The sequence below is a fragment of the Ruegeria sp. YTSC004 genome (genome assembly GCF_059609805.1).
This window is the reverse complement of sequence record NZ_JBXWMJ010000002.1, coordinates 280,276-393,796: the sequence shown is the minus strand read 5'-3', so window position 1 is coordinate 393,796 and position 113,521 is coordinate 280,276. Positions and strand designations below refer to the sequence as shown.

General features: G+C 57.0%; 107 protein-coding genes, 4 tRNA genes and 1 pseudogene (2 of these 112 running past the window's edge). 63 read left to right on the top strand and 49 right to left on the bottom strand.

The window, feature by feature from the left end; all coding sequences use genetic code 11:
- Together AC2FFP_RS05655 and miaA are read right to left on the bottom strand one after the other, a co-directional pair.
- Window positions 1-1,277, bottom strand: partial view of an ABC transporter substrate-binding protein gene (locus tag AC2FFP_RS05655; RefSeq protein ID WP_496843949.1) — the 5' portion only. The gene continues 394 nt to the left of window position 1, outside the view; the window shows 1,277 of its 1,671 coding nt (coding positions 1-1,277); it begins with the start codon at window positions 1,275-1,277; its stop codon lies off the left edge, out of view.
- A gap of 326 nt (window positions 1,278-1,603) precedes the next feature.
- Complete coding sequence (gene miaA, locus AC2FFP_RS05650; RefSeq protein ID WP_496880798.1) at window positions 1,604-2,497, bottom strand: tRNA (adenosine(37)-N6)-dimethylallyltransferase MiaA; 894 nt, start codon at window positions 2,495-2,497, stop codon at window positions 1,604-1,606.
- A gap of 97 nt (window positions 2,498-2,594) precedes the next feature.
- On the opposite strand from miaA, the gene pyrH reads away from it, so the two are divergent.
- From pyrH to AC2FFP_RS05605, 9 genes are all read left to right on the top strand, one after another.
- Complete coding sequence (gene pyrH, locus AC2FFP_RS05645; protein ID WP_058273777.1) at window positions 2,595-3,347, top strand: UMP kinase; 753 nt, start codon at window positions 2,595-2,597, stop codon at window positions 3,345-3,347.
- 251 nt (window positions 3,348-3,598) lie between these two features.
- On the top strand, window positions 3,599-4,825 hold the full coding sequence (locus AC2FFP_RS05640) for an aminotransferase class V-fold PLP-dependent enzyme (RefSeq protein WP_496880797.1): 1,227 nt from the start codon (window positions 3,599-3,601) through the stop codon (window positions 4,823-4,825).
- Between the two features lie 54 nt (window positions 4,826-4,879).
- The gene (locus AC2FFP_RS05635; RefSeq protein ID WP_496880796.1) at window positions 4,880-6,304 is read left to right on the top strand and encodes a cryptochrome/photolyase family protein; all 1,425 of its coding nucleotides are present in this window, start codon (window positions 4,880-4,882) and stop codon (window positions 6,302-6,304) included.
- A 69-nt stretch (window positions 6,305-6,373) separates the two neighbouring features.
- Window positions 6,374-7,582 (top strand): class I SAM-dependent methyltransferase, encoded by a 1,209-nt coding sequence (locus tag AC2FFP_RS05630; RefSeq protein ID WP_496880795.1) that lies wholly within the window; start codon window positions 6,374-6,376, stop codon window positions 7,580-7,582.
- Between the two features lie 16 nt (window positions 7,583-7,598).
- On the top strand, window positions 7,599-8,039 hold the full coding sequence (locus tag AC2FFP_RS05625; RefSeq protein ID WP_496722483.1) for a TrgA family protein: 441 nt from the start codon (window positions 7,599-7,601) through the stop codon (window positions 8,037-8,039).
- A 32-nt stretch (window positions 8,040-8,071) separates the two neighbouring features.
- Window positions 8,072-9,187 (top strand): NUDIX domain-containing protein, encoded by a 1,116-nt coding sequence (locus tag AC2FFP_RS05620; RefSeq protein WP_496880794.1) that lies wholly within the window; start codon window positions 8,072-8,074, stop codon window positions 9,185-9,187.
- 69 nt (window positions 9,188-9,256) lie between these two features.
- On the top strand, window positions 9,257-10,291 hold the full coding sequence (locus AC2FFP_RS05615) for a cysteine synthase A (protein WP_496766554.1): 1,035 nt from the start codon (window positions 9,257-9,259) through the stop codon (window positions 10,289-10,291).
- Complete coding sequence (locus AC2FFP_RS05610; protein ID WP_496766552.1) at window positions 10,291-12,720, top strand: DUF3772 domain-containing protein; 2,430 nt, start codon at window positions 10,291-10,293, stop codon at window positions 12,718-12,720. The genes AC2FFP_RS05615 and AC2FFP_RS05610 overlap by 1 nt, the downstream gene beginning before the upstream one ends.
- 90 nt (window positions 12,721-12,810) lie before the next feature.
- A tRNA-Ser gene (locus AC2FFP_RS05605) sits at window positions 12,811-12,900 on the top strand.
- Window positions 12,901-12,946: 46 nt separating this feature from the next.
- Here AC2FFP_RS05605 and AC2FFP_RS05600 read toward each other — a convergent pair.
- Window positions 12,947-13,950 (bottom strand): annotated as a pseudogene (locus AC2FFP_RS05600) (AbrB family transcriptional regulator).
- A 106-nt stretch (window positions 13,951-14,056) separates the two neighbouring features.
- Between AC2FFP_RS05600 and AC2FFP_RS05595 the strand changes: the two are divergent.
- Window positions 14,057-14,767, top strand: a complete 711-nt coding sequence (locus AC2FFP_RS05595; RefSeq protein WP_496844047.1) for a GntR family transcriptional regulator — start codon at window positions 14,057-14,059, stop codon at window positions 14,765-14,767.
- Window positions 14,768-14,896: 129 nt separating this feature from the next.
- Here the strand turns inward: AC2FFP_RS05595 and AC2FFP_RS05590 are convergent, their stop codons facing one another.
- On the bottom strand, window positions 14,897-15,787 hold the full coding sequence (locus tag AC2FFP_RS05590; protein ID WP_496843944.1) for a LysR family transcriptional regulator: 891 nt from the start codon (window positions 15,785-15,787) through the stop codon (window positions 14,897-14,899).
- 94 nt (window positions 15,788-15,881) lie between these two features.
- Here AC2FFP_RS05590 and AC2FFP_RS05585 point away from each other — a divergent pair, with 94 nt between their 5' ends.
- From AC2FFP_RS05585 to AC2FFP_RS05575, 3 genes are read left to right on the top strand one after another with little or no spacing between them, the layout of a single operon-like run.
- Complete coding sequence (locus tag AC2FFP_RS05585; protein WP_496843943.1) at window positions 15,882-16,223, top strand: hypothetical protein; 342 nt, start codon at window positions 15,882-15,884, stop codon at window positions 16,221-16,223.
- 3 nt (window positions 16,224-16,226) lie between these two features.
- Window positions 16,227-16,481: a hypothetical protein gene (locus tag AC2FFP_RS05580; RefSeq protein ID WP_496843941.1), complete on the top strand. Its 255-nt coding sequence runs from the start codon at window positions 16,227-16,229 to the stop codon at window positions 16,479-16,481.
- 43 nt (window positions 16,482-16,524) lie between these two features.
- Window positions 16,525-17,529, top strand: a complete 1,005-nt coding sequence (locus AC2FFP_RS05575; RefSeq protein WP_496843940.1) for a GlxA family transcriptional regulator — start codon at window positions 16,525-16,527, stop codon at window positions 17,527-17,529.
- 7 nt (window positions 17,530-17,536) lie between these two features.
- On the opposite strand, the gene AC2FFP_RS05570 is transcribed toward AC2FFP_RS05575, so the two are convergent.
- From AC2FFP_RS05570 to AC2FFP_RS05550, 5 genes are all read right to left on the bottom strand, one after another.
- Window positions 17,537-18,097, bottom strand: a complete 561-nt coding sequence (locus AC2FFP_RS05570) for a sarcosine oxidase subunit gamma (RefSeq protein ID WP_496738636.1) — start codon at window positions 18,095-18,097, stop codon at window positions 17,537-17,539.
- Window positions 18,090-21,035, bottom strand: a complete 2,946-nt coding sequence (locus AC2FFP_RS05565; protein WP_496843939.1) for a sarcosine oxidase subunit alpha family protein — start codon at window positions 21,033-21,035, stop codon at window positions 18,090-18,092. The genes AC2FFP_RS05570 and AC2FFP_RS05565 overlap by 8 nt, the downstream gene beginning before the upstream one ends.
- Window positions 21,032-21,319, bottom strand: coding sequence for a sarcosine oxidase subunit delta (locus AC2FFP_RS05560; protein ID WP_496776588.1), 288 nt, complete (start codon window positions 21,317-21,319; stop codon window positions 21,032-21,034). Before AC2FFP_RS05560 ends, AC2FFP_RS05565 begins: the two co-directional genes overlap by 4 nt.
- Before the next feature lie 13 nt (window positions 21,320-21,332).
- On the bottom strand, window positions 21,333-22,583 hold the full coding sequence (locus tag AC2FFP_RS05555; RefSeq protein WP_496722509.1) for a sarcosine oxidase subunit beta family protein: 1,251 nt from the start codon (window positions 22,581-22,583) through the stop codon (window positions 21,333-21,335).
- 77 nt (window positions 22,584-22,660) lie between these two features.
- Window positions 22,661-23,524 carry a LysR family transcriptional regulator gene (locus AC2FFP_RS05550; protein ID WP_496843937.1) on the bottom strand — a complete coding sequence of 288 codons (864 nt, stop codon included), beginning with the start codon at window positions 23,522-23,524 and terminating at the stop codon, window positions 22,661-22,663.
- A gap of 107 nt (window positions 23,525-23,631) precedes the next feature.
- Here AC2FFP_RS05550 and AC2FFP_RS05545 point away from each other — a divergent pair, with 107 nt between their 5' ends.
- The 6 genes from AC2FFP_RS05545 to AC2FFP_RS05520 are packed head-to-tail and all read left to right on the top strand — an operon-like array spanning window position 23,632 to window position 29,330.
- Window positions 23,632-24,231, top strand: a complete 600-nt coding sequence (locus AC2FFP_RS05545; RefSeq protein WP_496765288.1) for an amino acid synthesis family protein — start codon at window positions 23,632-23,634, stop codon at window positions 24,229-24,231.
- Complete coding sequence (locus AC2FFP_RS05540; protein ID WP_496765286.1) at window positions 24,203-24,982, top strand: alpha/beta fold hydrolase; 780 nt, start codon at window positions 24,203-24,205, stop codon at window positions 24,980-24,982. The genes AC2FFP_RS05545 and AC2FFP_RS05540 overlap by 29 nt, the downstream gene beginning before the upstream one ends.
- Window positions 24,979-25,899: a flavin reductase family protein gene (locus tag AC2FFP_RS05535; RefSeq protein ID WP_496765284.1), complete on the top strand. Its 921-nt coding sequence runs from the start codon at window positions 24,979-24,981 to the stop codon at window positions 25,897-25,899. The genes AC2FFP_RS05540 and AC2FFP_RS05535 overlap by 4 nt, the downstream gene beginning before the upstream one ends.
- Window positions 25,899-26,933, top strand: a complete 1,035-nt coding sequence (locus tag AC2FFP_RS05530) for an LLM class flavin-dependent oxidoreductase (RefSeq protein WP_496765282.1) — start codon at window positions 25,899-25,901, stop codon at window positions 26,931-26,933. The genes AC2FFP_RS05535 and AC2FFP_RS05530 overlap by 1 nt, the downstream gene beginning before the upstream one ends.
- A gap of 8 nt (window positions 26,934-26,941) precedes the next feature.
- Complete coding sequence (locus AC2FFP_RS05525; RefSeq protein WP_496765280.1) at window positions 26,942-28,420, top strand: aldehyde dehydrogenase; 1,479 nt, start codon at window positions 26,942-26,944, stop codon at window positions 28,418-28,420.
- Window positions 28,421-28,463: 43 nt separating this feature from the next.
- Complete coding sequence (locus AC2FFP_RS05520) at window positions 28,464-29,330, top strand: urea carboxylase-associated family protein (protein WP_496765278.1); 867 nt, start codon at window positions 28,464-28,466, stop codon at window positions 29,328-29,330.
- Here AC2FFP_RS05520 and argE read toward each other — a convergent pair.
- Window positions 29,327-30,466, bottom strand: coding sequence for an acetylornithine deacetylase (gene argE / locus AC2FFP_RS05515; RefSeq protein ID WP_496765276.1), 1,140 nt, complete (start codon window positions 30,464-30,466; stop codon window positions 29,327-29,329). The genes AC2FFP_RS05520 and argE overlap by 4 nt on opposite strands.
- Before the next feature lie 14 nt (window positions 30,467-30,480).
- Window positions 30,481-31,665 (bottom strand): M24 family metallopeptidase, encoded by a 1,185-nt coding sequence (locus AC2FFP_RS05510; protein ID WP_496843932.1) that lies wholly within the window; start codon window positions 31,663-31,665, stop codon window positions 30,481-30,483.
- Window positions 31,666-31,860: 195 nt separating this feature from the next.
- On the opposite strand from AC2FFP_RS05510, the gene AC2FFP_RS05505 reads away from it, so the two are divergent.
- From AC2FFP_RS05505 to AC2FFP_RS05475, 7 genes are all read left to right on the top strand, one after another.
- A complete protein-coding gene (locus AC2FFP_RS05505; protein ID WP_496880793.1) occupies window positions 31,861-33,006 on the top strand; it encodes a M24 family metallopeptidase in 1,146 nt (381 codons plus the stop codon).
- Complete coding sequence (locus AC2FFP_RS05500) at window positions 33,003-33,710, top strand: maleate cis-trans isomerase family protein (protein ID WP_496843930.1); 708 nt, start codon at window positions 33,003-33,005, stop codon at window positions 33,708-33,710. Before AC2FFP_RS05505 ends, AC2FFP_RS05500 begins: the two co-directional genes overlap by 4 nt.
- 149 nt (window positions 33,711-33,859) lie before the next feature.
- Window positions 33,860-34,951, top strand: a complete 1,092-nt coding sequence (locus AC2FFP_RS05495) for an ABC transporter ATP-binding protein (RefSeq protein ID WP_496738623.1) — start codon at window positions 33,860-33,862, stop codon at window positions 34,949-34,951.
- 111 nt (window positions 34,952-35,062) lie between these two features.
- Window positions 35,063-36,154: an extracellular solute-binding protein gene (locus AC2FFP_RS05490; protein WP_496843929.1), complete on the top strand. Its 1,092-nt coding sequence runs from the start codon at window positions 35,063-35,065 to the stop codon at window positions 36,152-36,154.
- Window positions 36,155-36,223: 69 nt separating this feature from the next.
- On the top strand, window positions 36,224-37,495 hold the full coding sequence (locus tag AC2FFP_RS05485; RefSeq protein WP_282118587.1) for an ABC transporter permease: 1,272 nt from the start codon (window positions 36,224-36,226) through the stop codon (window positions 37,493-37,495).
- A gap of 5 nt (window positions 37,496-37,500) precedes the next feature.
- Complete coding sequence (locus AC2FFP_RS05480) at window positions 37,501-38,712, top strand: ABC transporter permease (protein ID WP_496704305.1); 1,212 nt, start codon at window positions 37,501-37,503, stop codon at window positions 38,710-38,712.
- A 161-nt stretch (window positions 38,713-38,873) separates the two neighbouring features.
- Window positions 38,874-40,094: an aminopeptidase P family protein gene (locus AC2FFP_RS05475; RefSeq protein ID WP_496880792.1), complete on the top strand. Its 1,221-nt coding sequence runs from the start codon at window positions 38,874-38,876 to the stop codon at window positions 40,092-40,094.
- Between the two features lie 21 nt (window positions 40,095-40,115).
- Here the strand turns inward: AC2FFP_RS05475 and speB are convergent, their stop codons facing one another.
- Complete coding sequence (speB, locus tag AC2FFP_RS05470) at window positions 40,116-41,090, bottom strand: agmatinase (protein WP_282168425.1); 975 nt, start codon at window positions 41,088-41,090, stop codon at window positions 40,116-40,118.
- A gap of 150 nt (window positions 41,091-41,240) precedes the next feature.
- Between speB and AC2FFP_RS05465 the strand changes: the two genes are divergently transcribed.
- The 3 genes from AC2FFP_RS05465 to AC2FFP_RS05455 all read left to right on the top strand — a co-directional run bounded on the left by AC2FFP_RS05465 (window position 41,241) and on the right by AC2FFP_RS05455 (window position 43,634).
- The gene (locus AC2FFP_RS05465) at window positions 41,241-42,083 is read left to right on the top strand and encodes a glycosyltransferase family 25 protein (RefSeq protein ID WP_496765262.1); all 843 of its coding nucleotides are present in this window, start codon (window positions 41,241-41,243) and stop codon (window positions 42,081-42,083) included.
- 127 nt (window positions 42,084-42,210) lie between these two features.
- The gene (locus AC2FFP_RS05460) at window positions 42,211-42,579 is read left to right on the top strand and encodes a group I truncated hemoglobin (RefSeq protein WP_496720189.1); all 369 of its coding nucleotides are present in this window, start codon (window positions 42,211-42,213) and stop codon (window positions 42,577-42,579) included.
- Window positions 42,576-43,634, top strand: coding sequence for an adenylate/guanylate cyclase domain-containing protein (locus AC2FFP_RS05455; protein WP_496765259.1), 1,059 nt, complete (start codon window positions 42,576-42,578; stop codon window positions 43,632-43,634). Before AC2FFP_RS05460 ends, AC2FFP_RS05455 begins: the two co-directional genes overlap by 4 nt.
- 8 nt (window positions 43,635-43,642) lie before the next feature.
- Here the strand turns inward: AC2FFP_RS05455 and AC2FFP_RS05450 are convergent, their stop codons facing one another.
- From AC2FFP_RS05450 to guaA, 9 genes are all read right to left on the bottom strand, one after another.
- A complete protein-coding gene (locus tag AC2FFP_RS05450) occupies window positions 43,643-44,257 on the bottom strand; it encodes a TetR/AcrR family transcriptional regulator (protein ID WP_058271885.1) in 615 nt (204 codons plus the stop codon).
- A gap of 103 nt (window positions 44,258-44,360) precedes the next feature.
- Window positions 44,361-45,170, bottom strand: a complete 810-nt coding sequence (gene ppk2, locus AC2FFP_RS05445; protein ID WP_496765257.1) for a polyphosphate kinase 2 — start codon at window positions 45,168-45,170, stop codon at window positions 44,361-44,363.
- Between the two features lie 109 nt (window positions 45,171-45,279).
- Entirely contained in the window at window positions 45,280-46,233 is a 954-nt protein-coding gene (locus tag AC2FFP_RS05440) for an alpha/beta fold hydrolase (protein ID WP_496843928.1), read from the bottom strand.
- Window positions 46,223-47,140, bottom strand: a complete 918-nt coding sequence (gene metA / locus AC2FFP_RS05435; protein ID WP_496843927.1) for a homoserine O-acetyltransferase MetA — start codon at window positions 47,138-47,140, stop codon at window positions 46,223-46,225. Before metA ends, AC2FFP_RS05440 begins: the two co-directional genes overlap by 11 nt.
- A gap of 39 nt (window positions 47,141-47,179) precedes the next feature.
- On the bottom strand, window positions 47,180-48,052 hold the full coding sequence (locus AC2FFP_RS05430) for an ATPase (RefSeq protein WP_496843926.1): 873 nt from the start codon (window positions 48,050-48,052) through the stop codon (window positions 47,180-47,182).
- A 49-nt stretch (window positions 48,053-48,101) separates the two neighbouring features.
- Window positions 48,102-48,998: a DMT family transporter gene (locus tag AC2FFP_RS05425; protein WP_496844046.1), complete on the bottom strand. Its 897-nt coding sequence runs from the start codon at window positions 48,996-48,998 to the stop codon at window positions 48,102-48,104.
- 101 nt (window positions 48,999-49,099) lie between these two features.
- Window positions 49,100-50,227 carry an OmpP1/FadL family transporter gene (locus tag AC2FFP_RS05420; RefSeq protein ID WP_282151079.1) on the bottom strand — a complete coding sequence of 376 codons (1,128 nt, stop codon included), beginning with the start codon at window positions 50,225-50,227 and terminating at the stop codon, window positions 49,100-49,102.
- Between the two features lie 121 nt (window positions 50,228-50,348).
- Window positions 50,349-51,254, bottom strand: coding sequence for a DMT family transporter (locus AC2FFP_RS05415; protein ID WP_496765248.1), 906 nt, complete (start codon window positions 51,252-51,254; stop codon window positions 50,349-50,351).
- 97 nt (window positions 51,255-51,351) lie between these two features.
- A complete protein-coding gene (gene guaA, locus AC2FFP_RS05410; RefSeq protein WP_496765244.1) occupies window positions 51,352-52,911 on the bottom strand; it encodes a glutamine-hydrolyzing GMP synthase in 1,560 nt (519 codons plus the stop codon).
- A gap of 58 nt (window positions 52,912-52,969) precedes the next feature.
- Between guaA and AC2FFP_RS05405 the strand changes: the two genes are divergently transcribed.
- Both AC2FFP_RS05405 and AC2FFP_RS05400 read left to right on the top strand, forming a co-directional pair.
- Window positions 52,970-53,443: a GNAT family N-acetyltransferase gene (locus AC2FFP_RS05405; protein WP_496843924.1), complete on the top strand. Its 474-nt coding sequence runs from the start codon at window positions 52,970-52,972 to the stop codon at window positions 53,441-53,443.
- A 133-nt stretch (window positions 53,444-53,576) separates the two neighbouring features.
- Entirely contained in the window at window positions 53,577-55,121 is a 1,545-nt protein-coding gene (locus tag AC2FFP_RS05400; protein WP_496722559.1) for a trimethylamine methyltransferase family protein, read from the top strand.
- Here AC2FFP_RS05400 and AC2FFP_RS05395 read toward each other — a convergent pair whose 3' ends face one another.
- Entirely contained in the window at window positions 55,122-55,421 is a 300-nt protein-coding gene (locus tag AC2FFP_RS05395; protein WP_108859085.1) for a DUF6477 family protein, read from the bottom strand. It lies immediately after the preceding gene.
- A gap of 240 nt (window positions 55,422-55,661) precedes the next feature.
- Between AC2FFP_RS05395 and AC2FFP_RS05390 the strand changes: the two genes are divergently transcribed.
- The gene (locus AC2FFP_RS05390) at window positions 55,662-56,771 is read left to right on the top strand and encodes a DUF6456 domain-containing protein (RefSeq protein ID WP_496844044.1); all 1,110 of its coding nucleotides are present in this window, start codon (window positions 55,662-55,664) and stop codon (window positions 56,769-56,771) included.
- 52 nt (window positions 56,772-56,823) lie between these two features.
- Window positions 56,824-57,747: a hydrogen peroxide-inducible genes activator gene (locus AC2FFP_RS05385; protein ID WP_496843923.1), complete on the top strand. Its 924-nt coding sequence runs from the start codon at window positions 56,824-56,826 to the stop codon at window positions 57,745-57,747.
- Between the two features lie 47 nt (window positions 57,748-57,794).
- Here AC2FFP_RS05385 and AC2FFP_RS05380 read toward each other — a convergent pair whose 3' ends face one another.
- Window positions 57,795-58,343, bottom strand: a complete 549-nt coding sequence (locus AC2FFP_RS05380) for a peroxiredoxin (protein WP_496843922.1) — start codon at window positions 58,341-58,343, stop codon at window positions 57,795-57,797.
- A 263-nt stretch (window positions 58,344-58,606) separates the two neighbouring features.
- Between AC2FFP_RS05380 and lipA the strand changes: the two genes are divergently transcribed.
- Together lipA and AC2FFP_RS05370 are read left to right on the top strand one after the other, a co-directional pair.
- On the top strand, window positions 58,607-59,557 hold the full coding sequence (gene lipA / locus AC2FFP_RS05375; RefSeq protein WP_496722568.1) for a lipoyl synthase: 951 nt from the start codon (window positions 58,607-58,609) through the stop codon (window positions 59,555-59,557).
- Window positions 59,554-60,696: an amidohydrolase gene (locus AC2FFP_RS05370; RefSeq protein WP_496765230.1), complete on the top strand. Its 1,143-nt coding sequence runs from the start codon at window positions 59,554-59,556 to the stop codon at window positions 60,694-60,696. The genes lipA and AC2FFP_RS05370 overlap by 4 nt, the downstream gene beginning before the upstream one ends.
- Window positions 60,697-60,700: 4 nt before the next feature.
- Here AC2FFP_RS05370 and AC2FFP_RS05365 read toward each other — a convergent pair whose 3' ends face one another.
- The gene (locus tag AC2FFP_RS05365; protein WP_496765225.1) at window positions 60,701-61,060 is read right to left on the bottom strand and encodes a hypothetical protein; all 360 of its coding nucleotides are present in this window, start codon (window positions 61,058-61,060) and stop codon (window positions 60,701-60,703) included.
- 131 nt (window positions 61,061-61,191) lie between these two features.
- Complete coding sequence (gene hpt, locus AC2FFP_RS05360) at window positions 61,192-61,734, bottom strand: hypoxanthine phosphoribosyltransferase (protein ID WP_058271886.1); 543 nt, start codon at window positions 61,732-61,734, stop codon at window positions 61,192-61,194.
- Between the two features lie 71 nt (window positions 61,735-61,805).
- Between hpt and AC2FFP_RS05355 the strand changes: the two genes are divergently transcribed.
- Together AC2FFP_RS05355 and AC2FFP_RS05350 are read left to right on the top strand one after the other, a co-directional pair.
- Window positions 61,806-62,252 (top strand): type II toxin-antitoxin system RatA family toxin, encoded by a 447-nt coding sequence (locus AC2FFP_RS05355; RefSeq protein ID WP_496765222.1) that lies wholly within the window; start codon window positions 61,806-61,808, stop codon window positions 62,250-62,252.
- 37 nt (window positions 62,253-62,289) lie between these two features.
- Window positions 62,290-63,585 (top strand): MmgE/PrpD family protein, encoded by a 1,296-nt coding sequence (locus AC2FFP_RS05350; protein ID WP_496843921.1) that lies wholly within the window; start codon window positions 62,290-62,292, stop codon window positions 63,583-63,585.
- Here the strand turns inward: AC2FFP_RS05350 and pyrC are convergent.
- Window positions 63,582-64,619, bottom strand: a complete 1,038-nt coding sequence (gene pyrC, locus AC2FFP_RS05345) for a dihydroorotase (protein ID WP_496776663.1) — start codon at window positions 64,617-64,619, stop codon at window positions 63,582-63,584. The two genes, AC2FFP_RS05350 and pyrC, sit on opposite strands and share 4 nt — an antisense overlap.
- 154 nt (window positions 64,620-64,773) lie before the next feature.
- Between pyrC and AC2FFP_RS05340 the strand changes: the two genes are divergently transcribed.
- Window positions 64,774-65,682, top strand: a complete 909-nt coding sequence (locus AC2FFP_RS05340) for an AAA family ATPase (RefSeq protein ID WP_496722580.1) — start codon at window positions 64,774-64,776, stop codon at window positions 65,680-65,682.
- Window positions 65,682-66,938 carry a vWA domain-containing protein gene (locus AC2FFP_RS05335; RefSeq protein ID WP_496704294.1) on the top strand — a complete coding sequence of 419 codons (1,257 nt, stop codon included), beginning with the start codon at window positions 65,682-65,684 and terminating at the stop codon, window positions 66,936-66,938. The genes AC2FFP_RS05340 and AC2FFP_RS05335 overlap by 1 nt, the downstream gene beginning before the upstream one ends.
- A 3-nt stretch (window positions 66,939-66,941) precedes the next feature.
- Here the strand turns inward: AC2FFP_RS05335 and AC2FFP_RS05330 are convergent, their stop codons facing one another.
- Window positions 66,942-67,442: a hypothetical protein gene (locus tag AC2FFP_RS05330; protein WP_254452874.1), complete on the bottom strand. Its 501-nt coding sequence runs from the start codon at window positions 67,440-67,442 to the stop codon at window positions 66,942-66,944.
- A gap of 241 nt (window positions 67,443-67,683) precedes the next feature.
- Between AC2FFP_RS05330 and AC2FFP_RS05325 the strand changes: the two genes are divergently transcribed.
- The 5 genes from AC2FFP_RS05325 (at window position 67,684) to AC2FFP_RS05305 (ending at window position 73,613) form a co-directional block, all read left to right on the top strand.
- A complete protein-coding gene (locus AC2FFP_RS05325) occupies window positions 67,684-68,652 on the top strand; it encodes an XdhC family protein (RefSeq protein WP_496765211.1) in 969 nt (322 codons plus the stop codon).
- The gene (locus AC2FFP_RS05320) at window positions 68,649-69,650 is read left to right on the top strand and encodes a molybdopterin-binding protein (protein WP_496765207.1); all 1,002 of its coding nucleotides are present in this window, start codon (window positions 68,649-68,651) and stop codon (window positions 69,648-69,650) included. The genes AC2FFP_RS05325 and AC2FFP_RS05320 overlap by 4 nt, the downstream gene beginning before the upstream one ends.
- Window positions 69,651-69,801: 151 nt before the next feature.
- Window positions 69,802-70,287, top strand: a complete 486-nt coding sequence (locus AC2FFP_RS05315) for a (2Fe-2S)-binding protein (RefSeq protein WP_109311614.1) — start codon at window positions 69,802-69,804, stop codon at window positions 70,285-70,287.
- A 79-nt stretch (window positions 70,288-70,366) separates the two neighbouring features.
- Window positions 70,367-72,727 carry a xanthine dehydrogenase family protein molybdopterin-binding subunit gene (locus tag AC2FFP_RS05310; protein ID WP_496738600.1) on the top strand — a complete coding sequence of 787 codons (2,361 nt, stop codon included), beginning with the start codon at window positions 70,367-70,369 and terminating at the stop codon, window positions 72,725-72,727.
- Window positions 72,728-72,821: 94 nt separating this feature from the next.
- Complete coding sequence (locus AC2FFP_RS05305; RefSeq protein WP_496740001.1) at window positions 72,822-73,613, top strand: FAD binding domain-containing protein; 792 nt, start codon at window positions 72,822-72,824, stop codon at window positions 73,611-73,613.
- Window positions 73,614-73,660: 47 nt separating this feature from the next.
- Here the strand turns inward: AC2FFP_RS05305 and AC2FFP_RS05300 are convergent, their stop codons facing one another.
- The gene (locus tag AC2FFP_RS05300) at window positions 73,661-74,560 is read right to left on the bottom strand and encodes a MurR/RpiR family transcriptional regulator (RefSeq protein ID WP_496880791.1); all 900 of its coding nucleotides are present in this window, start codon (window positions 74,558-74,560) and stop codon (window positions 73,661-73,663) included.
- A gap of 89 nt (window positions 74,561-74,649) precedes the next feature.
- Between AC2FFP_RS05300 and AC2FFP_RS05295 the strand changes: the two genes are divergently transcribed.
- The gene (locus AC2FFP_RS05295; RefSeq protein WP_496880790.1) at window positions 74,650-75,420 is read left to right on the top strand and encodes a beta-keto acid cleavage family enzyme; all 771 of its coding nucleotides are present in this window, start codon (window positions 74,650-74,652) and stop codon (window positions 75,418-75,420) included.
- On the top strand, window positions 75,417-76,739 hold the full coding sequence (locus tag AC2FFP_RS05290) for an aspartate aminotransferase family protein (protein WP_496843919.1): 1,323 nt from the start codon (window positions 75,417-75,419) through the stop codon (window positions 76,737-76,739). The genes AC2FFP_RS05295 and AC2FFP_RS05290 overlap by 4 nt, the downstream gene beginning before the upstream one ends.
- A gap of 88 nt (window positions 76,740-76,827) precedes the next feature.
- Here the strand turns inward: AC2FFP_RS05290 and infC are convergent, their stop codons facing one another.
- The 7 genes from infC to cobA form a co-directional block, all read right to left on the bottom strand.
- Window positions 76,828-77,409: a translation initiation factor IF-3 gene (infC, locus tag AC2FFP_RS05285; RefSeq protein WP_186437359.1), complete on the bottom strand. Its 582-nt coding sequence runs from the start codon at window positions 77,407-77,409 to the stop codon at window positions 76,828-76,830.
- A gap of 128 nt (window positions 77,410-77,537) precedes the next feature.
- Window positions 77,538-78,371 (bottom strand): ferredoxin--NADP reductase, encoded by an 834-nt coding sequence (locus AC2FFP_RS05280; protein ID WP_058271890.1) that lies wholly within the window; start codon window positions 78,369-78,371, stop codon window positions 77,538-77,540.
- A gap of 107 nt (window positions 78,372-78,478) precedes the next feature.
- Window positions 78,479-78,886, bottom strand: coding sequence for a DUF934 domain-containing protein (locus AC2FFP_RS05275; RefSeq protein ID WP_496880789.1), 408 nt, complete (start codon window positions 78,884-78,886; stop codon window positions 78,479-78,481).
- Window positions 78,883-79,644, bottom strand: a complete 762-nt coding sequence (locus tag AC2FFP_RS05270) for a phosphoadenylyl-sulfate reductase (protein ID WP_496880788.1) — start codon at window positions 79,642-79,644, stop codon at window positions 78,883-78,885. Before AC2FFP_RS05270 ends, AC2FFP_RS05275 begins: the two co-directional genes overlap by 4 nt.
- Entirely contained in the window at window positions 79,634-81,298 is a 1,665-nt protein-coding gene (locus AC2FFP_RS05265; protein ID WP_496880787.1) for a nitrite/sulfite reductase, read from the bottom strand. The genes AC2FFP_RS05270 and AC2FFP_RS05265 overlap by 11 nt, the downstream gene beginning before the upstream one ends.
- A gap of 68 nt (window positions 81,299-81,366) precedes the next feature.
- A complete protein-coding gene (locus tag AC2FFP_RS05260; RefSeq protein ID WP_170557547.1) occupies window positions 81,367-81,681 on the bottom strand; it encodes a DUF2849 domain-containing protein in 315 nt (104 codons plus the stop codon).
- Entirely contained in the window at window positions 81,681-82,457 is a 777-nt protein-coding gene (gene cobA / locus AC2FFP_RS05255; RefSeq protein ID WP_496776683.1) for a uroporphyrinogen-III C-methyltransferase, read from the bottom strand. Before cobA ends, AC2FFP_RS05260 begins: the two co-directional genes overlap by 1 nt.
- Window positions 82,458-82,600: 143 nt before the next feature.
- Between cobA and AC2FFP_RS05250 the strand changes: the two genes are divergently transcribed.
- Entirely contained in the window at window positions 82,601-83,080 is a 480-nt protein-coding gene (locus AC2FFP_RS05250; protein WP_496776685.1) for an Lrp/AsnC family transcriptional regulator, read from the top strand.
- On the opposite strand, the gene AC2FFP_RS05245 is transcribed toward AC2FFP_RS05250, so the two are convergent.
- The gene (locus tag AC2FFP_RS05245; protein WP_496765357.1) at window positions 83,077-84,258 is read right to left on the bottom strand and encodes a cytochrome P450; all 1,182 of its coding nucleotides are present in this window, start codon (window positions 84,256-84,258) and stop codon (window positions 83,077-83,079) included. The genes AC2FFP_RS05250 and AC2FFP_RS05245 overlap by 4 nt on opposite strands.
- 47 nt (window positions 84,259-84,305) lie before the next feature.
- Between AC2FFP_RS05245 and AC2FFP_RS05240 the strand changes: the two genes are divergently transcribed.
- The 6 genes from AC2FFP_RS05240 to AC2FFP_RS05215 all read left to right on the top strand — a co-directional run bounded on the left by AC2FFP_RS05240 (window position 84,306) and on the right by AC2FFP_RS05215 (window position 91,449).
- Window positions 84,306-86,039 (top strand): sensor histidine kinase, encoded by a 1,734-nt coding sequence (locus AC2FFP_RS05240; protein ID WP_496880786.1) that lies wholly within the window; start codon window positions 84,306-84,308, stop codon window positions 86,037-86,039.
- Entirely contained in the window at window positions 86,036-87,265 is a 1,230-nt protein-coding gene (locus AC2FFP_RS05235) for a sigma-54-dependent transcriptional regulator (protein ID WP_496765189.1), read from the top strand. Before AC2FFP_RS05240 ends, AC2FFP_RS05235 begins: the two co-directional genes overlap by 4 nt.
- Window positions 87,266-87,636: 371 nt before the next feature.
- Entirely contained in the window at window positions 87,637-88,638 is a 1,002-nt protein-coding gene (locus AC2FFP_RS05230; protein WP_109311602.1) for a DctP family TRAP transporter solute-binding subunit, read from the top strand.
- Between the two features lie 115 nt (window positions 88,639-88,753).
- Complete coding sequence (locus AC2FFP_RS05225) at window positions 88,754-89,431, top strand: TRAP transporter small permease (protein ID WP_058271493.1); 678 nt, start codon at window positions 88,754-88,756, stop codon at window positions 89,429-89,431.
- Window positions 89,431-90,807, top strand: coding sequence for a TRAP transporter large permease (locus AC2FFP_RS05220; protein ID WP_496843913.1), 1,377 nt, complete (start codon window positions 89,431-89,433; stop codon window positions 90,805-90,807). Before AC2FFP_RS05225 ends, AC2FFP_RS05220 begins: the two co-directional genes overlap by 1 nt.
- 330 nt (window positions 90,808-91,137) lie before the next feature.
- Window positions 91,138-91,449, top strand: coding sequence for a DMT family transporter (locus AC2FFP_RS05215; protein WP_496843912.1), 312 nt, complete (start codon window positions 91,138-91,140; stop codon window positions 91,447-91,449).
- Between the two features lie 2 nt (window positions 91,450-91,451).
- Here AC2FFP_RS05215 and tpiA read toward each other — a convergent pair whose 3' ends face one another.
- Window positions 91,452-92,201: a triose-phosphate isomerase gene (gene tpiA / locus AC2FFP_RS05210; RefSeq protein WP_496880785.1), complete on the bottom strand. Its 750-nt coding sequence runs from the start codon at window positions 92,199-92,201 to the stop codon at window positions 91,452-91,454.
- A 121-nt stretch (window positions 92,202-92,322) separates the two neighbouring features.
- Here tpiA and AC2FFP_RS05205 point away from each other — a divergent pair, with 121 nt between their 5' ends.
- Entirely contained in the window at window positions 92,323-93,234 is a 912-nt protein-coding gene (locus tag AC2FFP_RS05205) for an isopenicillin N synthase family dioxygenase (protein ID WP_496880784.1), read from the top strand.
- Here the strand turns inward: AC2FFP_RS05205 and AC2FFP_RS05200 are convergent.
- Window positions 93,231-93,596: a HesB/IscA family protein gene (locus AC2FFP_RS05200; RefSeq protein ID WP_496843911.1), complete on the bottom strand. Its 366-nt coding sequence runs from the start codon at window positions 93,594-93,596 to the stop codon at window positions 93,231-93,233. The genes AC2FFP_RS05205 and AC2FFP_RS05200 overlap by 4 nt on opposite strands.
- A 193-nt stretch (window positions 93,597-93,789) precedes the next feature.
- On the opposite strand from AC2FFP_RS05200, the gene AC2FFP_RS05195 reads away from it, so the two are divergent.
- A complete protein-coding gene (locus AC2FFP_RS05195; protein ID WP_496776699.1) occupies window positions 93,790-94,131 on the top strand; it encodes a hypothetical protein in 342 nt (113 codons plus the stop codon).
- Between the two features lie 98 nt (window positions 94,132-94,229).
- Here AC2FFP_RS05195 and AC2FFP_RS05190 read toward each other — a convergent pair whose 3' ends face one another.
- The 3 genes from AC2FFP_RS05190 to AC2FFP_RS05180 form a co-directional block, all read right to left on the bottom strand.
- A complete protein-coding gene (locus AC2FFP_RS05190) occupies window positions 94,230-94,592 on the bottom strand; it encodes an SUF system Fe-S cluster assembly protein (RefSeq protein WP_058271500.1) in 363 nt (120 codons plus the stop codon).
- Window positions 94,593-94,690: 98 nt separating this feature from the next.
- Complete coding sequence (locus AC2FFP_RS05185) at window positions 94,691-94,969, bottom strand: NfeD family protein (RefSeq protein WP_108858729.1); 279 nt, start codon at window positions 94,967-94,969, stop codon at window positions 94,691-94,693.
- A complete protein-coding gene (locus AC2FFP_RS05180) occupies window positions 94,969-95,859 on the bottom strand; it encodes an SPFH domain-containing protein (RefSeq protein WP_282151106.1) in 891 nt (296 codons plus the stop codon). Before AC2FFP_RS05180 ends, AC2FFP_RS05185 begins: the two co-directional genes overlap by 1 nt.
- 177 nt (window positions 95,860-96,036) lie before the next feature.
- On the opposite strand from AC2FFP_RS05180, the gene AC2FFP_RS05175 reads away from it, so the two are divergent.
- On the top strand, window positions 96,037-96,948 hold the full coding sequence (locus AC2FFP_RS05175; RefSeq protein WP_496765174.1) for a nucleoside hydrolase: 912 nt from the start codon (window positions 96,037-96,039) through the stop codon (window positions 96,946-96,948).
- Window positions 96,949-97,012: 64 nt separating this feature from the next.
- A complete protein-coding gene (gene tgt, locus AC2FFP_RS05170; protein WP_496843910.1) occupies window positions 97,013-98,143 on the top strand; it encodes a tRNA guanosine(34) transglycosylase Tgt in 1,131 nt (376 codons plus the stop codon).
- 46 nt (window positions 98,144-98,189) lie between these two features.
- Here tgt and AC2FFP_RS05165 read toward each other — a convergent pair whose 3' ends face one another.
- Entirely contained in the window at window positions 98,190-99,362 is a 1,173-nt protein-coding gene (locus AC2FFP_RS05165; RefSeq protein WP_496765170.1) for a sugar-transfer associated ATP-grasp domain-containing protein, read from the bottom strand.
- 338 nt (window positions 99,363-99,700) lie between these two features.
- On the opposite strand from AC2FFP_RS05165, the gene lon reads away from it, so the two are divergent.
- Window positions 99,701-102,109, top strand: a complete 2,409-nt coding sequence (lon, locus tag AC2FFP_RS05160; protein WP_496880783.1) for an endopeptidase La — start codon at window positions 99,701-99,703, stop codon at window positions 102,107-102,109.
- 52 nt (window positions 102,110-102,161) lie between these two features.
- On the opposite strand, the gene AC2FFP_RS05155 is transcribed toward lon, so the two are convergent.
- Window positions 102,162-103,748, bottom strand: a complete 1,587-nt coding sequence (locus tag AC2FFP_RS05155) for an APC family permease (protein ID WP_496880782.1) — start codon at window positions 103,746-103,748, stop codon at window positions 102,162-102,164.
- 127 nt (window positions 103,749-103,875) lie between these two features.
- Window positions 103,876-103,950, bottom strand: a tRNA-Val gene (locus AC2FFP_RS05150).
- Window positions 103,951-104,161: 211 nt separating this feature from the next.
- Between AC2FFP_RS05150 and AC2FFP_RS05145 the strand changes: the two genes are divergently transcribed.
- The 3 genes from AC2FFP_RS05145 (at window position 104,162) to uvrA (ending at window position 107,396) form a co-directional block, all read left to right on the top strand.
- Window positions 104,162-104,238: transfer RNA gene (locus AC2FFP_RS05145), tRNA-Asp, on the top strand.
- 46 nt (window positions 104,239-104,284) lie between these two features.
- Window positions 104,285-104,361 (top strand) — tRNA-Asp (locus AC2FFP_RS05140).
- A gap of 176 nt (window positions 104,362-104,537) precedes the next feature.
- Complete coding sequence (gene uvrA, locus AC2FFP_RS05135) at window positions 104,538-107,396, top strand: excinuclease ABC subunit UvrA (protein WP_108858724.1); 2,859 nt, start codon at window positions 104,538-104,540, stop codon at window positions 107,394-107,396.
- A gap of 9 nt (window positions 107,397-107,405) precedes the next feature.
- Here the strand turns inward: uvrA and AC2FFP_RS05130 are convergent, their stop codons facing one another.
- The 5 genes from AC2FFP_RS05130 to AC2FFP_RS05110 form a co-directional block, all read right to left on the bottom strand.
- Window positions 107,406-107,630, bottom strand: a complete 225-nt coding sequence (locus AC2FFP_RS05130) for an excinuclease ABC subunit A (protein ID WP_472723686.1) — start codon at window positions 107,628-107,630, stop codon at window positions 107,406-107,408.
- 205 nt (window positions 107,631-107,835) lie between these two features.
- Complete coding sequence (gene mmsB / locus AC2FFP_RS05125) at window positions 107,836-108,708, bottom strand: 3-hydroxyisobutyrate dehydrogenase (protein ID WP_496765163.1); 873 nt, start codon at window positions 108,706-108,708, stop codon at window positions 107,836-107,838.
- Between the two features lie 3 nt (window positions 108,709-108,711).
- A complete protein-coding gene (locus AC2FFP_RS05120) occupies window positions 108,712-109,752 on the bottom strand; it encodes an enoyl-CoA hydratase/isomerase family protein (RefSeq protein ID WP_496843907.1) in 1,041 nt (346 codons plus the stop codon).
- Between the two features lie 7 nt (window positions 109,753-109,759).
- The gene (locus AC2FFP_RS05115) at window positions 109,760-110,902 is read right to left on the bottom strand and encodes an acyl-CoA dehydrogenase family protein (protein WP_496765158.1); all 1,143 of its coding nucleotides are present in this window, start codon (window positions 110,900-110,902) and stop codon (window positions 109,760-109,762) included.
- Window positions 110,903-111,019: 117 nt separating this feature from the next.
- On the bottom strand, window positions 111,020-112,135 hold the full coding sequence (locus AC2FFP_RS05110; protein ID WP_496843906.1) for a carboxylate-amine ligase: 1,116 nt from the start codon (window positions 112,133-112,135) through the stop codon (window positions 111,020-111,022).
- A gap of 141 nt (window positions 112,136-112,276) precedes the next feature.
- Between AC2FFP_RS05110 and AC2FFP_RS05105 the strand changes: the two genes are divergently transcribed.
- Both AC2FFP_RS05105 and AC2FFP_RS05100 read left to right on the top strand, forming a co-directional pair.
- The gene (locus AC2FFP_RS05105; protein WP_496843905.1) at window positions 112,277-113,128 is read left to right on the top strand and encodes a class I SAM-dependent methyltransferase; all 852 of its coding nucleotides are present in this window, start codon (window positions 112,277-112,279) and stop codon (window positions 113,126-113,128) included.
- A gap of 72 nt (window positions 113,129-113,200) precedes the next feature.
- Window positions 113,201-113,521, top strand: the 5' portion of a protein-coding gene (locus AC2FFP_RS05100; protein ID WP_496722649.1) for a fasciclin domain-containing protein. Its footprint extends 156 nt past the window's final position; 321 of the gene's 477 nt are visible here — the first part of the coding sequence; the start codon lies at window positions 113,201-113,203; the stop codon falls past the right edge of the window.

Below are 113,521 nucleotides of genomic sequence, written 5' to 3'. Positions count from 1 at the left end.
AGCTGCGCTGCAACCGCGTCGGTGGTGTTCCGGCGCCAGTCGTCATCGATCGAGATCAGCTCGTGCTCGAAATCGATCATTCCGGCTTCTTCCATCAGCGCACGTGCGCCTTCCGGGTCCACTTTCTGCGGTGGCAGTTCGTAGTAGTCCGGGTGGATCGGACCAACATGGTGGTTTTCCGCAGGCGAACCGCGGCCGCCATAGCCCAGTTCCAGACAGATCGAGTTATCAACCGCCATTTGCAGAGCCTGGCGCACACGCTTGTCTTCGTATGGCTTCTTACCGTCAATTTCAGCCAGCTGGTTCGGACGAATGACGATTGTATTCATGGTGACAACTTCGGACTTCACATAGCCGAGGCTGTCCATCACGTCGATGAATTCACCAACCGATTCATACAGCATGTCGACTTCGTCGGATTCCAGTGCGGCCAGCCATGCGGACGGGTCGGTGCCGTAGTCAATGTAGACGATGCTGTCCAGCGCCGGGCGACCAAAGATCTCTTCGCCCCACCAGGTGTGGTTCTCGTTGCGAACGAGGGTGGCTTTCACGCCGACTTCCAATTCCTGCACCAGATAGGCGCCGGTGCCCACATTGTTGAGCAGATCGGTTTCACTGAACGAGCTGTGTACGATAGCTGCCGGATAGTCCGCCATGCCCGCAATCAGCGAGATGTCAGAGGCTGGCAGGTTCAGTTTGACGGTGTTGGCATCGACAACCTCGATTGCGCCGTCAATCGCTTGACCGGATTCCGGATCGATCAGCGTCGCGAAACGACCTGCCATCGAATTGGTTTCCGAACTCTTGTCACACCAGCGCCCGATGTTGCGGGCCACATCTTCAGAGGTGAAGTCGTCGCCGTTATTCCATTTGACGCCCGGGCGGACTTTCAGTGTGTAAACTGTTGCGTCGTCGTTGACTTCCCAGCCCTCCAGCAACATGCCGCGGAACGTACCGTCCGAGTTGTACTCGACCAGATACTCGAGCGTGCCGCGGGTGACGTTTGCGATCTGCGACCAGTCATAGGTGCGTGGGTCCTTCAGGGCGCGCACTTCCTGCTGAACGCGCAGGGTGCCGCCTTCTTTCTTTGCGTCTTCACCGGCCGCACGTGCCGGGGCGGCCAGTCCGATCATGCCATAGGCTGCGGCCGCGGTGACCCCAAGACCGGTGGTACGGGTCAAAAACTCGCGCCGGTTCAGTTTGCCGTCCCGATATTCCTGTGCGTGCATTTCTGCCGCCCAGTGCATCGGTGCTCCGGTCATTGTTTGATTATTCATTAACGTTACTCCCTGTGAGACAGTATTTTTTGGATGAAGTGTTGAACCGCTCAGGTCGGAATGCTCCAGCCGGCAGGTTCATTGGTCTTCTGATCTCGGATTTCGGACATCCCCATGACCGACATTCGGCACCAGAATTTGGGTGAGGTCAATGTTCGAAATCGTCATTCGAGGTACAAAAACGACATTGACGGGCTGAGTTTAACGCTATCAGCTTTTTCAGCCCCAAGGGAATCTCTTGGCAGGTTCAGTTTCGCGGCGGTGGATTCGCCGTGAATTCCTTGAACATGAGTTCGCGATCAGTGCGACTTCAACCGCATCAGGTATCACTTTGATAAGTCAACCCGATTCCAACTTTTCATGCGGGCGCGAAACCAGGTGCGCTGTCGTTTGGCGAATTGGCGGGTCGAAATCGTGGCCCGTTCGCGGGCTTCATCCAACGTCATGGTGCCGTCGATATAGGCCATCAACTCGGGTACTCCGATGGCCTTGAATGCCGGAAGCGACGGATTATAGCGGTCCCGCATCCTTTCAACCTCGGTCAATGCACCAGTGTCCAACATCAGGTCAAAGCGGCGCGTGATGCGATCCAAAAGCCATTGTTTATCTACGTCAAAAACGATGGGCACTGTGTTCTTCAGGTCCAAAACTGGGGGCGGTGTTGCGTCTTGCCAGTCACTGAGGTTTCGACCGGTGGCATTGTACACTTCCCATGCCCGCTGAACACGGGCGCGGTTTTGGGTGTCGATCCGGGCCAGAGTCTGCGTATCCACACCCGCGATAAGAGTCTGCAAGGTCAGGCTGTCCGCCTCGGCCCGGATTTCGGACGGTGTAGGTGGAATATCGGCCATACCTTCGGTCAGCGCAGAAAAATACAGGCCGGTGCCCCCAACAATGATGGGGCGTGCGCCGCCGGTCAGCAGTGGTTTCACTTCGCGCAGCCAATGGCCGGTGGAGTAGTCTTGGTCATATGAGATATGTCCATACAGAAGATGCGGCGCGCGGGCTTCCTCTTCAGCAGACGGGCGGGCGGAAATCACGCGCCAGCAATCGTAGACCTGGCTGGCATCGGCATTCACGATAACGCCGCCGAACTGCTCGGCGATCAACAAGGCAAGGGCGGACTTTCCAGATGCAGTGGGGCCTGCAATCAACACAGGTTTCCCATCAGGAATGGGGGGCAGGTGGTCCAATATCTGCGATCTCGCGGGTTCGGTCATCTCGGACTGCCTCATTCCTTACCAATCGCATTGAACCTGCGACCGTTTTGCTTCATTTTGCGCCTGAAAATAAACCCGTGCCAGCCCGGAGCGCAACATGACCATTTCCCCGACCACCGACACCGCCGAAACCACAAAGGCAAGGTATGATCGCGTAATGCTGAAAATCTCGGGCGAGGCGCTTATGGGCGATCAGGGGTTCGGCCTGCATCCGCCCACAGTTCAGCGCATCGCGCAAGAGATCAAATCGGTGCACGATCTGGGCGTCGAGATCTGCATGGTGATTGGCGGCGGGAATATCTTCCGCGGTCTCAGCGGATCGGCACAGGGGATGGAACGGACTACGGCTGATTACATGGGCATGCTGGCAACGGTCATGAACGCGCTGGGGATGCAGTCCGCGCTGGAAGAAATCGGCGTTTTCACCCGGGTAATCTCAGCCATCCGCATGGACGAGGTGTGCGAGCCCTACATTCGCCGCCGTGCCGTGCGCCACCTTGAGAAAAAGCGGGTCTGCATCTTTGCCGCCGGAACCGGAAACCCGTATTTTACCACCGACACTGCCGCGACCCTGCGCGCCAATGAAATGGCATGTCAGGCGATCTTCATGGGTAAGAACGGCGTCGATGGTGTTTATGATAAGGACCCCAAGGAACACGCGGATGCCGTGCGGTACGACACCGTCAGCTATGATGATGTTCTGGCCAAACGCCTGCGGGTCATGGACGCGTCGGCCATTGCACTGGCGCGCGACAACAATCTGCCGTTGATTGTCTTCGGGCTGGACGAACCGGGCGGGTTCCGGGGCATTTTGGCCGGTGAGGGGACCTACACCAAAGTTCAGGGCTAAACCGCTTTACATTTTGCTTAAAAGCCGGGTTTGGATGCCCGGCTTTTTTGTGCGCGTTTAGCAAACCTGAACGCTTGACGAACCATGTCAGTCCTTGCAATTTGACCGCGTTCCCGCGCCGGACCGGTAGCGGGGGCTGTCTGCGCCTATCGCGCGGACTGGGCTGGAAGACCTGCCATGATTTCTGAGGGTTTCGAAATCATGCTCGGACACCTCTTGAATGAACGCGCATGATTAAGGAGAGACGTGCCATGAGCACTCTGGATATCAATTTTGTCCGGTCACAGTTTCCGGCCTTTTCCGAGCCCAGCCTGCAAGGGCAGGCATTCTTCGAAAACGCTGGTGGGTCATACACTTGCAAGCCAGTGCTCGATCGCCTGATGCGGTACTACACACAGCGCAAAGTTCAACCCTATGCCCCCTATGAGGCCAGCCGTCTGGCGGGTGAGGAAATGGACAAAGCCCGCGCACGCATGGCGGCCATTTTGGGTGTTGAGACGGATGAGCTGAGCTTTGGCCCTTCGACCACGCAGAACACCTATGTCCTGGCGCAGGCATTTCGCCAATGGATGCAACCGGGCGAGGCCATTGTTGTCACCAATCAGGATCATGAGGCAAATTCAGGTCCGTGGCGGCGGCTAGCGGACGAGGGGATCGAAATCCGCGAATGGCAGATTGATCCCGAAACCGGGTCGTTGAATCCGATGGATCTGGAAAACCTGCTGGACGAAAACGTGCGTCTGGTGTGCTTTCCCCATTGCTCGAACGTGATCGGAGAGATCAACCCGGTGACTGAGATCACTGCGATTGCTCATGCCGCGGGGGCGTTTGTGTGCGTGGACGGGGTGTCCTACGCGCCACACGGGTTTCCGAATGTGGGTGATCTGGGGCCGGACATCTATCTGTTTTCGGCCTACAAAACATACGGACCGCATCAGGGATGTATGGTCATCCGGCGTACGCTAGGGGAAATGTTGCCGAACCAAGGGCACTACTTCAACGGCGACGTGCTGTACCAACGGTTTACTCCGGCGGGACCGGACCATGCCCAGATCGCGGCCAGCGCGGGGATGTCGGACTATATTGATCTGCTGTGCGACCATCATGGTGGGCCAACCAGCGAAGCGGCTGAGCGTGGTTCATTCACCCATGATCTGATGCGCTCGCACGAGGTCGCATTGCTGCAACCGGTTCTGGATGCGGTCAAAGACCGCAATGCCGTTCGCCTGATCGGAACATCCGATGCCAGCCGCCGCGCCCCAACCGTGGCCTTGGCGCTGAACCGCAATGCCGAAGCCGTTGCCGCCGATCTGGCTGGATATGGCGTCATGGCTGGTGGCGGAGATTTCTATGCCGTGCGTCCGTTAACCGCGATGGGGGTCGATCTGGATCAAGGCGTGCTGCGGGTCAGTTTTACGCACTATACGTCTCAACAGGAAATAGATCAGCTTTTGAATGCACTAGACGACGTTTTGTGATCCAATTCCGCCTCTGCTTCGTAACCGAAGAAAGAAGAAAAGAGCAGGGCGGACATGGAACAGCAGCGGTCACCGATCATCATGTGGTTCCGACGGGATTTGCGCCTGTCGGACCATCCCGCACTGAGCGCCGCGGTTGAGAGCGGGCGACCGATCATACCAGTTTTTATTTTGGACGACACCGTCCAGGCTTTGGGCGCAGCTCCGAAATGGCGGCTTGGTTTGGGCCTTAATGTCTTTGCGCGGACGCTGGAACTGGCTGGCAGCCGCCTGATCTTGCGGCAAGGGGATGCGCTGACCGTTCTGCTGCAGCTTGTCATCGAAACTGGTGCAAGCAGCGTTTACTGGACCCGCGCATATGACCCTGACGCCATTGCCAGAGATACGAAAATCAAAACAGCGCTGACCGACCAGAATGTCACCGTTAAATCCTTCGCCGGCCATCTTTTGTTCGAGCCTTGGACCGTGGCGACGAAAACAGGGCAGCCGTTCCGCGTGTTCACGCCGATGTGGCGTTCTGTGCGCAGCCGCGACGTTCCGATGCCCAGCGATGCTGTGGCCCATCTCAGATCGCCTGCGACGTGGCCTGTTTCCGAAAATCTCCAAGATTGGCATCTGGGCACGCAGATGCGCCGCGGAGCATCCGTGGTCACACGCCATGTCCGACCGGGTGAAACCGCAGCTTTTGAGGCGTTACATCAATTTCTGGACCGCATCGCCGCCTATTCAGATCATCGGGATCGCATGGACTTGGACGGAACATCTAACCTTTCCGAGTATCTTTCTTTGGGTGAAATAGGCCCGCGCAGTGTCTGGCACGCAATTCAGCGGGCCGGGATGACGGGAGTTCAGGGGGGCGAACCCTATTTGCGCCAATTGGTCTGGCGCGAATTTGCTTATCACCTGATGTATCATACTCCATCCTTGGTCAGCGGAAATTGGAAGCCGGAGTGGGATAGATTTCCCTGGAACACTGATGCGGACCAGCCCGAAGTTCTCGCTTGGAAGCAGGCCAAAACCGGCGTCCCGGCAGTCGATGCCGGGTTACGGCAGATGTATGTGACCGGGCGAATGCACAATCGGGCCCGGATGATCGTAGCGAGTTACCTGACCAAGCATCTGATGACCCATTGGAGAATTGGCATGGATTGGTTCGCGGATTGTCTGGTCGACTGGGACCCGGCGGCAAACGCGATGGGCTGGCAATGGGTTGCAGGGTCGGGGCCCGATGCCTCGCCATTCTTTCGCATCTTCAATCCGCAAACACAGCAGGAAAAGTTCGATCCGCAATCGGACTTCGTTCGGCAATGGATTGCCGAGGGGCAGAGCAATCCACCGGCAACAGCGCTGGCGTATTTTGATGCGGTTCCGAAGTCATGGAACCTCAGTCCAGGGGACCCATACCCGCAACCCGTTGTCACTTTGGCGGCCGGTCGGGCGCGTGCATTGGCGGCCTATGAGGGCCGAAAAAACCAGTAACGAATTGAAAACTTGCCACAAACACAAACTCGGCCTAGCCTGTTTGCGCGGCCGCACAGGGGAGAGCGGATGACTTTGATGACCACCGAGGGGCAGAAAGACCTGCCCAGATACTTTGCGCAAGTATTCAAAATGGTTAGCCGGATGCAGTCCGGCCGATTGGACATCGGACTACCGGATGGTCGTGTTTTCCGAACCGAGGGCACCAAACCCGGGCCGGTTGCGCGTGTGGATATCCACAATCCAGACGTTTTCGCCCGCCTGGTCCGCGAAGGTGAACTTGGTTTTTCCGACGCATATCTGGAAGGTGACTGGAGCACGCCGGACCTGCGATCCTTTATGGACCTGGTGCATATGGGCAATGAAACGGTCTATGATGATTTCACCGGCAAAGTCCTCGTGCAGATGTATGAGCGGCTACGATTCTGGTTGCACCGCAATAACCGGACACAGGCCAAAAAGAACATCTCGTACCATTATGATCTGGGCAATGATTTCTATAGTTTGTGGCTTGATGACACGATGACCTATTCCAGCGCTCTGTTCGAAACAGGGCAGGAAAGTCTGGAAAAGGCGCAGACCGCAAAATATGCCAGTCTGGTTGATGAAATGGGCGCAAAACCCGGAGATCATATTCTTGAGATTGGCTGCGGCTGGGGTGGCTTTGCTGAATACGCTGCGAAAGAGCGTGGCCTGCGGGTCACAGGTCTGACGATCAGTCAAGAGCAGTTGAAGTTTGCGAGGCAGCGTATTGAAAATGCTGGACTTTCAGATTTGGTAGAATTCAAATTGCAGGATTACCGGGATGAACGTGGCCAGTATGACGGAATCGCATCGATCGAGATGTTCGAAGCAGTAGGTCAAAAGTACTGGCCTGTTTATTTCGACACTGTGCGTGAGCGGTTAAAACCCGGGGCGCAAGCGACGTTGCAAATTATCACCGTCGCAGATCATAGATGGGATGTATATCGTAACGGTATTGATTTTATTCAGAAATATATTTTCCCGGGCGGCATGCTTCCGGCACCTTCCATTTTGAAGGAACAAGTTGCTCAGGCGGGTTTGAATGTCGTTAATTCGAAAGAATTTGGTAAAAGCTATGATCTGACCCTGCGCCGCTGGTATGACACGTTCAACGACAAGTGGGACGAAATCTCGGAAATGGGCTTTGATGAGCGTTTTCGCCGCATGTGGAATTATTATTTGACCGCCTGCGGAGCAGCCTTTGACACCGGCAATTGCGATGTGACACAGATCACTATAGCGAAACCGAGTTAAGGAACGGACTTCAGAAATGCCCACTGCCTCAAAGCTTGTTGCCGGCTTATGCCTTTTGATCGTGGCGTTCTTGGTTTCGAGTATGGTCATCGAAAACGGTGATGAAGGTAAGAACTACGGTATGTTCACCTATGTAAACATGGCTTTGGGCGTGATTTGCGGTTGGTGGATCATGGGCAAGCGTGCCGGCCGGGGCTGGACTGCCGCAATCAACAACGGCTTGACCGGAATGGCGGCGCTGGTGTTCTGGGGCCTGTTTGTTCAGGGTGTCAACGAAATGCTCCGTCTGGCAATGCGCCATCGGTATGACGGCCCGTTCGAGGCGCTGATCTCTATCTTTAAAATCGGCGTTGAATATGGTCAGCAACTTGTGGTGCCCGAAATCTTGTGGACTTTGGTCATTGGGGCTTTGGTCACTGGGCTGGTCACCGAGGAAGCAGCCCGCCGGTGGCGGTGAGCTAACAACTTAAAGTACGAAAGAACCCAACAGTGTCAGATCTGTTCTTTTATGGCACGCTGCGGCACTTGCCATTGCTGGAGCTTGTCTTGGGACGTCCAGCGTCCAAACTTGAATTTGCCCAAGCCACGCTGAAAGATCATGCAGTCCATAGCGTGCAGGATCAGGCCTTTCCCATGATTGTTCCTGAGGAAGGCAGTCTGGCCAAAGGATTATTGCTCCGGGGATTGAGTGAGGAAGATCAGAACCGTTTGGTCTTCTACGAGGGTGGCTTTGATTACGACCTGCGCGCGCAGACAGTTGATTTGGCCGACGGATCCAACGCGCAAGCCCTTGTTTTCTATCCGGAGCCGGGGCTTTGGAACCGCGGCGACCTTTGGTCCCTGCAGGGTTGGTTGGATGAGTGGGGCGCGATGACAATGCTCGCCGCGCAAGAGGTTATGGGGTTTTACGGCAAGGTCGATGCGGGACAGATTGCGCGCAGCTTTCCGTCGATCCGGACGCGTGCATGGGCGAAGCTGGCTGCGCGTCAACGTACGACAGGCGATGCACGAGACACCGCCAATGACGTCATCGTGCACGACCGTAATCCGGCATATGTCAATTATTTCGGGATGGAAGAAGTCGCGTTACAGCATCGCCAGTACGATGGCTCAATGGGCAAAGTGCTGAACCGCAGTAGCCTGATGCAGGGCAGCGCCGTGATCGTCCTGCCATATGATCCCGTGCGGGACACGGTGCTGTTGGTCGAACAATTCAGGGCACCGATCTTTCTGGCTGAGGATCCTGAACCCTGGATGTGGGAGCCAGTTGCTGGAATGATCGACCCAGGCGAAACGCCGGAACAGGCGGCCCTGCGCGAGGCCGAAGAAGAAGCCCAGATTGCGTTGAACAGGTTGGAATATGCGGGCGGCGCGTATTCCTCCAGCGGGTCATCGACCGAATATCTAAACCTTTATGTCGGGCTGGCTGATCTGACCAAGACTATCGAAGATGGTGGGTTGGCAACGGAGGGTGAGGATATCCGAACCCAGATTCTGCCTTTCAGTGAATTCATGGACAGGATTGACAGTCATGGGTTCAAGGATTTGCCGCTTTTGGCGGTGGCCCATTGGCTTGCACGTCACCGTGAGCGCCTGCGCGGATGATTTTCGCCGCTTGTGGTCGTCGCGCACCACAGGTAAATCTGCGTTGATCCGAAATGAAATGAGGGCGCCATGCGCATTGCACGAGACCTTGCCGACGCAGTCGGAAAAACCCCGCTGATCCGCCTGCGTCGCATCAGCGAAGAGACCGGGTGCGAGATTCTCGGCAAGGCCGAATTCATGAACCCCGGCCAGTCGGTCAAGGATCGTGCGGCGCTTTACATCATCCGCGATGCCATTGCGCGTGGCGACCTGAAACCAGGCGGCACCATTGTCGAAGGTACGGCGGGTAACACCGGGATCGGTTTGGCGCTTGTTGGTGCGTCGATGGGGTTCAAGACCGTCATTGTCATCCCGGAAACGCAGTCCGAAGAAAAAAAGGACATGCTGCGACTAGCTGGGGCTCAGCTGGTTCAGGTTCCGGCCGCACCGTATCGCAACCCCAACAATTTCGTACACTATTCCCGTCGTCTGGCCGAAGAACTGGCGCAGACCGAGCCCAATGGCGCGATCTGGGCCAACCAGTTCGACAATGTGGCGAACCGTCAGGCGCATGTGGAAACGACCGGTCCCGAAATCTGGGAACAGACCGATGGCAAAGTTGACGGGTTCGTCTGTGCCGTGGGGTCGGGCGGTACATTGGCGGGCGTGGCCGATGCGTTGCAGCCCAAAGGCGTCAAGATCGGTCTGGTCGATCCGATGGGGGCTGGGCTGTATTCGTATTACACCACCGGCGAAATCGCGATGGAGGGCGGCTCGATCGCCGAAGGCATCGGTCAGGTGCGTATCACCAAGAACCTTGAGGGGTTCAAACCTGACTTTGCTTATCAGATGACGGACAACGAGGCGCTGCCTTACATCTTTGATCTGCTGCGCGATGAAGGCCTGGTCATGGGCGGTTCAACCGCCATTAACATGGCTGGTGCGGTACGTCTGGCCAAAGATCTGGGTCCGGGCCACACCGTCGTGACCATCCTGTGTGACTATGGCACCCGCTATCAGTCCAAGCTGTTCAACCCGGACTTCCTGCGTGAAAAGGAATTGCCTGTCCCGGACTGGATGACCGAAGCTCCGCGCAGCATCCCCGGCGTTTTTGAGGACGTGTGATGCTGCGGCAGGTTCGCCTGTTTCTGACCCTTGTCGCAGTATGTATTGCGATGCTGTGCGGCCCCGCTGCCGCGCAGCTTACAGATCGTCAAAGCGAATATTATCAGGGCTGGGTCAAAACGGCGGACCGTGCCGAGACGGTGATCGAGGCCGATCGCGCGTCGAACGCGTCGCTCGAAAACCTGCGCGCCGAGATCAACGAATACCGGGACGATTTCAACCGGGCACGCGGTGCAAACACCGAACGTATCCAGACGCTTGAAAATCAGATCAAGGCTCTTGGTGCAGCGCCCGAAGGCGACGCGATCGAACCGGAAGACATTGCCACACTACGAAAGCACCTAGACGAGCAGCTGAACAGTTTGCGCGTCCCGCAGATCATCTCGGAAGAGGCATTCAGCCGGGCCAATGGCCTTATATCCGAGATAGACAAACTATTGCGGGACCGTCAGGCGAAAGAACTTTTAGAGCGCGGACCGTCGCCCCTGAACCCCACCCATTGGCGGCCTGCTTGGGTTGATGTGAACGAAGCTGCGCAAGCGTTGTTCAACGAAGCGCTGCGGAACCTGAGAACTGACGTCGTTCATGAACGTTTGCGTTCCCGTGGCCTGGGTATTCTGGCGTTGGTTTTCGTCGCCGGCGTGCTGTTGTTTTACGGCAAGCGGTGGTCGGAAGCCGCTGGTGCGCGTTTGCGAGCCCTGGGGGGGCAGGGAAGTGGCGTATGGACGTTCCTGACCTCGTTGCTGCGCATTATCCTCCCTTGGTTCGGTGTCTGGCTTCTGGTTCAGGCGGTCGTGATGACAGGCGTTCTGGGGCTGCGCGGAACGTTGTTGATGGAGAACGTGCCGTATTGGGCGGCGATCATCCTGTTTTATGACTGGATTGGTCGACAGGTTTATGTGCTGCAAGCGGCGCAGGGGTTCAGAAAACTGTCCCGCCAGAAAGTCACTGAGTTACGCGTCTACCTCGACCTTCTTGCGGGGCTCATGATCCTGCATGAACTGGTGAACCTGTTCGATCAGATCGAAAATATTTCGGATGCGACGCGCGCTGTCGTCGTCTTTCCGGTCATCGTCGCAACAGCTTTGATTCTACTGCGCGTCCGTCGCGTCCGCAGTGTTGATGTCCCGGTCGATGCAGATGAGCCGTCTGCAACGGCCCGCGCTGCTGGGTTCAGCCAACTGGTCGAATTCATTCGACGCGCTTTGTTCTTCCTGGGGATCGCCAGCCCGATATTGGCAATGCTGGGGTATACGAATGCGGCTGAGGCAATCGTTTTCCCCGCTGTGCGTTCGTTGGTTCTGATTGCCGCGCTGGTCATAGTTCAGCGCTTCCTGACGTCTGTTTACGGATGGCTCGGCGGGCATGGCGAAAAGGCCAAGGATTCGCTGTTTTCGGTTCTCATCGGCTTTGCAATGGCCATTCTGGCCATGCCAGTCCTCGCGCTTTATTGGGGCGCGCGTAAAACCGACCTGCTAGAGGTCTGGTCGCGCCTGCTGCAGGGGTTCGATATCGGCGGCGTAACGATCGCGCCCAGCAACTTCTTTACCTTCCTTGTCATTTTTGCCGTCGGTTATGGCCTTACCCGGATGCTGCAAAGCGGGCTGCGCAATTCGCTGCTGCCAAAGACCAGTATTGATCCCGGCGGACAAAACGCGATTGTTTCGGGCACCGGGTATGTCGGTATTTTCCTGGCCGCGCTGGTTGCGATAACGATTGCCGGTTTCAACCTGTCATCGCTGGCTATTGTTGCCGGTGCGTTGTCAGTCGGGATCGGCTTTGGTCTGCAGACCATCGTGTCGAATTTTGTGTCGGGCATTATCCTTTTGGTCGAACGCCCAATCTCGAAAGGGGATTGGATCGACGTGAATGGGATGATGGGGTACGTCCGTGATATTTCCGTCCGGTCCACGCGGATCGAGACGTTTGACCGCACGGATGTGATCGTTCCGAACTCGGACCTGATCAGCGGCGTTGTCACGAACTATACACGCGGCAATACGATCGGGCGGGTGATTGTACCGGTCGGCGTCGCCTATGGTACTGATACCCGAATGGTGGAGAAGATTCTGGGCGAAATCGCGAATTCACACCCGATGGTTCTGGCGAATCCAGCGCCCAGTGTGGTGTTCCAGGGGTTTGGCGCAGATTCGCTGGACTTTGAAATCCGGGCCATCCTGCGCGATGTGAACTGGGTGCTTTCAGTCAAATCCGACATGAACCACGAGATCAACCAGCGCTTTGTCGAAGAGGGGATCGAAATCCCGTTTGCACAGCGCGATCTCTGGTTGCGTAACCCCGAGGTGTTGCAGGGCAGCGAAGCCCAACCCAGCAAGAACACCGACGAAATACCGTCCGCAGAGCCATCCACAAATCCCGTCGAGATGACCGAGGGCGATTTGGCTGATGGTGACGGCGACGAGATTTAAACACCTTTGCAAGGCTTTCGATTTCAGGTGAAATTTCACCTCAATGGGGCCTTGCAAATCCCTCGGCGATAGTTCAAATAACGCCGGCACGGAGAGGTGGCCGAGTGGTCGAAGGCGCACGCCTGGAAAGTGTGTAGGCGGGAGACCGTCTCCAGGGTTCGAATCCCTGTCTCTCCGCCACAATCCCCTATCAACATTTATCCAGCCGCGTTTTTACGTGAATCCGTCAATCCCTGGATTTCGACCAGCGCAGAAGTAGGTTGGCCGCGATTGGCGCGCCGATGATCACGACGACAATGCGCGCCAGGTGGTGTGTGACCACATAGCCCAGATCCGCCCCTGATACGATGGCCAGCACTGTCATCTCTGCCTGACCGCCCGGTGCAAAAGCTAGAAAGGCTTCGACCGGATGGCCCAGCCCCAGCGTGGTGACCACTGCCGTGAAAGCAGCGGCCAGAACGGCCAGCAAGATCACATAGGTGAACCCAGCCGCCACGACGCGTGTGAGTTCCGACCACGTGATGCCGACGAACTTGACGCCGATCCCACAGCCGATGAAGAATTGGGCGAACAGGATCGCCTCGCGCGGGGGGGCGGGTATGGATGAAATCCCCAAGCGATAAGGCCGCTGTCAGGATTAATGGTCCAAGAATCGAGGCACCGAAAAGCCCGATCTTCTCTCCACCTTTCCAGCCGACAAAAACTGCGACCGCCATGAGTATCAGTTCATGCAAGGGTAGGGCCGAGGCAGGTTCGCCCAACGGGTTGGTCAGTTCGGCACCTTAAAACAAAGTCAGGAACAAAGGGGCAAGGGTGACGATAATCAATACGCGCGTCCCGTGGATCAGAGACAGGGTTCGCGGATTGGCACCGGCCTCGGCTCCAAAGATAACCATGTCCTGAAAGCCGCCCGGCATGGCCGCAAAAAACGCAGTTTTGTCGTCAAAGCCCCAGAATTTACGAAAGAACGGCACACCAACCATTGCAATCAGCAGGATAAATACCGGTATCAGCAAAAGGGACGCCGCCATCTTTGGAAGTTCCGCGAACAGGCTGGGTGTGATCGACGCCCCGACCGCGACGCCAAGAATGGTTCTGGACGTGACCGAGATTTGCCCGAAATCTCGCATGGGTGCGTGTGCCAAAGCGGCAATCAAACACGCTGACATCGGCCCGAACAGAAAAGGGCAGCGGCAGGTTCAACGCCCAAAAAACTGCAGTTCCCAACATAGCCAAAGTCAGCGTGACTTACCGTTGCAACAGCGGGGACAAATGAAGGCTTGAAGCGGTCAAGGATAGTGTCCGATTTCGTTGAATAAGATGTGTATCCAAATGTATACAAAGATATCCAATATGCAAGATTGAGATTGATGAAACTCAAGAAGATCCTTATCAGACCGGCCCGCAGGGGAGTTCCGCTTATCAGCGTTTGCTGGATGAAATTCGCGAGGGCGTTTTGTTGCCAGGTGACAGGCTCAGAGAGATCGAGCTGTCCGAAAGACTGGGTGTCAGCCGAACACCTGTGCGCGAAGCGATACGGCAACTCGAAGCGGATGGGTTGGTTACGCATGTCCCTAGGCTGGGCGCAACGGTTCGCAGCCTGAGCTATTCGGAAGTCATGGAGCTGTACGAAATGCGCGCCGTACTTGAGGGCACGGCGGCACGTTTGGCGGCACGCTCGGCTTCGGATGTGGAGCCGGACGAACTGAATGTCCTGAACAATCGCCTTGCCGAGGCTGGCACCGGTCCGGTGGCCGCCCAGTTGAACCGTATTTTCCATGCTACACTATTGGATGCCGCCAAAAACCGCTTTCTCACAAAGTCGATGCTATCGCTGCAAAAGGCGCTGTTGATATTGGGCCCGTCCCAAATGCTGGACGGTCAGCGCGCAGACGATGCCGCGGATGAGCATCGCCGTGTGATGGAAGCCTTGCAGGCTCGTGACGGCGACGCAGCCGAGCTGGCGATGCGCGCCCATGTTCATGCGGCCCAGCGGATGCGTATCCGCGCTTTGCAGAAACGGGACCGCGCAATTGATCAGACCTGATCTGAGGAGTTGATCGTCCTACCTCTTGGTCCTAGGCTCTTTCGCCAAACCACTCCTCCCATCCGCAGAAGTCGACGGAAAATCCGGCCATCGTGGAGGTCGTTGTTTAGGCTTTTCCGGTACAAACACTCAGCTGACCACTTTCAAAGGGTTGGGGCCTTCAACCTCGCGGCTGATCTCTTGAACCAGCGCCATCGCGGCAGGGTTTCGGCGCTTAACATGCATCCGCGCGACAAAAATGATCGCCGGGGGATCGGGGAACACGCCTTTGATCACCTCTATGTCCGGTGTGACATGCATTCCATTCAACAGGGCGACGCCCAAACCGGACCGCACGGCCGACTGAATGCCAGTGGCGCTTGGGCACTCTAATACGTTGTTGAAGCGGTGCCCTTGCAGCTGCCCATCTCCGAAGCCCCATTTTCGATAGAAGCACTGGCTGTCGAAGGACAGAAAGGGAACAGGTGCTGTCGTATCCAGTTGGAAATCCGGTGATTTTACCCAGTGCAGAGTGTCCTCGAACAGGATCAGGTCATCTGGCCGCGCATCGTGCCGAAAGATTTGCATGACGGCGACATCCAACTCTCCGGCCTTCAACCACTCTTGCACGTTCATACTTTGACTGGTGCGTGTTCGGACCTGAACGTCCGGATAAAGCCGTGTGAAACGACCCAATATGCGAGCGATGTCGCTGGTGGCCGTGTCCTCGGTCATACCCAGCCGGAGTGCGCCGGCCAAAGGTTTCTTGCCCAAGCTGGCAAGCGCCTCATCGTGCAGGGAACAAATTCGGCGGGCATAATCGCACAGGCGCAGACCAGTATCCGTGAACAGAGGGCCACCGGGTCGGCGCGCCAGCAGATCGCAGTCCAGTGCTTGCTCTAACCGTCTGATTTTGTGGCTGACTGCCGATTGCGACAGCGCCAGATGCTCGGCCGCGCGCGTCACGCCGCCGTGGGATGCGATGGCCAGAAGGGCACGCAGGGCGTCAATTTCCAATCGGTCGGTCAATTGCATATCCATGACAAATTTGGATTGAAGTATGAATATCATTCATTTGCGTCACATACCAGTGTTGAACTACTGGTCAGGAAATCCAAAGCTCAGGAGCATTCGCATGCCGCATCTCGTCCCGGACCACACAGTGATCAAAACCCCGCGGATGGTCCCCGGAACCCATGGGGAAGGCGATCCGGTGGATTTGATCCACAGCACATTATCTTACATCCATCGCGGCGTGCCGCCTGTACGGGCAGCGGCGGGCAACAGGGTACACTTGTTCGATCTGGCGTGTCTTGGTCAGTTTGAACGACCTTGGATTCCGGCGCTTAAAGGTTCGGTCACCGATCAGGTTCCCGTCGTTCACAAGCTGCTGGAAAACTGCGGTCATTTCCCGATTGGAGATCACCCCGAACAGACACCCACGCCGCTTATCAATCTCTTACCGAGAAAAGTCTGAGCCATGACAGATCAAACCATAACCCGTGACCAGCGCGGTCTGACGACCGTATTCGAAATCAGCGGATCGGTTCTGGCCATGGCCTATGCCTTGTTGATCGCGTCGAATACGGGGGCCGAGTTATTGGGTTTCACCTTGTTGTTAGTGTCCTCGGGCCTGTTCGCGGCTTGGGCCGTGATTGATCGCCGCTGGACGTTCCTGCTATTGCAAGGGTTCTATGCGGCCTCAGCGATCATTGGGTTGATCCGGTGGGCATGAACTTCGCATAGGGCAGTTGCGGGAATCTTGCTAGAACAGCCTTATGCGCAATGAAGACAGAATCAAAATCGGCTTTTTGCTGTTTGACGGCTTTCCCATGGCTTGCCTGACCTCGGTGATCGAGCCGTTGCGGGCGGCCAATGAAATCGCCGGGCAAGAGGCGTTCTGCTGGTCGCTGCTGTCCGAGCGCCAACAGAAAATACAATCCAGCGCAGGTGTCCGGTTCGAGGCCGAGAAGTCTCTGGCCGACTGCAAGGATATCGACATTTTGTTCCTTCTCAGCAGCCCAACGTCCGGCTTTGACAACACAACCGTTGGCAACGGTGCTCTGCGCAGTCTTGGAAGGCATGGCACCGTATTGGGCGGGATTAGCGGTGGGGTTTTCCCATTGGTCCGGTCCGGGGTGATGGGGGGGCAACCTGTTTCCGTCCATTGGTGCTATGAGGCCGCATTTCTGGCTGAGTTTCCCGAAGTCGACTCGCGTAGCGAGGTGATCGTGAAAACGGCGACACGCTACACCGCAGCCGGTGCCGCTGCCGGGTTCGATCTGGCCCTGCATCTGATTGAAGATCGACTGGGTGGCGAAGTCGCGCACGAGGTTGCCTGTTGGTTTCAACATCCGATGATGCGTGGGGCAGGTGTGCGGCAGCAGGTTCCGACCACGACCGCGCCGGAAACTGGCGACAGCCTGCCGCCGCTGGTGTCGCGCTGTGTCGACCTGTTCGCGGGCCACATGAGCGAACCGATTTCCATCGCAGAGGCCGCACAGCAGATCGGGGTTACGCCGCGCCAGGTGGAACGCGCATTTAAGCAGGCGACAGGCCAAAGCCCCAGCCACTATTATCGCGCCATGCGCATGAAGGCGGCGCGGCAGATGGTTGTCTATACCAAGGACCCGATTGCAGATATCGCCGCTGCGATTGGCTATGGTTCAGTGGCGCCGCTTGTGACGCATTACCGGTCGGCGTTTGGGCTAAGCCCCAGCGAAGATCGCCGTAGGATCAACCGCTTCCGCGTTGAAGGTAATGCGCCGCTGCCGTCAGTCTGACATTGCTTTACAGCGCCGAACGCATTGCAGTGACGATGGCATGATGCAACGATCCGGCGGATGAACGGGGGCCATAAATGCTGAACGCTTCATCTGACCGACAGAGAACAAAGCAGCCAATGTGGTGAATTGAGCAACGGGCGACGCTGCCCGCATCGATATTGCGCAGGTCCAGCATAGATAACAGTTCCAACACAGCCGGAATCTGATCACCGTTCAGGTCGAAACGTGTCCAACCGTCGGTCTGTTCTGTCACCGACGCGGTATCACCCAAAGCGGACTTCACCTGATCAGCAAGCTCTTCGTGCGTGTCAAAAGGCGCCTCGATCATCCACTGATCCGGACCGGCCCAAAAGGCAGTGACAGTGTCACCGGCATGTTGGCCGATACCAGGTGCAGGGGCACCGATCAGTTTCGCCAGGGCTTTGCTGGCTTTGGTTTCCTGTCCCATCCGCGCGGCGACGGATGCCAGTGCGACGCCCGGAACTTCCCGGCACGTAACCCCGCCAACAGTGTCGACCTGCGGTTCGGACCCGCCCAATGCGGTTATTGCAACTAGATCATGCACGCAGACGCTCTCCTTCGGGGTCAACGAAATGGGCCGATACGATTTCGACCTCGACGGTCAGATCGGTCAATGGGGACACGAGGCGCATTTTCTCGCCCATCCGGTTTGCACCATCCTTCAAAAGACCCAGCCCGATATTGCTGTTCAGAATAGGCGAATATGCAGCCGAAGTGACATAGCCCTGATCGTGCGCGGCATCCACCGGGCCGGTCGTGTTCATCAAATGGCCACCAGCGGTGACTTTTTCTTCGGGCGATACCGGTTTGATCCCGACCAGCCGCAGGACATCCGGTTCTACCAAGGCCTCTCGTTCGGACAGGGTCGATCCGATGCTGTCTTTCTTTTTCGACACCATCTTACCCAATCCAAGATTCAATGCGGTTGTGGTGCCATTCAACTCGTTGCCGGCGGCGTGGCCCTTTTCGATCCGCATTACGCCCAGCGCTTCGGTGCCGTAGGGGACCACGTCAAATTCTTCGCCGTCGGCCATCAAGCGTCGCATCAGGGCGTCGCCATAGCGTGAGGGCACCGCGATTTCGAACGCCAACTCTCCCGAGAAGGAGATCCGGAACAGCCGCGCGCGCAACCCGCCGCAGACCGTAATGTTGCCACAGCCCATGAACGGGAATGCGTCGTTCGAGATGTCGAATTCAGGGTCGACGATCTTTTGCAGCAGCTTGCGCGAATTGGGACCAGCGACAGCATATTGCGCCCAGGAATCCGTGGTCGAGATCAGCTGCACATCCATATCCGGGAACAGGCATTGGCGCACAAATTCCATGTGACGATAGACATTTACCGCGTTGGCCGTGGTCGTTGTGACGACAAAATGATCCTCGGCCAGACGCGCGGCGGTGCCATCGTCCATCACCATGCCGTCTTCGCGAAGCATCAGGCCATAGCGGGTTTTTCCCACGGGAAGCTTGGCGAAACCGTTCGCGTAGACGCGGTTCAGGAAATCAGCCGCGTCCGCGCCCTGCACGTCGATTTTTCCCAGTGTCGTACAGTCGCACACCCCGACGGACGCGCGGGTCTGGCGCACTTCACGATCCACTGATTCACGCCAATGAGTCTCACCCGGAAGGGGGAACCACTGCGCGCGCAGCCAGTTGCCGACCTCGACAAACACAGCGCCCTTCTCCTTGGCCCAGTAATGCGAGGGCGTCAGGCGCGAGGGGTGGAATTCTTGTCCCTTCATCCGACCGGCGAAGGTACTGATCGGAACGGGCGTGTAGGGCGGGCGGAAAATGGTTGTCCCTGTTTCGGGGATCGATTTTCCGGCCACCTCGGCCATGATCGCCAATGCGCTGATGTTCGAGGTCTTGCCCTGATCAGTCGCCATGCCCAGCGTGGTATAGCGTTTCAAGTGTTCAACTGACCGAAACCCTTCCTGATAGCTGAGTTTGACGTCCTTGACGGTCACGTCGTTTTGCTGGTCCAGCCATGCGCGTTTGCAGCCTTCGACATACCAGAACGGTTTCTGCGCGAGTGGTGTATCCTCGGCCTCGGGCAAGTCAGGCTGAGCAAAGCCCAACTCCAACGCTGCCGCAGCAGCCTCGGCACCGGATTGCAATGCGCCGTGGGTGGACATCGCCCCGTTCGCCGCACCCGCCACCGATAGCCCCACCGGCAGATTTGAACCGGGCACAAAAGCGGCCAGATCGTCGTTCCAGACCGGACGCCCGCGCTGATGGCAGGTCAGGTGCACATTCGGGTTCCATCCACCCGAGACGCCCAGCGCGCCGCATTCCAGCGTGCGGGTCGAGCCGTCGGGCAGGGCAACTTCGACAAAGGTCAAACCAAGACGCCCCTTGGAATTCACAACCTGAGCGCCACTCAAGACTTCGTAATCGTAGTTGACCGGAGCATCTTCACGGACATCGATAACGGCGCAAATGTGAACGCCCTTGGCATGCAAGTCGGCGGCCGTGCGATGACCGTCGTCGTTGTTGGTAAAGATCGCCACACGCTGAGAGGCCGTCACCGCAAACCGGTTGGCGTAGGTCCGCAACGCGCTGGCCATCATGATGCCGGGGCGGTCGTTGTTTTCGAACGCGATGGGCCGTTCAGTCGACCCCGCACACAGCAAGGCCTTCTTGGTGTAAATGCGCCAGAGGATTTGGCGCGGCTTACCGGCGGGCAGGGTGGTCACGTGATCCCCTGTGCGTTCTACAGCGCCATAGATGCCGTGGTCGAAGGCGCCGATGACAGTGGTTCTGGCCATCAGCCGGACGTTGGGCAAGGATGCCAGTTCCGCGACGGCCTGCGCTGCCCAATCGCTAGCGCTTTGATCGCCAACTGAGAATGTCTCGCTGTTCAGACGTCCGCCGAACCGAAAATCCTCATCAGCCAGAATAACGTCCGCACCCGCGCGTCCTGCGGTCAGGGCTGCCATCAAGCCCGATGGGCCCGCGCCAATGATCAGCAGATCGCAATGGCGGAACCCCTTGTCGTATTCGTCGGGGTCGGCCTCCATTGAGAGTGATCCAAGGCCAGCGGCGCGGCGAATGATCGGCTCATAGACTTTTTCCCAAAAAGCTGCCGGCCACATGAATGTCTTGTAGTAGAAACCGGCGGACAAGAAGTTCGAAAACAGATCGTTCACGCCCAAAGCGTCGAATTTCAGGCTGGGCCAACGGTTCTGCGATTGCGCCTCAAGACCGTCAAACATCTCGATCGTGGTGGCGCGCGTATTGGGTTCCTGCCGGTTGCCAGAGCGCAGCTCGACAATGCCGTTGGGTTCCTCGGACCCGGCGGTCAGCAGGCCGCGCGGGCGGTGATACTTGAACGAGCGTCCGATCAGCCGTACGTCATTGGCCAGCAAAGCCGAAGCCAGCGTATCGCCGGGATGGGCGGTATAGTTGTGGTTGTCGAACCGGAAATTCACAGTGGTATTGCGGTCGATCTGACCGCCGCTCAGCCTGTTGTTCTGGGTCATTTGGATCGCCCCCGCGCACGGGCCACGTCGCGGGCCAGTTCTACCTTGGAAATCTCATGTGTGGTGGTGTCGCGGGTAACGACCAGCCACGACCGGTCGCCAGCCTCGTGATACCACAGTTCTTGATGCTCGCCTGCGGGGTTGTCGCGCAAGTAGCCGTATTCATAGAACGCGTCCGCCGCGTTATCGGCCTGCCAATCAGGACGGTTGATCAGTGACGCGTCACCCAGATAGGTGAATTCAGATGCGTCGCGCGGGCCCAGAAGGGGATGGTTGATAATCATTCTCGTGCTCCCCTCAATGCAGGTTGGGCTGATTGCCCACGCCTTTTTCGTCGATCATCCGGCCCGTGCGGAACCGGTCGAGACGATAGGCTGTGGCGGTAGAGTGCGGTTCGTCCTTCGCCAACAGATGCGCAAAACAGTAACCGGACGCCGGGGTCGCCTTGAACCCGCCGTAACACCATCCGCCGTTGAAATAGAGACCCTCGACCGGCGTGCGGTCGATTATGGGTGAGCCATCCATCGACATGTCCATAACACCACCCCACATGCGCAGCAGGCGGGCACGCCCGATCATCGGCATCAATGAGACGCCGCCTTCGCAGACATCTTCGACCACCGGCAGGTTCCCGCGTTGCGCATAGGTGTTGTAACCATCGATGTCGCCGCCAAAGACCAACCCGCCTTTGTCGGACTGGCTGACATAGAAATGTCCGGCCCCATAGGTGATGACGCTGGGCAGAACGGGCTTCAGACCTTCGGACACAAAGGCCTGCAGCACGTGGCTTTCGATCGGCAGGCGCATGCCCGCCATGCCCATCACCCGGCCCGAGTTTCCGGCAACAGCGCAGCCGACTTTGTTAGCCCCGATAAAGCCCTTTGAGGTCTCAACACCGAGGCATTTGCCGTTCTCGATACGCAGACCAGTGACTTCGCAATTCTGGATGATGTCGACACCGTGGCTGTCCGCGGACCGGGCAAAGCCCCAGGCCACCGCATCATGGCGCGCGGTGCCGCCCCGCCGCTGGGCCAGACCGCCTTTGATCGGGAAACGCGCATCGTCGAAATTCAGATAGGGGTGTTCTTTGCGAACCTGATCAGCATCCAGCAATTCGGCATCTGCACCGTGCAGGATCATCGCATTGCCGCGCCGCGTATAAGCGTCGCGCTGACCATCCGTGTGGAACAGGTTGAGTATTCCGCGCTGGCTCATCATGGCGTTGTAGTTCAGGTCTTGTTCAAGCCCTTCCCACAGTTTCATCGAGAATTCATAAAACGGCTCATTCCCGTCCAGCATGTAGTTCGAGCGAACGATCGTCGTGTTCCGCCCGACATTGCCTCCGCCGATCCAGCCCTTTTCGACAACCGCGACATTGCGATGACCGTAGACCTTGGACAGATAATGGGCAGTTGCCAGCCCATGACCACCACCGCCTATGACGATAATGTCGTAATGAGCTTTGGGTTCGGGGTCACGCCAGACCGGTTTCCACCCTTTGTGGCCGGTAAGCGCCTCTTTGATGACTCGAAAGCCTGAATATCGCATGAATCGGACCTTTTTTGCCAGAATTCACTATTTTCCTGCTCAGCGATATCCTCAGATGCGACATTGGTGTGTCTGAATCAGACCCTTTGGCGTGACGAGCCGGGAACCAATTGTGAAAACCATGATACAAAGGCGTCAACCTCGGGTGATGCGCGCTGCACGGCCAGAAAGTACCCTTCGGCCGCTGGAGCAGTCTCATCGAAAGCACGCGCGACCTGTCCGGTCTGCAGAGCGTGATCGGCGATAAGTGCATTCACCAAGGCCACGCCGTTCCCGGAAGCCGCCAATTGCAAGGCGAGCCCGTAAGAATCGACATAATAGGCCGGGGTATGGATTTTATGACCGGTGACCTCCGCCCAGGTGGACCAGTTGTCTGACGTTCCCACGGCCTCGATCAGGGGCAAGTCCTGAAAAGCGCCAACCAAGCCAGGTGCTTTTACCGCGATCAGGTCATTCGGTCGTAAAGGCATTGCATCCCGTCCAACCTGTTTTTCCGACCCGAACCGGATTTCGACATCGGCGCGCAGGGCCGAGTATTCATCCGGCCAGATCGTGCTGACAAAGCGAATGGACGTATCTGGGTTTTGCTCTCGGAACCGAGGTAACGCTGGGGAAATCAACCATTCGATGATACTGATCGACGCCGCAACAGTGACGTGCTTGGCCCGTTCCTCTGCCAAATACGGAGAGGCGGCGGATTGCAGCAATTGCAGTGCGGCTTCGACTTGCGGCAGCAGCTTTCGCCCCTCATCCGTCAAGGACAGGCCGCGCGGGTGCCGATGAAACAGAACGACACCAAGCCGGGATTCCAGCGACCTGATTTGTTGGCTTACGGCGGATTGAGTCAATCCGATTTCATCCGCCGCAGCTGTTGAGCTCAGCCGTCGGGCCGCAGCCTCGAAAGACCTGAACCATGTAAGGGGGGGCAGTGTTTTGGGCATGTGCAACCGACCTAGTAGCTTTGTTAATACCTAAGACCCAACTTCTTTCGTTTGTCAAAGTGCCGGCCAATCAAAGATATTTCTCGTACTCAAGATTGGGGGATATCGTGCAGCCGGAAATTCGTAAAATAGTGACCTTCGACGAAGAAGTTCTGATCGAAGGATATCGCAAAGCCGAACGGCCGTGGCGCATGTTCGCCGTGGCAGCGGTTGTCACGAACCCTTGGGTCGGGCGTTTCGTCGAAGATCTGCGGCCTGAAATTTTGGCCTATGGCCCAATTCTGGGCCAAGAATTGACCGACAAGATGATCGCGCTGGCCGGAAGCGGCGAGGCGATTGAGGCTTATGGCAAGGCCGCGGTTGTGGGGCTGGACGGAGAGGTCGAGCATGCCTCGGGCCTGATCCACACGCTGCATTTCGGAAATATCTTCCGGCAGGCAGTTGGTGCCAAGTCCTATCTTTCATTCACCAACACCCGGGGGCCTGCGAACACACCGATCATGGTGCCACTGATGGACAAGAACGATGCAGGCCGCCGGTCACACTATCTGACGCTGCAATTCGCCATCCCCGACGCGCCCCGTGCGGATGAGATCGTCGTGGTTTTGGGCGGAGCAACCTCGGGCCGTCCGCATCATCGCATCGGCGACCGTTATCAGGACTTGAAGGATTTGGGCCATGACGTGGACAACCCGGCCTCGGTCTGACATCGGCGGGCTCGCCGCTATAGACGAAGGTGAAGGCCCGCTTGTGGTTCTGCTCCATGGCGTTGGCCTGCGGGCCGAAGCCTGGGGCGCGCAAATCGATGCGCTGTCTGCCGCCGGGTATCGTGTTCTGTGTCCGGATATGCCCGGGCACGGAAAAACCCAGTTTCAAGGTGCTATAGGGCTGGATGGGTACTCCAACCCGATCGCGGCCCGATTGACCGAGCCTGCCGTTCTGATTGGGCATTCCATGGGAGCTTTGATCGCTTTGGACGTTGCGGCATCGGGGCATGATCAGGTGAGAGGCGTTGCCGCGTTGAACGCAATTTACCGCCGAACCCCCGAAGCGCGTGCGGCTGTCACGACCCGCGCGGCGGCACTGGATGCTGCGGCCATAAACGATCCCACCGTGACTTTGCAGCGTTGGTTCGGCGATCAGGTTTCAGAAGAAGGCGAAGCCTGTTCGCGTTGGCTGAAAGATGTCCACCCGGGCGCATACAAAGCGGCCTATACCATCTTCGCCGAAAGCGATGGGCCGACTGACGCACAACTGAGGCAAATCAAATGCCCGGCACTGTTTATGACAGGCGCGGATGAGCCGAATTCCACACCGGGCATGTCACAGGGCATGGCGCAGAAGGTGACAAATGGGCGGGTAGAGATAGTCCCAAATGCTGCCCACATGATGCCCATGACGCACCCGGCTGACGTTAACGCTAAATTGCTTGAGTTCGTTCGGAGGTGCCTGCCATGACCGAGATAGACACTCGCTCCCTGCGTGATGCATTCGGCAACTTCATGACCGGTGTAACGGTTGTGACGACCCGCGACACCTCTGGAAACCCGGTTGGGTTCACGGCAAATTCCTTCACGTCCGTGTCGCTTGATCCGCCTTTGCTGTTGGTCTGCCCCGGCAAGTTTCTGTCCAGCCACGATACCTTTGCCGGATGCTCGCATTTTGCGGTGAATGTTCTGGCAGATGGGCAGCAGGGCGTCTCGAATACCTTCGCAAGTTTCAAGGGCGACCGATTTGGTCGGGTGGCGCATCGCGACGGAGCCAATGGCTTGCCGCTGATCGACGGAGCGCTGGCGCAGTTCAGTTGTGAAACGCATCAGGCGCTGCCCGCAGGCGACCACACGGTTCTGATTGGTCGTGTCACAGACTTCACCCATATCGGTGGAAACGGTCTGGGTTATGTGAACGGGTCGTACTTCAGTCTTGGGCTCGAGCGTCAGATGGACGCGCAGGTTCCGACAATCTGCGGCGCGATTGTTGCGGCAAATGGCAAAGTTCTTCTGGAACGCTACGAAGGCGCATTTCGCCCGGTTCAAATCGCCGGTGCAGAACCCGGGGGGCAACGCAACAGGTTGGCACAGGGCCTTTCTGATCGGGGCATTCAGGCGCAGATCGAACAGGTCTATTCTTCGTTCAACGATGCCGAAACGAACCTGCACTACACGTTCTTTCTGGCGTCTTGCGTTCAGAACATCCCGGTGGAAAATGCCGAATGGGTAGATATCGGCGATCTGGCTGATCTGACTTACGCCAGCAATAGTTTGCACCACATGATGACCCGCTACGCCCTTGAAGCCCGCGAAGGCGTTTTCGGGCTGTATCTCGGCGACGCCGAGCGCGGCGAAATTCACAGTTTCGGTAAAGGAGCCATTTGATGGAGTTTTCACTGTTTGCCCACGTGGAACGTCTGACCCCGGATCAGCCTCACGATGTTCTGTATGATGAATTCGTGAGCCTGGTGAAGATGGCTGATGACGGGGGCATGCGGGCAGTTTGGACAGGTGAACATCATGGGATGGAGTTCACCATTGCCCCCAACCCGTTTCTGTCGCTGGTCGATCTGGCGCATCACACGCGCAATGTGCGGTTGGGCACCGGAACGGTAATTGCGCCGTTCTGGCATCCGATCAAACTGGCAGGTGAGGCCGCCGCAGCGGATCAGATGACGAAAGGGCGTATCGAGTTGGGGATCGCGCGCGGTGCGTATTCCTATGAATACGAACGTCTGATGCCGGGAATGGACGCTTGGGAGGCGGGGCAGCGCATGCGCGAGTCCACCCCGCTGTTGCCTCAGATCTGGAAGGGCGATTGTGCCCATGAAGGCGAGTTCTATGCGTTTCCGGCCGCAACTTCGGCACCGAAGCCATATCAGGAGGACGGCCCGCCAATCTGGATCGCCGCGCGGGATCCTAACAGCCACGAATTCGGCGTTCACAACGGATTCAATATTCAGGTCACCCCGCTGTGGCAGGGTATGGAAGAGATCGAGACCCTGATGGGGCGGTTCAACGATGCCTGTGACAGCTACGAGGGGCTGCGCCCCAAGATCATGCTGTTGCACCACACCTATGTCGGTAAAGATGACGACGATGTTGCGCAGGGCGTGCAAAATCTGCGCCGGTACTACAATTACTTTGGTGCTTGGTTCCTGAATAAACGGTCGGTTGAACAGGGCTTGATTAAGCCGATTACCGAAGCCGAGATGGACGCGAACCCGATGTATACCAAAGAAAAATTGGGCCGTGATCTGACAGTTGGGACTGCCCAACAGGTGATCGACAGGATCAAGCGCTATGAGGATCTGGGTTATGATGAGTTTTCGTTCTGGGTCGACAGCGGCATGACCAATGAACGCAAGCGCGCCTCTTTGGCGCGGTTCATCGACGACGTCATGCCGGCATTTCAGTGAGGACGACCATGGGAAACCTACCGCATTTTCAGCTGTTCATTGACGGCACTTGGACCGAAGGATCAGCCTCGCAGGTGATGACATCGGAAAATCCGGCGACAGGTCAGGGGTGGGCCACATTCGCGTGCGCTACTTCCTCCGATGTTGATCGCGCCATTGCCGCCGCCAAACGGGTTCTGGATGACCCGGAATGGCGGGATATGACACAGACCCAGCGGGGTAAGCTGCTGTATCGCCTGGCCGATCTGGTGGCTGAGAATGCCGCGCGTCTGGGTGAGTTGGAGACGACCGACAGCGGAAAGCTGTTGGCGGAAACCTCGGCACAAACCGGATATGTCGCGGATTACTACCGTTACTTTGCGGGGCTGGCAGACAAGATCGAAGGCACGGTCCTGCCCATCGACAAGCCCGACATGCACGTCTTTACCACACGCGAAGCGATCGGCGTCGTGGCCGCGATCGTGCCGTGGAACGCGCAAATGTTCCTGACCGCGACCAAGCTGGGTCCGGCGTTGGCTGCCGGGTGTTCCGTCGTGCTGAAAGCATCGGAAATCGCGCCCGCACCTATGCTGGAGTTCGCCAAGCTGATTGAACAGGCTGGGTTCCCGTCCGGAGTTGTGTCGGTTATCACCGGTGACGCCGAAAACTGCGCGATCCCACTGACCCGGCACCCGGATGTCGACCGAATTGCCTTTACGGGTGGGCCTGAAACCGCCCGCCATGTGGTGCGAAACTCGGCTGAGAACTTTGCGGTCACGTCATTGGAGCTGGGTGGAAAGTCGCCGATCCTCGTGTTTGAGGACGCCGATTTGGACGGTGCAGCAAATGGCCTGATTGCGGGAAATTTCGGCGCATCAGGCCAAAGCTGTGTGGCAGGAACGCGTGGGCTGGTGCATCGGTCAATCCTGGAACCTCTGGTCGAACGGATCGCCGAAAAGGCCAGCGCCATCCGGTTGGGTGATCCTTTGCAGCCCGAAACGCATGTTGGACCGCTTTGCACGGCAGCGCAGGTGCGCAAAATCGAAGAGACCTTGGACAAAGCGCAGGGGCAGGGCGCGACGATCCATTTCGGTGGAGAAGCAGCGGAGCGTCCCGGGAATTACATGAATCCCACTTTGGTCGAATGCGTGTCACCCGAGACCGAAACCTTGAAGATCGAAATGTTCGGACCTGTCATGTCCTTGCTGCCGTTCGATACCGAAGAAGAGGCTATCGCGCTGGCAAACAGCACCCCTTACGGGTTGGGCTCGGGCGTGTTCACGCAGAACCTTGCGCGTGCACACCGTGTTTCGAAACGGATCAGGGCCGGTATCTGCTGGGTGAACACCTATCGCGCGATCTCTCCTATCGCGCCGTTTGGCGGGTTCAATCAGTCGGGATATGGCCGCGAGGCCGGCGTTGAGGCGATCCTGGATTACACCAGAACCAAGACCACCTGGATCAGCACCGCGCAAGAGCCGATGGCGAACCCTTTCATAATGCGCTAAGGATTCGGAAAGGCAGGGATTTCCGGAGGGAAGTGAGGGGCGCATGAAACTGACAAAACCGAACTTCCCACCACCGGCCGATGCCGCCGACCGCAAGGCCATTGCCCCAGTAATCTGCTACCCACCGGACTCGTTGCAGCAGCCTGATCTGATTGGTTTGGGCCAACTGCGCGAAGGTGCCGTAAAGGTGGCCGAGGCCACTGCTGCCCCGCGTGACGCGGCATGCATTGATGTTCCGGCTGGCGCTTTCTTGAGGGTGGTTTCGGTCGACGGTCCTCAGGTTGGCGACCTGAACATGTGGAACAAGCATGACCTGACCGAGCGGTTCTATTCCGGCAAAACCCGCGCGCTGCACGGCACGCACCTGTCGACCGGAGACCGGATGTGGTCGAGCTTTCCCAACATGCGACCGATGGCGACGATCGTTGCCGATACTCTGGACTGGTATGGGTTCGATACCTATGGCGGATCGGTCCATGACGTGATTGGCACACGGTGTGATCCGTATACCGGGCGTTTGCTATCGGGGGACGACTATCACTATTGCTGCCACTCGAACCTGACCCGCTCGCTGGCCAGCCATTGCGACCTGCCGCTGCATGAGGCCGAAATGCTGGTGCATGACGTGCTGAACGTGTTCATGTGCACCGGATTTTCCCGCGACACGGGCCAGTATTTTATGAAAGCCAGCCCGGTTCGCCCGGGCGACTATCTTGAGTTTTATGCCGAGATTGACCTGATCGTCGGCCTGTCTGCGTGCCCCGGCGGGGATTGTTCGTCGGAACATTCTTCGGATGCCGCTGCCTGCCATCCGTTGGTGATGGAGGTCTATGACCCCGGCGAGAAAGCGCGTGCGGCGCATGTGCAACCGGATCGATCAAAATATGACCGCACGCACGGAACCGGTTAACGAGTCAGGCGCTGACCCAAACGGGTTAACATTCTGCAGCACAGGTCCAACTGTTCGATTTCAAGAAACTCGTCCGCCTTGTGGGCTTGAGCGATCGAACCCGGTCCGCAAACGATCGCGTGAACGCCAAGCTTCTGAAACAACCCGGCCTCGGTCGCAAAGGCAACAACACCTGTACCGTTGGCCCCGGTCAGTTCGGCGACCAGATCACGGGCTGCGTTTTCTTCCATGGGCTCAAGGCCTTCGACTTCGGCGATAGCCTCTTGCGTGATGCTCGAGTCGCTGTGGACCGCTTGCATTTCCGGCAACAGTGAATGCTGTACGTAGTCCGAAAGGGTTTTTTTGACGAGGTCGGCGTCGCCTGCTTGCACGGGCCGCATCTCCCACAAGACCTCGGCCTTGCTGGCTATGACGTTATGGGCTACGCCGCCTGAAATTTGGCCGATATTGACCGTCGTCCAAGGCGGCTCGAACCGGCTGTCGGCGGGTGCGCGGGACTTGAGGATATGGCGCAGCTCCAGCAGTTTTGCGATGTATCGCGCGGCATACTCCGCAGCATTCACCCCGTCATCGGGGGCAGAGCTGTGTCCCTCTAACCCGGTAAAGCGAGTTGTATATTCAAAGCAGCCCTTGTGCCCCTCAATCACGCGCATCTCAGTCGGTTCGCCGATAATCGCGATGTCCGGAACGATGCCGCGTTCGGACAAGTCATCGACCAGCGCTTGCGCACCAAGGCAGCCGACTTCCTCATCGTAAGTAAAGGCAAAGTGCAGCGGCTGGGTCAGCTTCCCGACATCCAGCGTTTCGCCGAAAGCCACCGCCGCTGCGATGAAGCCCTTCATGTCGCATGTGCCGCGACCGTAGAGCTTGCCGTCATTTTCAGCCATCTGGAACGGATCGGTTGTCCAATCCTGATCGGCCACTGGCACCACGTCCGTATGGCCTGACAAAAGGATGCCGCCGGGTTGATCGGGGCCGAGGGTGGCAAACACGTTCGCCTTTGCACCGGTCTTGTCCCGCGTCTCGATACACCGTGCACCCAATGCCTCGAGCCGTTCGGTCAGATAGCTGATCATTTCCAGATTCGAGTCCGCTGACACCGTCTCAAAAGCGATCAGGTCGGCTAGTATTTCCATGGTTCTGGGTAAAGTCATGGCTTCACAAACAGCTTTCTGGGGCGGTCGCAGAAACATTCGGCAGGTCCGGAATCTGTGATGAGGATCGGCTCTGTGATCTCCAACCCCCAATCATCCATCCAGAGGCCTGGCATGAAGTGAAAGGTCATGCCGGGTTCCAGTACGGTCTCGTCCTCGGGTCGCAGGGAAATCGTGCGTTCGCCCCAATCCGGTGGGTAGCTGAGACCAATTGGATAACCGCATCGCGCGCCGCGTTCGATACCGGCCCGTTCCAGCGGGGTGGCCAGTGCCAAAGCAATGTCACGCGCCTGATTTCCGGCACGCGCGGCCTCTAGTCCCGCTTCAAGCCCTTCTACCAGCGCGGCTTCAGCACGAAGCAAAAAGTCGGGTGGCTTACCCAAAAAGACCGAACGGCAGAAGGGCGCGTGGTAACGGCGATAGCAGCCTGACAGTTCGAAAAATGTACACTCTCCGGATTTGAATGGTTCACCATCCCAAGTCAGGTGCGGTGCAGCGGCATCCGGACCAGACGGGAGCAAGGGCACAATGGCCGCGTAATCGCCCCAATGCTCGCCAACTCCGGTGATTGCGTCATGGTAGATTTGCGCGACAAGGTCGTTCTTTCGCATACCCGGTTCAATGCGTTCCAATACGCCGTCGGTCACATGCTCGGATATCCGCGCAGCTTTTCGCATTAGCGCAATTTCTTCATCGGATTTCACAGCGCGCTGCCAGTTGACCAATGTGTTTGCGTCGATCAGCTCTGCGTCTGGCAACTCTGCCAGCAAAGTCAGGTGCGCTTTGGCCGAATAATAATAATTGTCCAACTCGACACCGATCCGCCCCTTCGCGATACCAGTGTCCGCAATCAGCGTGGCCAGATCCTGCATGGGGTGACGCACGGTGGATTGTACGTATTCGTCGGCATATCCATGGATCCGGTCATTGGACATCCAAACGGTTCTGCGCGCGCCATTGGCATCCTGATTTCGGCCCCACCAGATCGGGTCGGCATCCTGAAGCACAAATACCCCCTGATGCACATAGAACGACCAGCCTTCATACCCGGTCAACCATGCCATGTTTGAAGGATCTTCGACAAACAAGGCATCTAAACCCGCCGCTGCCATGGCAGCGCGGGTTTTTGCCAATCTGCGGTCATACTCGGCGCGGCTGAAGGCCGGATCTGAATGGGGCATTTTAGGCTCCTGCCTTAGGCGAGTTTTGTTGACAGAACTTGACGAATGCGATCACGTCAATGGGCATCACGGGAAAGACACCAAATTGAGAATCTCACCTACCCCCCATCGCGGCGGCCAAATGCTGATCAATGGCGCTTGTTTGAGAATTGACGCGGACGCGCAGGTTAGCTGCTTTTTTTCTGAGGTCACGGAATGAGGGGGTTTGAAACATCTGAGTTCGCAGCACGAACGGAACGTGCGCAAAACAAGATGCAAGCCTCTGGTCTGTCGGCGCTGTTGCTAACGACGGAACCTGAGGTTCGATATTTTACCGGCTACCTGACGCGGTTTTGGGAAAGCCCGACACGGCCCTGGTTTCTGATTGTACCTGCGAGTGGTAAGCCGATTTCTGTGATCCCTTCGATCGGGGCCGCGCTAATGGCCGAGACATGGCTCGACGATATCCGAACCTGGGCCGCGCCGGATCTCGCCGACGATGGCATTAGCCTTTTGGCTGAGACACTTCGTGAGGTGACGCCCGACGACGCAAGGATCGGTCTACCAGAAGGGCATGAAACGCATGTCAGGATGCCGTTGGCAGACCTTCGACGTTTGCAACAGGCAGTCGGTCGGCGAGACCTTTGCGGCGACGAAGGGATCATGCGCGCGCTTCGGATGGTGAAATCATCAGCGGAGATTGCAAAGATCGAAACGGCTTGCGCCATCGCCGGACGCGCCTTTCAGCGGGTGCCCGAAATCGCCAAAGAAGGCGTGGCGTTGGATGCTGTGTTTCGCCGGTTTCAAATGCTGTGTCTGGACGAGGGGGCCGATTGGGTTCCATACCTCGCGGGCGGTGCGGAACAGGGCGGTTACACTGACGTAATATCCCCGGCATCTGATACGCAACTGCAACAAGGCGATGTCCTGATGCTGGACACCGGCCTGGTTTGGGATGGGTATTTCAGTGATTACGACCGCAACTGGTCGATAGGGCCCGCAAACGCGCAGGTTAAGTCAGCCTATAGTGCATTGATTGAAGCATCGGATGCGGCGTTCGAGATTGCGCGCCCGGGCGCTACGGCGGCCGACTTGTTTCAGGCGATGAACTCTGTGCTGTCGCGCCACGATGCTGACACTGGGGCAGGGCGCTTGGGGCATGGATTGGGGATGTCTTTGACAGAATGGCCATCCCTCATTCCAACCGACCACACAGTTTTGGAACCAGGTATGGTCCTGACGCTTGAACCGGGCATTGCCGTGGGTGGAAAGATCCTTGTCCACGAAGAAAACATCGTCATAACCGAAGAAGAGCCCCGCTTTCTTAGCCCTCGCGCTGGTATGGAGTTGCCCGAGATATGACGCGTTTACCTTATACAGTTGATGCAGATGATCCCGCAGCGCCCCCAATGGGCCTGATCGTCTTGCAGACAGACGAGACCCTTGAGCCGGAGTTCAACGCGTATTTTTCTGATCGAAGCTGTCCGATTTACGTCTCCAGAATTCCCAGCGGCAAAGAGGTGACGACTGATACTCTGGCGGAAATGGAAACCGCCTTGCCTGCCGCTGCCGATTTGTTGCCCAAGACCCGACCATATCGTGTTGTTGGTTATGGCTGCACCTCTGCCAGCTCGGTTATCGGCTCGGATCAGGTTGAACAAATGGTTCAAAAAACTTGCGAGGCGGCGATTGTTACAAACCCTTTGCGCGCGGCCTCGGCCTGCGCCCACGAACTTGGCGTAGCAAAGTTTGCACTTTTGTCGCCATATATCGAAGAAGTGAACGATCCCTTACGCAGTGCATTTGCGCAAAATGGCATTTCGATGGATGTTTTTGGCACATTCGGCGAAGCCGAAGAGGCCAAAGTAGCGCGGATTTCACGGAAGTCTCTGATTGAGGCTGCAGTGAGTCTTGGGCAGGATGATTCAGTTGAAGCTGTTTTTCTAAGCTGCACGAATCTTAGAACTTTTGATGTTATTCCGATTGTGCAGGAACGCCTTAAAAAACCGGTGCTTTCCAGCAACCAAAGCCTTGCGTGGCACATGCGTAAGTTGAATTCTGCCTGAAAACTCTGCTGCCTCCTTTTTAATCGTTACCCACGTGTCATATTTTGGTTGCGTGTCGCACCCCGCATGTCCTTAAATGGCCTCGACAGGTCTTTGAGATCCGGATGAACCGGGCAGGCAAGGACTGCACAGGGGAGACTAATCGGTAAATGTCTAATGACGCAGCGTTCGTCGAGTTTCAGCATGTCCAAAAATCTTATGATGGCGAGATCCTTGTTGTAAAAGACCTTAACCTTTCCATGCCGAAAGGTGAGTTTCTTACAATGCTTGGGCCCTCGGGTTCCGGCAAGACAACTTGTCTGATGATGCTGGCAGGGTTTGAAACAGCCACCCATGGCGAGATTATGTTGGACGGGCGACCGATCAATAATATCCCACCGCACAAGCGCGGTATCGGCATGGTATTCCAAAATTACGCTCTTTTTCCGCATATGACGGTGGCAGAAAATCTGTCGTTCCCTCTGGAAGTGCGGAAAATTGGCAAGGACGCAAGAGAAGAAAAGGTCCGCCGGGCGCTTGATATGGTGCAGATGGGGGCCTTTGGCAGCCGTCGACCGGCGCAATTGTCTGGGGGTCAGCAGCAGCGGATTGCCCTTGCACGTGCGCTGGTGTTCGAGCCCGAGCTGGTGCTGATGGATGAACCTCTGGGCGCGCTCGACAAACAGCTGCGTGAGCATATGCAGTTTGAAATCACGCGTCTGGCCCATGAACTTGGGATTACGACGGTCTACGTGACCCACGACCAGACCGAGGCGCTGACAATGTCAGATCGCGTTGCGGTATTCGACGATGGGCGCATTCAACAGCTTGCGCCGCCGGATCTGCTGTATGAAGAGCCTGAAAACAGTTTCGTTGCCCAGTTCATTGGTGAAAACAATACATTGGAAGGCGTTGTTAAATCAATCAACGGCGACGAATGTGTTGTGGCGCTGGATGACGGATCTGAAATTGACGCCAAGCCGGTCAATGTCCACGCGGCAGGTGATCGGACCAAAGTGTCAATCCGGCCTGAGCGGGTGGAATTCAACAAGGATCGCCTGCACGCCGATGCGCATACACTGAAGGCAACGGTGAAAGAGTTCATTTACATGGGCGATGTCTTCCGCTTCCGTCTGTCGGTTGCCGGGAATGACGACTTTATAATCAAGACGCGAAACGCCCCGGACGCTATCAAGCTGTCACCGGGCCAGGAAGTCGAAATCGGCTGGCTTGCGCGCGACTGCCGGGCATTGGACGCCTGATCAGGGAACAGCCCGTTCACGACACGAAAGTGCGCGGGGAAAGGCATGGGTGGGTTACCCCGTGGCCCAACCAAAAAGATCAAAATTAACGGGAATAACAGGGAGTTAACGATGAAAGTAACAAAAACCACTATTATGGCAGGTGCTATCGCGGCAGTTGCCGGCGCTGCATCCGCAGAGGAAATGACTATTGTCTCTTGGGGCGGAGCTTACTCCAAGTCGCAGCTGAAAGCATATCATGAGCCCTATTCCGAGAAGAGCGGCGTCACGATCCTGAACGACGACAGCTCGGCTGAGGCGGTTGCTAAACTGCGTGCGATGAACGAAGCAGGCAACATCACCTGGGACGTGGTCGACGTTGTGGCGGCAGATGCAATTCGTCTGTGTGACGAAGGCCTGGCGCTGGAAATCGATCCGGACACCATGTTGGCACCGGCACCCGACGGAACCTCGGCTGCTGATGATTTCGGTGACTTGCTTGTCAGCGAGTGTTTCATTCCGCAAATCGTTTACTCGACTACATTCGGGTATCGTACGGATCTGGTGGGTGACACACCGCCGTCGGATGTTTGCGCAGTCTTCGATCTGGAAGCCTATCCAGGCAAGCGTTCACTTGAAAAGCGTGCCATCAACAACATGGAATGGGCTCTGATTTGTGACGGCGTGGTAAAAGACGACGTCTATGACGTGCTGGCGACTCCGGAAGGGCAGGATCAGGCCCTGGCCAAGCTAGGCACCATCAAAGACAACGTTGTCTGGTGGTCTGCAGGCGCGGACACGCCGCAGTTGCTGGCGGACGGCGAGATCATCATGGGTTCGACCTATAACGGTCGCCTGTTCAGCGTGATCGAAGAGCAGAAGCAACCCGTTGCAATGCTGTGGGATGCTCAGATATTTGATCTGGACGGCTGGATTATTCCTGCTGGTCTGAGCGAAGAGCGTCAGAAGCGCGCGCTGGACTACATCATGTTCGCAACCGATACGCAGCGCCTGGCGGATCAGGCCAAGTACATCTCGTACGGTCCGGCACGTGCATCTTCGGCGCCGCTGGTGGGTCAGCACGCGGACCTGGGCATCGACATGGCACCTCACATGCCGACCGATCCCGAGAACGCCAAGAACACGTTCCTGTACAACTACGAGTTCTGGGCTGACTATCGTGATGATATCGAAGCAAAGTTCCAGGCTTGGCTGGCGAAGTAATCGCTGATTGAACCAAAAAACCAGCCGGGGCCAAGTTAGGCCCCGGCGTCAAAAAATCAGGGAACGCAGATGAGCGACGCAACTCAATCAGGTCCGATGTTGGCGGCAGATGGTACGCCGCTGAAGAAATCACTGGCGCGTTCATTGCGTCGGCGTAAATTGCGGGCGTTGGCTCTGGTTGCGCCACTTTTGCTATTTGTACTGCTATCATTCGTCATACCTATCATTTCCATGCTATTCCGATCGGTCGAAAACGGGATTGTCTCAGAGACACTTCCTTTGACAGTCGTTGAGTTACAGCAATGGGACGCCGAGAGCGGGGAATTGCCGGACGAAGCTTTGTATGAAGCATTTATTCGCGACATGGTTGTTGCCGTTGACGCCAAGCAACACACAAGACTAGGTACCCGCTTGAATTACGAACAGACGGGAATGTCGTCGATGTTCCGAAAATCTGGACGCCAAATCAAGCGGTTGGATCCGGAAGCTGACGCCCCGTTCAAGGAAAAATTGATCGAAATTCACGATGGCTGGGGGGACGTGGACACGTGGCGCGTGATCAAGACGCACGCGGTGCCGATCACCAATGGATACTTTCTGAACGCTATTGATATGCAGCGCACACCCGAAGGGGCGCAAGCGCAACCCGAAGATAAGCGCATCCTCATCAAGCTGTTCGGCCGGACATTGTTCATGTCGCTGATCATTACCGGGGCCTGTATTCTGCTGGCCTATCCAGTTTCTTACCTGCTCGCCAATCTGCCGATGCGGGCTTCAAACATGCTGATGATTTTGGTGCTGTTGCCATTCTGGACCTCGCTGCTTGTGCGCACCTCCGCCTGGAAAGTGATGTTGCAGCAGCAGGGTGTGATCAACGAAACGCTGGTCTGGCTGGGCTTTGTTGCCGATGATGCGAGGCTGGTGATCATCAACAATCAATTCGGCACGATCATTGCGATGACGCATATCCTGCTGCCGTTCATGATCCTGCCGATGTATTCGGTCATGCAGACGATTCCGCCGTACTATACCCGTGCGGCCAAATCCATGGGCGCCACCAACTGGACGACTTTCTGGCGGATTTACTTCCCGCAATCGATACCGGGTATCGGCGCGGGTTCGATCCTCGTATTCATTCTTGCCATCGGGTACTACATCACGCCCGAGATCGTTGGCGGCACCAAAGGTGTCTTCATTTCGAACCGGATTGCGTACCACATCTCATCCTCTCTGAACTGGGGACTGGCTGCGGCGCTGGGGACGATCCTGCTGGCGGTCGTTCTTCTACTCTACTGGTGCTACGACAAGATCGTCGGCATTGATAACGTCAAGCTGGGATAAAGAATATGGCTGCACTTACACCAATATCCCGCAAACCGTTGTCCGTGGTTCTGCCGGCTGTCGCAATCGCCGGAGGATTTCTGGGCATGTTCGTCGGAGCCGGGCAGGACAACGTTCTGCTGGGCATTCTGATCGGCGCTGCTTTGATGGCAGGGCTGGCATGGCTGTATATCAACGTGCTGGACAACGAACGCGTTGCGCGCTGGATTACGATACTGGGTCTTGCTGCAATTGGATTTTTCTTCGCAGGCATTACGGGCTTGATCGTCGGGCTGCTGGCGGGGTGGTTCTTTGCCTTCTTCATCTTCTGGCTCTACGAGGGGCGCTATCGGCAAAAATTGCTGCCTTACATGACGGCTGGTCAGGTGTTGTGGCATTTTACTTTCCGGGTGATCTGCGGGGCAATCTTCGTGTTCCTGATCACGCCGATCCTTGTGGTACTGCCGCTGTCTTTCAATGCGCAGGACTTTTTCACCTTTACGCCCGAAATGCTGCGTCTGGACCCTGAAGGGTATTCGCTGAAGCACTACCGCGACTTTTTCACCAACAATGAATGGCAGCGTAGCTTCAAGAACTCGCTGATCATCGCACCAATTGCGACCATCATTTCGGTATCGCTGGGCACTCTGGCGGCGATAGGCCTCAGCCAGTCGCATGTTCCGGGGCGTCGGGCCATCATGGGCATTCTGATCTCGCCAATGATCGTTCCGCTGATCATCTCGGCCACGGGTATGTTCTTTTTCTACAGCGACATCGGCCGTTTTTTGGAAGGTACGCTGGGCATGAACAAGAACTTCGTCGGCTATGTGAAAGTCGTGCTGGCCCACGCGGTTCTGGGGATTCCCTTCGTCATCATCACGGTGACCGCAACGCTGGTCGGGTTTGACCAATCCCTGACGCGGGCTGCTGCGAATATGGGTGCAGGTCCGGTGCGGACGTTCTTCAAGATCCAGATGCCGCTGATTTTGCCGGGTGTAATCTCGGGCGGATTGTTTGCCTTCATCACTTCGTTTGACGAAGTTGTGGTGGTTCTCTTTGTCGGATCAGCCAGCCAAAAGACATTGCCTTGGCAGATGTTCACCGGCCTGCGTGAACAGATCAGCCCGACCATTCTGGCCGTTGCGACCATCCTTGTCGTGATCTCGATCGCGCTGCTGACCACGGTCGAACTGCTGCGGCGGCGATCTGAACGTCTGCGGGGGCTCAGCCCGGCTTGACGCGACTCAAAAGCTGATTTAGCGATTTCACCATGCACCCCGGTCACGATGGCGTCGTGACAGAACGCGGGGTGCATGGCTCTCGGATCCCGAGGCCGCTCGTCCTGAACGCCGGGACTTGTGGCCGGGCGATGCCAGTCCGGCGTTGAGGAGAGTCAAAGATGAATGACCTGAACAATCGCCCTGAGTTTTTCACCAGCCATAACGGCGACAAGGCACCTTTGCCTTTTAGCCGCGCGGAATACGATCGCCGCCTTGCCAGTCTGCGCGCGATGATGGCGGCACGTGATATCCCTGCAGTTTTGCTGACGTCGATGCACAACATCGCCTACTACTCGGGATTCCTCTACTGCTCGTTTGGCCGGCCTTACGGCTGCGTCGTTACGCAGGATGCGTGCACCACGGTTTCGGCCAATATCGACGCCGGGCAGCCGTGGCGGCGGTCGGTAGACGAGAACGTGATCTACACCGACTGGAAGCGGAACAACTACTGGCGCGCTGTGTCGAAACTGATCGGGTCCGCTCGTCGGATTGGCATCGAAGGCGATCATCTAACCTTGGCCATGCGCGACACGGCCCTGGACATGTTGGGTGGGCCGGAACTGGTCGATATCGCGCCTGATACGATGGCTGCACGGATGGTGAAATCAACCGAAGAGATCGAATTGATCAAAGGCGGCGCGCGTACTGCGGATGTTGGTGGCGCAGCTATCCACGCCGCGATCCGTGAAGGCGCGACAGAGATCGAGATCGCAATGGCCGGCCGTGACGCTATGGAGGCCGAGATCGCGCGTGCCTATCCGGATGCCGAATATCGCGACACCTGGGTCTGGTTCCAGTCCGGCCTGAACACCGATGGCGCGCATAACCCGGTCACCAAACGGGCGCTGGAGAAGGGCGATATTCTATCGCTGAACACCTTCCCGATGATCTCGGGCTATTACACCGCATTGGAGCGTACCCTGTTCCTTGGCGAACCCGACGCGGAGAGCCTGCGCATTTGGAAAGCAAACGTTGCAGCCCATGAGCTGGGCCTGAGCCTGATCAAACCCGGCGCGACCTGCTCGGGGATCTGCGAAGAAATCAACCGCTTCTTCGCTGACGAAGGCCTGCTGCAGTACCGGTCCTTCGGGTACGGGCACTCTTTCGGTATCCTTAGCCATTACTATGGGCGCGAGGCGGGGCTGGAACTGCGCGAGGATATCGATACGGTTCTGGAACCGGGCATGGTCGTTTCAATTGAGCCGATGCTGTGGATTCCAGAAGGTCAGAAGGGTGCAGGCGGATACCGGGAACACGACATTCTGGTGGTCGAGGAAACCGGTGCCGAAAACATTACCGGCTTCCCCTATGGCCCTGAACACAACACGATCAGTGCATAATTGATTTGGCAGGAAGGGCGATCAGCCCTTCTTGCCACGTTCGTGAAAGATGAACCCGATGAAGTTCAGCAGAACCTGAGCCGCCAATATCTGCGTGCTTTCGGTCGGGTCATAATTCGGAGCCACTTCGACAAGGTCGATCCCGACTACGTCTCCGCGTTTTGCAAGCCCCTGAATTATCTCCAAGACATCATAGTACTGGAACCCGCCGTGGCTGGGCGTGCCGGTGCCAGAGGCGATGGACGGGCAGAATGCGTCGATATCAATCGTGACATAATACCGGGCGCCTTCCGGGATGCGCGCCAACACGCCATCCGTACCGAGCTTGCGCACCTGCCGAACAGACAAAATGTCCGACCCGCGGGCGCGGGCGTCCTCATATCCTTCTTTGGCGGTTGACGACACGTTCCGGATGCCCAGTTGCGTCATGCCCGAAACATACGGTTTTTCAATCGCACGCCGCATGGGGTTGCCGTGCCCGGCGGTCACGCCATGGCGTTCGTCCACGAAATCCAGATGTGCGTCGATTTGCACGACGTGGATAGGCCCGTTTTTCTCGCAATCGTTTTCGAAAGCGTTGATGCAAGGAATGTTGACGGAGTGATCGCCGCCGATGGTGACGGGCAGAGCGCCTGCATTCAGCATCTTTTCAACACCGAACTGGATGTTGGCGTGGCTTTCTTCGGTCTTGGTGTGGATGATATCCGCGTCGCCGATATCGACCATCCGGACCGAGCCATCCAAGTAAGTGGCATCATCCTCGTGGTCATATGCGCCGGCATGGCCGAAGCTGAACAGAGTTGACGCTTCGCGCACCGCACGCGGTCCAAACCGAGCGCCGGAGCGCCACTGAGTTCCGAAATCAAAAGGCGCGCCCATGACGGCGACGTCAGCATCGATTTGATCCCAATCCTCGACGTACGGAGCTTTGCCAAAGGTCGATATGCCCACAAACGGCAGGTTCAGGCGACCGCCGGAATATCCATGAGACGTCATTGCAAGAATCCTGTTTATTGTTTTCCCAGAGCAGCTTAATCGGGACTTCTAAATCAGGATAGGCGAAACCGGATACATATTGCTCAAGCGCGGACTTGATTGTCCGCCTTGCCAGTGTGTATCTGGCGTAACTGCTTGAAAGGAAACACCGTGGGACGTCACGAACTGCCACCAGAGACGGGTGCCTTTTTTATCAATCTGGATCGGGTCCCAGTGCGCCGTGACTTCATGGAAGCGCAGTTCAATCATGCAGGCTTGGTGGGTGCCACCCGGTTTGGCGCGACGGATGCCCAGAAACCCGGAGTTGTGGACGCCAGCGGCTATGTTGCCGGATCGGGCAGTCGCTGGGGATTGACGCAAAGCGAAATCGCCTGTTTCGAAAGCCATCGCGCAGTATGGCAGGCGGTCGTGGATCAAAACCTGCAAGCGGCGGCCATTTTCGAAGATGACGTCGAAATGTCCATCCAGGCAGGATCTGTGATTTCCGCACTGATGGCGGACCCAGATGCCTTTGACATGTTGAAGCTGGACTATTCCCCCAAATCTCTTCGTTTTGGGCCAGAGATGCATATCGCAGGCGTCACCGTCCGGCCCATGCTGGAAACGGCCCCGAGTGCGGCCGCCTATGTGCTTTCTCAGCGGGCCTGCCAGAAACTGCTGAATTGGTCCGAAAAGTATTCGGATCACCTGGACGATTTCGTCTCCATCCCACGGTCGGATTGGCGGATGTATCAGTGCTTTCCGGCTGTTGGGGTGCAGATGATCTGGTCGAAACAGCAAGATCACACGGTCGAAGAGGTGAAGGTCAGCGAACGATCCCAAGACCAGAAAACCAACAGCGGGCTGGATAAGGGGCCGCTTTGGTTCCGCCTTCGGCGGGAATTGGTCGCGGCGCGGCGCAAGCTGTATTGGCGCATGGGGGGGCAGACGCGATTGCTGGAACAGGGGGGATATGTCGGGTTCATCCCCTGCGCCGACGATCTGAGCGTGTAAATTCAAGCCTCACCAACGCCACCTAAACGGACATCCCGCGTTGCATCCGCGTCATAAGCGTTAACAAAACTGTCAATATGATATAATCTCGTGACGTTAGTGGTGAATAACGTTTGGGTTATGTGTCGTGGGGCAGACAATTTACGAAAGATACGGTGGTTTCAAAACGATCTCGCGGATCGTGATGACCTTTTACGAAATGGCGTTGGAGTCCGATCAGATCGGCGATCATTTCGAAGACATAGACATGCCCCGTTTGATTGATCATCAGACCAAGTTCGTTTCGTCCCTGGTTGGTGGACCTGCATCCTTTAGCGATGACAGGATCGAGGCGGTTCATCGTCACCTGAACATCTCTCACGCCGATTTTGATGAGATGGCTGCGCTTTTCAGCGAAGCCTTGTCGATGCATGGAATGGAAGACGCGCATATAAAAATTGCCCTTGATGCCATCGAGTCAAAACGAGCCATCATCGTGGCACGCGACGCCGCATGAGTATTCTGGCCATAAACGAACAGCTGCTCCGCGCGATCGGTGTCGGCGTCGCTGTTGTGCGGGCTACGGATTTGGGTTTCGTGTTTCACAACGGTCCATTTACCGAGTGGTTTGGGGCACCGGCCGAAGGTCAGACCCTGTTGGATTATTTTCCCGACCTTGATCCAAAAGAGCTTGAAGACGTTAAACAATCCGGCCTGCGCTATTCGGCCGAGCTACAGGTCAAACCCAAGCGCCGGACGCTGATATTCGCAGTCGCGGTTTCCCTGGCCAACGGCCTTTCCGAACAGGTGTTGGTGGTTGAATTTCAGAACATCACCCGCATTCGCGAGCTTGAGAGTATGATCGACAGTTATTCGACCATGGTCGAACGTAATACGCGCGAATTGGAACGCGAGAAAGAGCGGGTCGAACGGCTGCTGTTGAACCTCATGCCCCGCGCTGTGTACGAAGAGTTCAAGACCTTTGGTGTCGTTACGCCGCAACTCTACGATCAGGTCTCGGTCGTGATGCTGGATTTTGTGGGCTTTACGGATTTTGCGGCAAAAACCGACCCGACTGTGACACTCAGCGAGTTGAACGATGTCTTCACGGCCTTTGACAGGATCGTCGAACAATATGGCTGCGAACGGATCAAAACCATCGGAGACGCTTATCTGGCGGTCTCGGGTATGCCGGACGCAACTCCAGATCATGCGACGGCCGTGGCCCATTGCGCAGTCCGGTTCCTGCGTTACCTCGAACGGCGCAACGAAAGCCATCCGCATAAGTGGCAGGCCCGGATCGGTCTGGGAATGGGGCCTGCAGTCGGCTCGGTCGTGGGTATTCAGAAATACGTCTACGATGTGTTTGGTCCGGCCGTGAACATTGCTTCACGCCTGCAAGTCTTTGCAAACCCAATGAATATCGTCGCCCCAGAAGAAATGAAATACGCGCTGATTGACGAGTTTCAAGTCTCGGATATTGGGCCGGTGGATATCAAGGGCATGGGGCAGATGGATCTGATTAACGTCACCTCGGGCCTTAGTGTTCCGGCACCAAGGCCCAGGTTCTAGCTCGAACCTCAATCGTCCTGCGGCACCAGGCCCAAACCCCGCAGATAGATACCGATACCGCTTTCCAGCAGATCCTCTGGTGGAAAGGGAGAGCTGGCGCCTGTGTTGCGCGCATAAAGCTCAACAACACCATGGCTCATCGCCCAGATATGGGCACTGAACATCGACGCAGGTGGCCGTTTCTCTGGCGGGATGTGTTGCGAAAGATCTGCGGCTGCTTTTTCCAGCACGCTCTTGGCCCGGTTCGCGGCCAACGCCAATTCAGGCGTTCGGTTTACGGATATCCCACTTTCGAACATGGCGATGTAGTGCCCTGGGTGCTTGCGGGCAAACGCCAGATAGGCCCGACCAGTAGCCTCAAACGCTGCCAAGGCCGAGGGTTGGCCCGTGTCATATGCGTACTGCATCAGGTCGGCGAACATTTCAAAGCCCTGACGGGCGGCCTCGGCGATCAGATCTTCGCGCCCCTGAAAGTGCCTGTATACCGCTGCAGGTGTCACGCCTGCGGTCTTTGCGGCCTCGGACAGGGTAAAGCCGGTCGGTCCCTTTTCTTCAATCAGCGAAAGGGCGGCCTCGATCAGGGCTTGCTTGAGATTGCCGTGGTGATACCCGCGTTTCGCCATGCCTGTGTCACGAGCCTTTTTGTTTAAGTTCTGGGGAACCAAGACATAATCCACGCCTGCCGGTTCGTCCAACCCTTGGCAGCATTGTAGCGCGAAAATGTCATCACGCGTCCAACACCTCGGGTCCGCCGCAAATCAGTGGATCGATCTTGCCAATAGCCTTCTTGTCTTTTTCATCATAGTCCAGCGCGTGCAAAACAGTTCGTATTGCCGCGATGCGGGCGCGTTTTTTGTCGTCTGAGCGAATGATGGTCCAAGGGCAAAGGTCTGAGTGACTGCGGGTCAGAGTCTCCGAGATCGATTGCGTGTACTCGTCCCACTTACCAAGCCCCGCAATGTCGATTGGGCTGAGTTTCCATTGCTTTAGCGGATCTGTCTCACGTGCCAGAAAGCGGTTCAGTTGCTCCGCGCGCCCGACGTTAAGCCAGAATTTGAACAGTTTGATCCCGTCATTCACCAGTCCGGTTTCAAGCGGCAGAACTTGCCTGAAAAAACGTTCGCGTTCTTCGGGTTCGCAAAAACCAAAGACGTTTTCGACCACACCGCGATTGTACCAGCTGCGGTCAAAGAACACGATTTCGCCTGCCGCAGGCAGGTGTTGAACGTAACGTTGGAAGTACCATTGGCTGCGTTCGGTATCAGAGGGTTTGCTGAGCGCCACGTTGCGGGCGCCGCGTGGATTTAGGTTCTCGCGAAAACGTTTGATCGTACCACCTTTTCCGGCGGCATCGCGGCCTTCGAAAATGATCGCAACGCGGTCGCCCGTTTCCCTGATCCAGGATTGCATTTTGACCAGCTCGATCTGCAGCAAATCCATCTCTTTCTCGTAATCCTTACGCTTCATGCGTTCTTCGTAAGGATAGGTCGGGTTCAGGATGTCGTCTTTCTTCGCGTTTTCAATGGCTGACCGCATGTCTTTCGGGGCTTCCCTACGGAAGTATTTTTCAATGGAACCTTTGTCCGAACGGGCCATATGCTACCTCGCCATAAAATCCATATCCTACTATGGATTAGCTGGCGGTTTAACGCAAACCCGCTCGCTCGGCGGCGCGGTCGATTGCTAAGGCAACCTCGGGGGCGGCCACAACCTGCGGCATGTGACCAATACCCGGAAGCTCGATCAGTTCCGCGTCAGGGATTTGGTCGACCAGTTGTTCTGCATGCCAGGCAAATTTGACAGTGGTGTCAGCCGTTCCGTGAACAACTTCGGTCGGTACGGTAATTTTGCCATAGCGGGGTTGCAGGGCGCGAACTTCATCCAACAGATTGGCCCGCTGCTTGGCATTCGCATGCATCGAGGCGCGTCGCATTGTCAGGCCGGGGCCGAAGTGCTGTGAATATCCCTCGGGTGCCGTCTGCGGGGCAAAGACCTTGTCCAACGCTTTTTCCACGTACCATTCGGGAACGAACGCGGTGATCAGCGGCAGGGCCAGCGTATTGCCGGCCTCAGTCGACGCCAGCTTGTTGAAACCGTCCAGCGGCGTCTCCCACGGGATTGCAGCCGGTGCGATCAAAACAAGGGCAGAAATGTTGTCGGGCCGGGTGACCGCCCAAGCCAGCGATACCGATCCGCCATAGCTTTGCCCTGCAACAATAGGTTTTTCCGCCCCCAATTGGGCAGCGACTTTTTGCAGGATTAACGCTTGTTCTTCAATGGTTTCGCCGTCCGGATTGAAGCTATCGCTATAGCCCAGACCGGGTCGGTCGAACACGATTACACGGAAGTTCTCGGCCAGGATCGGTGCAAGAGCAAAGGTCATGTCACGGGTGTTACCGCTGGATCCGTGGATCAGAACCACATCGGGGCCGTCGCCCATGACCACCGCATGGACGGCGATACCGTCGACCATCACCATTTCACCCTCGGGGGGAAACCGAGCCTCAGCCTCAGCCTCATTCTGTGCTGCGCGCCAGACTGTGAGCAGAATCAGACCCGATAGGACGAGGCCAAGGAATATCAGAACTTTAATGACCAACGTCTTCCATGTTGAACGGTGTGGACTGGTAAATCTCGTTGATCCAATTGCCATAAAGTAGATGCGCATGGCTGCGCCATCTGTTTTGCGGCGGTTGTGATGGATCGTCGTCTGGATAGTAGTTCATCGGCACGTTGATGGGTGTCCCGTTCGAGACATCGCGATCATATTCCTGCTTCAACGTATCACTGTCATATTCGAAATGGTTGAAGATATAGATCGCACGATGCGAAGGGTCCTCGACCAGACAGGGGCCGACCTCATCGCTTCCCAACAATGTCGTCAGGCCGGGCGCGCTGTTGATCTCAGATTGGTTCATTGTGGTCCAGCGGCTGACCGGGATCACGCAATCATCGGAAAACCCACGCAAAAACGGGGAAGAAGGGGCCAGATTCTGGTGCCGATAGCAACCAAACGCCTTGGCATCGAGCGCCTGTTTGTCGATGCCGTGGAAATGGTTGATCATCGCCATCCCACCCCAGCAGACGCCAAAGGTGGAATGGACGTTCGTCTGCGTCCATTCGAATACTTCGGTCATTTCGTCCCAATATGTGACGTCATCGAACTCCAGATGCTCGATTGGCGCGCCCGTGATGATCAGGCCGTCGAATTTCTGATCCTTAACCTCTTGGAACGGTTGATAGAATTCGGCCATGTGATCAGCGGCGGTGTTTCTGGTGCGATGTTCGGTCATGCGGATCAACGACAGGTCAATCTGCAGAGGCGTGGCACCAATCAGGCGCGCGAACTGGTTTTCGGTCTGAATCTTTTTGGGCATCAGATTCAGCATACCAATCCGCAAGGGGCGGATGTCCTGACGCATCGCCTGATCCGCAGCCATGACCATGACGCCCTCTTTGGTGAGAACGTCGTAAGCGGGCAGGTCGGAAGGGATCTTGATCGGCATTAGGTGCAAGCCTTTGGAGTTACTGTGTAGAGGCGGTAATTAAGCCCGCTTTGCCCGGGTCTCAAGGGTGCGTTCGATCAACTCATCGAAATCACCCGCATCGCGAACCTTGTGCATGTCATCAGCGGTGACTGTGACACCCCAATTGTCCGCCATGGCCTGATAGCGCGGTTGGCGGTGCGCCAAGGCACGGGCATAGGTCCAGCGGATAAAGGCGTCCGGGTCGACGTCCTCGGGTGCGTAACCATGTTCGGTGAGGTATTCGTCCCAGACCCGGGTCAGAAACTCTGCCTGATAGGACATCGGCTTGGGGGCCTTATCGAAACGGCGGATCAGTTCAGCGGTGTGGTCCTCATCGCCCTTAATCCAGATCATCAGGGTTTGGCGGGACAGCTCGGACAAGACATGATCAGCCGGGTCCTCAGGATCGACCCATTCGCAAATTGACCCGCCGGTATCACAGATGAAGTTCGGGTATTGATACAAACGCTTGGCGCGGTCGATGAAATACTCGGTGTCCAACAGGGCGTGGATCTCAGCAAGGCGGAACTGTTCCTGCCTACGACGATATTCAGTAAGCTCAAGCCCGCCGTGCGCCGGGTTGCCCGGTTTGCCCAGATAGGTCGCAACCGGTGTCAGGTTTTCGAACGAGATATTTGAGCCGATATAGATCGAATCCGACAGCAACAGGTCGCGCAGGAATGGAATTTTCATCGCCTCGGCCTTGGCGTTGTCGATGATGTATTCGCCCATGTACCGGGTGCCGATGCGGTAGTCGATCGAGTAGTGGAACCAGTCCCCGGAATCGCGCAGCACGTTCGACACATAGGTCTTACCCAGCCCAGACATGCCGAAGAACAGCACTTTTTTCCGGGCCGCTTCGCGCCAGTCCTTTGCCGAGCTGTAGATCATTGTCCGCTGTCCCTTTTTCTGACCTAGCTAAAACGGGCAGGGGGCGGCGTCAATCACGTGAGCGGGACCAGTTCAGAATCAACAACCCGATCGCCAGCACGGCAAAGCCCAAAAAGGCCTGCGGCGGTAAGGTTTCGTCGCGCACCAGTGTGCCTAAAACGATGGCGACTGGCGGTATGACAAGCGTTACTAACATCAGGTTTCCGGCCCCGGCCATGGCAAGAACGCGGTAGTACAGCAAGTACGCTCCGGCTGTTGCGATCAGGGCGTAATAGGCAATGGCCGCCCACGTGATCGCCGGCAAGTTCAAAACGGGAAGCCCGTCGACCACGAGGGAAACAGGCAAAATCAGAATGGTTGAGCCGGTCAGCATGCCAGCTGCGGCAACTATGGGAGACAAGCCAGACAACTTGATTCTGGCCCAGGCGCTGGCCAACGCGTAAGAAACTGTTCCTGCGATGATTGCCAGTTGGGCAACGCTTTGAAGGTTGAAAGTCGCGAAATTCTTGAGGCCAATTGCAGTTGCTACACCCAGAAACCCCAGACCGACGCCCACACCACGAGCAAGGGTCAACCTCTCGTCCTTGAAAAACATAGCGGCGATCAGGACGCCGAAGACGGCGGTTGCTGCGTTCAGGATCGAGGTTAGGCCAGTTTCGATGTAAAGCTGCCCCCAAGCCATAAGCGAGAATGGGATGGCATTGTTCAACAACCCCATCATCAGGAATGCGCCCCAGATGCGCGGACTGGTAGGAACACTCAGCTTTTTAACCCAGACAACGATCCAGAGCGCCAGCATCGCCCAGAAAACGCGGTGCAGAACCGAGGTCATGACCGGGATCGTGTCCAATGCGACGCGGATCGAGATAAAGGATGCGCCCCAAATCACGCCCAGAAGTAACAGTTCGGCCCAAGCCCTTAGAGACAGGTGTTTTTGAGGTTCCATAGCCTGTTCTCGCATTCCCCGCGGCGATGTTCGACCCGAAACATGCGCAAAGAAAAACCCCGCCAAAAGTGGCGGGGTTTGTTAGTGGATTGGTAGCGGGATCAATTCAGCGTGTAAGTGAGCTGCAGACCGACGCTCCATGCTGAGTTGCCCGAGAATTCGCCACCTGTGGTGGTGGTCGCATCGCCGATATCGGTATAGCGGATGCCGCCAGAAATCTGCGCCTGTTCAAAGGTGTATGTACCACCTACGCCAAGGCTCCAGAAACCGTCGGTGGGGCCGAGGTTCGAAACAGTGGAACCTGAGGACGTTTCATAGCCCGCAGAGATCGCGCCAGAAAACTCTTCGGTGAACTTGTAGCCAAGACCCAGTGTGTAGGTGAAGGTATCGTCCGCATAGTCAACCAGGTTCTGTTGTGCAGCGGCAGTATAAACGGGCGGTGCCAGAACTGTCTGCGGCCAGTCAACCCAGCGGATCGAGCCGAACAGCAGCGTTTTTGGTGCCACACCGGTCTGGAAGTCCAGGTTCACCGATTGAGGCGTCACAACCTCGGTTTCGGTCTGTGCGGTCACAAGCGGTGCGGGGACGGGCGGTGGTCTCCGGTTGATGGACTCTGTCGAGTCGAAATCGTGCGTGATTTTAGAGTTGTAGGTCAGTGCGACACGTGCCGCGATCTCGGGACGTTCCCATGCGACGCCTACGACGTATCCGAAGTCAACCTCAGAGCCGGATTCAAATTCGTAACCGGCTACAACCGGGACAGCAACGGTTGCCTTGGCCCGCTGTGCGCGAATACCGCCGATTGCGCTGAAGCCGCCATCGAACTTGTAACGCACCAGGGCAGTAATCGCATCAACATCCGCTTTAGCGCGCAAAACGTCGGTGCGACCACCAAAAGCGGCCAAGGGGTTCTGCGACAAAGGATAGTTCGACGGGTACTCGACATCGGCACCGTACGGTTCATCATAAATGAGAGCAAAGTCCAACTGATCGGTAAACGAATGCTTGTATGCTAGGTGTGGTGTCCAGAAGCTTTTGGCGATGTTTCCGGAATCAACACCGTTCTGCTCACCGCTCACGTCGGGGTTTGCGTAACCCAAACGGAACTGAACAACAGAACCTTCCTCAAACAGAATGTTGACGCCCTGGCCGCTGCGATCAAGACCGCCTGCGTAAGCACCGGTTGCGCCAACGCATACCGCACACGCCTGTAGAAGCGCTTTTTTCATTAGTTCCTCCCTCTAGGTCTCCTGGAGGTCAGCGCCTGTTGAAATGTGGTGCGGACTGACCTGCATTGTGGTGCTCGATATTTTCTTGAGCTTTACCTTATCGTCAACTGGTGACCGTGCGTTACTTGTGTTGAGTGTCGCGTAGAGGTGTTGCCAAACTGTTACGATTCTCGGCGTGAACGTTCAGGAAAATACCTACGAAAATTACCGCAGCGCCTAATAGGGTCCAGTGATCCAGCGGTTCGTGATACAGAACCATACCTATGACCGCGATTGTGGGCAGGCGTGCAAAGTCAAACGGCACCACAACGGTTGCCGGGGCAATCGCCAGCGCATTTGTGATGCAGTAATGCGCCAGCAGCCCGGCCAGTCCCACCAGTAACAAAAACGGAGCTGTGCTTGCCGAGGGCAGGGTGATTTGTCCGTCGATACCCGATGCGACCAGCCCCAGCACGGCTTGCATTACTGTCAGCCAGAACATGATGCATCCGATGCTGGCAAAACGAGTGAGGGACTTTGTCGATATCGTTGTTAAGGCGAAGAAAACAGCGGACATAGCAGCGGTCATCACACCTGCACTGAGAGGCACGGTGCCCGGCCGGGCGACCAGTAGAATTCCGGCAAATCCGATCAGCGCCGATAACATGCGCACGGTCGTCAGGCGCTCTTTCAATAGAAGTGGAGACAGCAGTATGACCCATATCGGCTGCGTAAACTCCAGCGCAAACACCTGTGCCAACGGAATGACGCTGACCGCATAGAACCAGAGGTTTTGCCCGGTGAAATGCAATACGTTCCGGATGCCGTGCAAGCCGATCCGTTCGGTCGAAACCTGGTGCCACTTTCGAGTCAGAGTCAGGATCAGGGCGACCACGCAGATGCCGACGAGGCTGCGGTAGAACATGATTTCGAACGTGTCGTGGGTCACGCTCAGTTCACGGCCCGCGATTGCCATGGACGAGAATGAGGCAATCGCCCCGGTCATCCAGAGCGCTGCCTTGCCGATCTGTGGTCTGGCCGTTTCCATCCGGGCGCCTGTAGCTTTTGGTTATACCAATTTGATTGCTATCGATTTCTTCACGGCGTGAAAAACAAAAAAGCCGGGACAGAGCCCGGCTTTCGCATTATTCCCACTCGATGGTTCCGGGTGGCTTTGATGTGATGTCATAGGTGCATCGGTTGATGCCTTTGACCTCGTTGATGATCCGAGTGGCCGTCTCGCCAAGGAACTCGTGGCTGAACGGATAGTAATCGGCAGTCATGCCATCCACCGATGTCACCGCGCGCAGGGCACAAGCGTAGTCATAGGTGCGGCCGTCGCCCATGACGCCTACAGTACGCACGGGCAGGATGGCCACAAAGGCTTGCCAGATGTCATCGTAAAGGCCGTGTTTGCGTATCTGGTCGATATAGACCGCATCTGCTTCGCGCAGGATGTCCAGCTTTTCACGGGTGATCTCACCGGGGCAGCGAATCGCCAGACCGGGACCGGGGAAGGGGTGGCGGCCAATAAAGCTCTGGGGCAGGCCTAACTCGCGACCCAGCGCGCGGACTTCGTCCTTGAACAGCTCGCGCAGCGGCTCGACCAGTTTCAGTCCCATCTTTTCGGGCAGGCCGCCAACATTGTGGTGCGACTTGATCGTGACGGATGGGCCGCCCGAGAAGGACACCGATTCAATCACGTCTGGATACAGCGTGCCTTGCGCAAGGAACTCTGCACCATCGATGGTGTCGGCGTGTTTCTGGAATACGTCGATGAATAGCTTGCCGATGATTTTGCGCTTGGTCTCGGGGTCGCTTTGGCCTTCAAGCTCACCAAGGAACAGATCGCTTTCGTTCGCGTGGATCAGCTGGATGTTGTAATTATCGCGGAACATGCCGACGACTTCTTCGGCCTCGTTCTTGCGCAGCAAGCCATGGTCCACGAAAACGCAGGTCAACTGATCACCGATTGCCTCGTGGATCAGGATCGCCGCAACCGAGCTGTCGACACCACCGGACAGACCGCAGATGACCTTTTTGTCGCCGACCTGCTCGCGGATCTTTTCGATCATTTGTTCGCGATAGGCACCCATGGTCCAATCGCCCTTGAACCCGGCCAGCTTGACGAAATTCTCATACAGTTTTGCGCCCTTGGGTGTGTGGTGAACTTCAGGGTGGAACTGAACCGCATAGAAGTGACGGTCGCTGTCCGCTGTAATCGCGAAAGGTGCGTTGGGTGAGGTGCCGTAAACGGTGAAGCCGGGCGCGATTTCGCTGACATGGTCGCCGTGGCTCATCCAGACCTGCTCGTCACCGTCCGAAAACCAGCCTTCCAAAATATCCAGCTTTGCCTGCGGGGTAACAAACGCACGCCCGAACTCGGCCGTGCCGTGTCCGCTTTCAACTTTGCCGCCCAGCTGGTGCATCATCACCTGTTGGCCGTAACAGATACCAAGGATTGGAACGCCGTAATCAAAGATCTCTTGCGGTACACGGGGCGAACCCTCACGTGTCACGCTGTCAGGACCGCCCGAGAATATCACGGCCTTCGGGGCCATTTCCCGCACAAAGTCCATTGTGACTTTTTGATAGGGGTGGATTTCGCAATAGACATTCAGCTCGCGCAGGCGGCGCGCAATAAGCTGCGTAACCTGGCTGCCGAAGTCGATGATCAGAAGGCGGTCATGGGTGTCTTGGGTCATGGTTGGCTATTAGGTCGCAAGCCTTGCATGTGCAAGCGCTATGACGTCATTTGTGCAATTGAGCCTCAGGATAATACAGAAAGAGCGCGAGATGCCCGAGATCGTACTACGCCGCGCAAGTGCTGCTGATACCGAAGCGGTCACAACCTGCATTGCGGCGGCCTATGCGGAGGCATTGCGCGATATTCCTGATCTGCCCGATGTCACGGACGGCGTTGGCGACGACATCGCCGCGCATCAGGCCTGGGTTGCCGCGAAGGATGAAGACATCGTCGGGTTTATTGTTTTTGACCAGGTCGATTCTGCGGTGATGATCTTTAACCTTGCCGTATCGCCAAAGGCACAAGGGGCAGGGTTGGCGAGGCGGTTGATCGAATTAGCTGAACAAGAAGCCAACGGAACGGGCGCCACTAAGCTCAGGTTGCGAACGCACAAATTGATGCGAGCGACAGTCTCCATGTACCACTACTTGGGCTGGCACGAGAAAGAGGTGAGCGGAAAGACCATCCTGATGGAGAAGGAACTTTACTGATCAGAGCAAGTGCCTGACGGTTTTGGTTTATGCAGATGTCGCTTTTCCCCCTATAGCGCCGTAAATTAGATGCATTGCCCCAAATGCTTGCTGTAACAAACTGATCAACTCAATCATTAGACGGGATCTTCTCATGGCAGAGGCAAACACCCGGCGTCGGGCAAGAGGTGGCGGTGGCGCCGCCCGCCGGGCCGAACGTACCGCGGTTCGCATCGAAACGGCGAAATACATCGAACGGAATATTCCGAACTTCGAGGTTCTCAACGAAGAAGCGTTGGAAATCATCGAAACCAATGCGGAAACCATTCTAGCCGAAGTCGGCGTGAACTTTGTCGACAACCCAGCCGCGTTGCAGCGCTGGAAAGATGTTGGCGCCGATGTCGATGGTGAACGCGTCCGCATTCCGCGTGGTCTGGCACGTCAGCTGATCAAAACCGCGCCCAGCGAATTCACGCAGCACGCCCGTAACCCCGAAAAATCGGTTGTCATCGGTGGCCGTAATCTGGTTCTGGCCCCGGTGTACGGCCCGCCTTTTGTGCGGGACGCGCAAGGTGGCCGTCGCTATGCGACTATGGAAGATTTCAACAAGTTCGTGAAACTGGCCTATATGTCCAAGTGGTTGCACCATTCGGGCGGGACTGTTTGCGAACCCACCGACGTTCCGGTGAACAAGCGTCACCTGGACATGCTGATGGCGCACATGACCTTGTCGGACAAGCCGTTCATGGGCTCGGTCACCGATCCCAGCCGCGCGCAGGATTCGGTTGAGATGTGCGAGATTCTGTTCGGCAAAGAGTTCGTTCAGGAAAACACGGTGATGACCTCGCTGACCAACATCAACTCGCCGATGACCTTCGACGATGTGATGATGGGCGCGCTTGAGGTTTATGCGAAGAACAATCAGGCCTGCATCATCTCGCCCTTTATCGTGGGCGGTGCGATGGCACCGGTTTCGATTGCGGGGACACTGACGCAGGTTCTGGCCGAAGTTCTGGCCGGCGTGGCCTATAGTCAGATCATCCGCCCGGGTGCACCTGCAATCTTTGGTGCCTTTGTGTCGTCGATCGACATGAACTCTGGTGCACCGACCTTTGGTACACCTGAGGCTTCGTTGGTCACCTACGGAGCGGGCCAGTTGGCGCGACGTCTGAATCTGCCGTTCCGCTCGGCCGGGTCGTTCTGCGGCTCGAAACTGCCTGACGCACAGGCGGCCTATGAGACCGCGAACTCGCTGAACATGGGGCTGATGTCTGGTGTGAACTTCATGCTGCATTCCTGCGGCTGGCTTGAAGGCGGTCTGGTGGCCGATTTTGAAAAGTTTGTCATGGATGCCGACCAGTTGGGTGTTCTGCATAGCCTGGCCAAAGGCGTGGCATATGATGAGAATGCGCAGGCGATGGATGCGATCCGCGAGGTTGGCCCCGGCGGCCACTATCTGGGCTGCGCCCATACGCAGGCGAATTTCAAAGAAGCGTTCTGGAAGTCCGATGTTCTGGATTACAAACCCTTCGAGACCTGGGAAGACGAAGGCGGGCGCGACACACGCCAATTGGCCACGTCGCGGGTCGAGCATCTGCTGGCCAACTACCAGCAACCGCAACTCGATCCCGCCGTCAACGAAGCATTGAACGCATACGTGGCGGAAAAGAAAGCTTCCATGCCGGATGCCTTCACCTGATCATTGATATTGCGCGGCGCGACTGGCTTTGAACAGTTGCGCCTCGCCCAACAGCGCGATCAGCAGGTCCAGATGGCGGACCAACGAATAGGCGGCGTCTTCGGCCAGTCTTTGGGCGTTAACCTCTCGTTCCAATTCCAACAAACGAACCAGCGCAGACCCTGTGCCGGGCAGTGATCCGTATCCCAGAACACGCTGAAGATGCCGATCCCGATCATACTCCTGCGCCCCAATTTTTGCGGCCCGAGCCAACAGGCGTGGGCGGCGGAGCGTTGTAATCATGGTCATCAGGTCCTGCATTTCGGTGATCCCTTGGTTGAACAGAAGAAAGCCATTTGTCACACAACCTAAACGAGTGTTGCCTTGTGCGGGTTCCCTCCGAACTCTGACTTCATGAGTGTTTATGATTTTGAATCAAATCTGGTTGTTGTCTCTCCGGGTTAACGAACGAGTAACGAAAGCGGCTCTAGTTAGGATTGGTTAACACATTCACCGGGGGCGATTGAGAACCGATTGTTTTGTCGACGAGGGCAAGTGACTATGCAAGAAAACATGGCTTTCACCATTCCGGCGTGGGTGCCTGAAGGGGCGCAGAGATACCTGGCGCATACCGAAACCGGTCAATCGATCCGCGACATCGCGCGATCCGTGGGGTGCCATGCGTCAACCATACTCAGGCAAATCCGACGTATTGAAATGCGCCGGGACGATCCGTTGGTGGATGCTGCGCTGCAAGCGCTGGCAGAGGTCCATTTCACGGATCAACAAGGGCGCGCTGGGTCCCTGAACGAGCCTTTGGGGATTCAGGCCAACGATGCAACAAGCAAGGACGATGAGTTTAACCGCGAAGCTCTTCGAATTTTGCGTCGCCTTTGTGAAACCGGCGCGGTTCTGGCTGTGGCGGAAGAGATGGACAAGGCTGTGGTCGTTCGGGATACCGGCGACAGCGGGACCGCAAGAACCGCAATCGTCGATTGCACGATTGCGCAAGCGCTGGCTCTGAATGATTGGATATCCTGCGACAATCCCGGCCGTATTTCCCGGTATCGCATCTCTTCCTCTGGGCGGTCGGCCTTAAGCCAACTGATCGCCGAGGCCGAGAACAAAGCCCGCGCCAGAAACGAGTTCGGCATGGCCGAGGCGCAATCGCCGTTTCAGGCGCATGGCGAACAAAGACAGGGCAGGTCGTCGCACGGCGCCAGACGTATTCGGTACAGTGCTGCCGAAAGTCCGCTGATCGCGTTGGCGCGCAGGCGGGACAAGGACGGAAAGCCCTTTCTCGACGAAACTCTGGTCGGCGCTGGCGAACGGCTGCGCGAAGACTTTGAACTGTCGCAGATCGGTCCGCAGGTTGCCCAAAACTGGGATCACTTTCTAACGGCCGGGGGGCGGGGAAGTTTCGCAAATGGAACGTATGCAGGCCAGGGATCGTCAGACGCGCGCGCTCGGGTTGAACGTGCCCTGTCGGATCTGGGACCGGGGTTAAGCGACGTGGCACTGCGGTGCTGCTGTTACCTTGAGGGGCTCGAATTAGCCGAAAAACGCATGGGGTGGTCGGCGCGTTCCGGGAAGATCGTGTTGCGCATCGCCTTGCAACGTCTAAAGCGCCATTACGAAGATCAAGCAGAGAAAACTCGCCTAATTGGGTAGAAATTCCATAATTCGCAGTTGAGGTTTCAGGGGGTAGTGATAGGAATTGCCTATGAATTTTACCCTCAGACAGCTTCAGTATTTCAATGCGGTGGCGGATCAGCGCAATTTTGGCCGTGCGGCGCAGGTCTGCCATGTTTCGCAGCCAGCGCTGTCGGTTCAAATCAAAGCGTTGGAAGAAACGTTGGGCGGCCCGCTGTTCGAACGTCAGGCGCGTGACATCCTGCTGACGCCATTGGGACGCGATGTGCTGGACTACGCCCGTCAGGTGCTTGGCGCGGCAGACAGGCTGGACCAGTTCGCCAAGGATCATTCCGTTGGGCATCGGTCCTTGGCGATTGGGATCATTCCGACAATTGCGCCTTATCTTTTGCCTGGTGTGCTTGCCGGGTTGCGCACGGCAGATGTCTCCTTGCGGGTGCAGATCCGCGAGGCACGGACCGAGCGCTTGCTGGCCATGCTGCGGGCCGGGGAAATCGATGCCGGTGTGATGGCCTTGCCAGCTGGCGGCAACGAATTGTTTGAATTGCCGCTTTTCGAGGATCGCTTTCTGCTTGCCGGCAGCGTGGGGCGTCTTGGGACGGTGCGCACCGACCCTGATGCCTTGCGCCCGGTCGATTTGCAGACCGCGCAGTTGATGTTGCTGGATGACGGGCATTGCCTGACGGATCAGGCGCTTGAGGTCTGTGGTCAGGACAGAAGCAGCGGTTTGATCAATATGGGGGCGTCCTCACTGGCGACCCTGTCGCGACTGGTTGCCGAAGGGTTCGGTCTGACACTCATGCCTGAACTCGCGGCCCGCTCGGAAACCGAAGCTGTTCCGGGGCTCAAGCTCATGCGGTTCGGGGCACCGCAGCCTGCACGAACGGTGGGGTTGGTCCGACGCCTTTCTACAGGGCATGAAGATTGGTTCGACAGTCTGGCCGACGTTATTCGGCGTGTTGGTGAAGATATCGTAACCGCGACCCGCCATTAAAAAAGGCCCGCCAGAGGCGAGCCCTTGATACGTCAGCCTGACAATTGTTATGCCAGTGCCGGTTCTTTGGCTTCTTCCAGGTGCTTCATCAGGGTTTCCGGGGACGAAACGCCATAGGGATCTTCTGGGCAGTTGTCCATCAGGCCGGGCTCTTCGAACCAGGCTTCGACCACACCATCGATTACGATGGCAGCGTAGCGCCACGAACGCATGCCAAATCCCAGGTTTTCCTTGTCGACCAGCATGCCCATTTTGCGGGTAAATTCGCCTGAACCGTCAGGGATAACTTTGACGTTTTTAAGGCCCTGATCCTGCGCCCATTTGTTCATGACAAAGCTGTCATTCACAGACATGCAGTAGATTTCATCGATGCCCTTGGCAGTGAAATCGGCATAGCCGTTTTCGAAACCGGGCAGTTGGTAGGTCGAGCATGTGGGCGTAAACGCACCGGGCAGGGAAAACAGGATGACGCGCTTGCCTGCGAAGTAATCAGCGGTTGTTTTGTCTTCCCAACGGAACGGGTTGGGTCCTCCGATTGCTTCATCCCGAACGCGGGTATGGAAGGTAACGGAAGGCAGTTTTGCGCCGGTTTTCATCTACGGGCTCCTGTGATTCACATTAGAATTAGTGGTGACTTAAAACAGTTCTAAACCGCCTTCAACGCCAGAAATGCTGCAATTGCGATATAACTTTAGGTAGCTGTAAACGAGGGTTAATCTGCCTAGAGTGTTTGAAGTGCCGGGCTATTTTCTGCGAGTGCAAACGTACCGTGCATGGCGGGTATACCCGGGTGGCATAGTCTGCGCGTGCGTATTATGTTAGGGCAAAGAAAATTGACCCAAAGTCAGGAAAGCCAGCCGTGCGTGATCTGAAGATCCCAGAACAACGTCATCCCGAAAAAGCGCATCGTCCAGACAATGCGCAGCCCAAAAAGCCCAAGTGGATACGCGTCAAGGCACCCGGCGGTAAGGGTTATGCTGAGACGCACAAGATCATGCGCGAAAACAATCTGGTCACTGTCTGTGAAGAGGCCGGATGCCCAAATGTCGGCGAATGCTGGAGCCAGGGCCACGCCACCATGATGATCATGGGCGAGATTTGTACCCGCGGTTGCACGTTCTGCAACATCGCGACAGGCCGCCCTGATGATCTGGATGTTTTTGAACCGGGTCGTGTGGCCCACGCAGTCGAAAAATTGGGCCTGAACCACGTCGTGATCACGTCGGTTGACCGCGATGACCTGAAGGACGGAGGTGCCGACCATTTCGCGCAGACGATACGCGCGGTGCGGCATCGGTCGCCTAAGACGACGATTGAAATCTTGACGCCAGATTTCCTGAAATGTGATTCTTCCGTTCTTGAGACCGTCGTCGAGGCCAAGCCGGATGTGTTCAACCACAATCTAGAAACCGTACCCGGCCTGTACCTCGAAGTGCGTCCCGGTGCGCGTTATTTCCACTCGTTGCGGCTGTTGCAGCGCGTCAAAGAGCTGGACCCGTCGATCTTTACTAAATCAGGAATCATGGTCGGCTTGGGTGAGAACGAGCAAGAAGTCCGGCAAGTCATGGATGACATGCGCGCTGCCGATATCGACTTTCTAACCATCGGTCAGTATCTGCAGCCCACGCCCAAACACCATGGTGTGGATCGGTTCGTGACGCCGGAAGAGTTCGCATCCTATGAAAAGGCAGCTTATGGCAAAGGGTTCCTGATGGTGTCTGCGACACCACTGACCCGGTCGTCCTATCACGCGGGCGATGACTTTGCCCGGTTGCGTGAGGCTCGCCAGAAAAAGCTGGAACAGGGGTGACACCCGAAGCGCACGCGCGGCTGACACGCCTGCGCCACAACCTGCACCAATATCCCGAACTTTCCGGGCAGGAGCACGATACCGCTGCCCGCATGACAGAGCTGTTGCAGGGATTCGGTGCGGACCATGTGCTAACCGGACTGGGGGGGCACGGTGTTGCCGCGGTTTTTGACAGTGGGCAAGCTGGGCCGACCGTGGGTATCCGGTGCGAGTTGGACGGACTGCCGATTCAAGAACTTGGCACGCACCCCTATGTGTCGAAGGTTCCGGGCAAAGGGCATTTGTGCGGCCATGATGGGCACATGACGATGGTGCTTGGCGTTGCCGAAGACCTGGGGCGACAGCGACCTAATAAGGGTCGGGTGGTTCTGATCTTTCAACCGGCTGAGGAAACCGGGCAGGGCGCCATCGCCTTTCGCACGGACCCCCAATTCGCGCAGATCGCGCCGGACTACGTGTTCTCTCTGCACAATCTGCCGGGATTGGAACTTGGCGCCGTTGAGTTATGTCAGGGTTCGGCTAACTGCGCCTCGCGCGGGATGAAGATAATCCTGACCGGCAAGACATCCCATGCGGCTGCGCCTCAGGATGGGAATTCCCCGGCTCGGGCAATGTCTGAATTGATGTTGCAACTGGCAGGTTTGGGCGCAGGCGGCGCGTTGGACGCTGATTTTGCGCTGACAACGGTGACGCATGCCCGTTTGGGAGAGCCGACTTTCGGCGTCGCTCCGGGGCAGGCCGAGATCTGGGTAACCTTGCGCACTGTTTCAGACGCCCGGATGCAAACGCTGATCACCGAGGCCGAGGCGCTGGCGCGCCGCGCTGCATCCACCGACAGTCTGGGTTTTGAGATCACCTATGACGATGTCTTCGAGGCCTGCGTCAATCACAGTGACGCGGTGAGCATCATCGCAACAGCCTGCGCCGAGCGTGGAGTGCCGTGCCATTCAACAAAGACGCCGCAAAAGTTCTCAGAAGACTTCGGGCAATTCGGCAAAGCCGCGAAAACGGCCATGTTCTGGCTGGGGTCGGGGCAGGATCATCCGCAATTGCATAACCCTGACTATGATTTCCCAGACGCACTTATCCCGGTAGGAGTAGACGTATTTGTTGCCGCAATTCGATCACTTAATGGCTGAAACTTCAGTTTACGAGATCGCTCACTATTCCAACGGCATCAATGACTGTCTTAGTGTCATCTGATATCGACAGGATTTCGTCATCCACGCGAATATATCGCTGACCGGCGGGTAGGGGCTTCAACTTCCAGCTGTCCAGGTCATCAAGATAATCAAAATTCAGATCGTTAGGGAGTTTCTGACCTCGCGTATAACGCTTGATCTGTCCGGGCGGTACACCAACGCCATTATTGGTCTTTATCGACTTTTCGATTTTCGACTTGTCTGGGCCTTTCCCTTTGCCCTTGTTGTCTTTTGCGTCCGCAAGACCAACCGTTGCGGCGACGGCGCAAGTCGCCAGAAGCCCAATAGACATTACTTTCATAAGCAGAATCCTCCCAAGATGGTCGGAGGGTAATCTGTTGTTGAGGGCGTTGTCCAATGGTATTCAATTAAGTGAATGAAAGGGTGCGCAGCTACTTTGACTATTGGAATCTGGGTTTGTTTTTGCCCCTCTCAGTCTTCGACAAATCGAACCTTACCAATAAACGGCAGGTTGCGATTGCGCTGCGCGTAGTCGATCCCGTAACCCACAACGAATTCGTCCGGAATTTCAAAGCCGATCCAATCGGAACGGAAATCGACCTCGCGCCGGCTGGGTTTGTCCAGCAAGGCAATGGACTTAAGTCGGCTTGGCTTGCGGCTGCGCAACAGTTTTGTGACGTGGTTCAGCGTGTGGCCGGTGTCGACAATATCCTCAACAGCCAAAACATCGCGCCCTTCAATCGCGCCGCGTAAGTCTTTGAGAATACGTACTTCCCGGCTGCTTTCCATCGCGTCTCCATACGAGGATACTTCGAGGAAATCGACTTCGATCGGCAGGTCCAGCTCGCGCACCAGATCCGCGATGAAGACGAAACTGCCGCGCAGCAGGCCGACCACGATCAGCTTGTCGGTATCTCCGAATTCTGCCGTGATTTCGCGGCATAATTCCTCGATTCGGGCTGCAATCGCCTTGGCCGAGATCATCGTATCTATCACATATGCGCGGTCGCTCATCGCTGCCCCCTTGATCTTTGGCGCGCAACATACGACATGACGCGCCATTGTCACCTGAAAAACCGGACGCCATGCCTACTCATTCGGAAACACGCCACCTTCTTTACACTGCGCAGCAGATGTACGAGCTGGTCGCCGATGTGGCCAAGTACCCCGAGTTTCTGCCGTGGTGCGCAGCTGCCCGCATTCGTCGGACCTATGCGGCGGGTGAGGCGCAAGTCATGGAAGCAGATCTGGTGATCTCGTTCAAAGTGTTCCGCGAACGGTTCGGCAGCCGGGTAACACTGTTTGCCGATCAGAAAAGAATCGACACTGAATATCTGGACGGTCCTTTCAAATACATGAAATCCGACTGGCAATTCGCTGACGCCGACGATGGCGGATGCAACATCACGTTCCACGTGGATTTCGAATTCAAGAACGCGATCCTTCAGGGGATCATCGGCGTGGTCTTCAACGAGGCTATGCATCGGATCGTTCAGGCCTTTGAGACCCGCGCGAAGGACTTGTACAGCTAGGTCTTTACCCCGGGTTGGCGGTCGCTAGACTGCGCCCATGACCGATTTTACCACATCACTGGCAGCCTTCGCGGCGGGGCCAATCACGACGACTTTGCAGACGCGGGTCGTTACGTCTCTTTCTGTTTTGGACTGGATTGCTGTCGGGCGTGCCGGAGTTGATGAACCTGTTTCGCGGACAGTGCGCGACCTTGTGCTTGGCGAAGGGGGTGCGGAACAAGCGCGCCTTTTTGGTGGAGGTGGGGCACCCCTGCGCGGTGCTGCATTGGTAAACGGAACCGTGTCGCATGCCCTGGATTATGACGACACGCATTTTGCCCATATCGGGCATCCATCCGTTGCCGTCCTTCCGGCGGCGCTGGCCATAAGCGAGTGGGACGACCGTATTCTGGTCGATTTCCTTGAGGCAGCCTTGGTTGGGATGGAGACGTCCATTCGGATCGGCGTCTGGCTGGGGCGCGAACACTATCAGGCGGGCTTTCACCAGACAGCAACGTCTGGCGCATTTGGTGCGGCTGTCGCTGCAGGGCGCATACTGGGGTTCGACGTCGAACAGATGCGCAAAGTTCTGGGCCTGACAGCGACTCGGGCTGCCGGTCTAAAGGCGCAATTCGGAACGATGGGAAAACCTTATAACGCGGGTCTTGCTGCCTCTGCCGGGGTTGAGGCAGCTTTGTTGGTGGCATCGGGATTCGATCCCAATTCAGACGCGTTGGAAGGGTCCTATGGATTTGGCGCGACACATAAAGGACAGTCTCACATTGCGGCCTCATTGGATGGGCTGGGCGCGGAATGGCTTTTTGAAGGCGTCAGTCACAAGTTTCATGCGTGTTGTCACGGTTTGCACGCAGCACTTGAGGCCGCGCGCGACCTGGATATCGCCGAACCGGAAGTCGCCGAGATCAAGATCAAGACGCATCCAAGGTGGATGAGCGTCTGCAACCAGACATCCCCGACAACTGGCCTCGGTGCCAAGTTCTCTTATCGGACGGTGATTGCGATGCAGGCGCTTGGCTATGATACGGCCCTGCCGGGCAGCTATTCGGACAAGATATGCGCCGACCCGCGGCTAGTATCCTTGCGGGACCGAGTCTCTGTCGAAGCGGATGAAAGTTTGTCGGAAACGCAGGCGCAGCTGACCTTGTTGCGCCGGGATGGGGCAAGGCGCGAGGCCACGCATGACCTGTTGGCCCCGATGACGCTGTCGGACCGTGAGGACCGGGTGCGAGGCAAAGCCAACAAGCTGATCGGAACAGATGACGCGGACGCGATCTGGTCGATGCTGCGCACCGGAGGCCGCGCCCGCGATTTGTCTGCGTTGCTGGAGGGTTAAGTCACGCGCCAGTGTAGCGGGAAACCCGGTTCAAACACTGTGACCGGACCATCTTCGCAGTCGATCTTGTCCGGGTATTCGACCGGTTCGCCTTTGGTCAGGGTGATGGTTTCCTCATTCACCGGAAGGCGATAGAAGGCCGGGCCGTTCAAAGACACAAAGCCTTCCAGCTTGTCCAAAGCGCCCTCGCGGTCAAACATCTCGGCCACCAGTGACATTGTATTGGTCGCCGTGAAACATCCCGCACACCCGCAGGCCATTTCCTTGTTGGCGTCGGTGTGGGGTGCGCTGTCAGTACCCAGGAAATAACGCGCATCGCCAGAGGTTGCAGCTGCCAGCAGAGCCAATCGATGTTCTTCGCGCTTGGCAACGGGCAAGCAATAGTAATGCGGCTTGATTCCACCCACGAGGATATGGTTGCGGTTGATGATCAGGTGGTGCGCTGTGATCGTTGCACCCAGATCCATGTCATTGGATTTGACGTAGTCAACGCCGTTCGCGGTCGTGATGTGCTCCATCACCACGCGCAGGCCGGGTGTGGCCTTGCGGATCGGATCCAGAACACGGACGATGAACACAGCTTCGCGGTCGAAGATGTCGATCTCGGCGTCGGTGACCTCACCATGTACGCACAAGGGCAGGCCGATCTCGGCCATCTTTTCCAGCACCGGACGCACTTTGTCGAAGTCCTGCACGCCCGAGGCAGAGTTGGTTGTTGCGCCCGCCGGGTACAGTTTGACCGCTTTGACCAAACCGCTGGCATGGGCTGCTGCCATATCATCGGGGTCCGTATCCTCGGTCAGGTACAGCGTCATCAACGGGTCGAACGTCATGCCTTCGGGTAGCGCAGCCAATATGCGGTCGCGATAGGCGGCGGCCTGATCGCCGCGTACGACGGGCGGTACAAGGTTCGGCATAATGATCGCGCGGGCAAAATGACGCGCGGTTTCGGGCAGGACGGCCTGCAACATCGCGCCATCGCGCAGGTGCAGATGCCAGTCGTCGGGGCGGCGGATCGTGAGGGTATCGGTCATGGCCTTCCGCTAGCACAGCGGACCCGGCGGTGAAAGACCTTCAATTCGGTCCCAGACCTTGTCAACTTGTGCGATCGTCGTAAGTCCCGGAAAGAACACAGCCTTGACGCGCGCGAGCGCCCATGACCTGTTGTGCCAAGGGAGAGATCGAAACATGACACAGCCAGATTCCATCGACGCCGTTCAATCCACGCTGGGCGCGCAAGGTTATGTCTGCGGGCGCGCGCTGGCGACGGTGGTGTTTCTGTCCCTGAAACTGGGCCGACCACTGTTTCTGGAAGGTGAGGCCGGGGTGGGCAAGACTGAGATCGCCAAGGCCCTTGCCGCCGGACTGAATCGTCGCCTGATCAGGTTGCAATGCTACGAAGGTCTGGATGCCTCTTCCGCTGTTTACGAATGGAATTTTCCGGCGCAGATGGTGGCGATCCGCACGGCCGAAGCCTCGGGCGGGGCGGATCGGGGCACATTGCAGACCGAGCTATTCTCGGACGAGTACCTGATTGAACGCCCGCTGCTGCAGGCAATGCGCCCGGACGAACATGGTGCGCCGGTCCTGCTGATCGACGAACTTGATCGCACGGACGAACCGTTCGAGGCCTTCTTGCTTGAGGCGCTCAGCGATTTTCAGGTCACGATTCCTGAACTGGGCACGGTCAAAGCACCGGAGCCGCCCATCGTGATCGTCACCTCGAACCGCACACGCGAAGTGCATGATGCACTAAAACGACGCTGCCTCTATCATTGGGTCGACTACCCCGATTTCGACCGAGAGATCGAAATCCTGCACGCGCGCGCGCCGGAAGCTGCCGAAGCGCTTAGTCGTGAGGTCGTGGCCTTTGTTCAGCATCTACGCACCGAAGACTTGTTCAAGAAACCGGGTGTGGCGGAGACGATTGATTGGGCCAAATGCCTGCTTGCGCTGGACGTCATCAACCTTAGCCCCGAAGTCATCGGTGATACCTTGGGTGCGATCTTGAAATATCAGGACGACATCCAGAAATTGCAGGGGTCCGAGGCCAAACGAATACTGGATCAAGCCAAAGCGTCGCTGGAACCAGCCTGATGGCTGAACAGCTTCCGATCGACATTCCTGACAACCCCAAGCTGGCGCAGAACATCACTCATTTTGCGCGGGCGTTGCGTAAAGCCGGGTTGCCGATCGGAACTGGGCGCGTTGTTGACGCCATTCGCGCGGTACAAGCGGCGGGGTTCACGGAAAAACAGGATTTCTATTGGACACTGCACGCCTGTTTTGTGAACCGCCCGGAACACCGCACTGTATTTGCGCAGGTCTTTCGCCTCTATTGGCGTGACCCCCGATATCTTGAACACATGATGTCGATGATGCTGCCGGCCATCCGTGGCGTACAGGAAGAACGCAAGGCTGACGCGGCCGAAAAGCGCGCGGCCGAGGCGTTGTTGGACGGGGTCGAACGTGATCTGCCCGAGGTGGCTGAGCAGGAAGAGGAGACTGAGTTAGAGATCGACGCCTCGCAAACGGCGTCCTCCGAGGAACGCCTGCGCAGTCTGGACTTTGAGCAGATGAGCACCGCCGAGATCGCGCAAGCCAAGCGCATGCTGTCGCGGCTTGCTCTGCCGGTAAAGCCGATAGAATCCAGACGTGGTCAGTCCAGCCATTTGGGCCATCGTATCGATCGGGCGCGAACGCTGCGCGCGGCGATGCGGCAGGGGGGAGAGTTGCGCGACATTGCCAAGCTCAAGCCCAAGCCGCGATGGCCCAACCTTGTTGTACTCTGCGATATTTCGGGGTCAATGAGCCAATACAGTCGGGTCGTTCTGCATTTCCTTCATGCCGTTTCGAATGCCAAAGGGGCGGGCTGGGCCAAGGTTCATGCGTTTACGTTCGGGACGCGCCTGACCAACATCACTCGCCATCTTCAGCAGCGCGACGTAGATGCCGCGCTGGCCGCCGCCGGGGCCGAGGCGCAGGATTGGGAAGGGGGGACGCGGATTGGCGAGTGTCTGCATGCGTTCAACCGCGATTGGTCGCGGCGGGTCATGGGGCAGGGTGCTGTGGTCCTATTGATCTCGGACGGGCTGGATCGCGGAGACCCCGAGGCGTTGGGTAAAGAGGTGGAGCGTCTGCACCTGTCCGCGCGCCGTCTGATCTGGTTGAATCCATTGCTGCGGTGGGATGGGTTCGCGCCCAAAGCGCAAGGCGTCGCAGCAATGCTGCCGCATGTGGACAGCTTCCGTGCTGGTCACTCGATCGCGTCGTTGGAAGATCTGGCCAATGTCATCTCAAAACCCGATGACGTGGGTGAGAAAGCGCGGTTGTTGTCCGCGCTTTCCGACTGAGTATCAGCTCAGCTGTTCTTCGTTACACTTGCGGGCCATTTCCATGGCTTTGTAAGTACCGGTCAGATCAACGGTGAAGGCAAATTCCTTTTCCGGGAACACAACCATAACCTTTTGCTTGGCGAGGTCATCGGCGAATTGGGGATCGTCAGACAGGACGTACCCACCAGAGTAACCCTTGGTGATGTTGCCCTTCATACCGGTTGCTTCACCAACATAGATATTGTCGCCCAGCAGGACCGCGACAGCTTCTTTTTCACCGCGCTTGATGTCGGTCTTGGCCTTGGTGAAGACGCCGACATATCCGACGCTACGGTCTTCGGTCAGACCCATCTGAACGACATTTTCGGCGTCGTCTACAGCTTCGATCAGGCAGGATTTCTTGTCTTCGTCGATAAAGACTTTCCAACCTTCAACTTCGCCGTAACGCAGGAAAGTGTCCGCGGATGCAACGCTTGCGGTGAACAGGCCAAATGCCATTCCGAGTGTAATAATGCGTTTCAACTCTCTGTCTCCGTTGTGAAAAATTAATATGCGCATACTGGAATGCAGCAGCTATGCATGTAGGCTAGAATCTGGTTCAGGTGCAATCAATGATTAGTCGTTGGCGTGCTGATCTGGGCTTGTATACGCCGATTCAGGTCGTTGCGTAAGTGAGTGGGGAACATTCGATATTGGTCTTAAGGCTCACTTTTCATTGCGCCAAACCTGCCTATGTTGGATCAGAACAGGCCGGGAGGGTGCAATGGACAGATTCGACAACAGCCCAGAGACGGCTCTTAAATGGCATGACGAAGGTCATCCAACCGCGCTGGCCACGGTGGTTGAAACCTGGGGCAGCGCGCCGCGCCGTGTCGGGGCTCAGTTGGTGATTGCTGCAGATGGTCGCATCGAAGGCTCGGTGTCCGGTGGCTGTGTCGAAGGGGCGGTCATCGTCGAAGCGCTTGAAGCGATGGACGAGGGTGAGGCACGTCTGTTGGAATTTGGCGTCAGCGACGAAGATGCCTTTGCTGTGGGTCTGGCCTGTGGCGGAACGATCCGTGTTTTAGTGGAACCTATCGGTTCGGTCCTGCCAGAATCCATGTTGCGAGATCTGGTCAAAGCCCGCGCTCAGCGGGAACCGGTGGCCTATGAAGTTAATACCGAAACCGGTCATCGGGCTTTGCGGCGGAAAGCCTATTCAGACCGAATGCGCAAGGACCGATCAGGTTTTGAGGAGGACGGACAGACATTTGTTGCGGTCCACAACCCTCCGCTGCGATTGATAATTGTGGGAGCAGTGCACATTGCGCAGGCGCTGGTTCCGATGGCCCGGATCGCAGGATATGATCCGGCCATCATCGACCCGCGCGATGCCTTTGCCTCTGGTGCCCGTTTCCCGGGCGAAACCATCCTGACTGATTGGCCGGACGAGGCGGTGGCCAAGCTGGGTATGGACACGCGAACCGCTGTTGTCTTGCTGACGCATGACCCCAAATTGGACGACCCGGCTTTGGAATCCGCCTTGAAGGCGGGCGTGTTTTTTATCGGGGCTCTGGGGTCCACGCGTACGCATGCCAAACGAGTTGCTCGCATGAAAGAGGCGGGTTTTTCGGACGAACAGATTGCCCAGATCCACGGACCTATTGGATTGGATATCGGCGCGGCGGATCCGTCCGAGATCGCGGTGGCCATCCTCGCCCAGATGACGGCCGTGCTGCGGGGCAAGGCGTGAAATTCGGTCCCGTTCCTGTCGCTGAGGCCACCGGCGCGATCCTTGCACACTCCGTCCAGGTGCAGGATGCCAAGTTGCGCAAAGGATTGCTGCTGACGTCCGAACATGGCGCTCAGCTGGGTGCAGCTGGATATGATGAGGTCACGGTTGCGCAGCTTGAGCCCGGCGATTGCCACGAAGACGAGGCTGCTGAAATGTTGGCCGCAGCGCTTGCGCCTGATCCAGACGCTGCCGGTTTACGGGTAACGCAGCCGTTTACCGGGCGCGTGAACTTGCTGGCCGACGGGCCAGGTGTTGTCGAATTGGACGTCGCGGCCCTGCAGGAGTTCAACTGCGTCAACCCGATGATCACCGTAGCGACGGTGCCGCAATATCAACAGATGGGCCCGGGCGGGATGGTCGCCACGATCAAGGTGATATCCTATGCCGTTCCAAAGGATGACGTCGTGCAGGCCGCTGGTCTGGCCAGGGCTTCGATTCGTCTGATGGCACCGGTCCATAAAACGGCAGGGCTGATCGTCACGGATATTCCCGGAGGTCCCCCCAACGAAAAGGGTATTGCAGCCATTCGTGGCCGGGTGGAAACCCTTGGCATGGACCTCAGCGATGTACGGATCGTTCCACACAAAGCCGAACCGCTTTCGCAGGCTATTTCAGAGGCTGCCGGTGACATTGTGATGATCCTGACCGGCTCTGCCACATCTGATGTTTTTGATGTTGCACCTCAGGCCGTGCGGGCGGCTGGCGGTCAGGTGGACAGGTTCGGCATGCCAGTCGACCCCGGCAATCTGCTGTTTCTTGGAACACTCGGCCCAAGGCCGGTAATCGGATTGCCCGGGTGCGCCCGTTCGCCTGCATTGAACGGTGCGGATTGGGTCCTGTCGCGGGTTGCTTGCGGGATAGAAACAACCGGCGCGGACATTGCTGGGATGGGGGTTGGCGGGTTGTTGAAAGAAATCCCGACGCGGCCGCAACCACGTGCGTCGCGCAAAAGGTGATGTAGCAATTTAGCTTTTCTTCTTAGGCGGCTGAGATGGAAAAGACGACCCCTACGAACGTCGGATATTGGCGCTAAATATTTTTGTTCTCAAACAAATTTTCCCGTGTTTAACTCGGCGATAGCGATAAAAGCCAATAGGGGAGGATCTTATGACCAAGGTCTCAATGACCGTGAACGGTAAGACCGTGAGCGGTGAGGTGGAAGGTCGGACGCTGTTGTCCGGTTTTTTACGCGAGAATCTCAATCTCACTGGCACTCATGTGGGTTGCGATACAGCGCAATGTGGCGCGTGTGTTGTCCATGTGAACGGCGAGGCGGTGAAGTCCTGCAATATGCTGGCACTTGAGGCAGACGGGGCTGATGTGGGCACGATCGAAGGCCAGGCTAACCAGGATGGCTCGCTGAACGTGATTCAGCAGGCATTTCAGGACCATCACGGCTTGCAATGCGGTTTCTGCACACCGGGAATGGTCATGAGTGCTGCAGCACTGCTGAAGGAAAACCCGCGCCCGACCGAAGCCGAGGTGCGCAAGTATCTGGAAGGCAACCTGTGCCGTTGCACCGGCTACCACAACATTGTCAAGGCGATCATGGCCGCATCTGGTCAGGACGTCAGCAGCATCGCTGCCGAATGATGCCGCTACGGGCGTCCGATGAAGCGCCCGTGGGAAGACATAGGATGCACAGCATCCGTTTATGGGAGGAGAACAAGCAATGCCCAAAGACAGTGGCATCGGAGCCAGTTCCAAGCGGCGCGAAGACGTACGCTTTCTGACCGGAGCGGGCAATTATACCGACGACATCAACGTACATGGCCAGGCCTATGTACATTTCCTACGGTCCGACATCGCGCATGGACGGATCCAAAGTATCGACACCTCTGCAGCTGAAGGCATGCCGGGCGTGGTGAAGGTTTTCACCGGCAAGGATTTCGAAGGCGTGGGCGGGATGCCCTGCGGTTGGGAAGTGACCGACAAGCACGGCGCACCTATGCAGGAACCGCCGCACCCTATTTTGGCACAAGGCAAGGTGCGCCATGTGGGCGACCCGATTGCGGCCGTTGTGGCCGACAGTCTCGAACAGGCCCGTGATGCGGCCGAGGCGATCGATCTGGATATCGAAGAACTGCCGGCTGTCATGAACATGAAAGCTGCTGCTCAGGATGGGTCGACGCTGGTTCACGACGATCTGAAAAACAACATCTGCTATGACTGGCAATTGGGTGAGACGGACGACGCCAAGGTCGATGAGGTCTTTGCCAATGCAGCTCACGTAACGACGCTGGATCTGGTCAACAACCGCCTGGTCGCAAACCCGATGGAACCGCGTGTGGCGGTGGGTGAGTACAAGCGTGGTACGGACGAATACACGCTATTTACCACGTCGCAAAACCCGCATGTGATCCGCCTGCTGATGTGTGCTTTTGTTCTGGGCCTGCCCGAACATAAAGTGCGCGTGGTGGCCCCGGACGTGGGCGGCGGTTTTGGCACCAAGATATTCCACTATGCGGAAGAAGCGTTCTGCACCTTTGCTGCCAAGGCCTGCAATCGCCCGGTCAAGTGGACCTCAAGCAGGTCCGAGGCGTTCATGTCCGATGCCCATGGCCGCGACCATGTCAGCAAGATCGAGTTGGCGCTGGATGCAGACAACAACTTCATCGGCCTGCGCACCAACACCTATGCGAACCTTGGTGCGTATCTGTCGACCTTCTCTAGCTCAGTTCCGACCTGGCTGCACGGCACGCTGATGGCAGGCAACTACAAGACGCCGGTCATTCAGGTGAATGTGAAGGCGATGTTCACCAACACGGTGCCGGTGGACGCCTATCGCGGCGCTGGACGCCCAGAGGCGACCTACCAGCTGGAGCGTGTCGTTGACAAAGCTGCACGCGAGTTGGGTGTTGATCCGATTGCCCTGCGCCGTCAGAACTTTATCACTCAGTTCCCCTATGACACTCCGGTCGCACTGACTTATGACACCGGGGATTACAACGGGACGATGGACAAGCTTGAGGTCGCTGCCGATCTGGCGGGTTTCGCCGCGCGTCGGGCCGAAAGCGAAGCCAATGGCAAGCTGCGTGGTCTGGGCATCAACTGCTATATTGAGGCCTGCGGTATCGCGCCTTCGAACATCGTCGGGATGCTGGGGGCCCGCGCGGGTCTGTATGATGCCGCAACTGTTCGGGTGAACGCCACCGGTTCGATCAGCGTCATGGTGGGCGCACACAGCCACGGGCAGGGGCACGAGACGGCCTTTCCGCAAGTCGTAGCCGACATGATCGGTATCGACGAGTCGATGGTCGAGATCGTTCATGGTGACACCTCCAAGATCCCGTTTGGTATGGGCACATACGGTTCGCGTTCGCTGGCCGTTTGTGGTTCGGCCATGGTCAAGGCGACGGAAAAGGTGATCGAGAAAGCGAAGAAGATCGCGGCCCACCTTTTGGAAGCGTCCGAGGCCGATATCGAGCTTAAGGACGGTCAGTTCAGCGTCGCGGGCACGGACAAATCGGTGGCCTGGGGTGATGTGACCCTGACGGCTTATGTTCCGCACAACTATCCGCTGGAAGTTGAGCCAGGGTTGGAGGAGACCGCGTTTTACGACCCGGCCAACTTTACTTACCCCGCCGGTGCATATGCGTGCGAGGTCGAGGTTGACCCCGAGACCGGTCAGGTGACCATCGAGGCCTTCACTGCCGCTGACGACTTTGGCAACATAGTCAACCCGATGATCGTCGACGGTCAGGTTCATGGCGGTATCGGTCAGGGTATTGGTCAGGCGCTGCTGGAAAACTGTGCCTATGACGAAAACGGTCAGTTGCTGAGCGCGTCTTTCATGGATTATGCGATGCCGCGCGCGGATGACGTACCTTTCTATGGTGTCGATCATTCCAGCCAGACGCCCTGTACGCATAACCCGTTAGGTGTGAAGGGCTGCGGCGAAGCCGGTGCAATTGGCTCGCCGCCGGCGGTGGTCAATGCGGTGTTGGATGCGCTGAACTCGGGCGGCAAGGCGGTCGATCACATCGATATGCCGGTGAGCCCGTCCCGCGTCTGGGCGGCGATGAACAGCTGATTGGTTGGGTGGGCTGGGGGCTCTGCCCCCAGACCCCCGGAATATTTATAGCCAGATGAAGGGCGGATCCGCGCCTTTCGGAAAGGAAAGCGAAATGTACAATTTCGAGTTTGAAAAGCCCTCGACAATTGCGGATGCTGTTTCGGCATTGGGAGGCGAGGATGCACAGGCGTTGGGGGGTGGCCAAACGTTGATCCCAACGCTGAAACAACGATTGGCAGCACCGTCTACACTGGTGTCGCTGGGTGGGATACCCGACATACAGGGCGTTTGCATCGAGGATGACGGGTCTGTGGCCATTGGTGGCGCAACAACCCACGCAACGGTGGCGTCAGAGGCCGCCGGCAGCTATCCGGCTCTGGCCGCGCTGGCTGGACAGATCGGCGATCCAGCGGTGCGTAATCGAGGTACAATCGGTGGCTCGCTGGCCAACAATGATCCGGCCGCTTGCTATCCGGCGGGCGCTTTAGGATCAGGTGCGACGATCATCACCAATACGCGCCAAATCGCGGCGGATGATTTCTTCGAGGGCATGTTCAGTACAGCCCTGGAGGAAGGTGAGATCATCACCACGGTCAATTTTCCGGTGCCACAAGCGGCCAGCTACCAGAAATTCCTGCAACCCGCATCGCGATTTGCACTAGTCGGAGTGTATCTGGCGCGTTTCGCGGACGGTGTTCGCGTTGCGGTAACAGGTGCCAGTGAGGATGGTGTGTTCCGCTGGTCCGAGGCCGAGGAAGCACTGAACAAGGAGTTTCGGCAGGATGCCTTGACCGGGCTGAGCATCAATCCCGCGAATATGATTGCCGATTTGCACGGCAGTAAGGCGTATCGCGCGCATCTGGTCAGCGTGATGACCAAGAGGGCCATTGAAGCCTGCATGTAAGCTCAAAACTGTCAAAAAAGCCCCGGACCTTATGGCCGGGGCTTTTTTTATTTCCGTCTTATTCTGGGCGGCTGGGATGGTTGCCAGTATGCGCCTGTGTCTTCTCGGGACTTTTGGTAATTGTCCACGCGATTGCGCGCGACGTCTCCGCCTGCTTGAAATAGGTGACCCAGTAGGCATTCCAGAACCGCCATGGCCCCAGCATAGTTCGAGAAGTGGTGCAGAGATCGCGTGCTGACGGGGAAAACCACGTCCGGCTCGATCCCGGGTGCGATCACTTCGCTGTCGGCAATCAGGATGAGCGGCACATTCATGCGTCGCGCCAATCGCATTGATTGGATGGTTTCGGCGGAATAAGGGTGAACGGTGATTGCAATCAGGCAATCGTTGGGGCTTGCGTCCAACAGATCATCTGCCGCGGACCCCATGTGGCGCGGAATAAGTTGCAGACCGGGGTGTGCCATGCGTCCCGCATATGAAAAATAGTAAGACAAGGCGTAGCTGGCCCGGGTGGCGGTGACAAAGCACCTGTCAGCAGACGTCATAATTTCAACGGCGCGCTTGACGCGTTCAGGGTTCATTAACCTCAGGGATCGCATAACGACGTTCTGTGCATTCTGGGCGAATTTTGCCTGGGCAGCGCTGAATGAATCACCGTCTTGCATGTCGGCAAGCCAACTTTGACTCAAATGATCCTCACCATCTGTGACCAACGCATCGCGGAACGGAGCGCGCAGGCTGTCGAAGCGGTCATATCCCATCCGGTCCGCCAGTCGGACCAGAACGTTCGAGCTGACGCCGATCTTTGCTGCGGTTTCCCGAATTGAGTCCAGCCCGAAATCTCCGGGATGGTCGAGGATGTATTTTGCCGCCATCTGCAATCCGGGAGGCAACTGGTCAATCTGCTGTCGCAGAGCTTCGGTAAGCTGGCTCAAAGACTTGGTCATCCGTGAAAGAAAACAAATGTTATGAAAGATGTAAATTGAAAACGCGCCTAAGGTCCTTAACTGGGTTAATAGTCTAAAAGGGTACTCTTATGTCCAAAACACTGCCGCAATCGCATACGCCCTATGTTCTGGTGGCGCCGAACGGTGCCCGCAGGCGGCATGCGGATCACGCTCAGCTTCCGGTGTCTGTGCAGGAGATCGTATCGACTTCGCAAAGCTGCTTTCGGGCCGGTGCAGATGGAATTCACCTGCATGTGCGCGATGATCAGGGGCAGCATTCTCTGGATGCCGGGCGTTATCTTGAGACGATGGCAGAGTTGCGTCGTGCCGTGCCAGAGATGGATGTCCAGATCACGACCGAGGCAGCGGGTATCTTTGATGTCCCGGCCCAATTGCACTGTTTGCAAAATGTAAAGCCGAAATGGGCTTCGATCTCGGTCCGGGAAATCGCGCGCACGCCAGACCTCGCAAATAGTGTTTATGGTCTCTGTGCCGAGCAGGGAACGCGCGTTCAGCATATTCTCTATGACGATGCAGATGCTGCGCTTTTGGCAGATTGGCAGGCTCGCGGTATTGTCCGTGATGGGCAGACTGATCGTCTGCTGGTTCTGGGGCGGTATACTGCGGGGCAGGAATCCGCACCAGAAGACCTTGATCACTTTTCGCAAACCCACTCCAGTTGGATGGTCTGTGCATTCGGAAAGCAGGAACATGCTTGCCTAAAAACGGCTGCGGACCGTGGCGGGGATGTGCGGGTTGGATTTGAAAATAGCTTGACCGACCAGGATGGAAGTACCTGGGCGAACAACGCAGCGTCGGTTTCGGCACTGGTCGCGGCTTTGAAAGGACCTCAGCAATGAGCCACGTTTTTCCTCGTCATACCAAATCGAACCTGCCGGTCGCCGTTAGTGGCGACGGGTGTTACCTGATCGACGATCAGGGGCAGCGCTATCTGGATTGTGGTGACGCTGCGGTGTCATGCCTTGGGCATTCGAACCCGGCGGTTATTGAGGCCGTGCAGCGGCAGGTCGAACAGATCGCTTTTGCACATACCGGATTCATGACATCCGAACCTGCTGAGGCGTTGGCCGATCTGTTGGTGGAACACGCGCCTGATGGTCTGGACCGTGTGTATTTCGTCTCAGGCGGGTCCGAGGCGACCGAGGCGGCGATGAAACTCGCGCGGCAGTACTTTCTTGAAATTGGCCAGCCCGAGCGTCGCCGGGTGATCGCTCGGCGGCAGAGCTATCACGGGAACACTTTGGGCGCGTTGTCGGCTGGAGGTAACGAATGGCGACGCGCGCAGTTTGCTCCGATGCTGATCGAGATGACACATATCGCGCCCTGTTTCGAATACGCTGAAAAGGCGGATGCCGAGAGCAGCTTTGACTACGGCCAGCGCGTCGCGAATGAGTTGGAGGCCGAGATCCTTCGCTTGGGTCCTAAAACGGTTATGGCGTTCATGGCGGAACCCGTTGTGGGCGCAACGCTGGGCGCGGTTCCTGCTGTTGAGGGGTATTTCCAGCGTATTCGCCAGATCTGTGACCAATATGGCGTTCTGTTGATTCTTGATGAAGTCATGTGTGGCATGGGGCGGACCGGACATTTGTTTGCCTGCGATCATGATGGGATTGCGCCGGACATTCTGTGCATCGCCAAAGGGTTGGGCGCTGGTTACCAACCGATTGGCGCGATGATGTGCACCGGGAAAATCTATGATGCAATTCGCGACGGGTCCGGGTTCTTTCAACATGGTCACACCTATATCGGTCACCCGGTTGCGACGGCAGCGGCCCTGGCTGTTGTCACCGAACTTACCACGCGCGCGTTGCCCGCGCGCGCCGGTGTCATGGGCGAGAAGCTGCAAGCGGCGTTGCAGGCCGAATTCGGACAGCATCCGAATGTCGGTGATATCCGTGGCAGGGGGCTGTTTCGAGGGCTGGAGCTGGTGGCTGATCGCGAAACAAAAACACCGTTTGATCCGGCTCATGGCGTAGCAGGCAAAATCAAGAAAGCCGCGCTGGCTGAGGGGCTGATCTGCTATCCCATGTCCGGTACACGGGATGGGCGTCTTGGGGATCATGTCCTGCTGGCCCCGCCATTCATCATTGAAGACGCGCAAATAGACGAGCTTGTGGGCAAACTTGGTCGGGCGATCTCGACCTCGATCCCCGGCTGACGCGCCGCGTGGCCTGTACCTAAAAACCAACAAAAAAACCCTGTCAGAGCGGATCTGACAGGGTTTCGAATTCGATATGCACAGGGGCTTATTTCTGTGGCAGCGGACCGATCAGCATGATCATCTGACGGCCTTCCATCTTCGGCATGTTTTCGACCTTGCCGATGTCTTTGGTGTCGGCCGCAACACGTTCCAAAAGTTCACGACCCAGATTTTGGTGCGCCATTTCACGGCCGCGGAAACGCAGGGTCACTTTGACCTTGTCCCCGTTTTCAAGAAACTTGAATACGTTCCGCATTTTTACGTCGTAATCATGAGTGTCAGTGTTGGGTCGGAATTTGACCTCTTTGATCTCAATGATCTTCTGTTTTTTGCGGGCTTCGGCTTCGCGTTTCTGCGTCTCGTATTTGAACTTACCAAAGTCCATGATCTTGCAGACCGGCGGGTTTGCGTTGGGCGAAATTTCGACCAGATCAAGACCGGCATCAACTGCCATCTGCATGGCTTTGGCGGGATGAACCACCCCGACATTTTCACCTTCAGCGCCAATCAGACGGATTTCGGGGGCACGGATCTTATCATTGACGCGGGGGCCGGTGTCTCTTTGCGGCGGCGCGTTGTGAGGTCTGCGGGCTATGGGTTCATTCCTTTGATGATTGCAGAATTTCAAGGCCGGAATTTAGACTGGCCTGCACGCCGATTCAAGCGGCATAAGTGCAGGCCAGGCCGAAAAAACCGGGTTTTGTTATAGGTTTTTCGCCAGTCCGGGGCCAAATGCCCCGGAACCGGTGCATCGAGTTAACCAACAAAGGCTTTTTCGATGACAAACTCCTTGGGTTCGGAATTGGCACCTTCGCGCAGGTCGAACTCTTCCAGAATCTTTTTGATGTCCAGGTTGAAGGCCAACGACCCACAGACCATAGCCCGGTCGGTTTCCGGCTTGATGCCGCCCTCGATGCCCAGATCAGCAAAAACCGTGCCGTCTTTCAGCAACTCAGTGATGCGACCCATCTTGGGGCTCTCTTCCCGTGTCGTGGTCGGGTAGTAGCGAATCTTGTCGGCAAAGCCTTCGCCCATCAGTTCGGCCAGCATTTCGTCCTGACGAATGCTTTCGATCAACTGACGGCCATATTCCAATTCACCCACTTCGCGGCAGGTATGGGTGATGATGACTTCGTCGTAATCCTCATAGGTCTGCGGCTCGCGCAGCAACGAGGCGAAGGGCGCAAAACCTGTTCCGGTGGCAAAGAACCACAGGCGTTTTCCAGGCAGCAGGGCGTCGTGGACCAGCGTGCCAACGGGCTTGGGCCGCAGGATGATCTGATCACCCGGTTTGATGTGCTGCAGTTTCGATGTCAGCGGACCGTCCTGCACCTTGATCGAGTAGAACTCCAGCTCTTCATCCCATGAAGGCGAGGCGATGGAATACGCGCGCAGCAGCGGCTTGCCGTTGTCGCCCAGCAGGCCGATCATCACGAACTCGCCCGAACGGAACCGCAGCGAGGCGGGACGCGACACCTTGAAGGAAAACAGGCTGTCGGTCCAATGTTTGACGTCTGTTACGGTCTGTGCGTCCGGAAGGACGGGGGCCTTGACGGCAGTTACTTCGGTCACGGGTTTCATCTCTGTCATCGTTTCACTATCGGCTGGGTAAACCGACATCTCCGTTTAATCTTTGATCCAAGTCAGGAAAAGGGGCTAAATGCCCCTTTGAAGTCACAAGCTGGCGATTGGCGGGATTAGCCGCGCAGGCGGGCCTGATAGCTATGATCTTTCCAATTGGCGCGGGCTAGCCATTGATCTTCGGGCTGGCGATTGGCCAGTGCGTCGTCGATTTCGACTTCATCGAACCCGCTGCGGCGCGCCATGGCGTACTGGTCGGCCAGAACGTGGCCCTTTGCCCGCAGGCGACCTGTGAAACCCTTCAGGCGCAGCACGCGCGCGATGGTAAAGCCACGACCATCCGCCGAAGTCGGGAAGTCCACGCGGACCATGCGGGCGCTGCCCAGGCGGTCAACCAGTTCATCAGGATCAGCGTCCGAGGCCACGTCCAGCGCAACCACATCATTGGCTGCGTCCTCAAGCGTGACAAAGCCATCTGTCCAGTCGTCGGGGGCGAACCCCTCATCCGTTACGATTACGTTCATGTTTTCTCTCCAGCGCGCACCATCTTGCCGTCGACAAAATGGATGCCGCATTCTTCTTTGTTCTGATCGCGCCAGCGTCCGGCGCGGGGGTCTTCGCCTTCTTTGACCGGCGAGGTGCAGGGCGCACAACCGATCGAAGGGTAACCTTTGGCCACCAGCGGATGCCGGGGCAGGTTGTTTTCATCCATATAGGCGCTCACGTCTTCCGGCGCCCAATGGGCCAGCGGGTTTACCTTGATCCGACCGGTGCCGTCTTCGACCTCAAAGAAGTCAAGCGCGGCGCGTGTGCCAGACTGGAACCGCTTCCGACCCGAGATCCAGCCGTCATAGCCCGCCAAAGCACGCTGCAGCGGGAAGGTTTTGCGCAGGTTGCAGCAGGCATCCGTGTCGCTCAGGCGCAAGGCGCGGTATGGGTCTTCGCGCTGAACATCCTCATCATCTGCGCGGATGATGTGGACGTTCTTCAGGCCAAGCCGATCTGATACGTCCTGCTGATATTCCAGCGTTTCGGTGAACAACATCTGCGTGTCCACAAACAGGACCGGCGTGGCTTTGTCGACCACGGCTGCCATGTGCAACAACACCACCGATTCCGCCCCAAAGCTGGAGACCAAAGCAAGCTCTTCGATTGTCTCCAACGCGCCATGCATGACGTCATGGGCACTGTGGTGGCGGAACTGGGTGTTCAACGCTTCGACCTTTTCGGTCAGCTCAGCGCGGTCAGCCCCCAGTTCCGTCTGGATCAGGTCAAGCGGCATTCGCTCGCGCCTCGGGGTAGAGGGCTGCCTTGAACGGTGCCATGCCTACGCGGCGATAGGTTTCAAGGAATGTCTCTTCGGCGCTGTCACGCTGTTCCAGATAGGTTTCGACGATGCGTTCGACGGCAGGCACGATCTCATCATAGGCAAAGCCCGGGCCGGTGCGGTCACCAACGGCCGCAGTTTCAGTCGCGTCACCACCCAGAGTGATCTGGTAGTTCTCGACGCCTGCGCGATCCAGACCCAGGATGCCGATGTGACCCACGTGGTGGTGACCACATGCGTTGATGCAACCCGAGATCTTGATCTTCAGGTGACCGATATCATGCTCAAGCTTCAGATCATCGAAACGGGTCGCAATTTCCTGTGCAACCGGGATCGAACGGGCTGTCGCCAGTGCGCAGTAATCCATGCCGGGGCAGGCGATGATGTCGCTGATCAGGCCGATATTGGCGGTGGCCAGTTCGTACTCTTTCAGCTTCGCATGGATCGCAGGCAGGTCCGACTTGTGGACATGGGGCAGGATCACGTTCTGCTCATGGCTGATGCGCAGCTCGTCATAGGCGAACTCTTCGGCCAGATCAGCCATCACACGCATCTGCTCGGCAGTTGCATCGCCCGGCGTCTGGCCGTGCTTCTTGATCGAGATGGTGACGATTGCATGGTCCGCGTTCTTGTGCGGCGCGATGTTGGTGTCGACCCACGACCGGAAGACCGGATCATTGGTGTAGGCGCTTTCGAACGACGCAACCGAGGCTTCGCGGAAAGTTGGCGGGGCAAAGTGGTCCTTGATCTCTTCCAACAGGTTCATATCCGCGCCTTTGAACTGCGGGCGAACCTTCAGGAAACGCTCGTTCACCTTGGCGCGGATCGCGTCGATGCCATGCTCATGCACGGTGATCTTGATGCGCGCTTTGTACTTGTTGTCGCGGCGTCCGATCTGGTTCCACACGGAAACGGTGGCTTCCAGATACGCCAGCAGGTCGTCAAAGGCGACGAAGTCGGACAGTTCCTTACCGATCATCGGGGTACGGCCCAGGCCACCACCCACGATAACGCGGGCCCCCAGTACGCCATCACGCTCGACCAGTTGCAGGCCGATGTCATGCGCCTTGATCACGGCACGGTCGTTTTCCGAGCCGGTGATGGCGATCTTGAACTTACGCGGCATGAACTGGAATTCCGGGTGGTCGGTCGACCACTGGCGCAGCAGTTCGGCATAGGGGCGCGGGTCGGCGACCTCATCCGCGGCGGCACCGGCGAAATGGTCGGCGGTCACGTTGCGGATGGTGTTGCCCGATGTCTGAATGGCGTGCATGCCAACCTCAGCCAGCGCGTCCAGCATGTCTGGCACGTCGTTCAGCTTCGGCCAGTTGTACTGGATGTTCTGACGGGTGGTGAAATGGCCGTAGCCCTTGTCCCACTTCTCGGCCAGCAGGGCCAGTTGACGCATCTGCGCGCTGGAGAGCGTGCCGTATGGAATCGCGACGCGCAGCATATAGGCGTGCAGTTGCAGATACAGGCCGTTCATCAGGCGCAGGGGTTTGAATTCATCCTCGGTGAGCGAGCCGTCAATGCGGCGCTCGACCTGCGCGCGGAACTGCGCGTTACGTTCTGCCAAAAATGCTGTGTCGAACTCGGAGTAGCGATACATGATTAGCTGTCCTTAGTTGCAGCCCCGAACCTTGGGGCCTTGAGTAGGGGAGAGAGACGGGCCAGAGGTCAGGCCCGGGGCTGCGGGGAAGTTTCCTGTTTGCCGTGGGCATAGTTGGACGGACCAGTGCGGCGGAAGTCTTCCCGGAAATGTGTGGGCTCGGGGCCGTTGTCGCCGGCGACGGCATCGGCAAGATAAGCACCAACGATTTTGCTGGCCTGACGCGTGGCATCCAGCAGGCGCACCTGAGCGTGCGCTTCATCGGTGATCAGTTCGGCCTCGGACAATTCGCGCGACCAGCGATCGTCTTCGGTCAAATAGATGACGTCACCTTCCAACAGGTCGTTGGCGGTCACCACTTTGGGGGTAAAAGCGCGGGCCATCAGGCGTGCTCCTTCTTGAAATCGGTCAGGGCCACGGCCGCCTGGCGCGGGGCGAGGCCATAAAATGTCAGGGTAGGGCCGTCCATTTCGGCGGCGTTCAAATCGGTGGGCAACTGGTCCAGAGTCGTTTCCAGAATGCGCTGATCGGGGCGCGTAGCGTTTTCAATCAACGTCACCGGCGTTTGGCGATCAGCACCGTGCATGATCAGGCGGCCCTGAATAAAACGAGCGGACTTTTTGCCCATGTAAATCGCAGCCACCGAACCGGTGCGCGCCAACGCGTTCCAGTCGTGATCCGCAAATCCCTTCATGTCGTGGCCAGTCAGAAAACGGACCGAAGAATTGCGCCCACGACGTGTCAAGCTTTGACCGATTCCGGCAACCGCTGCCGACGCAGCAGTGATGCCCGGAACGATCCGCCACGAGATACCAGCAGCCTCAACCGCCTCGATCTCTTCATCCAGACGTCCAAACACGGTCGGGTCGCCGGACTTCAGGCGCACGACGCGCTGACCTTTCAAGGCGTACTCAACCAGCAGGGCGTCAATGTCTTCCTGTTTCCAAGACGGGCCGAAACCGGCCTTGCCGACATCGACCAGTTGGGCGGTCTTGCCGGCCAGCGCCAGAACCTCAGCGCTGATCAGACGGTCATGAAGCACAACGTCCGCGCGCTCGAAGGCTTTCAGCGCCTTGAGCGTCAGCAATTCCGGATCGCCCGGACCCGCGCCGACAAAGTCGACATGTCCTGTGCCATCATATGATTGCGTAAGCTGCATTTCGTGTCCCGAGTGTGGTTTGACTTGTCTTGCAATATAGGAAATATTCCCGCCAATACGCCATATAGGCGAACAAATAAGGACAAATGTTCCGCGCCAACGGCAAAGCGGGACATTGGTTTCGAAACGAAGGGAAATTTGGAATGTCGGTGCGGATTGATGATACGGATCGGAAAATTCTGGTCGAGCTGCAGCGGGACGCCAGTCAATCGCTGGACGAAATAGCCGCTCGTGTTGGCAGTTCCAAGACCCCGGTCTGGAATCGGATACGCAAACTGAAAGGGGCCGGAGTGATCGGTCAACAGACCGTTTTGCTGGACGCCGAAGCGCTGGGATTTGAAGCTACGTTTTTTGTTCTGATCCGAACGTCGGAACATGAGGCTGACTGGCAGCATAAATTCCTGAAAGCTCTGCGGGACAGGCCCGAAGTGCAAGAGGCGCATCGGCTGGCCGGCGACATCGACTATATCCTAAAGGTGCGGGTCAAGAACGCGCGTGCCTATGACGACTTCTATCAGGCGCTGATTTCAGAAGTGCGCGTTCACAACGTGACTGCCTTGCTGTCGATGGAAGAAATCAAGTCCACCACCATGTTGCCTTTGAAAGCGCTGATCGAAAGCTAGGTCTGCACCATCAGTTTGGTCAGCCCGTGAAAATGGTAGGTATTCGAGTACTCGGGCTCGGCGCTCAGGCGCAGGTTCGGATATCTGTCGAACAGCGTGGACAGTGCGATGCGCATTTCCATCCGTGCCAGAGGGGCGCCAACGCAAAAGTGCAGGCCGCCACCGAAACTGGTGTTCGTGACGATGGCGCGGGTGGGATCGAACCTGTCCGGGTCGCTCCAGACCGCAGAATCCCGGTTCGCAGCGCCCAGTAGTAGCGCGACCTCATCACCACGTTTGAAACTGTACCCAAATGCGTCGATGTCTTCATAGGCATAGCGAGTGAACATGTGCAGCGGCGGGTCATAGCGTAAAATCTCTTCTACCGTGCGGTCGATGCTGTCCGGCGCAAAGTATTGCGGTCCGATGCCATTTTGCAAAACGGTCTTTACGCCGTTTCCAAGTGAATGCACCGTCGCTTCGTGCCCGGCATTCAAAAGCAGAATGCAGGTGGCGACCAGCTCTTCGCGTGACAGCTTTTCGCCATCCTCTTCGGCCGCGATCAACCGTGTGATCAGATCGTCCTGCGGATCGCTGCGGCGCTGCTCGATGTAGTCGATCAGAAAGTCGGAGAATTCCTGGGATGAGGCTGCGGCAGCGGTCTCAGTCTCGGGCGTACGGCTGGCTTGATACATTGCCACCATATCATGTGACCAGCGTAATAGGCTGGGTGACATATCCTCGGGCACGCCCAAGAGGCGGCAGATCGTGATGACCGGAACTTGGGTGCAAAAGGTAGAGAGCAAATCGAACGGCTGGTCGGGAAATGCGTCAATCAAAGAATGGGTTAGGTCGTGGATCGAAGGTTCCAGTGCCGCAATAGCACGGGACGTGAATGCCCGCATCACCAATGCACGCAGGCGTGTGTGTCTTGGCGGTTCGGCTTCCAGCAACGAATGCGCCTCGACCGCCAGCCAAGGGGCAAGATGCGCCGGACCTGGGGTTTGCATTTCTACGGGTACTTCCCGACCGAAGCGGCGGTCTTTCAAAAGCGCCGAGACCGCCCGGTGTGATACAGCCGCAACTTTCCCATAGTCCTCCCAATAGACCAGATTACCGCACGCGCGGGCCTGATCATAGAACGGGTAGGGGTTCTGCACGAATTCCGGATCGACCGGAGATTGAAATACCGTCTTCATGCGGCGCAGACTTGCCATGCGGCGCGCCGAATGCAAGACCCTATATCATGCAACGCGTTTGGGTCATTCTGGGATTTTTGTTTGCTGTCGGCCTGTTGACCGCAGGGGTCTGGTCCTATGGCTACCGTCAAGCGCTGTCGCAGCTCAGTGAAAAAGCCGAGGCTGACCTTGAACTGGCTGCCGACCGGCTCAGCACTCAGATGCAGGTCTATCAGGAACTGGCCGTGCTGATGGCCACGCATCCGGCCCTGCGCGCCCTAGAGACACCGGTGCAACAACGGGCAGCGCGCGCGATATTGCTGGACGTCGCCGACAAAACCTCGGCCGTCAACATGATGTATCTTGACCGAAGCGGGCAGGTGCTGGCCTCGGCGCAGCCGGTTGTGTGGCCAAACATGCCGGACCACCCCGCGTTTCGGCGCGCATTGCAGGGCGCAATGGGCAGCGCGCATGGGGTTGTGGAAAGCAGCGGAGATCGCACCTATTCCTACGCCGCCCCGGCCTTTGGTGATGCTGGTCAGGTCGAGGGTGTATTGATCGTCGTGGCCGATGTCCAAGATGTGGAACAGACTTGGCGCGGCAGTACCGAGGCGGTGTTCTTCACCGACGGGGACGGTGTCGTGTTTATCTCCAACCGATCGGATTTGTTGTTTTGGCACCGGGATGAGGGTCAATTGGGCCTGACACCGCCAGACGGCGGGGTGGTCGATTTTGCCTCGGTTCTGGTCGGTCCGCACGAGGTCTGGGAACTGAATTGGGGGCGGTATCTGCCTAGTCGCGCTTTACACCTGATGCTGGACTTGCCGGTGATCGACATGACGGCTGAAGTTCTGGTCGATGTGGCCCCCGCGCAGCGTTTGGCGGGGTTGCAGGCGGCGACCGTTGCCGCAATCTGTTTGGCCTTCGGCGCGCTGTTGTATCTGGCGACCGAACGCAGACGCACTTTGGCCGAGGCCAACACGATCCTGGAAAGCCGGGTCGCGCAACGGACGCATGCGTTGACAGCTGCAAATACCGCTCTGCGCCATGAAGTGCGTGAACGTGAAGACGCAGAAGCGGCTCTGAAACACGCTCAGGAAGAGCTGATCCAGGCAGGTAAACTCAGCGCGTTGGGTCAGATGTCGGCGGGTATCAGTCACGAACTGAACCAACCGCTGATGGCGATCCAGCAATTCGCAGATAATGGCGCGGCTTTTCTATCCCGGGGCCGGGATGAGAAAGCGTCGGAGAACCTGACGCGTATCTCCGCTATGGCAGCGCGCATGGCACGTATCATCAAGAACCTGCGCGCCTTTTCGCGCAACGAAAGTGAACCGATGGGCAAGGTTAACCTGGTTCAGGTGATCGATACGGCGGTCGAGTTGACCGAGGCGCGGTTGCGGACCGAGGATGTCCGTATGGATTGGGCCCCGCCCAATAACCCGGTTTACGCATGGGGCGGCGAGGTGCGGTTGGTTCAAGTGTTCGTCAACCTGATTAACAATGCCGCTGACGCGATGAGTGAGCAAGACGACCGCCTCATCCGCATTGCGATCGACCGCGGCGACAAGCTGGCCGTGACTGTCCGCGATATCGGCCCGGGCATCGAAAACTCGGAAAAACTGTTCGAACCGTTCTATACGACAAAGGCTGTCGGAACCTCGGAGGGGATGGGGCTTGGGCTTTCGATTTCGTATGGTCTGGTGCAAAGCTTTGGGGGTAACATCCGGGGTGCAAATCTGGACACCGGGGCGCTGTTTACCGTCGAGCTTGAACCTTTCACGGAGCACGAGGTCGCATGACGCGGAAAATTCTACTGGTTGATGACGACGCTGCCGTCCGCGAAGCTTTGGCGCAAACACTTGAGTTGGCAGATTATGATCCGGTTACTGCGGGATCCTTTGTGGCAGCAAAAGACCATATACGCGCCGACTTTCTGGGCGTGATCGTTTCGGACATCCGTATGCCGGGCCGGGATGGTTTTCATCTGCTGAACTACGCGCGTGAGGTTGATCCAGACTTGCCCGTTGTCCTGTTGACCGGTGAGGGCGACATCCCGATGGCGGTGCAGGCCATGGGACAGGGAGCTTTTGATTTTCTGGAAAAGCCATGTGCGGCGACGGACCTGCTGCCCGTGTTGGAACGAGCCTTTGACGCGCGCGCGCACGTGATCGAACAGCGTGCCCTCAAATCAGAGCTTGAGCGCGGCGATCCGGCAGCGCGGCTTTTGTTCGGCCTGTCCGCGCAGGCCGAAGCACTGCGTGAACGGGTCCGATCCGTCGCCCCCACCGGGGCAGAAGTTCTGGTAACCGGGCCACCGGGCAGCGGGATATCGAAAGTGGCCGAAGTCGTTCATCTGATGTCGCCGGTCGGGCAGGGGCCGTTCGTCAAGCGCCCGGCCTCAGGGCTGACGCCCGAGGGGTTGGTACGCGTGTGCGAAGATGCGGCCGGTGGGTCGTTGTTCTTGGATGAGGTTTCGGCCATGCCAGACGCCACGCAATACGCCGCGCTTGAAATGATAGAGCAGGGCACCGGTTCACGGATTGTCGCGGGAACAACCGCAGATCTGGCGGTGCTGTCAGAGCAGGGCCAATTCAATGCCGACCTGTTTTATCGCCTGGATGTCATGCGTGTGCGGATCCCGTCGCTGGCGGAACGACCCGAAGATATTCCCGTGATCTTTCGCCATTATGTCGCGCAATCGGCGGAACAGGCGGGCATTGCCGAACCCGAGATTACCTCGGAGCAACTTGCGTCGTTGATGGCCAGCGATTGGCCGGGCAATGCCAGATCGCTGATGTCGGCGGCGATGCGGTTCGTGTTGGGGATGCCGGAAGAGGTGGCACGTGCCGCTGATCTGGGGCTGAACGAGCAAATGGCGCGCGTAGAGCGGTCGTTGTTGATTGCGGCGCTGGGTCGGCACAATGGCAAAGCCTCGGATGCGGCAAGTGCGTTGAAACTGCCACGCAAGACTTTTTACGACAAACTGGCGCGCTATCAGATTCGCCCAGAAGACTATCGGCGCTAACGGGGGCACCCGCCGCCTTTGACCGCATTATCATGCATTTAAAGGCGTTGGGCCGGGCAGCCTGCATTCGCAGGCTGCGGGTAGTCACCACAGAATCAGGGGGTGAGTCGTTCGATCTGATTCGAAGTGCGTGCGGAAATCCGCACAGCCGGGGAAATAAATGTGCGGATTTTCGCACAACGGGTAGTGTCACTGCCTTTTGATGGCGTGGAAGTACCTTCTAAAACTATGAAGTAAAACAAAAATATTTGAACTTTCTGAATTTCGAACAAAAAGTTGAGCGGTGCCCCTTGATTCGCTTCACTGCGCCACATGAGACGCCGATCTGGCGTTGACTGAAGGTTTCATGGAAGTCTGGGAGGAAAAGACAGATGAAATTCCTGACAACTGCCGCGACCGCGCTGGCGTTGAGTGTTACAGCAACCGCCGGTATGGCCGCGTGTGATGACGGCGAGATTGTCGTCAAGTTCGCGCATGTGACGAACACGGACAAACACCCCAAGGGCATCGCGGCATCGCTGCTGGAGCAGCGCGTCAATGACGAGATGAATGGCGTAATGTGCGTTGAGGTCTATCCGAACTCGACGCTCTATAATGACGACAAGGTGCTTGAAGCAATGCTTCAAGGCGACGTCCAGCTGGCCGCGCCGTCGCTGTCGAAGTTCGAGAAGTTTACCAAACAGTTCCGTCTGTTCGACCTGCCGTTCATGTTCAAGAACATCGATGCAGTTGATGCATTCCAGGCCTCGGCGGATGGTCAGGCCATGAAGGACAGCATGCAGCGCCGCGGCCTGCAAGGGCTGGCGTTCTGGCACAATGGCATGAAACAGATGTCGGCCAACAAACCGCTTGAGGCTCCGTCGGATGCCGAAGGCCTGAAATTCCGTGTTCAATCCTCGGACGTTCTGGTAGCCCAAATGGAAGCCATTGGCGGCAGCCCGCAGAAAATGGCGTTCTCGGAAGTTTACGGCGCGCTGCAGCAGGGCGTTGTGGATGGCCAAGAAAACACCTGGTCGAACATCTATGGCAAAAAGTTCTTCGAAGTGCAGGACGGTATCACCGAGACCAACCATGGCATCATCGACTATCTGGTCGTGACATCGGTTGACTGGTTGGACAGCCTTGATCCCGAGGTGCGCGATCAGTTCCTGACGATTCTGGGCGAAGTGACCGAGACACGGAACAAGGAAGCCTTCTCGGTGAACGAAGCAGCCAAGGCTTCGATCACTGATGCCGGCGGAATCATCCGCGAACTGAACCCCGAACAGCGCCAGGCCTGGGTCGATGCGATGAAGCCCGTTTGGGACCAGTTTTCCGACGACGTAGGTCAGGATAAGATCGACGCCGCTCAGGCCATCAACGCCGGGTTCTGATCCTGGTTGAGGCCGCGTGTCCAAAGACTGGGGAGTGGCGGACACGCAGGCTGGGCGGGCCGTAATTTGGCCCGCCACACCTAACTCTCATCACCAATAATGTGGGGACAGAAAAATGTCTGGTTCGAAACCCGGCCAAGGCGGGCTGGTCGACCATATCGAGGAGACCATGATTGCCGCTCTGTTGGGCGTGATGACGGTCGTAACCTTCGCCAACGTGATCGCGCGTTTTGTGTTTAACTCCAATATCTTATGGGCGCTTGAGCTGACGGTTTTCACCTTTGGCTGGCTGGTGTTGCTGGGGGCCTCTTATGCGGTCAAGAAACACGCGCATCTGGGTGTTGATGCAATCCTGAACATGCTGGCCCCGGCGCCACGCCGCATTCTGGCGCTGATATCGGTGGCGTGCTGTCTGGTGTTCTCGCTTCTGCTTCTGAAAGGGTCGTATGACTACTGGGCCGTGTTTGCGGACCTGCCGCCAACATCGGGCCGCTGGTTCCCGACCGGGTTTAATTTCGACGCACGCAGCCAGAGTTTTTACGAAGTGGACGATATTCCGATGGTCGCGCCGCTGCGCTTCCTCGAGGATCTGATCAACTATGGCGAGGGGTATGAAAAATTGCCCAAGGTGGTGCCGTATCTGGTGTTGCCGGTGTCGATGCTGCTTCTAGTGATCCGCTTTGCTCAGGTCGCAGTACAAATCTGGCGTGGTGAGACCGACCGTCTTGTTGCCAGCCACGAAGTCGAGGACGAGATCGAAGAAGTCCGCGCTCAGCAAGGAGAGCATGACTGATGGACGTCGTACTTCTATTCTCTATGGTCATCGGCCTGTTGCTGATCGGTGTGCCGATTGCGGTGGCCCTGGGTCTCAGCTCGACCCTGTTTCTGCTGATTTATTCCGACAGTTCGTTGGCTTCGGTCGCGGGAACCCTGTTCGAAGCCTTTGAAGGCCACTTTACACTGTTGGCGATCCCGTTCTTCATTCTTGCATCGTCCTTCATGACGACCGGTGGAGTGGCGCGGCGGATCATCCGCTTTTCCATCGCCTGTGTCGGGCACTTGCCGGGCGGTCTGGCAATTGCGGGTGTCTTTGCCTGTATGCTGTTTGCCGCGCTGTCGGGGTCGTCTCCGGCGACTGTTGTAGCCATCGGTTCTATCGTCATCGCCGGTATGCGGCAGGTTGGCTATTCTAAGGAATTCGCTGCGGGAGTGATCTGTAACGCGGGTACGCTGGGCATTCTGATCCCGCCGTCCATTGTCATGGTGGTGTATGCCGCCGCCGTTGAGGTCTCGGTCGGGCGGATGTTCCTTGCGGGCGTCATTCCGGGCCTGATGGCGGGTCTGATGCTGATGGTCACGATCTACGTTATGGCCAAAGTCAAGAACCTGCCCAAGGGTGATTGGAAAGGTTGGGGCGAGATTTTTACCTCGGCCCGCGAAGCCGGTTGGGGTCTGTTCCTGATCGTCATCATTCTGGGTGGCATCTATGGCGGTATCTTCACACCGACCGAGGCTGCTGCCGTTGCTGCCGTCTATGCCTTTTTCATCGCAAGCTTTGTCTACAAAGACATGGGGCCCCTCAGCACCAATGGGGATGGGCAGAACATTTCGCTTCTGAAGAAACCCTATGCTCTGGTCACGGCGTTCTTTCACCCCGACACCAAGCACACGCTGTTTGAGGCCGGTAAGTTGACGGTGACGTTGCTGTTCGTCATCGCCAACGCGCTGATCCTCAAGCACGTGCTGACCGATGAACAGGTGCCTCAGCACATCGCTAGTGCAATGCTATCGGCGGGTCTGGGGCCGGTTACCTTCCTGATTGTGGTAAACGTGATCCTGCTGATTGGTGGTCAGTTCATGGAACCCTCGGGACTGTTGGTCATCGTGGCACCTTTGGTGTTCCCGATCGCCATCGAGTTGGGCATCGACCCGATCCATTTGGGCATCATCATGGTGGTGAACATGGAGATTGGGATGATTACGCCCCCGGTTGGTTTGAACCTGTTCGTGACCTCGGGCGTGGCCGGTATGCCGATGATGAGCGTTGTGAAGGCGGCGCTGCCGTTCCTGGCCGTATTGTTCGTCTTCCTGATCATGGTGACGTACATACCGTGGATTTCGACCTTCTTGCCTAATACCTTTATGGGTCCGGAAATCGTGACGAACTAGCGGGTATACCTGCGACAAGAAAGGCCGGGTCTATGCCAGAGCCGGCCTTTTTTATATGCCGCCATTTTTGAGTATTCCGCACCCAGAGCGATCCCGCGATAGGCAAGGTGACGGCGTGTCCTCCAGTAACGGATGCCGTCATCTGAGGGCAGGAATCACCGATGGGCGCAACAGATACTGGGTTTTTCGGGTCGCGCCGCGTTGGAGGTTTTGATCTGCACGCCGCGCCCTCTTGAATACAGGGCAAGAGAATTTATGTACGGGAAAGAGGACGACCTCGCCTTGTTGGCTGATCATTCGGGACGACCCGAAGAGAGGTGAGGTGTCTCTATGCCCTGGATGTTTTTGTTATTCGCTGGCCTTCTGGAAATTGTCTGGGCCGTCGCCATGAAGCAAGCCGCCGGTTTCACGCGCCTATGGCCTACGGCTTTGATGGGTGCGTCAATGATCGGGTCGTTCGGGTTGCTTGCCCTTGCGATGCGGGATTTGCCCTTAGGCACGGCCTATACGATCTGGACAGGCATCGGCGCCGTTGGTGCCTTCATGGTCGGCGTGATGTTTCTGGGCGAGGCGCTGACCGCGCCCCGCCTGATCGCGGCGGCCCTAATTGTGGCCGGGCTGGTGACGATGAAATTGGCTTGACCTCAGGCCTTTTGCAGGGCGTCGATAATGCCAGAAAAGTCTTCGGCTTTCAGGCTTGCGCCGCCCACCAGCGCCCCGTCCACGTTGGAGACTGCAAAGATTTCGGCTGCGTTGCCCGGTTTGACCGAACCGCCATAAAGTAACCGGACCGAGCGGCCGACACCTTCGCCAAATCGACGTTCAAGCCGAGCGCGGATGAAGTCGTGCACTTCTCCGATCTCGTCCAGTGTGGGGACTTTGCCGGTGCCAATGGCCCAGATCGGTTCATAGGCAACAACCAGGTTCTCACCGGTCGACTGATCTGGGATCGAGCCGGACAACTGTCCGCCGATTATGTCCAGCGTGTTCGCGGCCTCACGCTGCTCCAGGCTTTCGCCGACGCAAATGATGGCTTTCAGGCCCGCGTCCATCGCGGAACGTGCTTTGGCGCGGACATCCTCGTTCTGTTCGCCGTGATCTTCGCGCCGTTCTGAATGCCCAAGAATGACGGCGCTTGCCCCTGCATCAACCAGCATCTGAGCACTGACATCGCCAGTATGTGCGCCGGATTCGGCTGCATGGCAATCCTGACCGCCGACATCAATTCCGGTGTCTTTCACCGCCTCTGCCGCGCGATGCAGTAGGGTTGCCGGTGGGCAAATCAGGACGTCTACTGATGCATCAGGAAACGATGTAGCCAGCGACAGAAGCTCGGGCAATGCAGCCGCGGTTCCGTTCATTTTCCAGTTTCCAGCTGCCAGCTTGCGCCGCATAACGCGTACCCCCAAATAAGTCGTTGTTTGCTCATCGGATAGCACCACCAGCCGAGCCTGACAATTCCGGTTGCAAAGGTCCGACCACAACGGCAGGTTCCGCGGTATTGTGGAGGGCGGCATGATCGACGATCTGGATCTGAGAAAACTGGATGAACGCGAGGCTTCAGAGATGGCAATGCTGCTGCATGCCATTGGTGAAGTTGGGTTTTTAACGGTGTCGAACACCGGGTTGAACGCCGATCAAGTCCGAAACGTGATCGAGGCGTATCGCGACTTCTTCCATTTGCCGGACGTCCAGAAAAAAACCGTTGATATGGCGATGACGGGTTCAAACCGAGGGTGGGGCGCGCCGCGATCAGAACAGGTCGACCCCAAGGCCAATCCGGATTTCAAGGAAGTGTTCGACTGTGGTTTCGAATTGCCTGCGGGCAATTCTTATGCCGGAAAAGGGCTCAGTGTGTATGCTCCGAACTTGTGGCCGAATAATCCCGTGGATTTCCAAAATATTATCAGAGCTTACTACAGCGACGCCTGCAATGTGGCGATGCGCGTTCTTCGGGCCATTGCGGGCGCTTTGGGCCGGGATGAACTCAGTTTTGATCGTGCCTTTGACACGCCAATGGCCCTGTTGCGCGGGAACTACTATCCAGAACGTCCGGCATGGGCAGGTGATCGGGATTTTGGCATCGGGGCGCACACTGACTATGGGTGTCTGACAATGCTGGCCACGGACGGGGTCTCAGGGCTTGAGGTCCGCATGCCGGATAGCAGCTGGCAACCTGTCTCTGCGGCGCCTGGTACATTCATCATCAACTTTGGAGAGATGCTGGAATTCTGGACCGCCGGAAAAGTCAAAGCCACCGAGCACCGCGTCATAGGCGGGACGCAGGAACGCATTTCGGTCCCACTGTTCTTTAACCCGTCCTACGACACCAACGTTGCTCCGCCAGGCTCAGGCAAAACGATCAGCGCAGGTGACCATCTTACACGGCGCTACAACGAAACCTATCTGCACCTGCAGGCGACTTAGTTTTGTGTGGAAAGCGTCTCGTCAAATTTGATGGATTCGCCGCAACCGCAAGCGTCCACAACATTCGGGTTGCGGAACTTGAACCCGGCTTCCAGAAGCGAGACCTCATAGTCGATTTCAGTTCCGAACAAGAACATCTGCGCCATTGGCGCGATCATGATGCGAGCACCGTCCTGTTCGACCACTTCGTCGTTGGTGTCAGCCTCATCCACGTAGTCCATGGTGTATTCCATGCCGGCGCAGCCGCCTTTTTTGACGCCAATGCGCAACCCGGCATGACCGCCGGTCGCCATCAGGCGCGTGATCTGCTCGGCCGCTTTGGTCGTCATTGTCACGGCCTGTTTGCCGGGAATGCCAAACATGGTGGTCTCCGTTGCGCTACGTTATCCCCAATCTAGGGCCGAGAGGCGTCAGGCTCAAGACATAGCAGACCTGCTGACCTAAGTTTTACCGGCAGTGACGCGGCCAAACGACCAATTGCCACAGCAAACTTGCGTCACTCCCGGTCTTCGCCTTAGCTTGACGATTGTGACCGGACATTTGAGCGAAGGGCGAATGAAGATGGTGAAGATCGGGCATTTCCGCAGAAAAATCATTACGATGCAAGCTGTAGTCGCAGTCATTCTGACCGCGGGCTTGGCGCATGCAACAACGGATGGCGCACGACATCCGGTGAATTGCGCAACAGCCGAGGGGGATCTTCGGGCCATCGCCGCAGAAAAAAAGCACGCAGAAGACCAGCAGGCAGAAAGTATCATTGCGATCACTCCTGCCGGTGCATTGCTGGGACTGGTCACGGGAACCGAGCAAAAAAGGCTCAGTATGTTGAATGGCGATTACGTCAAAGAGCTGGATCATCGTGCGGCCGAGATAAAATCGACCTGCGGCGTGAAATAGGCCGCCCGGGCCCTTTGATGTAAAAAGGGCTGCTCCGGTTCATAGACAGCTCTTTTTGTTATACTTCAATGCTTTACTTGGTAAAGCTGAGCGAAATTCTACATGAATCCCAGTTCAAGACGTGCTTCGTCTGACATCATCTCCATGCCCCAGGGGGGCTCCCATGTCAGCTCGACGTCAACCTCTTTGACGCCAGCGACCGGTTCGATGGCTTCGACAATCCAGCCTGGCATTTCACCGGCGACCGGGCATCCGGGCGCGGTCAGTGTCATGATGACCTTCACCGCGTTTTCCTTGGTGATGTCGATCGTATAGATCAGACCCAGATCGTAGATATTCACCGGAATCTCGGGATCGAAGACGGATCTGCAAGCCTCGACCACGGAATCGTAGAGTGGATGATCGATGGTCGAAGGTGCGATCAACGGCGTACCTTCGAACTGTTCACTTGGATGGGTCATTCGTGCCTCGGGGCTGTTACCTGAGAAATTATATAGGGAAAGGCTGGGGCAGCGTCCAGTGGTGCCGTGTGGCCCGTCGGACGCTGCGTCGATTTGGATCAATCGTTGATATCGTGGCGGAAGGTTTTCACCTGGCCATGGGGCAGGGCGAACATGCGCCGCAGGATCAGCCAGGCCACAAGCGAAAGACCCGCAAAGATCAAAAGCAAGACTGCCAGGCTCGGGGCAAAACCGGGGATCACAAGTAGAAGCCCTGTGACCGCCGCGCCAATCGCAAAGCCAAGAAAGATGAACCCCGGCAAGACGATCTCAAGTATGCCCAGAGCCAGCGCTCCGGCCAGCCAGAGCCACCATGTCAGCCAGAAGGGATCAGCCATTACTTTCCTCCTTTCAACATCTTGAAGGCATCGCCAAAGGCCTCAAGCGCATTGGCGGGAACCACGATGGTCTGCGACCCGGTGCCGTTACCCAGTGCGTTCAGTGCTTCGACTTGCTTCAATGCGACCTGATACTGGGCGGCCTCGATACCATTGTCCTGAATGGCCTTGGCGACCACGCCGGTTGCATAAGCTTCGGCCTCGGCCTGAATACGGCGGGCTTTTGCGGTCTGCTCGGCCGCATAAAGTTCCGCGTCCGCATTCAATTCGACCGAACGTTTTTGACCTTCAGCCTCGGTCACCTGCGCACGACGGGCACGTTCCGCGTTCAGCTGCTGCAACATAGCATCGCGTGTGGCCTGATCCAGGTTTACGTCCAGAATCTCGGCGCGGGTGACTTCGATCCCCCAGTCGTCAACGGCAGTTTCGACGCTTTCCTGAATGCGTTCAATCAATTGCGCGCGATTGGACTGCACCTCATCCAGATCCATTTTACCGATTTCGGCACGGACGATACCTGCAACGGTTGTTGCAATCGCACCGTCGACGTCACGGATACGGTACACGGTCTTTTCCGGTTCAAGAATGCGGTAGAACACCGAAGTATCGATCTGAACCAGAACGTTGTCCTTGGTGATCGCGTCCTGCGTCGCATTCGGCAGCTGGCGTTCAAGAATAGATATCTTGTGACGCGCAACATCTAGAAAAGGAACGATAAAGTTAATGCCGGGGCCAAGCACCGAATGCAGGCGGCCAAAGCGTTCAACCACGTATTTTTCGGACTGAGGCACAATTTTGATGCCCTTGAAAATAACGACGACAATCAGAACTGCCGCGAGCAGGTAAATGATGTTCGATGTTAGCAATCCAATGATCTGTTCTTCGGTCATATCTGTCCTCTGTATTTTTGTGTACTATGGTATACACTTGGGGATTGACTCGCCCATTTTCAACTTTGGTATGGCGGGAATGGGGATAGAAGCAAATCTCTGAAAACCACAATGTGGCGCGGAATTTTTTGAATGTGGCTGCTTTGCATCCGGTTGTGATTGCGCTATCGGGCGGGGATGAAACTGATAATTGATACAGATCCGGGCATCGACGATGCGATGGCCATTGCCTATGCCGCCGCTGCACCTGAAATTGACCTGATCGGCCTGACCACGGTTTTCGGCAACACACATGTGCACCAATCCAGCCGCAACGCGCGGTTCTTGCTGCATAAACTGAGATTGGACGCGCCAGTAGCCGAAGGAGCGCGGCTTCCAGTCGGTGCGACCACCTACGACCCGTCCGAGCATGTGCACGGCCCCGAAGGATTCGGTGATTTGACTGACATCCCGCAGATTGGGGAAAATCACCCCCTGACGGCGGCCGAATTCCTTGTCGAGCAGGCGCGGGAACACAAGGGTGAGCTGGTCGTCTGCGCCATTGGACCGTTGACCAATGTCGCCGATGCAATGCGGTTGGACCCAGAGTTTGCAGGCAACATCAAGCGACTGGTGATCATGGGCGGTGCCGTGTTTTGCCCCGGGAACATCACGGAGCATGCCGAGGCCAACATCTATCACGATGCACAGGCCGCGGATGCAGTGTTCGCGTCTCCGCCAGATACTGTTCTGGTCGGCTTGGATGTCACTCTGAAAACTCTGTACGAGACCGCGGATTTTGATGCATTGGCGGCGCGTTCCGCTGACATGGGCGGTTTCCTGCGCGACATCTCGAAATTTTATCTGAAGTTCTACAAGGATATCGGCGGATTGGAAGGGTGCGGCCTGCACGACTCGACGGCTGTGATTGCCTGTACCCACGAACCCATGTTCGAGATAGTCGAAACCGGGCTTCAGGTTGAGGTAGATGGTCCGCAAATCGGGGCAACCCGACCGGATGCCAATAGACCAATGGTGCGCGTATGCCGGGATGTGGATGGGGCAGGGGTTGTCAGCCTGTTCACTGACCGCGTTGCGTCATTGCCCTGACGACTTGCAATACCAGCGAAGATCGGGCAATTGCTGCCCGGTTCAGCGACCCTGAGGCATTCACATGACAGACCGTTTCTCATTTGACCTGAAAGCCACGGATGGCAAGGCCCGTACCGGAGTCATCAACACTCCGCGCGGGGAAGTTCGAACGCCGGCCTTTATGCCGGTTGGCACGGCGGCAACGGTCAAAGCGATGATGCCGGAAAGCGTACGTGCCACTGGGGCAGACATCCTGCTGGGCAACACATATCACCTGATGCTGCGCCCGACCGCCGAACGGATCGACCGTCTGGGCGGGTTGCACAAGTTCATGAATTGGGAACGGCCGATCCTAACGGATTCCGGTGGGTTCCAGGTCATGTCGCTGGCCGGGTTGCGCAAGCTGACCGAAAAAGGCGTGACCTTCAAATCTCATATCGACGGTTCGCGCCACGAATTGACGCCTGAACGGTCGATGGAGATTCAGCGCCTGTTGGGGTCCGACATCGTTATGTGTTTCGACGAATGCCCAGCGTTGCCCGCTGACCGGGATCGCATTGCCGAGTCGATGCGCCTGTCGATGCGGTGGGCTGAGCGGTCGCGTGATGCTTTCGGGGACCGCCCGGGTCACGCCTTGTTCGGCATTCAGCAGGGCGGACTAGAGCAGGAGTTCCGCGAGGAATCGGCCGAAGCGCTGAAAGAGATCGGTTTTGAGGGCTACGCCGTCGGTGGACTTGCCGTGGGTGAAGGCCAAGAGGCGATGTTCGACGTGCTGGACTTTGCGCCGGACATGCTGCCGGTCGACAAACCACGTTATCTGATGGGCGTTGGAAAACCGGATGATATCGTCGGCGCCGTTGCGCGTGGCATTGACATGATGGATTGTGTGCTGCCGTCCCGCTCGGGGCGCACAGGGCAGGTATTCACGCGCTACGGCGTGGTGAACATCAAGAATGCCCGGCATTCCGACGATCCGCGCCCGTTGGATGAACTCTGTAAGTGTCCTGCCTGTTCAAACTACTCCCGCGCCTATCTGCACCACGTGTTCCGCTCGAACGAGATGATCTCGGGTATGCTGCTGACCTGGCATAATCTGCACTATTTCCAAGAGATCATGCAGGGCATGCGCGACGCCATCGCCGCCGGAACATTCGATGCGTGGCAGGTCGAGTTCCACGCACAGCGTGCGCAGGGGGATATTGAACCAGTCTAGGCATGGCGAGGTTCGGGAAGGTTCCTCACCTTCCCAAAACAGACTGTTAACGCCTAAAACCAAGCAGTGAACGCCGTTTTTTGTTCGGCGCTTGACCGAAGTCATAACCAAAGCTCTCAAAAAAATCCCGGACTTCTTTTGTAAGCATTCCGCGACCAGTCGCGTATTGAGGTAAGTCGAAACCGCCGCCGTAATTCAATTCAACAACAACGGGGCCTAACTCAGTAATTGCGATGTCGGTGGATTGATAACGTATCGGCGCAAAGGTTCGGGCAGCACGGCTGTTTATCTCGCGCAATTCTTGCCAGTAGGGCAATTGCATTCCCATCAAACCGGCTGTTTCGGGGTGATCTTCCAGAAAGGTAACCTCCATGCCATCACGCCGAGTGACGGTAGTGATTTTTCCAGTCTCGGGGTCAATCGCACAAGCTAGATTACCGGGGCGCCAAAAGGCATCAGCGATATTGTCGTTTTGGGGCAGCTTGATCACTGCGATCGGACAAAAAACGTCGTCCTCGCGAAGCAGGTTCACCATTCTAATCGTGGCCAGAGCAGAAGCATACGGCCTGAGGGCTGAATGATTGTGAAGCAAAGGTTGCAAGACATACGAGTTCTGCCCAACGGTTTCTGACAAGAATTCTTCGTATGGTACAGGGTTCATCCCCGCGCATGTTAAAGTATCATTATCAGCGTTCTGGATTCGGAATGCGCCAAAGCTGACCATCCCTTCAGTAATTTTCCCAAACAGGCCCGTATGTAGATTATCCAGTGCCGTTTCGCGTAGATCATCCGCAGTGCAAATCTTTTTTATGCCTGGAAATACACGTGAGGTTTGGTCGATTACGCCCACAATGTCCGGGACCGGCACATCCACCGCATTGAGCAGAGTTGTCGCTACTACTTTGTCTTCAGCTGCGCTTTGCCAGCCAGTGTGGTTGCATATATGTGTGATTGGCCAGTGAAGATCGTTTGAAATGTACTCGGATCTTTGAGCGTCCGAGAACCGATCAGAATGATGCAGCCCGTTACGCACATATTCGGCCATGTTCAATCTGCTGTGCGACTTGGCTATTTTGTTAAACTCGCGCTGAATTTGAACTGGGGACCGGCCGGACGATTTTGCCGCGTGTGTTAGCAACGCGGTATGATCAGAGTCTCGGGCAGACAAATACTTTTCATAGTCAATATCCGCGGCGCTTGTGGGGTTTGACGTTGTCATGGCAGAGATCTCCACGTTCGATTTATTGGTTCCATTTTGGAAACTGTTTTGAGCGGAAAAATGGCAGTTTTATGACTTGTTGCCGGAATATTTAGTTGGGTTCCTACAGAGATTGCCGGACAAGGTTTTCTCTTCTATCCAGCTCGGCCCCAGAAATTAGCTTCTGTGGTCCTGTTATCGGCTTGCCGATCTTTCTGGTTCGCGTCATTGTGATGGTCAAAAGGGAAGGTTGAATTGTGTGCCCATGTGCACCATTTCTTCACTCTAAAGTACAGGAGACGGACAGGCGTTGCCTCGATGAGGGACCAGAGCCGTCTTGCCAATGATAAGGATAGAGCATGCAAGAGCCCCTGAACTCATCATACCCAGTGCTGCCGCTGCGCGATATCGTGGTTTTCCCGCATATGATCGTGCCGCTGTTCGTTGGTCGGGAAAAATCCGTCCGGGCGCTGGAAGAAGTGATGCAGGACGACAAGCAGATTCTGTTGTCCAGCCAGATCGACCCGAGCGACGATGACCCAACCGAAGACGGCATCTACCGTTCCGGTGTGCTGGCCAATGTACTGCAATTGCTGAAATTGCCGGACGGCACCGTGAAGGTGCTGGTCGAGGGCCAAGCCCGTGTGATGATCACGGAATTCCTTGAAAACGAAGAATTTTTTGAGGCCCGCGCCGAGTATTTGACCGAAATTCCGGGCGACGTAACGACAACCGAAGCACTGCAGCGCACGGTTGCGGATGAATTCGAGCGTTACGCGAAAGTGCGCAAAAACATCCCCGAAGAAGCGTTGACCGCAGTTGGAGAATCCACCGAACCGGCAAAGCTGGCTGACCTTGTGTCGGGTCATTTGGGGATTGAAGTCGAACAAAAGCAAGACCTGCTGGAAACCCTAAGCGTCAGCGAGCGACTTGAGAAGGTCTATGGCCTGATGCAGGGCGAAATGTCGGTTCTGCAGGTCGAGAAAAAGATCAAGACCCGCGTCAAAACCCAGATGGAGAAGACGCAGCGCGAGTACTATCTGAATGAGCAGATGAAGGCCATTCAGAAGGAGCTTGGCGATGGCGAGGACGGCAGCAATGAAGTGGCCGAACTGGAAGCCAAAATCGAAGAGACCAAGCTGTCGAAAGAGGCCCGTGAAAAGGCCGAAGGCGAGCTGAAGAAGCTGCGTAACATGAGCCCGATGTCGGCTGAGGCCACCGTCGTACGCAACTATCTGGATTGGATTCTGGCCTTGCCGTGGGGTACCAAATCCCGCGTCAAAAAGGATCTGGGCCGCGCGCAGGACATTCTGGATGCCGACCACTATGGCCTTGAGAAGGTCAAGGAACGGATCGTCGAATATCTGGCTGTTCAGCAACGTTCGAAAAAGCTGAAGGGCCCGATCATGTGCCTTGTTGGCCCTCCGGGTGTGGGTAAAACCTCGCTTGGTAAGTCGGTTGCACGTGCGACGGGGCGTGAGTTCATCCGCATCTCGCTGGGCGGTGTGCGTGACGAGTCCGAGATCCGTGGCCACCGTCGGACCTATATCGGTTCGATGCCTGGTAAGATCATCCAGGCGCTGAAAAAGGCGAAGACCACAAACCCGCTCATCCTGCTCGACGAGATCGACAAGATGGGGCAGGACTTCCGTGGTGACCCGGCTTCGGCGATGCTTGAGGTGTTGGACCCGGAACAGAACAGCACGTTCATGGATCACTATCTTGAGGTCGAATACGACCTGTCCAACGTGATGTTCCTGACCACATCCAACAGCTACAACATGCCAGGGCCCCTGCTGGACCGGATGGAGATCATTCCGCTGGCCGGCTATACCGAGGACGAAAAAAGTGAGATCGCCAAGCAGCATCTGATCAGCAAGCAGGTGAAGAACCACGGCCTGAAGGCCAAAGAGTTCCAACTTACCGATGACGCGCTGCATTCGATCATCCGCACTTACACGCGGGAAGCTGGCGTTCGGAACCTAGAACGTGAAATCGCCAAGGTGGCGCGGAAGTCGCTGACCAAGATCATCAAGAAAGAGGCTGAATCGGTGACGGTGACGCCAGACAATCTGGATGAGTTCCTGGGCGTTCCCAAGTTCCGCTATGGTTTGGCCGAACAGGACGATCAGGTTGGTGTTGTCACCGGTCTGGCGTGGACATCGGTCGGTGGTGATCTGCTGCATATTGAGGCGCTGAAGCTGCCGGGCAAGGGCCGGATGAAGACCACCGGCAAGCTGGGCGATGTGATGAAGGAATCCATCGATGCGGCGTCGTCTTATGTGCGGTCAATTTCGCCTCAGATTGGGGTGAAGCCACCCAAGTTCGACAAGATAGACATCCACGTGCACGTGCCGGATGGTGCGACTCCGAAAGACGGGCCTTCGGCTGGTCTGGCCATGGTGACCTCGATCGTATCCGTGCTGACCGGTATTCCGGTTCGCAAGGACATCGCGATGACGGGTGAGGTTTCGTTGCGCGGAAATGCGATGCCGATTGGTGGTTTGAAAGAGAAACTGCTGGCGGCCCTGCGTGGTGGCATCAAAACGGTCCTGATCCCGGAAGAGAACGAAAAGGACTTGGCTGAGATCCCGGACAACGTGAAAGAAGGTCTGAAGATCATTCCGGTCGAGCACGTGTCCGAAGTTCTCAAACTGGCGCTGGTGCGTGAGCCGGAAGCGATTGAGTGGGATGAGGCCGCTGAAGAGGCTGCCGCAGCCGCCGCGAAAGCCACTGAAAGCGCGAGCCCCTCAGCTACGACGCACTAAGCGATCGGCGATAGACAAAGAAAAGGCGGGGTTTTCCCCGCCTTTTTCCTTTTCAAAAGCCTATAACGGGTTTCTTTGGGTTCAGAACCTCTTCCTCAGCGATGTAAGTCTGAAACTTTTTGGCGGACAGGGAGGATCGGACCGCTAGGCCAAAAATGACGATTGAGAACATTACGCACAGCAAAATATCCAAGCCAAAGGGGATTTGCTTAAGCGCACCTTCCCCGAACTGTCCCAGGTACGAGATCAAGCCGATCCCTCCGAAATAGGGAACCAGCCACAGGGCCTCGGTCACGTCCATTTCGTCCAGCCGATTGTGGAACCGTGCGAGAAGAAGAACAAACCCGACGATTAACGCTATGCCAAGCCGCCAAACGGTGTCCCATCCGCTCCAATAGACGATGAGTGTGGCGATAGCGAAGGCCGTGATGGCCACCACTTTGACGAAGGGGATGCGAATGGAACGCGGGCGGTCCGGCATCAGGCGGCGCAGGCACACAACGGCGATTGGCCCAACGGCGAAAGACACAACGATGGCCGCACCATTCAGAGCAATAACGGTGGTGAACGGGACCGTAAGAAGGAACAGGATTCCGATCAGAAAGTTCAGAGCCAAGGCCCACAAGGGCACCCCAAATGAAGACAGTATTTGCAAACGCTTTGGCAGGAACCCGTTCTGTGACAAGGCCAGTGCAATGCGCGCGTTCGAGCCTGTCGATACCAAACCGTTGCCGAAGGGGCCAATGACCGAGCCTATGTTCAAAACGCTCAGGAACCAGACGATCCCAACCGATAGGATGACCCCGTCCAATGGCCCCTGACCGCTAAAATTCAGGCTTGCCCAGCCGTTCTTTAGCATCTCCGGGTCAAGTGCGCCGATAAACGCGATCTGCAATCCGACATAGATGGCCGCACACAGAATAATAGACAGCACCAGCGCCGCAGGAATGGCCACTTTGGGGTTTCGAACCTCACCAGCCATATCGACCACATGACGGAAACCGATGAAGGAAAAGATGACGCCTCCGGTTGAAACAGCCGCCATGATGCCCTGCAAGCCGTACGGCGCAAAACCACCCGGTTGGGTGAAGTTCCCGGTGTCAAATCGACTTGCGATCAGCAGAACCGACAGAACGATAGGAATGGCAATTTTGGCCCATGTCAGTGTCGCGTTGACTTGCGTGAAGAATTTTACCCCCAACGCATTAATGACAACGAACAACAACATGAAAAACAACGCCACGGCGATACCCGCGCCGGTCAAATCGCCCGTATCGGCTGTGTGCAGCCAGGGAGCGTAAGGCCCGAGGTATTTCAGCATCGCCTCGACCTCAATCGGGGCGGTGGTGTTGTAGCCAATCCAGGCGGTCCACCCCATTGCCATCGAAACGATGTTCCCGTGCGAAAACTGGGGGACGCGGGCGATCCCTCCGGGAATGGGCAGCATGGCCGAAATCTCGGCGAAGGTTATCGCAAGAACGAACATGGCCACCGCGCCAATGATCCACGAAAGGATAGCGGCAGGACCTGCGTGTTGAACTGCGAGGAGGGGGCCGAACAACCAGCCGGAACCGATAATTCCACCGACCGAAATGAAGGTCAGGCCGACAAGGCCAATATCCCGTTTCAATTTGGCCATGCGAAACCCCATGCCTCAGCGCCGGTTGATCACACGGCAGATGTAGGAACGATACGCAGCTGAAATACAAGCTGGCAAGCATCGTAATTTCAAGGCCTTAGAGGGCGTTGATTCTGAGGAAGTGGAATGGTGGGTGATAAGAGATTTGAACTCCTGACATCTTCGATGTGAACGAAGCGCTCTACCACTGAGCTAATCACCCATAGGCGCTGCTGTTACAGCGACTCGGATTGGTTGGCAAGATGGCCGGTATTGAATTCGATGCAGCTCATGAAAAGCTGGTTTTGCGGCCTCGGTGGCGGATGGCTCATTCGGAAAAAATCAGGTTCTTCGAAAAAACTTCAAAACGCCGCTTGACGATGTCGGGGCGTAGCCATAATACACCCAAACGTTCAGCGATGAACAGACAGCGGGCGGTTGTAGCTCAGATGGTTAGAGTACCGGCCTGTCACGCCGGGGGTCGCGGGTTCGAGCCCCGTCAACCGCGCCACTGCTGTCAGCCTGGATCCGGGTTAAGGGATCACGAAAAAAGATGCGCGGTTGTAGCTCAGTTGGTTAGAGTACCGGCCTGTCACGCCGGGGGTCGCGGGTTCGAGCCCCGTCAACCGCGCCATTTTCCCAAAAGTCAGCGTTGAAATCGTAACTTGTTGCACGCTTCGGCGTGTCAGTTGCGATGCTGCTTTGTTGGATAGGCGAATAAATGACAGTTCTTGCTTTGTTCTGATTTTTCTGTTGGAGTTCCAGCGTCGTTCACCTATTTCTAAGACACTTGTGTGTTGGGGGCCAAAAATGGCTGAGCTGAAGAATATCGAAGTGCGTGGAGCGCGCGAACATAACCTCAAGGGTATAGACGTGGACATCCCACGTGATCAGCTTGTGGTGATCACCGGGCTGTCGGGGTCTGGTAAGTCGTCTTTGGCTTTTGACACGATCTATGCCGAGGGCCAGCGGCGCTACGTGGAAAGCCTGTCAGCCTATGCGCGCCAGTTTCTGGACATGATGGAAAAGCCGGATGTGGATCACATCAGCGGCCTGTCGCCTGCCATTTCGATTGAACAGAAAACCACGTCCAAAAACCCGCGTTCTACGGTAGGAACGGTCACCGAGATCTATGACTATATGCGCCTGTTGTTCGCTCGCTCCGGTACGCCGTACAGCCCGGCAACGGGGCAGCCGATTGAGGCCCAACAGGTTCAGGACATGGTCGACCGCATCATGACGATGGAGGAGGGGACGCGCGGATACTTGCTCGCCCCCATCGTGCGCGACCGCAAAGGCGAATACAAAAAGGAATTCCTCGAACTGCGCAAGCAGGGCTTCCAACGCGTGAAGGTCGACGGAGAATTCTACGAACTGGATGAACCGCCCACGCTGGACAAGAAATATCGCCATGACATTGATGTCGTCGTCGACCGGTTGGTCGTGCGCGAAGGGATGGAGACCCGGCTGGCCGACAGTTTGCGTACCGCGTTGGACTTGGCCGACGGTATCGCCGTTCTGGAAACCGCGCCGCGTGAGGGCGATCCGGAACGGATCACCTTCAGCGAGAATTTTGCTTGCCCGGTCAGCGGCTTCACCATTCCTGAAATCGAACCCCGTTTGTTTTCGTTCAATGCTCCGTTCGGGGCGTGCCCGGATTGTGATGGTCTGGGTGTCGAGCTGTTCTTTGACGAACGCCTTGTGGTGCCGGACCAGACCCTGAAACTATACGATGGGGCGTTGGCGCCCTGGCGCAAGGGAAAGTCGCCGTACTTTCTGCAGACCATCGAAGCGATTGCCCGACACTATGAGTTCGACAAGAACACGCCTTGGAAGGACCTGCCACCAAAGGTGCAGCAAGTGTTTCTACGCGGTTCCGGCGACGAAGAAATCCAATTCCGCTATGATGAAGGCGGGCGGGTCTATCAGGTCACCCGCAGCTTTGAGGGCGTGATCCCGAATATGCAGCGCCGCTATCGCGAGACTGACAGCGCCTGGATTCGGGAAGAGTTTGAGCGGTATCAGAACAACCGCCCCTGTGGCGCCTGTGAAGGCTATCGCCTACGGCCCGAGGCGCTGGCGGTTAAGATCGCAGGCGCGCATGTTGGGCAGGTTGTGCAGATGTCGATCCGCGAGGCCCTGGCCTGGATCGAAGATGCACCGAACCATCTTAGTGTCCAGAAGAACGAAATCGCGCGTGCCATTCTCAAGGAGATCCGTGAGCGGCTGGGGTTTCTGAATAACGTTGGTTTGGAATACCTTACACTGTCCCGTTCAAGTGGAACTTTGTCCGGTGGCGAAAGCCAGCGTATTCGTCTTGCGAGCCAGATCGGATCCGGTTTGACAGGGGTTTTGTACGTCCTCGACGAACCTTCTATCGGTCTTCATCAACGGGACAACGATCGCTTGCTTGGGACGCTCAAGAACCTGCGTGATCAGGGTAACACCGTGATCGTCGTCGAGCATGACGAGGAAGCAATCCGCGAGGCGGATTATGTTTTTGACATCGGGCCGGGGGCTGGCGTGCATGGTGGTCAGGTTGTCAGCAAGGGCACACCTGATCAAATCGCGGCTGATGCGGCCTCGATGACCGGGCAATACTTGTCGGGAACCCGCGAGATCTCGGTCCCGGCCGAGCGACGCAAAGGGAACAAAAAGAAGGTTACGGTCGTCAAAGCGACCGGGAACAACCTCAAAAACGTTACGGCGGAGTTTCCGCTGGGCAAGTTTGTCTGTGTCACGGGTGTCTCCGGCGGCGGAAAATCGACGCTTACGATTGAGACGCTGTTTAAAACTGCCTCCATGCGTCTGAACGGCGCGCGGCAAACGCCGGCGCCCTGTGAGACAATCAAAGGGTTGGAGCATCTGGACAAGGTCATCGACATTGACCAGCGCCCCATCGGGCGAACTCCGCGTTCGAATCCAGCGACTTACACCGGGGCCTTCACGCCGATCCGCGATTGGTTTGCCGGTCTGCCCGAGGCAAAGGCGCGCGGCTACAAACCGGGGCGTTTCAGCTTTAACGTCAAGGGCGGACGGTGCGAGGCATGTCAGGGTGACGGCGTCATCAAGATTGAGATGCACTTCCTGCCAGATGTTTATGTCACCTGCGAAACCTGCAAGGGCGCGCGGTACAACCGTGAAACGCTGGAGATCAAGTTCAAAGGCAAGTCCATCGCCGATGTACTGGATATGACCGTCGAAGACGCGCAGGAATTCTTTAAGGCTGTACCCTCAATCCGCGATAAAATGGATGCACTGGCGCGTGTCGGGCTTGGCTATATCAAGGTCGGGCAGCAGGCGACAACGCTTTCGGGTGGTGAGGCGCAGCGCGTGAAGCTTTCAAAGGAATTGTCCAAACGATCGACCGGTCGCACGTTGTACATTCTGGATGAACCGACAACGGGTCTTCACTTCGAAGATGTTCGTAAGTTGTTGGAAGTGCTGCATGAACTGGTCGATCAGGGCAATACGGTCGTTGTGATCGAACACAATCTGGATGTCGTCAAAACCGCCGACCACATCATTGATATTGGCCCGGAAGGCGGCGATGGCGGTGGTGAGATCGTGGCAACCGGGACACCCGAGAATGTGGCCGAGGTTGATCGCAGCCATACCGGCAGGTATCTCAAGCCGATGTTGGACGGTGCGCGCGTTGCTGCGGAATAGTGCCGTTCTTTAGTAAAGAATATCAGCCACTGCGCCGATCAGGTTCAGCACCTTTTGCGTTTCGGGGTCGACACGATAAACGTAATCGCCGGCGCGAATGTAGGATCCGCCGCGATTCAGACCATAACGGTAGGGATCGTTGATCCAGCGGTAGTCGCGCGTGATATAGTCGCCCTTTTTGTACAGGTTTTTTACCTGACCCGGCGGAACACAGGGTACTGCTTTTTTTGCCAAGCCTGGCGGGCAATGACCCGCCTTACTCTTTCCGTTCCCAGCCATTGCTGTAGCCGGACTCAATGAAAGCGCGACAATGGTCAAAGTAACAGACAGAATTCGCGACATCATGTTTCCTTTCGCGTTAAAGCGCGGTTAGGAAACAGATGGCCGCTGTTTGTCCGCCGGTCAACCCGATGGGCAGGAAGTTGCCACCCTGCGGCAGCTAGCCCCTGGTACGGTTTTCAAAACGTGGCAGCATGGCGGAAAAATCCTTGCCCAGTCCGTCTTCGGATTCGACGAATTTCTCATAAAGCGCTGTTGCAACCTGTCCCATGGGCGTGTCTGCGTCCGAGCTTTCAGCAGCTTGCTGGCTGAGCCGCAGGTCTTTTAGCATCAGCTCGGCCGCAAATCCGGGTTGATAGTCGTTATCCGCCGGGCTGGCAGGTCCAACGCCGGGGGCGGGGCAGTAGGCGTTCATCGTCCAGCTATAGCCCGAGGACGTGCTGACCACGTCAAACATCTTCTGCCGGTCCAGCCCAAGCTTGTCGGCCAGCGCAAAGGCCTCGCAGGTGGCGATCATGGTTACGCCCAGGATCATGTTGTTGCAAATCTTGGCCGCTTGACCAGCACCGGATTCGCCGCAATGCACAGCTTTCTGACCCATGATGTCGAACAGCGGCGATGCCTTTTCAAACGCCGCGTCGCTACCGCCTGCCATGAAGGTTAGCGTACCCGCCGCCGCACCGCCGATGCCACCTGACACAGGGGCGTCTACTGCGAGAACGTCCGCTTCCTTGGCCTGCTCAGCGACGGCACGGGCGCTGTCGACATCGACCGTTGAACAGTCGATCCAGACCGCTCCGGGCACCATGGCGGGAATGATCTCTTTTGCCACCGCCCGCAGGATCTGTCCGTTCGGCAGCATGGTCACGACGATGTCGGCACCAGTCGCGGCCTCAGGACCGGAGCTGGCGATAGTGACACCCGGGACAGAGACATCCGCCATGTCAAAGCCGCTGACATCATGCCCTGCTTTGGCAAGGTTGGCCGCCATCGGATTGCCCATGTTGCCCAGACCGATAAACCCGATTTTCATTCCTTAATCCTCCTCAAAAGTCAGCGTGTCCGCGCCCAAAGGTTGTAGCATCTTTGAAACAGCGACAGCCGGTACGTCTTGGTTCTGATGGCGCCAGCTCGGGTTGCGATCCTTGTCGATGATCTGCGCCCGGATACCCTCCAGAAAGTCCCCGTGTTCCATCGCGCGATAGGTAAATCGGTACTCCAGTTCCAACGCCTTGCGTATGGTCAGGTTTGGAGTGCGGAGACGGTGCAGCATTTCGACCGTGCACGCCATGGAGAGTGGCGAATTGCGCCCGATCAACTTCAGTGCGTCAGCGGCGGCTTCATTGTTCGAGTTGCGCAGGCTGTTCTGTATATCTGCAAGAGTTTCGCCACCGAAATCTGACTCAATCGCATCTTGCATTGCGCCCAACGAGCCTTGGGGCGGCGTTTCGGAATGGCTTTCAAGAATGCTGGCGTCGCCGGATGCTTCAAGCATGTCGATCAGATCCGGCCATTGCTGGATCGGAATGTAATGATCTGCGAAACCGGCCAGAATGGCATCTGCTGGACCCATACGATGACCGGTAGTGCCGAGATATTCACCTAACCGTCCGGGTGCGAGTGCCAGCATCAGTGTGCTGCCGACATCCGGAACCAAACCAATCGAGCATTCAGGCAGGGCGATTTGCGACGTTTCACCCACGATGCGATGGCTACCATGGCAACCGATGCCGACGCCACCACCCATCGTGAACCCCTGAAGAAAGCTGACTACTGGCTTTGGGTATTCGAAGATCAGAGCATTCAAGCGGTACTCATCGCGCCAGAACTTTCGGCCGTATTCAAAATCGCCCTTGGTGCCGGTCTCATAAAGCTCGGCAATGTCACCGCCCGCGCAAAAGGCCTTGTCGCCCTCGGCATCCAGAATAACCAGTTCGACCGCGTCGTCCTCGCGCCAGTTGCGCAGCGCGGTGTCGATCGCCAGGCACATGTCATAGCTGAGTGCATTCAGGGCCTTGGTTCGGGTCAGGGTGATACGACCGGCACGGCCTGCGGTGCGAATATAGATGTCTGGCATAAAGTCCTCAGCGCTGAGAGAGCATCTGGCGGGCAACGATGACCCGCATGATCTCGTTCGTGCCTTCCAAAATTTGATGCACGCGCAGATCGCGCACAAGTTTTTCGATGCCATAGTCGGCCAGATAACCATAGCCGCCGTGCAATTGCAGGCACTGATCCACCACTTTCGATCCCGTCTCGGTCACGAATTTCTTGGCCATAGCGCAGAACTTTGTTGAATCGGGCGCGCCCTGATCCAACTTCCACGCCGCCTGACGCAGGAATGTCCGGGCGGCCTGCAGCTCGATCTCCATATCTGCCAGACGGAACTGAAGGGCCTGAAACTGGTCGATGGACTGCCCGAAAGCCTTCCGCTCGGACATGTATTGCAGTGTCATGTTCAACCCGGTTTGTGCGGCACCTAGAGAACAGGACGCGATGTTCAGACGTCCGCCATCCAGTCCCTTCATCGCGTATTTAAAACCGTCACCCTCGACACCGACAAGGTTGTCGGAGGGGATCTTGCAATCGTCGAACTGTACCTGAGCAGTAGGCTGGCTTTTCCACCCCATCTTCTGTTCCAGCGCGCCAAAGCTCAGGCCTGGGGTGCCATCCTCGACATAGACCGTCGAAATGCCCTTGGGCCCATCCTGGCCGGTGCGCACCATGCAGACATAGGCATCCGAATACCCGCCCCCCGAGATGAAAGCCTTGGTGCCGTTCAAAGTATAGCCTTCGTTCGTTCGTTCCGCGCGGGTTTTCAAAGCGGCCGCGTCCGAACCTGAGCCGGGCTCGGTCAGGCAATAGCTGAGCACGGTGTTCAAGCTAAGAACATCGGGCATGATGCGGCATTTCAGCTCGTCACTGGCGAAGCTGTCCAGCATCTTGGCGCACATGTTGTGGATCGACAGAAAGGCCGCGACAGAGGGGCAGGCCATCGACAAAGCTTCGAACACAAGCGTGGCGTCCAGACGAGACAGGCCAGAACCGCCGCTGTCTTCCGAGACATAAAGGCCGCCGAAACCCAGCTCACCAATGCGCGGCCAAAGGTCTTTGGGGATGGTGCCTTCGGCTTCCCACTGGCGGGCAAATGGGGCGATGTTTTCCTGCCCGAAATCATGGGCCATGTCGAAGATTGCGTTCTGCTCTTCGGTTGTTGCGAAATCCATGGATTGCCTCCCACGCTGCCCGTTGAATTGAACGAGTGTTTATTTCCCAATCCTTACAGAAATTTTGCACGGCCATCAATCACGGGCACATTCTTGTGCGGGAGAACGTGCCAACGTTCAGAGGTCTTGATGGAATTCGTCAATCAAGTGTTGAACCACAGCCTTGCCGGGGTCATCACCTTTTGCCGCTGCCTCGGCATGTACCCGGCGCTGGCGGGTGGCCGAGGTGCCGTTCTGGGCAATCTGCTGCAGCTTTGCCAACTCAGTCATGGTGCCCAGAGCTTCGGCGTCTTCGGCCAGCAGACCCATCAATTCGCCCATGAGTTCCGGCATGGGTTTGATTGAGCGATCTCCGAAGTCAATCATCCCTTCGCCAACGCCATAGCGCTGCGCACGCCAGCGGTTTTCGCCAATGAGAAAGCGATCGTATTGTCGCCACCTGAGATTTCGGTCTTTCAAGCGACATAGCATGCGCGTTAACGCCTGCACCATTGCGGCCAGTGAAAGTGCATGCTCCATGCGGGGCTGCACGTCCATGATCCGGGTCTCCAGCGTTGGGTATTGGTGCGACGGTCGCAAATCCCACCAGATTTTCGTGGTATCTTCGATCACGCCCAGTTCGACCAGAACGCCCGTAGTACGTTCATATTCGGACCAGCCGGAAAAGATCGGCGGGAGTCCTGTCCGTGGCAAGTTGTCGAACACCGTTAACCTGTACGAAGACAGTCCTGTGTCCTCACCGTTCCAATAGGGCGATGACGTCGACAAGGCCAAGAGATGCGGCAGAAAGTAGGACAGCTGCGGAATCAGGTCGGCGCGCAAGGCTGAATCGGTCACCCCGATATGGACATGCATGCCACAGATAAGCATACGCCGCGCCACTCCGCCCAACGCGTGTTGTAGCGCGTCATATCGGTCTTTGCGCGTGTGTTGCTGTTTTTTCCAGTCAGCAAAGGGGTGGCAGGAAACAGCGATTGGAGCAAGGTTGTGCTCGGCGGCGCGTTTCGAAACACAGGACCGCAAGCGTTTCAGATCCTCGCGCGCAGAGCTGATGGTCACATGCGGGCGCGTACCGACCTCGATCTGGCATTGCAGGAATTCGGGGCTGACCTGTCCTTCAAAATCGGCCTGGCAGGCTTCCATTAACGCGGCAGGCGCTTCGGCGAGTTCCAGACTGTCTCGAGCAACCAGCAGATACTCTTCTTCGATGCCCAGCGTAAATTCCTGCTGCATTCCGGCCCTCGCAACTGTGTTCTGACCAGTGAATACGGAAATTGTCTTTTTGCCAAGTGTTTGCCAGCTGGGTTCTTGCGAAGCCCCCATACGCACAGGTAAGGAGGCGTTCAGATTATCACCAAACCCGGAGCCACCCCCGTGAAACCAAGGAAATTCCCCCGGCTGAACGCCGTGCTTGACCGGTTGGGTGTAAAACTGATCGACAAAGTGACCGAACGGGATGAGCGTGCGCGTCTTGAGGCGTTCGAACGGGCAGGGGGTTTGACCCGGCCTGCCTATGCCCTGTCACCGGGGATGGAGGGGTTCGACATTGCCCAGCTGGTGTCGGAATACCAAGAACATTCCGCTTCGCTGGAAGCTCTGAAAGACCCTGCGCGCAACAAGACCGGATATCGTATTAACAACGGCTACTACGACAGCCCGGATGCGGACGCGCTGTATCTGATGATCCGCCGGTTCAAACCCAAGCGGGTGATCGAGGTGGGTTGCGGAAACTCGACCCGTGTAACGCGGCAGGCGATTATCGACGGCGGATTGGAGACCAAGGTCACCGCAATCGATCCGTATCCCCGGGCAGACATCGCGCATGTGGTGGATCAGTTCGAACAAAAACGTTTGGAGGAGATCGACCCGACGCTCTTTGAACAGCTCGAAGCTGGCGACGTGTTGTTCATCGATTCCAGCCACGTTGTCCGCATGAGCAATGACGTCGCGCACCTGTTCTGCCGCATCATTCCGGCGCTCAAACCCGGTGTGGTCATTCATGTGCACGATGTTTTTCTGCCCTACGAATATCCCAAACGGTTCTTCTATGATTGCCCGGGCTGGGGTGAGCAGTACATGCTGCATGCACTCCTGCAATCTGGTGCATATTCAATGCTTTGGCCCGGCTACTACCTACAGCAGGATTGCCCCGATGCGGTAGAATCCTTGCCATTTTTGAAGGACGGTCGTGCTCAAAGTTTATGGGTGCAGGTCAAAGAAAATTGATCAGTTAGTGATCCGGCGCGACTAAGCGCCCGTACCCCTTTCCATAACCAAGCTGGAGAGGAGATGACAGCCATGTTTCGTCGTACGTTTATGGGCGCCGCCGCCGCAATTGCACTGACACTGCCTGTAAAAGCACAGGCTGCAGATATCGTGGATACCGCAGTATCAGCCGGTTCCTTCAACACATTGGTCGCCGCCGTTCAGGCCGCGGGTCTTGTCGACACGTTGAAAAGTGACGGACCGTTCACAGTGTTCGCACCGACTGATGAAGCTTTTGCGGCACTGCCCGAAGGTACGGTGGAAACGCTGCTGTTGCCTGAAAACAAAGATCAGTTGGTCGAAATCCTTACCTATCACGTGGTCCCGGCCAAGGTGATGTCGGGTGATATCGCT

What these genes read in the sequence shown, in the direction of transcription:
- AC2FFP_RS05640 (WP_496880797.1), top strand. Translation starts at nt 3,599, where the DNA reads ATGAGCACTCTGGATATCAATTTTGTCCGGTCACAGTTTCCGGCCTTT.
- AC2FFP_RS05635 (WP_496880796.1), top strand. Translation starts at nt 4,880, where the DNA reads ATGGAACAGCAGCGGTCACCGATCATCATGTGGTTCCGACGGGATTTG.
- AC2FFP_RS05455 (WP_496765259.1), top strand. Translation starts at nt 42,576, where the DNA reads ATGAGTATTCTGGCCATAAACGAACAGCTGCTCCGCGCGATCGGTGTC.
- AC2FFP_RS05505 (WP_496880793.1), top strand. Translation starts at nt 31,861, where the DNA reads ATGAGGGGGTTTGAAACATCTGAGTTCGCAGCACGAACGGAACGTGCG.
- miaA (WP_496880798.1), bottom strand. Translation starts at nt 2,497, where the DNA reads ATGACCGAACCCGCGAGATCGCAGATATTGGACCACCTGCCCCCCATT.
- AC2FFP_RS05350 (WP_496843921.1), top strand. Translation starts at nt 62,290, where the DNA reads ATGACCGATTTTACCACATCACTGGCAGCCTTCGCGGCGGGGCCAATC.
- cobA (WP_496776683.1), bottom strand. Translation starts at nt 82,457, where the DNA reads ATGCAGCTTACGCAATCATATGATGGCACAGGACATGTCGACTTTGTC.
- metA (WP_496843927.1), bottom strand. Translation starts at nt 47,140, where the DNA reads ATGCCGATCAAGATCCCTTCCGACCTGCCCGCTTACGACGTTCTCACC.
- AC2FFP_RS05490 (WP_496843929.1), top strand. Translation starts at nt 35,063, where the DNA reads ATGAAAGTAACAAAAACCACTATTATGGCAGGTGCTATCGCGGCAGTT.
- AC2FFP_RS05325 (WP_496765211.1), top strand. Translation starts at nt 67,684, where the DNA reads ATGGACAGATTCGACAACAGCCCAGAGACGGCTCTTAAATGGCATGAC.
- speB (WP_282168425.1), bottom strand. Translation starts at nt 41,090, where the DNA reads ATGACGTCTCATGGATATTCCGGCGGTCGCCTGAACCTGCCGTTTGTG.
- tpiA (WP_496880785.1), bottom strand. Translation starts at nt 92,201, where the DNA reads ATGCGGCGCAAGCTGGCAGCTGGAAACTGGAAAATGAACGGAACCGCG.
- AC2FFP_RS05290 (WP_496843919.1), top strand. Translation starts at nt 75,417, where the DNA reads ATGAGCCACGTTTTTCCTCGTCATACCAAATCGAACCTGCCGGTCGCC.
- AC2FFP_RS05110 (WP_496843906.1), bottom strand. Translation starts at nt 112,135, where the DNA reads ATGCAGCAGGAATTTACGCTGGGCATCGAAGAAGAGTATCTGCTGGTT.
- AC2FFP_RS05555 (WP_496722509.1), bottom strand. Translation starts at nt 22,583, where the DNA reads ATGCGATATTCAGGCTTTCGAGTCATCAAAGAGGCGCTTACCGGCCAC.
- AC2FFP_RS05450 (WP_058271885.1), bottom strand. Translation starts at nt 44,257, where the DNA reads ATGGCGAAACGCGGGTATCACCACGGCAATCTCAAGCAAGCCCTGATC.
- AC2FFP_RS05380 (WP_496843922.1), bottom strand. Translation starts at nt 58,343, where the DNA reads ATGAAAACCGGCGCAAAACTGCCTTCCGTTACCTTCCATACCCGCGTT.
- AC2FFP_RS05185 (WP_108858729.1), bottom strand. Translation starts at nt 94,969, where the DNA reads ATGGCTGATCCCTTCTGGCTGACATGGTGGCTCTGGCTGGCCGGAGCG.
- AC2FFP_RS05425 (WP_496844046.1), bottom strand. Translation starts at nt 48,998, where the DNA reads ATGGAACCTCAAAAACACCTGTCTCTAAGGGCTTGGGCCGAACTGTTA.
- AC2FFP_RS05530 (WP_496765282.1), top strand. Translation starts at nt 25,899, where the DNA reads ATGGAGTTTTCACTGTTTGCCCACGTGGAACGTCTGACCCCGGATCAG.
- AC2FFP_RS05495 (WP_496738623.1), top strand. Translation starts at nt 33,860, where the DNA reads ATGTCTAATGACGCAGCGTTCGTCGAGTTTCAGCATGTCCAAAAATCT.
- AC2FFP_RS05220 (WP_496843913.1), top strand. Translation starts at nt 89,431, where the DNA reads ATGGACGTCGTACTTCTATTCTCTATGGTCATCGGCCTGTTGCTGATC.
- AC2FFP_RS05385 (WP_496843923.1), top strand. Translation starts at nt 56,824, where the DNA reads ATGAATTTTACCCTCAGACAGCTTCAGTATTTCAATGCGGTGGCGGAT.
- AC2FFP_RS05390 (WP_496844044.1), top strand. Translation starts at nt 55,662, where the DNA reads ATGCAAGAAAACATGGCTTTCACCATTCCGGCGTGGGTGCCTGAAGGG.
- AC2FFP_RS05335 (WP_496704294.1), top strand. Translation starts at nt 65,682, where the DNA reads ATGGCTGAACAGCTTCCGATCGACATTCCTGACAACCCCAAGCTGGCG.
- AC2FFP_RS05340 (WP_496722580.1), top strand. Translation starts at nt 64,774, where the DNA reads ATGACACAGCCAGATTCCATCGACGCCGTTCAATCCACGCTGGGCGCG.
- AC2FFP_RS05520 (WP_496765278.1), top strand. Translation starts at nt 28,464, where the DNA reads ATGAAACTGACAAAACCGAACTTCCCACCACCGGCCGATGCCGCCGAC.
- AC2FFP_RS05510 (WP_496843932.1), bottom strand. Translation starts at nt 31,665, where the DNA reads ATGCCCCATTCAGATCCGGCCTTCAGCCGCGCCGAGTATGACCGCAGA.
- AC2FFP_RS05625 (WP_496722483.1), top strand. Translation starts at nt 7,599, where the DNA reads ATGCCCACTGCCTCAAAGCTTGTTGCCGGCTTATGCCTTTTGATCGTG.
- AC2FFP_RS05190 (WP_058271500.1), bottom strand. Translation starts at nt 94,592, where the DNA reads ATGACCCATCCAAGTGAACAGTTCGAAGGTACGCCGTTGATCGCACCT.
- AC2FFP_RS05240 (WP_496880786.1), top strand. Translation starts at nt 84,306, where the DNA reads ATGCAACGCGTTTGGGTCATTCTGGGATTTTTGTTTGCTGTCGGCCTG.
- AC2FFP_RS05580 (WP_496843941.1), top strand. Translation starts at nt 16,227, where the DNA reads ATGACAGATCAAACCATAACCCGTGACCAGCGCGGTCTGACGACCGTA.
- AC2FFP_RS05550 (WP_496843937.1), bottom strand. Translation starts at nt 23,524, where the DNA reads ATGCCCAAAACACTGCCCCCCCTTACATGGTTCAGGTCTTTCGAGGCT.
- AC2FFP_RS05195 (WP_496776699.1), top strand. Translation starts at nt 93,790, where the DNA reads ATGAAGATGGTGAAGATCGGGCATTTCCGCAGAAAAATCATTACGATG.
- AC2FFP_RS05560 (WP_496776588.1), bottom strand. Translation starts at nt 21,319, where the DNA reads ATGATTATCAACCATCCCCTTCTGGGCCCGCGCGACGCATCTGAATTC.
- AC2FFP_RS05610 (WP_496766552.1), top strand. Translation starts at nt 10,291, where the DNA reads ATGCTGCGGCAGGTTCGCCTGTTTCTGACCCTTGTCGCAGTATGTATT.
- AC2FFP_RS05315 (WP_109311614.1), top strand. Translation starts at nt 69,802, where the DNA reads ATGACCAAGGTCTCAATGACCGTGAACGGTAAGACCGTGAGCGGTGAG.
- AC2FFP_RS05365 (WP_496765225.1), bottom strand. Translation starts at nt 61,060, where the DNA reads ATGAAAGTAATGTCTATTGGGCTTCTGGCGACTTGCGCCGTCGCCGCA.
- AC2FFP_RS05245 (WP_496765357.1), bottom strand. Translation starts at nt 84,258, where the DNA reads ATGAAGACGGTATTTCAATCTCCGGTCGATCCGGAATTCGTGCAGAAC.
- AC2FFP_RS05420 (WP_282151079.1), bottom strand. Translation starts at nt 50,227, where the DNA reads ATGAAAAAAGCGCTTCTACAGGCGTGTGCGGTATGCGTTGGCGCAACC.
- AC2FFP_RS05575 (WP_496843940.1), top strand. Translation starts at nt 16,525, where the DNA reads ATGCGCAATGAAGACAGAATCAAAATCGGCTTTTTGCTGTTTGACGGC.
- AC2FFP_RS05500 (WP_496843930.1), top strand. Translation starts at nt 33,003, where the DNA reads ATGACGCGTTTACCTTATACAGTTGATGCAGATGATCCCGCAGCGCCC.
- tgt (WP_496843910.1), top strand. Translation starts at nt 97,013, where the DNA reads ATGACAGACCGTTTCTCATTTGACCTGAAAGCCACGGATGGCAAGGCC.
- pyrC (WP_496776663.1), bottom strand. Translation starts at nt 64,619, where the DNA reads ATGACCGATACCCTCACGATCCGCCGCCCCGACGACTGGCATCTGCAC.
- AC2FFP_RS05585 (WP_496843943.1), top strand. Translation starts at nt 15,882, where the DNA reads ATGCCGCATCTCGTCCCGGACCACACAGTGATCAAAACCCCGCGGATG.
- AC2FFP_RS05250 (WP_496776685.1), top strand. Translation starts at nt 82,601, where the DNA reads ATGTCGGTGCGGATTGATGATACGGATCGGAAAATTCTGGTCGAGCTG.
- AC2FFP_RS05300 (WP_496880791.1), bottom strand. Translation starts at nt 74,560, where the DNA reads ATGACCAAGTCTTTGAGCCAGCTTACCGAAGCTCTGCGACAGCAGATT.
- pyrH (WP_058273777.1), top strand. Translation starts at nt 2,595, where the DNA reads ATGACCATTTCCCCGACCACCGACACCGCCGAAACCACAAAGGCAAGG.
- mmsB (WP_496765163.1), bottom strand. Translation starts at nt 108,708, where the DNA reads ATGAAAATCGGGTTTATCGGTCTGGGCAACATGGGCAATCCGATGGCG.
- AC2FFP_RS05540 (WP_496765286.1), top strand. Translation starts at nt 24,203, where the DNA reads ATGACGTGGACAACCCGGCCTCGGTCTGACATCGGCGGGCTCGCCGCT.
- hpt (WP_058271886.1), bottom strand. Translation starts at nt 61,734, where the DNA reads ATGAGCGACCGCGCATATGTGATAGATACGATGATCTCGGCCAAGGCG.
- AC2FFP_RS05230 (WP_109311602.1), top strand. Translation starts at nt 87,637, where the DNA reads ATGAAATTCCTGACAACTGCCGCGACCGCGCTGGCGTTGAGTGTTACA.
- AC2FFP_RS05155 (WP_496880782.1), bottom strand. Translation starts at nt 103,748, where the DNA reads ATGGCCAAATTGAAACGGGATATTGGCCTTGTCGGCCTGACCTTCATT.
- AC2FFP_RS05270 (WP_496880788.1), bottom strand. Translation starts at nt 79,644, where the DNA reads ATGCCGCTTGACCTGATCCAGACGGAACTGGGGGCTGACCGCGCTGAG.
- AC2FFP_RS05535 (WP_496765284.1), top strand. Translation starts at nt 24,979, where the DNA reads ATGACCGAGATAGACACTCGCTCCCTGCGTGATGCATTCGGCAACTTC.
- AC2FFP_RS05480 (WP_496704305.1), top strand. Translation starts at nt 37,501, where the DNA reads ATGGCTGCACTTACACCAATATCCCGCAAACCGTTGTCCGTGGTTCTG.
- AC2FFP_RS05415 (WP_496765248.1), bottom strand. Translation starts at nt 51,254, where the DNA reads ATGGAAACGGCCAGACCACAGATCGGCAAGGCAGCGCTCTGGATGACC.
- AC2FFP_RS05355 (WP_496765222.1), top strand. Translation starts at nt 61,806, where the DNA reads ATGCCTACTCATTCGGAAACACGCCACCTTCTTTACACTGCGCAGCAG.
- AC2FFP_RS05260 (WP_170557547.1), bottom strand. Translation starts at nt 81,681, where the DNA reads ATGGCCCGCGCTTTTACCCCCAAAGTGGTGACCGCCAACGACCTGTTG.
- AC2FFP_RS05225 (WP_058271493.1), top strand. Translation starts at nt 88,754, where the DNA reads ATGTCTGGTTCGAAACCCGGCCAAGGCGGGCTGGTCGACCATATCGAG.
- AC2FFP_RS05175 (WP_496765174.1), top strand. Translation starts at nt 96,037, where the DNA reads ATGAAACTGATAATTGATACAGATCCGGGCATCGACGATGCGATGGCC.
- AC2FFP_RS05400 (WP_496722559.1), top strand. Translation starts at nt 53,577, where the DNA reads ATGGCAGAGGCAAACACCCGGCGTCGGGCAAGAGGTGGCGGTGGCGCC.
- AC2FFP_RS05180 (WP_282151106.1), bottom strand. Translation starts at nt 95,859, where the DNA reads ATGACCGAAGAACAGATCATTGGATTGCTAACATCGAACATCATTTAC.
- AC2FFP_RS05590 (WP_496843944.1), bottom strand. Translation starts at nt 15,787, where the DNA reads ATGGATATGCAATTGACCGACCGATTGGAAATTGACGCCCTGCGTGCC.
- AC2FFP_RS05615 (WP_496766554.1), top strand. Translation starts at nt 9,257, where the DNA reads ATGCGCATTGCACGAGACCTTGCCGACGCAGTCGGAAAAACCCCGCTG.
- AC2FFP_RS05305 (WP_496740001.1), top strand. Translation starts at nt 72,822, where the DNA reads ATGTACAATTTCGAGTTTGAAAAGCCCTCGACAATTGCGGATGCTGTT.
- AC2FFP_RS05310 (WP_496738600.1), top strand. Translation starts at nt 70,367, where the DNA reads ATGCCCAAAGACAGTGGCATCGGAGCCAGTTCCAAGCGGCGCGAAGAC.
- AC2FFP_RS05200 (WP_496843911.1), bottom strand. Translation starts at nt 93,596, where the DNA reads ATGTTTGGCATTCCCGGCAAACAGGCCGTGACAATGACGACCAAAGCG.
- AC2FFP_RS05265 (WP_496880787.1), bottom strand. Translation starts at nt 81,298, where the DNA reads ATGTATCGCTACTCCGAGTTCGACACAGCATTTTTGGCAGAACGTAAC.
- guaA (WP_496765244.1), bottom strand. Translation starts at nt 52,911, where the DNA reads ATGACCCAAGACACCCATGACCGCCTTCTGATCATCGACTTCGGCAGC.
- AC2FFP_RS05215 (WP_496843912.1), top strand. Translation starts at nt 91,138, where the DNA reads ATGCCCTGGATGTTTTTGTTATTCGCTGGCCTTCTGGAAATTGTCTGG.
- argE (WP_496765276.1), bottom strand. Translation starts at nt 30,466, where the DNA reads ATGGAAATACTAGCCGACCTGATCGCTTTTGAGACGGTGTCAGCGGAC.
- ppk2 (WP_496765257.1), bottom strand. Translation starts at nt 45,170, where the DNA reads ATGCGGTCAGCCATTGAAAACGCGAAGAAAGACGACATCCTGAACCCG.
- lon (WP_496880783.1), top strand. Translation starts at nt 99,701, where the DNA reads ATGCAAGAGCCCCTGAACTCATCATACCCAGTGCTGCCGCTGCGCGAT.
- AC2FFP_RS05280 (WP_058271890.1), bottom strand. Translation starts at nt 78,371, where the DNA reads ATGACAGAGATGAAACCCGTGACCGAAGTAACTGCCGTCAAGGCCCCC.
- uvrA (WP_108858724.1), top strand. Translation starts at nt 104,538, where the DNA reads ATGGCTGAGCTGAAGAATATCGAAGTGCGTGGAGCGCGCGAACATAAC.
- AC2FFP_RS05430 (WP_496843926.1), bottom strand. Translation starts at nt 48,052, where the DNA reads ATGATCTACAGCTCGGCAAAGGACTGGCGCGAAGCGGCCCGGAAAAAA.
- AC2FFP_RS05205 (WP_496880784.1), top strand. Translation starts at nt 92,323, where the DNA reads ATGATCGACGATCTGGATCTGAGAAAACTGGATGAACGCGAGGCTTCA.
- AC2FFP_RS05235 (WP_496765189.1), top strand. Translation starts at nt 86,036, where the DNA reads ATGACGCGGAAAATTCTACTGGTTGATGACGACGCTGCCGTCCGCGAA.
- AC2FFP_RS05275 (WP_496880789.1), bottom strand. Translation starts at nt 78,886, where the DNA reads ATGAACGTAATCGTAACGGATGAGGGGTTCGCCCCCGACGACTGGACA.
- AC2FFP_RS05115 (WP_496765158.1), bottom strand. Translation starts at nt 110,902, where the DNA reads ATGGATTTCGCAACAACCGAAGAGCAGAACGCAATCTTCGACATGGCC.
- AC2FFP_RS05485 (WP_282118587.1), top strand. Translation starts at nt 36,224, where the DNA reads ATGAGCGACGCAACTCAATCAGGTCCGATGTTGGCGGCAGATGGTACG.
- AC2FFP_RS05165 (WP_496765170.1), bottom strand. Translation starts at nt 99,362, where the DNA reads ATGACAACGTCAAACCCCACAAGCGCCGCGGATATTGACTATGAAAAG.
- AC2FFP_RS05565 (WP_496843939.1), bottom strand. Translation starts at nt 21,035, where the DNA reads ATGACCCAGAACAACAGGCTGAGCGGCGGTCAGATCGACCGCAATACC.
- AC2FFP_RS05630 (WP_496880795.1), top strand. Translation starts at nt 6,374, where the DNA reads ATGACTTTGATGACCACCGAGGGGCAGAAAGACCTGCCCAGATACTTT.
- AC2FFP_RS05120 (WP_496843907.1), bottom strand. Translation starts at nt 109,752, where the DNA reads ATGCCAGACATCTATATTCGCACCGCAGGCCGTGCCGGTCGTATCACC.
- AC2FFP_RS05475 (WP_496880792.1), top strand. Translation starts at nt 38,874, where the DNA reads ATGAATGACCTGAACAATCGCCCTGAGTTTTTCACCAGCCATAACGGC.
- AC2FFP_RS05295 (WP_496880790.1), top strand. Translation starts at nt 74,650, where the DNA reads ATGTCCAAAACACTGCCGCAATCGCATACGCCCTATGTTCTGGTGGCG.
- AC2FFP_RS05395 (WP_108859085.1), bottom strand. Translation starts at nt 55,421, where the DNA reads ATGCAGGACCTGATGACCATGATTACAACGCTCCGCCGCCCACGCCTG.
- AC2FFP_RS05525 (WP_496765280.1), top strand. Translation starts at nt 26,942, where the DNA reads ATGGGAAACCTACCGCATTTTCAGCTGTTCATTGACGGCACTTGGACC.